A 115343-nucleotide genomic window follows, 5' to 3' on the forward strand; every position below is an offset into this window, starting at 1 on the left:
CATCGCTGAACCAATGATCCCGAACGCATGTTCAATCCCGTGCATCTGCAGAACCTTAACAAAGGCCTCTTCTGTCGTCATCTTCATGTGAGCGTTTCCTTATCTTTTCAGGGCGTTAAAGCCTTGGTGAATTACAGTATTTCGTCTTTGAGGTAGTAGCCGACATAAGCCATGCGCTGTCCCAGTCGGCGGAAAGGCGTCAGGATGCCATGGCTCGGCAACGGGGACGTAAAGATCGGCAGTTCAAACGCCTTGTCCTTTTTGCCGGCGACCAGCTGTGCCATGCGTCGTCCGGCCTGGGCGGAGTACATCACACCATTGCCGCCGTAACCCATGGCATAGAACACACTCTGATCCGGGTCCGGCTGGAAGATGCGTGGCATCATATCGTGACTGACATCAACCCAGCCCCACCAAGAATAGTCGAGGTTGATGTCTTCAAGCACCGGAAACTTGCGGGCAAGTCCCTTCTTCAGCATGTCCAGGTGTTTACCGTTCTCGGCATCACGCCCTGTCACCGCGCTGCGGCTACCGATCTGCATCCGGTTGTCGGGCAGCAAACGATAGTAGTGGCGCAAAGTGCGAGTGTCCGTCAGGGGAGACCTGGTCTGGATACCGCACTCATCCAGTTCTGCCTCGGTCAGAGGCCGTGTCACCATTGAGTTCGACAGGATGGGCATCAGACGGTGCTTGGTACGATCGTTCAAACCCGGCGGTGTGTACCCAGCTGTTGCCAAAGCCACAGTTTTCGCGCGCACGGTGCCACCGGGCGTGCGCAAGTGATGCACTCCACCTTTGGTTTGCCATCCCATGACCGGGCTACCGGTGTGAATTTTCGCACCCAGCTTGCGCGCCATGTCGACATATCCGAAGGCCAGCTTACCGGCGTGGATGCAGGTTCCGTCAGGTTCCCACATCGCGCCTGCTGCTTCCATATCCCGCACATGTTTTTCGTGCAGCTCGTCTCGGTGAATGATGCGCGAGCCATAGCCAAATACATCGTTCAGCAGCTTGCTCTCTTTCTTGAGCGACGGCATGACCTTTTCACGGTGCGCGATGTAATAATGGCCGCCCGGCTGTGGATCACAGTCAATGTCATCTGACGCGATCAGATCATTGAACAGCTCAAAGGCTTCGGTGACCTCGGCATGCATACCTTTGGCCACATCTGTGCCCCAGCGCTGAATCCATTGCGACCGTTTCAGCCGCCCGGATGAGATCTGGGCCTGCCCGCCATTGCGGGTCGAGCAGCCCCATGCCACGGTATTTGCTTCAAGAACAATGGCTTGAATGCCGTGTTCTTTGGCAAGGTGAATGGCGGTTGACAGTCCAGTGTAGCCTGACCCGATGACCACGACATCCGCATCCATATCGCTGGACACAGGTCCATCATCGGTCGGTGGCGTTCCGGCCGTTCCTATCCAATATGTGGGCGCGTGGTCGCGATTATGACCCGGACCCGCATCGATGATGGGGTCGTATTTCGGATCATAGCTGGCTTTGGGCCAGTGACGCGGGATGCTGTTGTCCACCATTCTTGTTTTTCTCCGAGGCTGCGCGCAGGGCTGCGGATCAGGCTTTGAACATAGGACGCGTCTTGCGAAGCGCCTGTTTTACGACGATTTTTCCGTCACGCACGGTGAACAGATCTGCACCTTCTGCTTCGATCCGCATGCCGTTTGCATCGGTTCCCGAGAAGGTCCATTCGGACACGGCGCGATCACCATGGACAAAATGGCTGTGGTGGTCCCAATGCGCGTCCTTCATGCCCGCCCAAACGCCTGAGAAAGCGGCGGCAATGGCTTCGGAACCTTCGACCTTGTTGCCGTATTTCTCGTCACCAGCCACGGTGTAGAACACGCAGTCATCGGCGAAATGGGTCATCACGCCATCGATGTCGTGACGGTTGAACGCGTCGAACGTGTCAGCCAGGTCCTGCGCGGTAAGGGTGTGGGTCATTGTCTTGTCTTTCATGGTTTTTCAGTTGGATGTTTCATCATCCCGGTATGGAACGACGAGTGTAGGGATATCGGCGCGGCGCAACACACGCTTGGCGACAGTGCCAAGGAACGTGTGCGAGAACCCGTGGTCATGGGCTCCCAAAACAATCAGGTCGCACTTCAGTTGATGCGCGCGCCGCAAAATCACTTCAGCGGGGTGTCCGTCGATGATCTCGATCGTTTCGATCTGATCCTGGATACCGCGATCAGCTTCGGGCAAGGCGGCCCAGAACGCCTTTTGCCGCTCGGTCAGCACCGCCTTGACGTGGTCGTGGCGCGCTTTCAGAGTTTCAGCACGAGAACCTGTGTCCTGCATGAACATGCGCAAGGTGATCAACGCGTCGTCACTTAGGGGCTCGGAGACGTGTAAAACATGCAGCTTTGCCCCGGTTGACGCGGCCAGGCTGGCCGCGTGCTTTAGAGCATAGGTGGAATTTCGCGACAGATCTGTCGCGAAGAGGATCTGCGTAATTGTTTGTTTCATGGTTTCAGTTCCCTTTTCCGTTCATTCGCGCCTAGTAACCGAACACGCGCGGCAACCAGAGCGATATCTCGGGGAAGAACGCGATGATGAAGATCGCAACCGTGTTGATGAAGGCGAACGGCAGGGCGCGCAGCGAGATCTCTTCGATCGAGATCTTCGATATCCCCGACGCGATGAACAGGTTTTCGCCCAGCGGCGGTGTCTGGAACCCGATGCCAAGCGTACAGACCATAACCACACCAAAGTGGATCGGATCGATGCCGACGCTATACGCTACGGGCAGCATCACCGGAACCAGGATCAGGATGGTGGCCAGTGTCTCCATGAACATGCCGACAAACAGCAGGAACAGGATCACAAGCGTCCAGATCACATAGATATTGTCGGTGAAGGACAACATACCCTGTGCGATCACGGCCGGTACCTGATTTTCAACCAGAAGCCGCCCGAACACCGTCGCGGTAAACATGATCAGCAGAACCCGACCAGTCAGCCAAGTAGTGGTTTCCAATGCACCGAACAAGCTGCTCCACGACAGTTCGCGATAGATGAATGCACCCACGATCAGTGTGTAGAAGATCGCAACGATGGCCGCTTCTGTCGGGGTGAAGTAGCCCGAATAGATGCCACCCAGGATCACCACCGGTGCCATCAGCGCCCAGAAACCACGATACATTTCGCACCACATATGGCGTGCAGACCAACCATTGGTACTGCCGGTGTAGTCGTTCTTTTTCGCAAGGATGTAGTTCATCAGCAGCAGACTGCCTGCGATCAGGAAGGCGGGCATAAATCCGGCGATAAAGAGTTTCGGGATCGAAACAGTCTGGAACTGGCCGAATTCTTCCACCGCTTCGGGTGGGGGTGGCATACCCAGTGCGGCGATACCGAAAATGATCAATGGGATCGAGGGCGGGATGACGATTCCCAGACCACCTGACGAGGCGGTAATGGCCGATGCGAAACCTTTTGAGTAGCCGCGATCAATCATGGCCGGGATCATCAGCATGCCAACGGCGGCCGTCGTCGCCGGGCCGGAACCCGAGATAGCGCCAAAGAACAAACACGCCATGACGGTTGCGGCCGACATGCCGCCTGTGAACGGGCCTGCGAAGCTTTCGGCCACATTGATAAGCCGTCGCGACAGCCCCGATGCCTCCATCAACGCACCAGCCAGAATGAAGGCGGGTAACGCCATCAGCGGGAAGGACCCAACCGAGGTAAAGGCGATCTGTACGAATTTGATCGGGTTTTCACCCAGGTAAAGAAAGGTGATCAAGGTTGAGACGCCAAGCGCCACGGTTATCGGAGCACCGATGAACAGCAGAAAGAGAAATCCGCCGAACAGCAGTGGGATAATTTCAGCGCCCATTACTTTTCTCCCTCAGAGCTGGAAATGCCATGGCTATGGCTTTCGGCTTCGGCTTTCACGGCATCGAGATCGATCGAATCCGGATCGACCATCTCTTCGTCCAGCACGAGTTTTCGGTAGTTCACCTGGATCACGCGTATAGTCATGAGGGTGAAGGCGATGGGAAGGACGATATAGACCCAGCTCAGGTGGAACCCGAGGGTCTGTGACGACTGAAACCGGTTCATCTTGTTGAAGATGAAGTCGATCGCCAGATAGACGAAAACGACATTGAAGAAGATCCAGAAGAGATCCGCGAACGCCTCAATGTATTTTATCGCGCGCGGCGACAGAAACTTGAACTGAAACGTTACCCGGTTATGGGCGCCCATCTTTGCCGCGTAGCTGGCGCCAAAGAAGACAAACCAGACAAACATGTAGATCGACAGTTCCTCGACCCAGGAAAAAGAAAACGAAAACAGCGTTCTCACGATGACCTGAAGAAACAAAAGACAAACGAATACCGCCAACAATGTGCGACAGATATAGCTTTCGATGTTGTCTACAAATCCCCAAAATTTCGACATCTGACCCTCCCTTTTTGTAGGGGGGCACCGTCAGGCGCCCCCCATTTCATTGACCTTTTGGTCTTTGATTATTGCGAAACCGGTTCGCGGCCGATTTCAGCCAGCACGGCGTTGAGCTTTTCGACGCCACCGATGCTTTCATAGAACTTCGGCCACACGGCGGTGGTTGCCAGTTCGATGAACTCGGCTTCGTCGTTCTCAGGGTCGACGATTTCCATGCCTTTTTCGATCAGGATCTCTTTGATCTCAGCTTCTTTTGCACGGAGGAAGTCAGCAGAGGCCTGCGTCGCGGCTTTGCCAGCCTCAAGCACGATTTCCTGGTCCTCGGGGGACAGTTCCTGGAATACCTGCTCGGAGATGATGAGCGGTTCGATCGAGAAGATGTAACGGATGTTTGTCACATACTTCTGAACTTCGTAGAACTTCATCGCATTGATGGTGGTGTAGGGGTTGTCCTGACCATCGACAACTTTGGTCTGCAAACCGGCAAAAGTTTCCGACCACGCCATCGGCGTCGGGCTGATGCCCCAGGACTTGTAGGTGTCGATCATGATTTCGTTCTTGGGAACGCGAATGACAAGACCTTCCAGATCCGCGACCGACTTGACCGGTTTCTTCGAGTTGGTCAGGCGACGGAAACCGGTGTAGGTCCACGCGATGATGCGAACACCGGCGTCATTGATTGTGTTCTCAGTCAGTTCCTGACCAATTGGGCCCTGGGTCAGCTTCTCAGCATCTTCAAGGCTGAGAATGACGTAAGGCAAGGTGAACACACCGACGGTCGGAGAGAACGGGGTGATGTTGTTGATCGCTAGCAGCGACATATCGAGCGTACCAATGGCCGCGTCGTTGACGGTATCCTGCTCGGATCCGAGCTGACCGTTCAGGAAAAGAGTTGCCGTATGATTGCCACCCGATAGCTCTTCGAGGGCGGCTTTGAAGCCCAGTCCCGTTGCCTCTTGGCTGGAACCCCCGCTGTCGCCGACCGCAATTTTGAAGTTCTTCGCGTCAGCCGCGCCTGCTACCATCAGTGCGGCAACGGAAACGGCTGCACTGATGGTGCCTAGCTTCTTGATAAATGACATGGATTTCCTCCCATTTGTCGTGTTTCGAGGTGCGCGCTGATCTGGGGAGAGGTGACCAGTCCGATTCTACCTCGGCGCAATGAGGCTAACTTGCCAAATTAGTTTCGTCGTTGTTAATATTTGCGTGAAAGGTTTCACAAATATCAAACTTAAGAGATGAGACACAATAAACTAGCAACCCGGATCGGGGATACAGACATTCGCCTCTTGCGGGTTTTCAAGACCGTAGCGGAAAGCGGTGGGCTGACGGCTGCAGAGATCGAGCTTAATATCGGAAAATCAACGATTTCTAAGCACTTGTCGGATCTGGAGTTGCGGCTTGACCTGAAACTGTGCAACCGCGGCCCATCAGGGTTTTCCCTGACAGAAGACGGCGAGAAAGTGCTGGCGGCGGCTGAAGACCTGCTAATTTCCGTTTCGCAGTTCCGAACCGAAGTGAACGAGATAAAGCAGCAATTGGCAGGCAGTATTCGCGTGGCATTGTTCGATCAGTGTACAACCAACCCCGAGGCCCGGCTTGCACGCACCATTCACAAGTTCAATGAAGCGGCACCTGCAGTTCACATTGAACTGTCACTGGAACCCCCCAATGTGATCGAAACAATGGTAATCGGTGGCCAGCTGGATGTTGGCGTCATCGCATTGCACCGGCCATCAGCAAGTCTGCATTACGCGCCGCTTTATGGAGAGAACATGTATCTGTATTGCGGGCAAGAGCATCCTCTGTTCGACCGCCCCCCTGAAGGCCTGAGTGTGAAAGACATTGGTTCGTTCAACTATGCGGGCCTCAACGTAAATTCCCCCAACCTTATCTTTGGTCAACAGCTGGGATTCCGACGCGCGGCGAAAGTGCAAAACGAACAAGCGCTTGCGATCCTGATACTTTCAGGTCGCTACCTTGGGTTTCTTCCGGACCATCTGGCGCAGGAATTTGTCGATCAGGGGCTTATGAAGCAGGTCTTACCGCAGGAAATCAAATACAGAACCCGTTTCGCGGCCGTCGCCAGAAAACAACCTGCGCCGACACGCGTGGCAAAGCTGTTTCTGGAAACATTGCTGGAAGTGCATTCTCACGTGCATTGAAGGCCCGTGCAGCCAGAACGTTCGGGTGCACCATATGTCGTTTCCGGTACCCGCCTCGCACCTGAAATTGACGCGAGGCCAGGGTTGTTGGGCAGATCAATCGCAAGCTGCGGTAACGATCATTTCGACCTTCAAAACATCACGGGCCAGTTTCGCTTCGCCACAAGCACGGGCCGGGGCGTGGCCTTCCGCCACCCAGGCGTCCCAAACCGCGTTCATTTCGGCAAAATCGGCCATGTCCGACAACCAGATCACACATTGCAGGATGCGTGTCTTGTCGCTACCTGCCTTTTCCAGCAGGTCCTCGATTTTGGCAAGGATGTCACGGGTCTGATCCGCAACAGTCGCAGCATCCGAGACCTGACCGCACAGATAGGCGGTTCCGTTGTGTTTGACGATGCGGCTCATGCGCTGGCCGGTTTCGATGCGAGTGATGGTCACGACTGGTGTCTCCTGTCACGAAAGGTTGGTTCCAAGTGGGCGATAGAGTGAAACAGCATGAACCGCCAGTCCGGATATACAGCCATCGAACACCTGCCAACTTGTCGTGCCGCTCTTGCCCGCCCTGCAAAATGCAAATGTTGCGTGATCAACTCTTTTGTGGCGTTTTGAACAGGTCTTTGCGCAAGGTCATCAACGCGCCGGGATCGATTTTGGCCTGAACGACAGTGGTTTCATTCGACTCGATCGCCTCTTGCAGCGCCGGGCCCATGCCCCCTGGCCCATCGACCCAGATACCTTTGCCGCCACACAGTTCAGCGAACTTGTCGAAACGGGGCGAGCGGATTTCGGCGCCCAGCAACCTGCCGCCATAGAATTCCTGCTGATAGGCCTTTTCAGCACCCCAGGCTTCGTTGTCCAGAACAACGATGGTGATCGGCAGATCGTTCTGAATAGCGGTCTGTATCTCAATCATCGTATAGCCAACCGCACCATCGCCCATAATCGCCACAACAGGGCGATGTGGCGCAGCCGCCTTAGCGCCGATTGCAGCGGAGAGGCCGAAACCGACAAGACCGAAATCCAGTGGAGTGATCAGCGACATCGGCGCGTAATGAGCCAGCCGGTCAGCGGCCTGAAGACAAGTGTTGCCTGTATCCAACGTCACAATGGCGTCTTCCGGCAAGGTGGCGCGGATTTCCGCCAGGGCACGGCGCGGATGCATGGGCAGACTGTCCAACACTGCCTCAGCTGCACGCTCGGCTGCGAGGTTGGCCATGTCAGCGTGAAATGCATCGCGCCATGTATCACAGCCGGGGCGTGTCGCAACGTCGGTCAGTGCTACGGCGGTCAGGCGAGCATCGCCCTGCGCTGCAATTTCCGTAGGGAAATAGCGGCCAACTGCCGCGCCCTCGATATCTACATGGGCAATGCGGGTATCAGCCCCGACATAGTCGTTGGAATGAAAGGTCGAGTTGAACCCAAGCCGCGCGCCCAGCACGACCATGACATCCGCCTCGCGCGTCAATCGGCTGGCAACCGTGTTTCCGCGTGGTCCTGCCTGTCCAGCGAACCACGGGTGACCGTGCCGCATGATGTCGGCGTGACCAGTTGAGGCAACAACCGGCACTTCGAGTTTTTCGGCCAGTGTGGTCAGGGCGTCGCGCCCTGACCCCCATTTGAACCCACCGCCGGCAAAGATCACGGGGCGCTCAGCCCCTGACAGCAGATCGGCAATTGCAGCAATATCCGAAGGCGCGGCTGGGCCGGGGCGGGCAATGTTCACCGGATCAGGATCGAAGGCCGATATCTCGGACGCAAACAAATCGCGCGGGACATGCAACACCACCGGCCCACGCCGACCCGAATTGGCCAGCCGGATGGCATCTTCAAGCATCGGTGCCAGCCGCGCCGGATCCGTCACCATGACAGAGCGTTTGGAAATGGGGGCAAACAGCGCCACCTGATCGATTTCCTGAAACGTATCCTTGCACTGATCGGCGCGGGTGATCGCACCGGCAATCACCACTAGCGGAGAATAGGCCAGTTGCGCCTCGGCTACCGCAGTGACGATGTTGACAACGCCGGGCCCGGCTTGCGCCCCGAGCACAACACCGGGTTTGCCCGTCATCCGCGCCCACGCATCAGCCATATGCCCCGCCGCCCGTTCATCCCGGGCCCCGACATACGCGATCTCGCCACCTCGATACATGGCATCGTAGAGCTCGAGCATCGAGCCACCCAAGAGGCCAAAGACGGTGTCGATGCCGTTGGCTTTCAGAACGCGATAGACGGCTTCTCCGCCATTAATGGTGGTCATGATTATTCTCCGGAAATTTGGCGTTCAATCTGGCGGGCAAAGCGCAGAAGCCGGGCGTCCGATCCCTTGGGACCGGTGATGTGAAGACCCACTGGCATACCGTCCGAGGACCGGCCCATGGGGATGGAAATCGACGGGAGCTCCATCGTCGGTGTCAGAGTAACGGTGCGCCAATCCTCGGTGATTTCACCATCGCGTAGATCAGCACTGAACGGCAGGCCGGTGGCGGTCGGCCAAAGGGCGAAATCGTAACGTGCGAAAAAAGCGGCGACCGAGTCCCAGACCTGACGACGTGTCGTCTGATAAGCGATCAGATCAGCCAGGCTTTGCCCTTCACCCTGTGCGCAGGCAGTGCGATAGCTTTCCCCGGCCAGCGCCATATCGGGATTGAGCGCGGCGCGTATTTGCAGGGCGCACTGACCGCGAATGATATCGCCATGCGCAAGCAAGGGCGCAAGGCCTGGCGCCGTGCCTTCATCGACCTGCCAGCCGAGATCACGGCACAGGTCTGAAACCGGGGCCAGAGCCGTCTGCACTGAAAGATTAACGGTTGCCCCGAAGGGAGTCGGACAATATGCGAGACGTCCGGGGTTAAGCGGTGCGTCAAGCTTGGCCGGGTCTGGGTAAATTCCGGTAAAACCCAAAGGCTGATTGGGCGTCGGTCCCTGCATCACACTCAACATCAGGGCAAGGTCCGATACGGTACGCGCCATCGGGCACGGCACAGAGAGTCCATCGAACGGGGCCGGGTTCGGATCCATAGGCACCAGACCCGACGTCGGGCGCATACCGACTACTCCACACCACGCGGCAGGCGTACGGGCACTGCCCCCCAGATCCGAACCATCGGCAAGTGCAACCATGTTGGCCGCCAACGCGGCGGCTGCCCCTCCGGAACTTCCGGCAACAGTTTTTTCCGGGTTCAACGGATTGCGCGTCGTGCCTGAAACAAGGTTCGTAGTCTGACCGGACAAGGTGAACTCGGGCGTGTTGGTCTTGCCGACAATCACGGCCCCGGCGGCGCGCAGACGCGCCACGTGGAGCGCATCCTTTGACGGGACAAATTCGGTAAAACTTGTCGATCCGTGCGTGGTGCGCAAGCCTGCGGTGTCAAAGCAATCCTTGATCGCGATGGGCAGACCATGCAGTGGTCCAGCGAACTCGCCTCGGGCGGCCATCTGGTCCAGCTCATCGGCGCGGGCGCTGGCGGCATCCCAATCCAACGTGATGAAGGCATTTATCCCGGTTGTATCGTCTTCGACACGGGCGCGGTAGGCTGCCAGAACTTCGGCGCTGCTCAGGGTCCGTTCACGCAGGTCGCCCGCAAGTTCGGTGGCCGATTTCCGGACGATGTTATTTGGTTGCAGCAAGGGTCACTCCTCGGATCGGGGCCGCAGATTCTGCGGGTCGAGGAGCGCATCCTGATGGATGGTCACCGGGATGTCACGATTCAGAATTCGGACACTGAGGCCGGTTTGCGGGGTGCCTTTACGGACGAACAACCAACCCAGTGATTTGCCAATGGTGTATCCGTAGCCTCCGGAAGTGGTCAGGCCCACAGGTCGCCCGTTCAACAGCACCGGTTCACCACCGTGAATGTCGATGTCGTTGGAATGCAGTTCTGCGTAGAAGAGTTGCCACGAAGGATCCCGGCCTAGCAGCGCGTCACGACCCAGAAAATCACGACCCTCGCTGACAACAAACCGGTCTAGCCCCACGTCCAGCGGTCCGACATCCGTGGTCAATTCGCCGCTGGCGCGATAGGCTTTTTCCATCCGCATCCCATTGAATGCGTAAGAACCCAGATCGGTCAGCCCGTGCTTGGTCCCTGCTTCGAACAGGGCGTCATACAGCTTACCGATCTGGTCCAATGGCGCGTGAAGCTCCCACCCCAATTCGCCGACAAACGAGACGCGTAGCGCATAACAGGGGATGCCCGCAACACTGATTATCTGCCCCGAAAGCCAGGGAAATGCCTGATTGGAAAGGTCAGCGACCGTCAGCTCGGACAGGATGCGACGCGAGAAGGGTCCGGACATGGCCAGCATCCCCCAATCCGCCGAGCGGTTGATCATCGTCACTTCCTCGTCGGGGAGGACATTCGATCTGATCCAGTCGAAATCCGGTGCGGCTCGTGCGATGGGCGAACCCGTGAAAAACCGATCCTGCGTAATCCGCCAGATGGTGACTTCCGTTTCGAACCGACCCTTCTCGGTGAGTAGGTGATTGAGGCTCATCCGCCCGTCCTTCGACGGGATACGGTTCGCCGAGAGTCTGTCCAGCAAAGCGCCTGCATTCTTGCCCGAAATTTCAAACTGGGCAAAGGCGCAGAGATCGATGACACCGGCGGCGCGGCGGGTAGCCTGGGCCTCGGTTTTTGCATTTTCATGCCATGGCTGGTGTCCCCAGCCGATCTGTTCAACCTCGCCCACCTCGCCGAAGTAGCGTGGACGTTCCCAGCCCGAGATTTCGCCAAAGACAGCGCCCTTGGCGGCGAGACGGTCGTACAGCGGGTGTTTTTTCGACGGCCGAAGACTATGAAACTGTTTGCCCGGACACGGTGTGTCATGGCGACGCATGAACTCGTCCTTGGTGCGCTCGACGATGAAATTGTCCGAGGCGAAATCTCCGTAGCGACGGGGATCGAAGCCGCGCGTGTTGATCTCGGCTTCACCATGCACCATCCAATCGGCCAGCACCTTGCCTGCGCCACCGCCCCAGGCCAACCCGATAGAAGACCCGCAGGACAGCCAGACATTCGGCGCGCCTGAAGGCCCGACCAGCATTCCGCCATCCGGGGTGTGTGTTATGGCCCCTCGCACGACCCGTTTGATGCCAAGATCAGCCAGGATCGGCATTTTGTCCAACGCGACCATCAGGAAATCTCCGATAGAGTCGTAATCGGCCTGAAACAACTCATTCTCTGCCGCCCAGGGTGCGCCTTCGGGCATTTCCCAGACAGTGGGGCAGACATGGTCTTCATAGATTCCGATCAGGCCGGATTTCTGTTCCTGCCGGATATAGCCGCCATAGGCGTTGTCGCGCATCACGGGCAATTCCGAACGGACCGCGAACTGAGGCACCGTGTCGGTCACAAGGTAATGATGCAAGCACGACACCGAGGGGATTTTCAGCCCGAACCACTCCCCCACCTGATTGGCATAAGACCCAGCGGCGATCACCACATGTTCGGCCAGCACATCGCCTTTTTCGGTGCGCAGCAGCCACATGTCACCTTTGCGAGAGGCTCCGATCACCCGGTTGTGCCGTTCGATCCGCGCACCGCGCGACCGGGTTGCGGCGGCCAGCGCCATGGTCACGCTAGAGGGGTCGATATGCCCGTCCTCATAAGTGCGCACCGCTGCTTTCACATCATCGACCTTGTAGAAAGGGTTGACCTGCGACACCTCCTCCGGACCGATCAGGTCCATTGGCAGGTCCAGCAGCTTGCCCACGCCCATGATCGACTTCATCCAATCGACTTCATCGTCGGTAGTGGCAATCCGGATGCCGCCAACTTCGTGCCAGCCGATGCTTTGACCGGTTTCCGCTTCGACTCGTTTGTAAGTTTCGATTGAGGTTTTGTTGATCCACCCCATCAGGCGGCTGCCGACCGCATGGGCGATCTGCCCGGCGGCGTGCCATGTGGATCCGCTGGTCAGTTCCGCCTTTTCAAACAGGATCGTGTCGGTCCAGCCATTCTCGGCCAGCTGAAACTGCGCCGCCACGCCCATGATGCCGCCGCCGACGATAGCCACGCGGGTGGTTCTGGTCATATCGCTCATGCGAAGGCTACCTTTGCGGGTTTGAGAGAGGCTTTGGCTGCAAAGCGCGTGCAGGCGATTTCGACTTCGAACCCAGTCAGGACGTCTTGGGTTTCCAGCAGATCAAGCGGCACGTTGATCAGGCCAAGCGCCACGGAACGGCCGAACCGGTAGCTCCATGCGGCTGAGGTGACCTGCCCCACGACTTTGCCGTCGAAGTAAATGGGTTCATCGTGCAGCGGGATCGCAGCGGGATCGTCGAACAGGATCGAAACGATCCGCCGCTTGGGTTGGTGATTCCGCAGGGCGTCTTCACCGACAAACCCGGTGCCCATGGCACAGAACGCGCCCAACCCGGCCTCAAGCGGTGTGATGCCCGGTGTGAGTTCGTGGCCGAAGGCGCGAAAGCCGCTTTCTATGCGCAGCGAGCCGCTGGCATAAAGCCCCGCATGGCTTGCCCCAGCCGCGACCAGAGCTTCGTGCGCGGCCATGGCCATGTCTGCCGGGATATAGAGCTCATAGCCTTCTTCGCCGGTAAAGCTCAGCCGTCCCACCCAGCCCCGGGCCAAACCAATCTCGACCGGGGCGAAACTGAACCGTTTGAGATCGGGAACCGGTGTGTTTGTTGTGGCTTGCAGCACCTCGCACGCCTTTGCACCGACGAGACTCAATATGGCATAACCGCTGGTTACATCGGTGAATTCGGCGCGATAGTCGCCCTTTGTGTCCTGCATCCGTTGCAGCACCCGGACAGTCTCGTTGGCGCCGACGATCATCAGATAGGTCTCGGGTCCATGCCGCTGCACCGTCAGATCGCTTTCCACACCGCCGCGCGCATTCAGGATCTGAGTATAGGCGATGCGACCCTGGGGCACATCCATATGCGCCGCGCAAAGCCTGTCGAGCAAGGCGCAGGCCTCCGGCCCCTGCACCATGATCTTACCAAAGGCGCTTTGATCGAGAATGGCCGCTCCGGTGCGGCAAGCCTCGACCTCGCGCCCCACTTGATCGCGCCAGGCAGGCACTCCGAAGGATAACGGCAAATGGGCAGCTTCACCGCCGAAATGCACGGCGCGTTCCCATCCGCCGCGGGCTTCGAACCGAGCACCCGCAGCCACCAGCCCGGCATGGATGGGCGAACGGCGCTGCCCGCGCGCGGTCTCCATCGACCGTCCGGGAAAGGGATTGTCATAGTGGCGGCCCAGCACTTCGGGGATACGGGCTTCGAGCGCGCCAAGAACGTTCGCCTCAGGGCTGAACCTGCGAATATCGGCCTCGTTCAACTCCATGGTGGGCTCACCAGCGATGATCCATTCGGCCAATGCCCTGCCTGCACCGCCAGCCAATGCGATACCGGTCGAGTTCATACCCCCCATCAGAAACAGCCCCGGCACTTGGGGGCTTTCGCCCAAAATGAACTGGCTGTCGAGCGTGAAGCTTTCCGGCCCGTTCAGCAACATCCGAACTTCGGCCCGTTCCAGCGCAGGAATACGGCGTAAAGCGTTTTCCATCATTGGCATGAAATGATCCCAATCCTCGTCCAGCAGATCGAACGAGAAATCGGTGGGCAACCGATTCAGCGGCAAGCCTTTGGCATGGGGTTCGAACGAACCTACCAAAAGCCCTTCAACATCGTCTCGGGCATAGAGGAATGCATCCTGATCGTTCAGGGTCGGCAGATGAGCACCTTTGCCAAGGGCCTGAACCTCGGGCAAAGGTTTGGTCAGGATGTAGAAATGTTCGCAGGCATAAAGCGGCATGTGCGCCCCGGCCATGGCCGCGACCTCGCGCGACCAGAGCCCGCAGGCAACCACTACCTCGTCGGCCTCAATGACATGGTCACCGACCTCCACCGCCGATATCCGCCCGGCTTTCTTTCGCAGGCCTGTCACGCGGGTGTCTTCAAAGATCCGAACGCCGCGCGCCCGTGCGCCCTTGGACAGCGCCAAGGCCACGTCGGACGGGTTGACCCGACCGTCCGAGGGCGACCAGACCGCGCCGATCACGTCATTCACTTCTATCAGCGGCCACAGATCCTTGGCGCGGGTCGCATCCACCACTTCGGCCTCAAGCCCGAAGGCCCGGCCCAGCGAGACTTGACGTTTGATGTTGGTCAGCCTGTCGGGGTTGGTGGCAAGCGTCAACGAGCCGGTTTGGGTCCACCCAGTGGCCTGCCCGGTTTCGCATTCCAGCTCGCCGTAGAGGTCGATGGAATAGTTGATCAGCTTCGTCAGCGTCGCCGAAGGGCGCAAGCGTCGCACAAGGCCTGCCGCGTGCCATGTGGTGCCGCTGGTCAGTTTCGAGCGTTCGAGGACAACGATGTCTTTGCGCCCTTCGCGGGCCAGATGATAAGCGACAGAGCAGCCGATAACGCCGCCACCGATGATGACGGTGCGGGCGTGGGTGGGCAGGGTCATGTCAGCACTCCGTCACGGATGAGGTCGGATATGGTGTCGCGGAAATGCGCGACGGCCTCGTCGATCAGATCGGGTGTATGCGGCAGGCCGGTGACGCAGGACGTGAAGGACATGAAGTCCACGCCCCTTTCCAACAGCCCGTCGCGTAAGCCTTTGACAACGGCGGGCGGGGTTTTGCGGATCGCAGCGGCATCCAGCCCTGCAATGGTCCGACCACCGAAATAGAGATGGCAGGTCGAGCTGTCGCCATAGGCCAGTGCCTGCACGTCCAGTGATTGGAATACAGCGTTGAAGCCATCACGCAAGCGCTTGGCCATTGCGTCGGCATGGGCCTGAACGTCCCCGGTCGAGAGGATCTCCATCGCTTTGACGGCCCCGGCGGCAACCATTGGCGCTGCGTTGAATGTACCCTTGTGGCTGACCGGAGGCGACAGCCCGTCACGGGTTTCACCGGGGCTCAGCAAATCCATGATGTCAGCCCGGCCAACAACGGCCCCGCCGGGAAGCCCGCCGGTGACGACCTTGGCCAGCGTTGTCAGGTCAGGTGTCACCCCGTCGCGCGCCTGACGCCCACCCGGGGACCAGCGCAGGCCGGTGATCACCTCATCAAAGACCAACACGTGGCCTGTTTGCCCTGTCAACTCCCGTATCCCGTGCAGGAAACCGTCGGGCAAGGGCACCGAGCCGTAATTCGCACCGGATGCCTCGACAAAAACGGTTCCAATCTGCGCGTCATTGTTGAGCAGCTTGGCAATGACATCCAGATCCGGGGGCGACACGACGGTCAAATCGCTGACGGCCTGCGGCACACCCATCGAAGGGGCCGCGTTGGTACCGGGCTTGGCACCCTTGATCAGCATGTCGTGCCAGCCATGGAAATGCCCATCGATGCGCAGCACCTTGTTTTGTCCGGAATATGCACGGCCCAGCCGCAAGGCCAGCATCGTCGATTCTGTGCCGGACCCGGTGAACCGCACCCGTTCGGCGGAAGGGAACAGCCGGTTCAGCCATTCGGCCCACTCGACCTCCAGCAGGTGACAGTCGGCAGTATAGGGCATCCGTGTCATCTGCTGTGCCACAGCCTCTGCGATCTCGGGATGCGCGTGACCCAGAATCTGACTGGCTGCACCCAGTTTGAAATCGATATAACGCTTGCCGTCCACGTCCCATTTCTCGGCCCCTTTGGCACGGTCGAAATAGATCGGATGCGGGGTCTTATAGCGCAGCTCGTGGCTGACACCGCCGGGCATTACCGCATGGGCGCGGTTACTGAGCGAGGAGCTTTTCATGAGGGCCTGCCGATCTGGTGTCGCGCAAGGCGGATATCGAAACGAGCCCGCAGCGCTCGGTCAATTTCATCAGGAATGTGCTGAGGGAAGTGGCTGGCCAGAATGTCGCGCGCCTTTTGCCGAGCAATGTCACCAACCGGATGGCTGCCGTCTTCCTGCCATTCCAGCGGCGTTCTGCGGTCTCCGATCTCGGGATAAAAATAATCCGATTTCATACGGTTGAATGTGTGCTGCTCACCCAGATAGTGCCCTTCACCCCTACAAACTTCCGCGATTACATCGGCGGCAATGTTCTCGGGCGTGGCTTCGATCCCGCGCAGGGTCCGTAAAATGTTGCCCAGCATGTCATTGTCGCTGATATAGGCCGCGTGGCTGACACCCAGCAAGCTGGCCTGCATCCCCGCCGCCTGAGTGACGATGTTGGACCCCGCATGGGCGGCCATGGTCACGGCCAGCGATTTCTCGGCCCCGTATTGCGCATCAAGGCACTTGGCGTCTGTAATGCCCGCAATCGATGAAGTTGGCAGGTCGAAATGCCGCCCCATCTGAGCGGCCCCGGCCATCAGGATCGCCTGTTCCCCGCCACCGCCACACATGGAGCCAGTACGCAAATCCGCCACCAGCGGTTTGGGGGCAAAGATCGCCTTGACCTGCGGGTCGACCAGACGGGCAAACACCAGCCCTGCCAGCGTTTCCGCCACGGCCTGGACCAAAGACCCCGCGATGGTCGCGGGGCTGGTTGCCCCAGCCTGTCCTGCACTGATCAGCTGAACCGGAAACCCGGCCAGAATTGCGGCTTCGAGAACTTCGCACGCCTCTTCGGCGAAACGCATGGGTGGTACGACATGGCACACCATCACGGTCAGGAACGGGCGGGCGCGAAAAGCGGCCTCTCCTCCCGCGATAGCGTAGCAAAGCTGGGCAATATCGGGCACGTTACCGGGTTCGCTGATCGAGATAGACACATGTTTGGCCGTGCCGGTCAGGCAGGCATAGGCGGTGTTGAGATCCATCACTGCGTTGTCCTCAATGTCACGGGCAACAACCGAACGGCTGAAATGGTGGATATTGTCCATCCGATCGACGATCCGCGCCGCGTCGTACAGATCGTTCAGCGTTGAGTCCCGATAGGCGCCCGAGTCTAAATCAAACACTCCGGGCGCGGCTCCACCGGTCGACATGTGCACTTTGGCCTGGTTGATGTGCAGATCATGCTCGGGGGATTGCCCGCACAGGGTAAAATCGCGTCTGGCTTCGGCGATTGCTTTTCGCACAAGTTGGCACGGGAAGCGCAGCCGATTGTCTTCGGTCAACGATCCACCGGCCGCAACCACTTTGTCGATCATCGAAGGAATGGCCTGGCTCAACCCCAGCGTCTCCAAAAGAAACAGCGCGGTTTCCTCGACCAGTGCAACCTCCTCAGAAGAAAGAGGCTTCAAACGCCCTCCGGAAATACCCGGCCAAACTGGCGGATTCGAAATGGCTTCCGTTGTTTCGTTTAGACGCTGCTTGCGGCCGCGCCTGCGGGCTGATGAGGGCATTTTAACATGAGTCCAGCTTAACTACCCCTGATAGTTGCAAGCTGCCTGCGTTGTTTACAAATGGTCTTTCCTCAGCATTTAGTGAGTCAAACTCATCATTGAGGCCTTAATGCTTCCATCCCTTTCCGCACTCCGCGCCTTTGATGCCGCTGCAAAGACCGGCAGTTTCCGAGCAGCCGCCGAACACCTTGCGGTGACGCCAACCGCAATCAGCCATCACGTCAGGGGGCTTGAAGATCAGCTTGGAACGCTTCTGTTTGAACGGGCCAGGCGCGAGGTCCGACTGACAGAAGACGGGATACGGCTTGCCGAGACAACGTCTCAGGCATTTGGCATGCTGGAAGAGACCGTCGGTGCCCTGCGCAGAACGTCCCGCAAGGTTGTGCGGTTGGTCGCTGGCCCAATTTTCACGGCCCGCTGGCTGATGCCGCGGATCAGCGACCTGTGGCAGAGATTTCCCGATATCGAGCTTGAGGTGGTGCCATCCTATCGCCCCCGCATGGATGATCAGGCCCAGGCGGATATCGTGATCAGCTGGCAGCGCCTTGCAGACATGCCTCAGAGCGCAACCAAGCTGTTGGAGTTGCGCCCTGTCGCAATCGCGAGCGAACAATATATCAGCCAGCACGGCCCGATCAGCGCACCGAAGGATTTGTTGACGAAACCCATTCTGCACCAGCGAAACCACTGGGGTTGGCTGGATTGGTTTGCCGCCCTGAACGTACAACCTGATTCACCACTGGTCGGCGTTGTATTCGAGGATGCCAACGTTCTGCTGCGCGGTGCCGCCGAAGGGCAAGGAGCCGTGGTCGGCTGGTTACCCCTGATCGATCAGGACCTTATGGAAGGTCGGGTTGTTCGCCTGTTCGGCGAAGATATCGCGCCAACCCACGGGTATTTCGTCGAAGCACAGGAGGGTAGCCGAAACAGGCGCGATATACAGAATGTGATCGAGTGGCTGGTTTCGCAGAGTTGAACCAGAAAGATTGCCGTCACCAGTACTTTTTCCCTCTTGTCACACGGTCAGTCGCCAGAGAGTTTTTTGAAACACCACGGCGTTTGAGCACAAGAAGTTTGACGGAGAAATTCCAGTCTGCTTTCAATCGGCACAGAGTTCCATCGCTCGTCCCAAATTCGGAGCGCCGTATGCCACCCAATACTGCAACTGCCATGCCTTTTGAGTTTCCGTTACAGGACGGCGAGGCTAGTCAGCGGACAACGGTCGCGTGGAAAAAGGTCGCGTGGTCATGAACCGCGATGTGCTGCTGCAACCTTACCAGCTGAAACATCTGACCCTGAAAAACAGGATCATGACGACCAGCCATGAGCCCGCCTATCCCGAAGATGGAATGCCCAAGGAACGATACCGCGCCTATCATGAGATACGCGCAAAGGCAGGTGTGGCGATGACCATGACTGCAGGCTCTGCCACTGTCAGTCGTGACAGCCCACCAGTTTTCAACAACATCCTCGCCTATAAGGATGAGGTCGTGCGCTGGATGGCTGAGCTGACGGATGCCTGCCACGCTCATGGTTGCGCCGTGATGATCCAACTGACCCACCTCGGGCGGCGCACCGGCTGGAACAAAGGCGATTGGCTGCCGTCCGTTTCGTCATCGCATTTTCGTGAACCGGCACATCGCGCCTTTGCAAAAAAAATGGAAGATCACGATATCGAGCGGATCGTGACCGATTACGCCGATGCTGCCGAGCGTATGCAGGCCGCAGGTCTCGACGGAATTGAATTGCAAGCCTATGGCCACCTGATCGATCAGTTCTGGTCACCGCTCACCAACACGATGGACGCGCCCTATGGCGGCAATTTCGACAGTCGATTGCGGTTCGGCTTCATGGTTCTGGATGCAATCCGCGACCGCGTCGGGAAGGATTTCGTCGTTGGCGTCCGCTACACCGCGGATGAGGTTGAAGAGGGCGGCATCACCCAAGAAGAAGGGCTGGAGATCGGCCGAAGGCTGCGCGACAGCGGACAGGTCGATTTCCTGAACGTTATCCGCGGACGCATTCATACGGATCCGGCCATGACGGATGTGATCCCGGTACAGGGCATGAAAAGCGCGCCGCATCTGGATTTTGCCGGTCGTGTGCGCGCCGAAATCGGGATGCCGACCTTTCATGCGTCGCGCATTCCCGATGTGGCGACCGCACGGCATGCAGTGGCGTCAGGTTTGCTGGATATGGTTGGCATGACCCGCGCGCATATGGCCGACCCGATGATCGTTTCTAAGATTCAAGCCGGTCAGGAAGATGACATCCGGCCCTGCGTCGGCGCGACGTATTGTTTGGACCGGATCTATCAAGCCGGTGAAGCGCTGTGCATTCACAACCCCGCCACCGGGCGCGAATTGTCTATGCCGCATGTGATCCCCGCTGCCGATACCCGCCGTCGAGCGGTCATCGTGGGCGCAGGACCCGCCGGGCTTGAAGCGGCACGGGTCGCGGCAGAACGGGGGCATGACGTTACGGTTCTGGAAGCCGCTCCGGAACCCGGTGGGCAGGTTCGTCTGACGGCGCAATCCCGACGCCGGGCCGAGATGATCGGGATCATCGACTGGCGCATGGCGCAATGTGCTGCACGGGACGTCAAATTCCATTTCAACACCGTTGCAGATGCGGATGACGTAACAGCCCTTTCGCCGGATATGGTCGTGATCGCAACCGGAGGGTTGCCCGAGACGACGATATTGGAAGCCGGCAACGATCTGGCGGTTTCGGCTTGGGATGTCCTTTCAGGCGACGTTCAACCAGGTGAGAATGTCCTGATCTACGATGATGCAGGTGATCATCCTGCCCTGATGGCCGCTGAGGTCATCACTCAATCAGGCGCGCGGGTCGAGATTATTACACGCGACCGCAGCTTCGCGCCCGAGATCATGGGTATGAATCTGGTGCCTTACATGCGCGCTCTGCAGAAAACCGGTGCGGTGTTCACCGTTACCCGGACATTGAAATCGTTGATGCGTTCAGGCAATCAACTGGAAGCCGCCATTGCGACGGATTACTCGGATCTGGTGGATAAGCGCATATATGATCAGGTGGTTGTCAATCAGGGAACCTTGCCGCTGGATGATCTCTATTTCAAACTGAAGCCGTTGTCGCGAAACCTTGGCGCTGTGGATCATGACTCTCTCGTCTCCAACTCAGACTACGTGTTTCCCCAGACCAACCCGAAGGCCGAATTTGATCTTTATCGCATTGGGGACGCCGTTTCGTCGCGCAACATACACGCAGCCATCTTTGATGCGCTACGGCTGGGCCTGCGGTGGTGAAGCCATTGGAAATCAACTTTGCAACGCGATGCCTAATACCTTTCCTTCGTCGAACCGGGTGCGCACCCAAACAAAATAAGGACCGGACATGAACAAAATCGAGGTCACCGAAACCGTTTGGATCCCGCTGCCGGACGGTACGAAACTTGCGGCGCGCCTGTGGCTGCCGGAAAATGCGAAAAGCGTTCCCCTGCCGTGTATCCTCGAGTACATCCCCTATCGCCGCCGGGACAGAACCCGGATGCGGGATGAAGGTATGCACCCGCAATTTGCAGCCGCCGGGTACGCGTCGATCCGCGTTGACATCCGGGGGTATGGTGACAGTGACGGTATCGCCGAAGATGAGTATTCGCATCAGGAGATTCAGGACGGTCACGACGTCATTCAGTGGATTGCCGATCAGGACTGGTGCGATGGAAGCGTCGGAATGTTTGGAAAAAGCTGGGGTGCTTATAACGCGTTCCAGGTGGCCGCGACCTGCCCTCCGGCGTTGAAGGCGATTGCGCCGGTGATGGGAACGGATGACAGGTGGCGCGAGGACATTCACTTTTACGGGGGTTGTCTGGCCACCGACAATTTCTGGTGGGGCTCGATCATGCAGCTCTACAATGCCATGCCGCCGGACCCCGAGATTGTCGGCACAGACCGCTGGATCGACATGTGGCGCGCGCGGCTGCAAGGCGCTGATTTCTGGCCTGCCATGTGGTTGGAGCACCAAGCCCATGACGAGATGTGGCGGCGTGGTTCGATCTGCGAGAATTACTCCGACGTACAGGTACCGGTTTACTTTTTTGGCGGATGGATGGACCTGTATCGTGACACGCCCTTCCGCATCGCGGAACACCTCAGTGGACCGGTCAAAATCCTGATGGGACCCTGGGCACATCTTTACCCGCATGAAGGGGTGCCGGGCCCCAAGGCCGATTTTGTCGGAGAGGTGATCCGGTTTTGGGACCATTGGCTGAAAGGAAAAGACACGGGGTTGATGGACGAACCGCCCCTGCGTTTTTTTCTGCAGGACAGCGCAGCCCCGACCGGCACTCATATCGAACGCAAGGGACGCTGGGTTGAAGAACCGAGCTGGCCGTCACCGAATGTCACACATCAGTCCTTATGGCTGAATGAGCTGGCGTTGGAAGCCGAACCCGCTTCCGGAGCGGAGCTTTCGATTTGCTCGCCGCAGACCTTTGGGGCAGCCGCGGGCGACATGTGCTCTTTTGCCATTCCCGGAGACATGGCGGCGGACTGCCGGATCGACGCCGCGGGCGCGTTGCAGTTCAAAGGTGCACCGCTTGAAGAAGCGCTGGAACTATTGGGGCAGCCGTCTGTTGATCTGAAAGTGTCAGCGGATCAGACTCAGGGCTTTGTTGTGACGTTGCTTGTGGATGAAGCCCCGGACGGCGCGCAGACGCTGATTGCACGGGGTTTCTGCAACCTCAACCACCGGATCAGCGATACCGAACCCACACCGATCACGCCCGGTGAGGAGATGACAGTAACTGTTCCGATGTATGGAACCGGCTATCGGGTTTTACCGGGTCATCGCATCGTCTTGCAGGTCGCGTCGACCTACTGGCCTGTACTTTGGCCCGCACCCGAACCCGTAACACTTACTATCAGGCCAGGTAGCTCGCGGCTGAACTTGCCGATCCGCAACCTTGCTATTGATACAGCAGAACCACGCCCCCTGCCCGAACCAAAAGCGTCCGGTGTCGCTCCAAAAAAGACAAAAGTGCGCTCGGGCTCGATGGAGCGCTCGGTCCACACAGACCTGACGAATGGCGAAATGACTCACAGGTTTTTCCTTGACGGAGGCGTCTTTGGGCCGGTGGGTGATTTCCGTCTCGACGATACCGGGACGGTGCTGAGCGACGTGTCAGATCGCAAGTATACGATCCAACCGGGTGAGCCGCTTTCGGCTGTTGCCACGATGGAACAGACCGCCGGTTTCGACCGCGAAGGCTGGTCAGCCAAAATCTGGACCTATTCAGAACAACGAGCGACGACCACCGAATTTCATTTGACCTCGCGTCTGAAGGCATGGTCGGGAGACGAACTGATCTTTGAGGAAGAAAAGACGCATGTCGTTCCCCGCAATGGGATGTAATTAGAAACTCTGCCTTTGCACCTTGTTGGCTTTAGGCATTGAGATCATTGGCGAGATTTGACGTCGGCAACCTTGCCGATCAAACAAAAGTGGCGAGGCGTGTGTGAAATACGTCTCGCCGCGTCTGTTTCTGTCCTTTGTGCCTGTCAGAAACCCAAAGCGCTGCCGGATTTGATGGTATCCATCGACACGAAGGTTTTGAACTTTCGAATATTGCCGTTTTCAAAGAACATCCGGCGGGTGAAATCTTCGTATACCGCCATGCTTTCGACGACCACGACAACCATGAAATCCACCTCTCCGGTCACGTAGAAGCACTGTTGGACTTCCGGCGCATTCAGTAGAGTTTTCTTGACCGCATCAATCTCATCAGGGGTTTCGCTGACCAGTTCAAGTTCAACGAATATGGTGAGCTGAAGACCCACTGCCGCCGGATCAACAATGGCCACATTGGCGCTGATCACGCCTTCCGCCTCCATCCGGCGGATACGGCGTTGCACGGAGGGTGCCGAGAGATTCACGGCCTCACCGATCTTGTGCTGGGTGGTTCTGTTGTCATGCTGCAGGATCCGCAGGATCGCGCGGTCGAACTCGTCCAAATGTGTCATGTGAAAGAAACTTGCATGATTTGCCTAAAAGTAGAGCCCATTTTTCAGGCTAGGTGCAATAAACTTGTTTCAACCACGTTAGGCAACACGTCGAAGAGGATGAATTGCCATGACCGCTTTGACAGAAAGCCTGCGCGCATTGCGCCACGAGTTTCATCGCAACCCCGAGCTTGGGTTTCAGGAAGACTGGACCAAGGCACGGATCGCCGAGCATCTGCGAAACCTTGGCATCGAAGTGCATGAAGGTATCGGAGTTGTTGGCGTTTTGAGGTCGGGTAACGGTAACCGGGCCATCGGGCTGCGTGCAGATTTCGACGCGCTGCCCATCACCGAGGCCAACACATTTGCCTACAAGTCGCAGAACGAAGGCGTCATGCATGCTTGCGGCCATGATGGCCACACAACCATGTTGCTTGCTGCTGCCGAAATGCTGGCCAAGGATCCGAAGTTCGACGGCACAGTTGTTTTCCTGTTCCAGCCCAACGAAGAACACGGGCTGGGCGCGAAAGCGATGATTGATGAGGGTGTCTTAAAAACCTTCCCGATTGACGAAGTCTATGGCGCTCACAATCTGCCGGGTGAGTCTGTTGGACGGGTTTCAACCCGTGCCGGTGTCATCTGTTGCAGTGAAAGCCTGTTCGAAATCACGATCACCGGTCAGGGCGGCCATGCTTCGATGCCCCATGTCGGGCGTGAAACGATCACTCCTGCTGCGGAACTGGTTCTTGCCTTGCAAACCATCGTCTCACGCAAGCTGGCGCCCTCATCTGGTGCGGTGGTGTCAGTGACCGAGTTCATCGCCGACGGACAACGCAATGTCCTTCCAGGGCGCACTGTTTTGAAGGGCGACGCGCGGGCCATGTCACCGGAAGACCGCAAACTGATCGAGAGCAACATGCGCCGGATTGCAGCGGGTGTGGCCAAAAGCCATGGTGTTGGCGTGACAGTGGATTTCCATACTGAGTTCATCGAGGCGATCAATGATGCCGATGCTGCATCCCACGTCGTTTCGGCGGCGGCGGCTACAGGGCTGGAGGTGGACGGAGACCGTCCTGCCATGTCCTTTTCAGAAGACTTCGCTGAATTCGTCGCTGCGGTGCCTGGGTGCTTCCTGCTAATTGGCAATGGGACCGAAGGGTCGAATGGCCGTCCTCTGCACTCGGCTGATTACGACTTTAACGACGAATTGCTCCCTCTGGGTGCAAATCTTTGGGCGGAGCTGGTGCGGCAGCGCCTGCCGCTGAAACCCTGACAGGACATAGACCATGACAGAGATCATCGCCTACCAGGCAGGACAGCCGGACTTCGGCCCCGCTGCTGAAACCGTTTTGACGCAACAGGATTTCGCGCGTGCCGCGGAAGAGATCATCCAATGGGAGGGGTATAAGCCCACGCCTCTGCACTCTCTCCCCTCGTTGGCGGCCGAGATTGGCGTTGAGGAAATCCTCTATAAGGACGAAGGTCCTCGGTTCGGGCTTGGCAGTTTCAAAGCACTGGGAGGTGCGTTTGCTGCTTTGCGTGTTCTGCAACGTGAAGTATCGCGCCGAACGGGCCAAGATGTGTCTTTCGAAGATATCCGTACTGGCCGCTGTGCTGATGAGGTCGCCGGGATCACGCTTGTTTCGGCAACTGATGGCAACCATGGTCGGTCTCTCGCCTGGGGGTGTAAGCGGTTTGACGCCCCTTGCCGGATTTACATTCATGCCGAAGTCAGTGAAGGCCGCGCGCAGGCCATGCGTGAACTGGGGGCTGACGTTGTGCGTATTGACGGCGACTACGACGCCTCGGTTGATCAATGTCGGCGTGAGGCGGCCGAAAATGGCTGGTTCGTGGTCTCAGACACATCCTGGCCCGGCTACACAGACCCGCCGCGAGACGTAATGTCAGGCTACGGTGTCATGGTCAAAGAAATCGTGGATGCATTGGACACCGCGCCAACGCATGTCTTTGTGCAAGGAGGTGTTGGGGGGCTTGCCGCGGCTGTGGCGGCAGCATTACGCCAGGCCTGGGGCGACGCCGCTCCGCGCGTTGTGGTTGTGGAACCGCTTCTGGCTGCGTGTTTGTTCGCAAGTGCAAATCAGGGACAAGCCGCGCCAGTAGAAATCGTTGCAGAGACCATCATGGCGGGTTTGTCTTGCGGGGTGCCTTCCCCGATGGCGTGGGAGGTATTGCGCAGCGAAGCATCAGACTTTCTGACAATCGGTGATGGGTTGATCCCGCCGACCGTCCGTCGGTTGGCGCGTCCACAAGGTGAAGATCCGGTGATCGAGGCGGGCGAGAGCGGTGTTGCCGGGTTGGCGGCATTGATTGAAGCGGCTGGTAACCCAGAGCTTGTCCAGAAGCTTGGTTTGACCGCGCAGTCCCGTATTCTGACAATCGGCTCCGAGGGCGTGACAGACCCCGACATCTATGCTCGGATCATGCAAGGCGACGGGTAGAGTCGCCACAACTCAGGCTGGCGAAAATACCAGTTAGTTCATCCAAAAAACCTAGTTGCAATAGCCCCTTAGTGGGTGGAACTCGAAGCGTCGGCCTGCAACGGAAGAGTTCCATCTAACGACATCTCGATGTCGTTGGGGTTGTATACAGATCTGACCCGCCAAAGTAGCCGTTGGCTATGATACGCGCATTAAATGAAAACTGGGCACTGTTCCTGGGAATGTTCATGCTGATGGTCGCCAACGGCTTGTTGGCGACGTTGCTGACGATCCGGGGGGCCAGTCTGGGCTTCAGTGACTTCACGATTTCCATTATGCAGGCGAGCTATCCCTTAGGCGCGCTTGCCGGGACGGCACTGGCCCCACGGCTGGTTGAAAATGTCGGGCACATTCGGGCGTTTTCCGCCCTTGCCTCGCTGGTCTCAATTGCGGCCATTGTGCATCTGCTGACCAGCGACGCGATCAGCTGGAGCGTGATGCGCCTGTTGGGTGGGTTTTGTTACCCGGGGCTTTACGTCATCACTGAAAGCTGGCTGAACGCAAAATCCGAAAATAACATGCGCGCTCAGGTCTTGTCGCTGTACTTCATTATTCAGCTTGCCGGCCCGGCCCTGGGAACTGCAATAGTCGGTTTCCCCGACCCCACCGGAAACCTGCTGTTCGGCCTTGTTTCCATTCTGATTTCACTTTCGATTGTGCCGCTTCTTCTGTCGGGGAACAAAGCCCCCGAATATGCCGCGCCGGAGCGCATGTCGGTTCCAGTGCTTTACAAAGTTTCGCCAATAGCGGTCATCGGGATCGTTCTTGCCAGTGTCGGTGTCGCGGCGTCTTACATCTCGCTACCACTATATGCGCTGCAACAAGGCTTCACTACGGCGCAGGCTTCGGGGGCGCTTGTTGCTGCGTTGATCGCCGGTGCAGTGGTGCAATACCCGATCGGCTGGCTTTCTGATCACACGGACAGGCGCTATGTGGTCATTGGGCTAGGTGTTATAACGACCCTGTCCAGTCTTTGGATGGCCATTGATACCGCGCCGTCGCATATCGTCTATGGCTTTGTTCTGATCGCAATTGGGCTGTACCCAGCCTATTCGATCCTGACGGCGCATGCGAATGATCAGCTCAAACTGTCTCAGATCGTTCCGGCCAGTGGCACGATGGTGTTGTTGCTGAATGTCGGTCTGCTTGTCGGAACCATGTTGGGACCAAACTCCATCTCTTTGTTCGGCGGACGGGGTCTTCAGTTTCTTCTGGCGGGTATCGGTATTGCGGTTGCTCTCTTCGCCTTGATCCGACGCGTTCAGGTGGCCGCACCCACCGATACCGGCGACGTGCAGGTTGTGGGGATTATCGGCACCGGACAGCCCGGGGTTTTGCAGGCCGAAACCTGGGTTCAGGAAGAAGAAACCAAGGCAAGCGCAGAAACCTCTTAGGGGCTCCAGACATAGGGCAGCTGTCTTCATTCACGCCAATTGCGCAGATCATCGAACCGTCGCGGCAATCAAACAGGCGTTTAAGTCGTCCCTGAGACACCAGACCATTCAGCGCCAAAGGAACCCGTCAGAAACCCGTCGCTTAACCGAATATCCGGATCAACGCCACGCAGTACGCGCTCCAGTTCGCCCTCAGGCAGGCCTCCATCGATGCGCTGACGATAAAGCTTGCACAGTTTATGAAACCCGTCGGATTGCGGCGACAGGCGCAACGCCGAGACACCCGCCTGCCGTAGCAGATCGATCTGATGGTCCGTGCAGGCATAACTGTCTGACAGGGTTTGCACCCCGTTCATTGCCATAAAAGGTTTGCCGTCACCGGTCAGAACGTCCAGCCCATCCGGGTCGTCTTCGCAGGCGAACTGGCAATTGTCCTTGCTGCGCCCATGCAACCGCGCGTGATAGCAGCGCCCGGAAATGGCCAGCGGCAACCTCCCGTGCCCCCATACTTCGACCGCGACGCCCAAATCAGAGGCAACCTGTGTCAGCGCTTTGACCGAAGCGATGGGCAATTCAGGCGGAAGACAAATGCGGCGCGCACCCCGTGCGGCCAACCACTTCAAAGTACCTTCGTTGTACACGTTGACCAATGGGCCAACGGCAAACGCGCAGTTGTCGGGCAAATGCGCCAGCGCGGTCAGATCGTTGATCTCAACCATGATGCCCATTTCTGCAAGCTCAGCCGTCAGTTTGCGCTCGCGTTTCAGGGTCACCAAGGCCAAGCTTGTCAGTGCGACCTCTTTACCCGCTTCGACCAACCGGGATATCGCCTCAGGGATACGATCCTGATAAAATGGCAGGCGCTTGGAACAGACCAGTTCCCCGACCACAACGCGATCAACGGGTGATCGGGCTATGTCGTCATAAAATTCGGCCCAGGTTTCGGCGGGCCAGAAGAACTGGTTCGGGCCAACGGTCAATTCCATCGGGTTATCTCCACGTCTTTTTATAAGCGCCGGTCGTCATGGCCTGCCCTTCGGACAAGCGCGCCAGCATTCCTTCGGGCATTGACCGCCCCGCATCCAGCGCATCGACAGCGGCGCGAAAATTCCGAACGACTTGTGCGACATAGGATTTGGACCGTTGGCGCCCTTCGATTTTCAAGGCCGTTACACCCGCCTTTTGCAATTGCGGGATCAGCCGTTCTGCATTCAGGCTGACGGGATCTTCGAACAGGTGCCCTGTCTTTTCACCTGCGGAAAAACACCCTTTGCACAATGTCGGATACGGTGCGGGCTCGTTGCGTTCGACCCGGTGGATCAGGTAACCACCAAGGCGCGCGTTCAACGCACCCTGATCGTCCTGATACTCCACATGGCTGGCGGGAGAGCAGACACCGTTCATGTTGGGGGACAACCCGGTGGCATAAGAGGACAGCGAACATCGCCCCTCGGCCATTACACAAAGACCGCCGAACACAAAGACTTCGGTTTCGACTGCGGTTTCAGAGTTTATCGCAGCAATTTCAGGCACGGACAGCACGCGCGGCAAGACCACCCGTTTGACGTCGAAAGTTTCGGCGTAGAAGTTTATCACATCAGCATTGGCCGCCGCGGCCTGAACGGACAGGTGCCTGCGCAATCCTGGATGGTATCGCGCAGCATAGTCCAGCAAACCCAGATCGGCGAGAATTACAGCATCTGCACCACAGGTTTCGGCATCCGCCACTGCCTGTCTCCAGATCTCTTCGCTGCCCGCTCGTGGGAAGGTATTGATTGCGATCAAGACCTTGGATCCGTGATCGTGGGCAAAGGCAATTCCGGCCCGCATTTCAGCGCGGTCGAAGTTGAGACCCGGAAAGTTCCGCGCATTGGTCTCATCATTGAAACCACAGTAGACGGTGTGGGCTCCGGCCTTGACAGCCGCACGCAGGGCGGCGGGCGTTCCCGCCGGGCAAACGATTTCCATTACCATAGGACCGCATCCTCGGGCCGGGTCAAACAAAGGCCGGTCCGACGCTCCGCAAACGCGATGAGCTGCTCCAGCGGTCGTGCAAGCGGGCCGGAAAGGGTTGCAACTTCGTGCGCGAGATCCAGCTCTGCGTCATCAATTGCATTGCGCAGCGCCAGCGCTGCCGCTGTGTCGCCCTCGATCACCAGATCACGCGAAAAGAACAGGGCATCACCGTCGAACGCACCGTGCACCAACCCAAGCAGCGCAGCCATAGGACCGGAGATTCGCGCAGCCCCTGTCTCGTGTCTTCGGCTTAGTGTCACCTTCGGCGCACCATTATTCGCATCTAGCAATAGAACAACCGGCAAATCCGTCGGATCAATCACAAAAACAGCCCGGTTATATTCGCCAAGCCGATTGAGCAAGTCGGGGTGTTTCTTGGTTATTTTGCGGGAAAACACTGTCAGTGACAGCGACAAAGGTGCAAGCGGAACAAACCGCAGGCCGGCTGCCAGGGCGACAGGGCAATGCGGAATCGGGTTTTGGGGATCGGACAAACAGACCTCCTGCTGTCTCAACAATGTGAACCGGTGCGGCCTTCCTAAAGCCGCCCCGGCATCATGGACTTGACGGTTGTCAATTCGACCCATCGCTTTCGTTGTTAGAGGGTGAGCACCACCGCCGGAGCAAACCCATTCGCACCCTGCCGCAATATCCCAGCCTTCGACATTTTCTGAAATGGTGTGAAGAAACAGGACAGTTCAGGCGCATCCCTGATCCTGTTTCGGTATGTCACCAAATGACCGCTGTCCACCGCGCGGTGTTAGAGGCCAATGGGCCGGTGTTGCAGTTTGATTCACCGTCAGGTGTATCCGCCGGAAAGACCGACATACCGGTTGTGGTCAACCTGTTCGGAACCACGGAACGCGTCGCCGCCGGACTGGGCGTTTCACTCGAAGGGCTGGACGATCTGGGTGCATTTTTGGCAGCGCTGCGGGCGCCGACGCCCCCGGACGGGTTGCGGGATGCGCTGTCCCGGTGGCCGATGCTGAAGGCGGCATTGTCTACCCGACCGAAGCAGGTCAAATCTGCCGCTGTTCAGCATGTTTGCCACAGCGGAGCCGAGGTAGATCTCTCTGCGCTGCCAATCCAGACACACTGGCCCCAGGATGCAGGGCCTCTGATCACGTGGCCTGTTGTCATCACCCGGCCCCATGGCAGCGAACCCAACGCTGCACAGACATACAATGCCGGCGTCTATCGCGTTCAGGTGCTGGATCGGAACCGTCTGATCATGCGCTGGTTGCCACATCGCGGCGGGGCCGCCCATCATCGCAGTTGGGCACAGCGAAACGAAAAGACGCCGGTCGCAATTGTTCTGGGCGCAAACCCCGCGACGTTGTTGTCGGCCGCTCTGCCTCTGCCCGAAACCGTATCTGAACTGACATTTGCCGGAGCCCTGAACCAGAACCGGCCGCGCCTGGTTCCAGCTAAATCCGTCCCTCTGTTGGTTCCTGCAGATGCCGAGATCGTTTTGGAAGGATGGGTGTCGCCCAGCGAAACTGCTCCCGAAGGGCCTTTTGGAGATCACACCGGGTATTACAATCCCGCCGAGCCTTTTCCGGTGATGCATGTCACTGCTGTAACCCATCGCGAAGCGCCTTTGTACCTGTCGACCTATACCGGACGCCCTCCGGACGAACCTGCCATCATCGGCGAAGTGTTCAATCGCCTTGCCTTGCCAACCATTCGCGCGCAAATCCCGGAAATCCACGACCTTTGGCTGCCTCCTGCGGCCTGTTCCTATCGCATCGCAATCGTCGCCATCGACAAGCGATATCCGGGGCAGGCCCAACGTGTGATGATGGCCCTGTGGGGGATGCTGCCGCAATTCAGCTATACGAAGATGATCATTGCAGTCGATGCCGATATCGACCCCCGCAACTGGGACGACATCGCCTGGGCGCTTGCCACACGAATGGACCCAAGCCGCGACGTGATGACCTTGGACAGAACACCTATGGACTATCTGGACTTCGCCTCACCCGAACCCGGCTTGGCCGGGAAGATCGGTATCGACGCAACCACAAAACTGGGCAGTGAAACATCGCGGGAATGGGGGACGGTCATGCGCACCGCTCAGGCCGATCAAGTCTTTGCCGAAGATCTTGTAAACAGATTGATGCCGGAGCTGAGAGCATGACAAAAACCCGTGTAGTTTTGGGCGTATCAGGCGCTTCTGGCGCGGCATTGAGTCTTGCGGTGGCGCAACAGTTGGCGTCGGCGGATATCGAAACCGACCTGGTGGTCAGTCCGGCCGCCGGTCTGACACTTGCGCAGGAATGCGGCCCCGATGCTCTGAATGAACTGCGGCAGTCGGTGTCCCGTCATCACGCATCCACGGATATCGGGGCCAGCATCGCGTCCGGTTCGGTTCCTGTATCCGGGATGATCGTCGCGCCCTGTTCTATGCGTTCGCTTGGTGCAATCGCACATGGTCTGGACGATAATTTGCTGACACGCGCCGCCAGTGTGCAACTCAAGGAACGGCGACCATTGGTTCTGCTGACACGCGAAGCACCGCTGACGCTGGCGCATTTGCGGAATATGACAGCAGCCGCAGAAATGGGGGCCATTATCCTGCCCCCTGTGCCAGCCTTCTATTTGAATCCAGTCAACATGACTGAAATCGTGGCGCAGATCGCAGCGCGCGCAGTGGATTGTCTGAAGTTATGCGATCCTGTCGCGAAACAGTGGCATCCCGAACATAAGGCGGCCAAACTCAGCACCTGAACTGAGGCTTTCGGTGTCGATGTCGCGCAAGGTTCTAGCCCCTTATTTGCGTGAATTTCATTCATTAAAATCTACAAATAATGGAATTGAGCTAATTTTTGGCCCTTTCTAAGATGTCGTGGATTCTCCCTTCCACGGACGTGTTTATGCGGCGAACAAGAAACAAAAGGCCCGCCAACCCTGCGACACAAAAGGTGACGGTTCCGCCGCTTGGCGGGTGTTTCCAACCGTTGAACAACAACAAGCTGAAGCATATCACAGACACGGCTTTCGACATTCTGGAGCGTATCGGTGTATCCGGCGCACCCAATGACACTCTTGAACTCGCCTTGGGTAACGGTGCCTTGGCGCGGGCCGATGGACGCATCACCTTTTCGCGCGATCTGGTCGAAGATATGCTTGCAAAAGCCTGTAAACGGGTGGAATTGCCCGGGTTCAATCGAGACCGAGGGATCGAAATCGGCGGTGGCCGTGTGCATATCGGCACCGGTGGAGCAGCCGTGCAGGTTCTGGATGCAGCCACGAATACGTTTCGCGACAGTACATTGCAGGACTTGTACGATCTGATGCGCATTGTCGATGCCTGCGACAGTATTCATTACTCTCTGCGCCCCGTTGTGGCACGTGATCTCGAAGACCCGCTGACGCTGGATATCAACACCGCCTTTACCGCGATGAAGGCAACCTCAAAGCCAATAGGCACCAGTTTCTTTGAGCCAGCCAACGTGGCACCCGTCGTCGGGATGTTCGACCAAGCCCTTGGTGGCGAAGGCGCGTTTCGCATTCAACCATTCTGTTTTGCCTCGGTCTGCCACGTGGTGCCGCCCCTGACGCTGGCCGAAGAGGCCTGCGGCGTGATGCGCGAATGCGTGCGGCTGGGGATGCCTTTGCAAATCTGCTCGGCGGCACAAGCGGGGGCGACCAGCCCAGCTTCGCTGGCCGGTGCACTGGCGCAGGGGTTGGCGGAATCGCTGGCCGGTCTGGTTCTGGTCAACATGATGCAACCCGGCTTTCCCTGCATTCTGGCTTTCCTGCCCTTCATCTCGGACCTGCGCACAGGGGCGATGACCGGCGGGTCGGGTGAGGCAGCGGTGGCCAACGCTGCCGCCGCGCAATTGCTGCTGAACCTTGGTCTGCCTTCGACAGTTTCGGCCGGCATGACCGATGCCAAAACAGTCGATGCGCAGTCTGGTTACGAAAAGGGCTATACCATTGCGCTCGCCGCGCAGGGCGGTGCCGACATGATCAACCTGTCGGTCGGAATGCTGGGATCAATCATGGCCGCCAGCAAAGAGGCTTTGGTGATCGACAACGATATGTGCGGTGCCATCCTGCGTACGGTGCGAGGAGTCGAGATGTTCGAAGACTCCATTGATCTGGCCATGATCGAAGAGGTGGTGACCGGCGAAGGGCATTTCCTCGGCACCGTTCAGACGCTGGACCTGATGACCAAGGAATATGTCTACCCGTCACTGGGCGACCGCCAGAGTGTCAACGACTGGCTGGAAAGCGGCGCGCAAACAGTCTGGGACCGGGCCATCGCCCGCGTCGCCGAGATCGAGGCGCAGCCTGCACCTTCTCATCTATCCGCTGAAATCGAGGCTTCGCTTCGTGCCCGCCTGCCCATTCATCTGAAAGATTAAACCCATGAAAAGCCAAGCCAAAGTTGTGATCATTGGGGGTGGTGCGGTTGGTGTCTCGACTCTGTACCACCTTGCCAAGGCAGGCGTAACCGAAACGCTGCTGATCGAAAAGAACGAATTGACCAGTGGATCGACCTGGCACGCAGCTGGCAATATCCCGACCTATGCCAACAGCTGGGGTGGGATGCGCGCGGGAAACTATGCCTGGCACCTGTACAAAGGTCTGGCCGACGAGGTTGATTACCCGATTACCTACCGTCACACCGGTGCCTTCTGGCCTGCCCATACGCCGGAACGGATGGACCTGTTCCGCCACCTCGTCGGGATATCGAGGGGGCTGGGTTATGAAATGGCGATGCTCACGCCCTCCGAGATGGATGAGATGCACCCATATTTCAGCTCGGGCAACAGCATCATCGGAGGGATTTACGACCCTTATGAAGGCGACGTGGACCCCTCGCAGCTGACCCAGGCACTGGCCAAAGGCGCGCGAGATCTGGGCGCGGCGATTGCGCGGTTTACCACGGTTACCGGCATCAAACGCCGCGCTTCCGGCGAATGGCTGATCCAAACAAACAAGGGTGATGTGACCTGCGATATCGTTATCAACGCGGGTGGATACCATGGCCGCCAGGTCGGGGAAATGGTCGGCCAGAAGCTACCCGTCGTTACGCTAGAACACCAATATTTGGTTACTGAAAGCTTACCGGAGTTAGAGGCCAACCCCGAAAACTTCCCACTCGTTCGCGACCCGGACATCATGTATTACCTTCGCCGCGAGCGGAACGGGCTGCTGTTGGGCTCATACGGCCATGAAGGTCGCCCGGCGTGGCTGGATGGGATGCCCGAGTGTTTTGCGAATCAGCTTTATCCGGACAGTGTCGATGACATCGCTGAAATCCTTGAAGCCGCGCTGGAGCATATCCCCCTGTTGGGCAAGGCCGGCGTCAGCCGCTTTGTGAACGGCCCGGTCCCCTACAGCCCCGATGGCGCGCCGCTCTGCGGTCCGGCATTTGGGTTGCCGAATTTCTACCACGCCTGTTGTTTTCCTGTGGGTATCACCCATTCGGCTGCGGCGGCCAAAACGCTGACCGAGTGGATCACTGAAGGTGAAACCGAATGGGATATGTCCACGTGGGACCCGCGCCGTTTCGGTGAGGAATGGGCGACCTTCGACTATACTGTCAAACGGGCCAGCGAACTCTATGAGCATCAATATGCGATTCCGTATCCTCACCGTTTGTGGAAATCGGGACGTCCGGTGCAAACCACACCTCTCTATGACACCTTGAAAGCCAAGGGTGCCGTTTTCGGGCAAATCGCCGGATGGGAACGTGCCTTCTGGTTCCAGACGGATCAGATCAAGGATGACGGTCATCTCAGCTTCCATCACGAGGCTTGGCACAATGCGGTCAAAGCCGAATGCGAAAATGTGCGCGGCAATGTGGGCGTGATGGATCATGGCGGGTTCACGCGCTATGAGGTTGAAGGGCCACGAGCCACCGAATTCCTTAATCACGTGTTTTGCGGCGAGATGCCTTCGGTCGGTCGGGTCAAGCTGTCTTACATGCTGACGCCCAAGGGCAAAATCTGGTCCGAAGCCACAATTGCGCGACTGGACGAGAACAAATACCTGCTTTGCGGCCCGACACTGGCGGATCAGCGCGATCATGACTGGATGTCGAGGTTCCTGCCTGAAGACGGCGTAACCCTCACCCGAGGTTCGGAGTTTGACGCTGCGCTGATGGTAATGGGGCCAAAGTCCCGTGATGTGCTGCAACCGCTGACCGGGGATGACCTGTCAAAAGAAGCAGCACCGTGGATGTCCGTGCGTGAAATCACCATCGCTGGTGTGCCGGTAATTGCCTTGCGCGTGTCCTATGTCGGCGAACTGGGATGGGAACTGCATATGCGCAGCACCGATCTGGTAACCGCCTATACTGCGATCATGGACCAAGGGGCTGAAAAGGGCATGGTCGAATTCGGCTCTTACGCGCTGAACGCTATGCGGCTCGAAAAGGGCTATCATGGCTGGGGCGCGGATTTCGGCATCGAATATACCGCTTTTGACGCGGGCTTGGACCGGTTTGTCAGCAAGAAGAAAGACAGCTTTGTCGGCCGCGAGGCGTTTTTGGCGCAAGCTAAACAGCCGAAGGACTATCACTTTACCGCCTTTGTTCTGGACGGACACGGCGCAGATGCCTTGTCTTCCGATCCTATCTGTCGAGACGGCAAACCAGTGGGCTACGTCAGCTCGGGCGGCACCGGGTTTCGCATCGGCAAGCGCATCGCGCTGGGGTATCTGACCGAAGCAGCTTGGCCAGGAGACGTGTACCAGATCGAAGTGCTTGGCGTACCGGTCAACGCAACCGTGACCACCGTACCCTTCTATGATCCCGAAAACGAACGACTGAGGGGGTAGTATCGTGGCGAAACCCCTTCCCGGCAACGTTCAGGTTGCGATCATCGGTGGTGGCATCGTCGGCTGCGCCACCGCGTATCATTTTGCCAAGGCAGGCTGGTCGGTTGCCCTGTTCGAACGCAAGAAACTGACTTCGGGCACCACATGGCACGCCGCCGGGCTGGTTAGCGAAACACAAGGCGTGCCGATCATGTCGGCGCTGGCGAAATACGGGCTCGACCTGATGGAAAGCCTTGAGGACGAGACCGGCCAAAACACCGGGTTCAAACGCAATGGCTCGATGACGATGGCGTTGACCGAGGCGCGTGTAGAGGAGCTGCGACGCAAGATCGACTATGCCCACGGCTGCGGCTTACGCGCAGAAGAGATCAGCCTGACCGAAGCGCAGCGGCGCTGGCCTCTGTTGTCGATCCATGATGCCAAAGGCGCATTCTGGTTTCCGGGCGATGGGTATACCAACCCCATAGACACGACCATGGCATTGGCCAAGGGCGCGCGAATGCATGGCGCCGAAATCTTTGAAGATACCAAGATCACAGGTGTCGTGCTGGAAGGCGGTCGCACTGTTGGAGTGGAAACTAACGAAGGCTTGGTGCGCGCCGAACATGTGGTCAACGCCACCGGCATGTGGGCGCGTGAGTTTGGTTTGACCCACGGTGTGCAAATTCCTTTGCACTACACCAACCACTACTATGTGGTGACAGACCCGATTGAAGGGGTGACAGGCGACCTACCGGTTCTGCGGGTGATGGATGAATACGCCTATTACAAGGAAGACGCAGGCAAACTGCTGATCGGCTGTTCTGAACCCAATGCCACCCCTTGGCTGCCCCGGGACGGCTTGCCCGAGGCATTCGAGTTCGATGAATTGCCCTGCGATGAAGAGCACCTTTACCCAATACTCGAAGCAGCACTGAAACGGGTTCCGGCGCTTGCAAACTCGGGCATTCGCAAATTCTTCAACGGGCCGGAGTGCTTTACCCCGGATGCCAAGCATTATCTGGGGCCGGTCCCGGATGTGTCAGGCTATTGGATCGCTGCCGGGTTCAACTCGACGGGCATTCAGAATGGCCCCGGCGCAGGTAAGGCGTTGGCCGAGTGGATCATGAACGGCCACATGACCATGGATCTGACTGATGTAGACAGCCGCCGTATTGTACCGGGTCTGAATGCGCGCAGCTATACTGCCACCAAAGCGGCAGAAACGCTGAGCCATGCCTATTCAATGCACTGGCCTTATTTGCGCAAGACCGAGGCACGAGGGCTGCGCCGGACGCCCTATTTTGCCCATCTGAAAGATGCAGGCGCGCAGTTCGGCAGCGCCAATGGCTGGGAACGGCCACTGTACTTTGGACGCGAGATGACCGACGGGTTCGGGCGCGAGCCTTGGTTCGACGACTGGAAGGCCGAGCATTTGGCGCTGCGCAACGATTTGGGCCTGATCGACCTGACGTTCGGCCGGTTCATGGTCAACGGGCAGAACGCCGAAGCACATATGCAGCGGCTCTGCGGGGCCAACATGGCGGTTGCGCCGGGGGCGTTAGCCTATACCCACATGTTCAACCAGCAAGGCGGGATCGAGGCGGATGTGACCGTCGCGCGCCTGAGCGAAACGTGCTATATGATCACGGCCTCTGCTGGCGCCGAACCCCAAACCGAATACTGGCTGAAAACGCAGTTTGCGGGCTCTGGCGTGTCGGTCGTCAATGTTACGTCCGCTGAGGCGACTCTGGCGGTGATGGGTCCACGCGCGCGGGAGTTTCTGACAGACCTGAGCGATGCTGACCTGTCGAACGACACCTTCCCGTTTGGTTCCTGGCAATTGTTACATATCGGGCACGCGCCGGTTCGGGCCCAGCGGATCACATATGTTGGTGAGTTAGGATGGGAATTGCATGTGCCTTCCGAGTATGCTCCGCAAGTTTTCGAGACGATTATGGCTGCACCAGATGCACCGCGTCTGTGCGGGGGGATGGCTGTAGATAGCTGCCGGATCGAAAAAGGCTTCCGCCACTGGGGTCATGATATTGGCCCCTTCGACAGCCCGGTGGAAAGCGGCCTGACTTTTGCTTGCGATTTTTCGACCGATTTTACCGGTAAAAGTGCCATTGAAGCCCGCAAAGCAGCCGGAGCTTCCAGCCGTTTGCTATCCTTCAGGCTCGATGACCCCGAAGCGCTGGTATTCGGGAAAGAGCCGATCCTGTGTAACGGTCAGATCGTGGGGCGTCTGACCTCTGCCAGCTATGGCTGGAGTGTCGGCGGAGCCATCGGCTTGGGGTATGTAACACGACCCGAAGGAATGGCGATGACGGCACTTGCAGCGCGAAACTATCAGGTGATGGTTGCAGGACAGCCCGTTCACGCACAGGCCAGCCTGCGCCCGTTATACGATCCGGACAATGAACGGATGCGCGGCTGAGTTCTGCGCCCCCAGAACAACGTGGTTAGCTGTCCTGACCCAACTCCTTGATCGCGGCCAGCAGGCGGGCGATCTCTTGTTCTGTGTTGTAGTGGCAAAACGAGATGCGGATGCAATCCGGCAGACCCAATGGATCGAGAACGTTACCAGAGTAATGATCGGCCTTGCGGGTATGAGTGCGAATGCCTTGCTGGTTCAGAATCTCAACCACGTCTTCGGACGCACGACCCTCGACCACGATAGACACCAGCCCCTCGCGGGCCGGGTTGTCAACGCCTGCCAGAATAGTGACGTGATCCATATCGCGCAAACCCGGCAGGTTGCCGGCGCCACGGATGGCCGTATTGGTCAGGTGGGTTTCATAGGCGTGAATGGCACGACCTGCCGCCTCGATCCGCTTGCGGGGATCGGTCTCTTCAGACACCTCTCCGCCCAGCCAGTCAAAATAGGACACAACATCTGACACGGTCGCATAAGACCCTGCGTCGCGTGTACCGAATTCCCAACCCGTCGCAGGTGCGTTGATCAGCATGTCATGGGGCAAAGCGCTTAGTTTTTCCGATATCCACGCAATGCCGTAACCATGGCGGGAAAACACCTTATAAGGTGAAATCGCATAGCCATCGACGTCATAAGCGTCGATATCCATCTGTCCGTGGGCTGCGTGCTGAATGCCATCCACAACGATCAGACAATCCGGCGCCACGGTGCGGATTGCGGCCGAAATAGCAGCCACGTCCATCCCCATACCAGTCACCGGTGAGGCATGCAGGATTGTTGCCACCGCAACATCCGGGGTCATCAGCGCGGCATAGTCCTCGACGGTAACCAGACCAGTGTCGTCATCGTGGGGCACATTTACATACTCCAACCCTGCAATTTCAGCCCAACGGCGCGCGGCGCTGCGGGTTGCCGGATGCTCGATAGACGATCCAATTACCTTGGCGCCCTTGGGTGCAACCAGACAGGCCGTGCGGATCATGCGGAACAAAAGCTCGGTGCCGCTTTCTCCTGCAAAGAACTGCCCGCTTGAAGCGTTCATGAACACGGCCAAGTCCTGCTTGGCCTTGCTGATCACATTCTGGGTGCCTTGCCCTGCCGGATTGATACGACCCGGATTATCGGGGATCGCGGCATAAAATGCTGACGTTTCGGCAACCGACTTCAACGTCAAAGCGCCACCAGCGTTTTCGAAAAAGATACGCTCTCCCTGAAACGGGCAGCTGTCCACATGCGCAAACCGGTCGCGGATTGCGTCAATCAGGGCGGGGTTGTTCTGGATCATAGGGGTGTCCTGTGCATAGTCAGAGCGCGCGGCTCACAATCGTGCGGCAAAGTTCGGCCACCGCAATATGGCTTTGGCGGGGAAACCCGTCGACACTGTCGTCGACGATTCCGTGAGTTGAGTTGATCAGGCCATTGGCGACCATCGTGTCCAGCAACAGAGCTTCGCGTTCGGGTGTATGAAGTAGTTTTCCGTCACCTGCGCGGGCGGCCATGGCTGCGACAATTGCCGTGCACCCCCAATTTGAACAGGCCGACGTTACCAGCACGTCACAGCTGGTTACTGCCCCGATCCCACCGCCGCATCCGCATTGGCAGACATCGCCATAGGGCACATGGGTTTTCACGTGGTCTGCAACCTTGCCCATGCCGATTTCATTGCCGCCGTCTCCTACCGCAACTACCGGAACGCCGCGTTCCAGCGCCAGATCGAACAGGAAATCCACACGTGCACGTCCCATCCCATAGTCGATCCCTCGCATAGAGTGATAAACACCGTACTCATTGCGCCCCACCCTTTCGGTTGAGAACAAAAGGTCGGGTCTCAGGTCTGACAGAAGTGCTGCGGCCTGCTTTGGTCCACCTTCGTCATCTGTAGCGAAAGGCAGCATGACAATCGTAGCGAGGCTTTTATCGGCTTGCGCGATTTTCGCCTGGTCCAATGCCACCGGAAAAAGTCCTGCCGCCTGACAGGTATTGCGGATGGCAGCCAACAACGTCTCTTCGCACAGCATCACGCAGGTCGCGTTACGCGCCAGTACCAATGCCCGCGCTATCGCGGCTGCACCAGAAGGACCATCGTTCTCGCCCAATGCCGACGTGATCCACGCCCGCGACACAGACCCGGTGGTCATCACCACGGTCCCGCCCTCGGGCACGGCCATCAGTGCATCCGCCGCCGCACCAACCAGTGACCCGCCCTGCAACGCACGGGCGGCGTCGAACAAATGTTCGACGCCACGTTCGCCCATGTCGATATTCACCAACTGATCCAGCCGGTTATCCAACCGAGAAATCAAGGCTGAGTCGGCCATTCACGCTTCTCCAAACAGCATTGCGGATACCCAGGCCTTGTCATGCAGGTGATCCGCTGTCTCTTGCATCGCCGACACCAAACCGTCTGCCACCTCTGCCGCGCCCCCCGCCCGCGCAACTGCGCCCGAGGTTGGTTTCAGCCTGATCGAGACACGGCCGCCGGGCTGGCCGTGGGTGTTGACCGTCACGATACCCTTGTCGCGCAACATCAGCATACCGATTATTGCGGTTATCTCCGCCGGTACAAGGTCGGTTGTGTCAGCAGCTGCCATGCTAAGAACCACCTCGGCCGCATCCTGCTCATCGATCTTCGGCCCCAGCGCCGAGCGAGTTATACGCTCGGCCCCGAGCTTGGCCTCAAGCGCGTCAGCCAGATCCTGACCATCCTGCACCTCTTGCAGCAGCAGATCGGGTGTGAACCCTTGCAGACTACGCATGGCACCGACGGCAACAGGGGCGCGGGCCTCCATACCCAGTTCACTGGCTTTGGCTTGCACCGGGATCAGCGCCTCGGGTTCCCCGCAAATCACCCCGGCACGCGGACCGGACAGACCAGCCTTGTCTGCATTGGTTATGACCAGATCCGCACCAAATGCCAGCGATGGCGCCCCGCCCTGCAAAACAGGGCGGAAGCGAGCGCCATAAGCGTCGTCTAGAAACAACACACACCCTGCTTTCTTTCCTGCAGCAACCGCATTTCGGATCACGTCGTCGTCCAGCACAGAAAGTTCCGACGTAACCGGAGTGATCACGAACAGGGTCGGGTTATCCCTAGCCAATACCTTTAAAACTGCGGGCAGATCATAAACCTCGCGCACTGAAACGCCCGCCAGTCGCGCCCCGCGCAGAACCGAAGCATGGCTGCGATCACCCGCGGCTACGAGTGACAGTACCGGCCTGTCAGTGCTGTGAGCCAGAACCGTTGCCACGATCCCTGCACTTGTTCGATTGACCACTGCCGCCGACTCATGCCCCTGCCCGCCCAAATGAGCAATAGCAGCCTGACGCAGTTCTTCACCGAAAAGACCGGGTCCGATCCATTCTTCACATAACTCGGTCAGATCATCCGCTGTAGCAGGATAAAACCGCAAATTTCCCGTACAGATAGCGATTTGGCCGACACCATTTCTAGCGACGAAATCAGCTGCGATGCGGTCAGCTTGGGCCAGCCTGCGCACCTCATCCGCTGAGCTTTTCAATAGCATGCCGCGGGCATACCCCACACTCGGATCGATGACATTCCCAAATCGGTCCGTACTCACGCGCCACCTTCGATATTGATGGTGATGCATTTGCGGTATGTATAAGCCTCAAGCGCGCCTTCGATTGAGTATTCGCTGCCCATGCCCGATCGCTTGGTGCCGCCGTATGACATGCCGGGGATCTGACCGCCGCCTTGGTTGACCTGAATCCAGCCAGCGTCGATGGCGCGGGTCAGACGGGTGATCCGGCTGATATCATGGGTAAAAAGAAAAGCGGCCAGCCCGTAATGTGTATCATTGGCCATGGCGATCACTTCCTGTTCCGTCTCGAAGGGGATGGCGACCAAAACCGGGCCGAATACCTCCTCGCGGGCGATGCGCCAATTGTTGTCGATGCCGGTGAGAATAGTAGGATTTGGGCAGAAACCATCAGGGTCTTCAGCCGGGGTTTCGCCGATCAGGAAAGTGGCGCCTTGGGCCTCTGCTTCGGCCACATAAGCGCGGATTTCGCCATAACGTTCCGCATTGACGACCGCGCCCATATCCACATCGGGGTCCAGCGCATCGCCGACCTTCAGTGCAGCAGATTTCTCTGCCACTTTGGGCATCAATTCACGCCAGATGTCCTTGTGCACGAACAAGCGCGACCCGGCGGTGCAGCTTTGACCCTGACGGGCAAAACGCATGGCGTTGGCCACTTGTTGCGCCGTGCTGTCCAAACGGCCATCCGCAATGGCGTCCGGGAAGACGATGGTCGGAGATTTGCCGCCCAGCTCCAGCGTCAGCTTGGCGATACGGTCGGCTGTGGCCTTTCCGATCAGCTTGCCCACTTCACTTGACCCGGTGAAGGATACCTTGTCCACGTCAGGATGCGACGCCAGGGCCGCACCGGCTTCTTCTCCCAGCCCGGTGACCACGTTGAACACCCCCGGAGGGAACAGGCCATCTGCCATCTCAGCCAGTTTCAAGATCGCCAGTGGCGCATCCTCGGCAGGTTTCAGGACCAGACAGTTTCCGGTCGCCAACGCCATGGAGATTTTTACTGCACCCAACTGCAGGGGCGAGTTCCACGGGATTATCGAGCCCACAACACCATGTGGTTCCCGCGTAGAAAAACTGAACAATCCGGGGCCTAGCGGTAGGGTCTCTCCTTTTTGTTCGACCGCAACGCCGCCATAATACTTCAGAACCCCGGCAGCCCCCATAGCCTCGCCCCGCGATTGGGTCTTGATGGCATTACCGCTCTCGGCGGCCAGTACGCGGGCGACCTCTTCCGCATTGGCTTCCAGACGACGACCGAGTTCCGTCAAAAGCTTGCCGCGCTCACTCGCAGCCAAAGCGCGCCACGCTGGCAAAGCGGCACGGGCGGCATCGACAGCCAAATTGACCTCGGTTGACGTGCCGCGACCGACCTCGCAGATCGGAGTGCGGCGCGAGGGATTTTCGACCACCAGCCGCCCTTCGGGCCGATGCCAGGCACCGTTGATGTAACTTCCGGCCAACCCATCTTCTGGAAGTATCGGTATCAGGTGTGTTGTCATCCCTGTTCTCCTTGGCGAACTACGGGTCCAATTAAGTTCGTCGCTTGAAGGGGGAACCAGCGACGCCGGGATCGGATGAAAGCCTGAGCCTGACCCCACAAACGATCAGATTTTCGCGCGAACCACCGCCCAGGCATCATCCAGAGCACCCTTGAAGCGATCAGTTGCGATATCGATCTCATCCTCGTTGATGATCAGCGGCGGCATAAAGCTCATCCGGTCACCAATCGCTCGTAGGTATAGGCCCCGATCATGAGCAAAGTTCTGCACAAGCTCACCCACTTTCCAAGAGGGATCGAAGGGTTCACGGGTTTTTGCATCCTTCATCAGTTCGAAACCGCAGAACAACCCGACGCCGCGCACTTCGGCCACCAGCGGATGGTCTGCCATAGCGTGGCATTTTTCGAGGAACCGTACGGAAACCTTGCGGACGTGTCCGACCAGATCAATCTCGTCATAGATATCCAGCGCTTCCAACCCCACAGCAGCCCCGACCGGGTGGCCCGCATAGGTATAACCGTGACCAAAAGTGCCGACCTCGTCCGAATTCTTCATCATGTAGGCATACATCTCGTCTTTGAACATCAGCGCCGAGATCGGGAAGAACGCCGCCGAAAGCGCCTTGGCGCACGAGATCATGTCGGGCTCCAGCCCCCAGGTCTGCGATCCCCACATATTGCCGGTGCGACCAAAACCGCAAACGACCTCATCGGCAAGAAATTTGATGTCGTACTTCCGTAGAACGGCCTGCATCTCACGCCAATATCCTTCAGGTGGCATCAGCGCGCCGCCACCCGAGATGGCCGGTTCGGCAAAGAAGGCCGCCACCGTTTCGGGGCCTTCAGACAGGATCAGTTCCTCGAACTTCGCGGCCATCCGGGACGAGAACTCTTCCTCACTTTCGCCGTCGATGTGAAAGCGGTAATAATTCGGCAATTCCGTGTGTTTGAACTCGGGCAATGGAAGTCCGAATTTCGTATGCATATGGGGCTGACCAGACAGCGACACTGTCGCAATCGTGTTGCCGTGATAGCCACGCACCCGGCCGATGATCTTGCGCCGTTTCGGCTCACCCCGCGCGGTGTTGGTGTACCACAACAGCTTGATCGCGGTGTCATTGGCTTCGGACCCCGAACACTGGAACATCACCCGGGTCATCTCTCCGGGCGCCATTCCGATCAGCCTTTGGCCCAGTTGTGCTACACGCGGATGCGAGCGGTTGTAAAAGGTGGGGGCAAAAGGCAATACGTCCATCTGGCGTTTCGCTGCATTCGACAAGCGTTCGTTGTGATAACCCAGCGAGACACAGCCCAGACCGGAAAACCCGTCAATAATCTCACGCCCTTCACTGTCGTAAATGAAGACCCCGTTGCCATGCGTGATCATGGTTGGACCGTGCTCGGAATGCTGGTGCAAATTCGACTGCGGATGCACGTGATGTGCAATGTCCTGTTCGATGGCGCGTTTGGCGGCAACGTTCATGAAGGGTGCTCCAACCATATGTCTGGAGCGATTTCACATTTATATTGACTGAATTTCAATTTCGAAGTTTTTTTGATTTCGTGAATTTCTTTCAGGCAAAATCCAATGAAACCTCTGCTGGATCTGCGTCATCTGCAACTGATTCAGGCGATCAACGAAACCGGGCGGATCACCGATGCGGCCAAGAAACTTGGGGTAACGCCTTCGGCCTTGTCCCATCGCTTGCGCGAGGCGGAACGCAGACTGGATGTGCCTTTGTACACCAGGATGCACAAGAAGCTGCGCAAGACGCCGGCAGCGGACTACATGGCTGTCGTTGCCGAGCGCATACTGACCGATCTTCACCGCGCCGAAGAGGACGTGCGCCGCATGAATGCAAATGTGCAGCACGTCGTGCGCCTGTCCGTCGAAGCCTACAGCAATTACCGCTGGTTGCCGTCCTTCATCAAGTTCATGAAGTCGCGTACGGACGGTATCGATATTCAGATCATGGCCGGTGCGCGCAGTGATCCGTTGACCGGGTTGCTGAACCGGCATCTGGATATTGCGATCACCTCAGGCAATGTTTCGCAAGCCGGGTTGAGCAGCATAAAACTGTTCGAAGACCCGTTGCTTTACATCATGCCGCCGTCGCACAGGTTGGTGGGGCGCGAATACGTTGAAGGCACCGATGTCGTTGGTGAACCTTTCATCACCTATACAAAAGTTCCCGAGCCGGATCGCGAATTCGCCCTGCTGTTCCGCCCCACCGACAGCTATCCGAAATGGGCCGCCACTGTCGAATTACCCGAAGCAATCGTGGAACTTGTTGCCTCGGACCTTGGCACAAGTGTTCTGTCGAGTTGGGCCGTTCAATCCGCACTGCAAGAAGGCCGTATCGTCGGGGCCGGTGTGACGAAAGACGGAATTTCGGTTCCATGGCATGCTGTCCTCAGAACAGAAGATGCAGAGGACGGCGATCCGATCCATCAGATTGCACAGTTGCTATCGGAATGGTGCGAACTGCCCAACAGCGGGTTTCATATCACATAGCCACAGATCACGAGTAGAGATCTGCGGCTATGGCTTGGATCTGCCGTCAGGCGCGGTCTGGTCTGAATTTCCATTCAGCAACGCAGCCTGCTTCCCTGTGAGTCGAACGGTGCCTCTGTCAGCACCCGTGCTTTGTGCGGCTTGCCGATCACCTGGATCACCACCTCATCTCCGGGCTGCGCTACCTCGGGGTTGCGGAAGCCCAGTGCCAGAGATTTCCCGACTGAATAGCCGTAGGCCCCCGATGTGACCCGACCCACCGGCGCGCCGTCGGGGGTAAAGATCGGCTCACTACCGGTCGCGTCAGCATCTTCGGTCACGTCCAGTTCGAAGATTGAAAGCACCTCGCGCGGGGCATTGTCCTTGACGGCCAGATAGGCGTCTTTGTTCAGGAAATCCTTGTCCAGCTTGATCAGGCCCGTCAATCCAACCTCTTGCGGCCAGTATTCCTGAGAATACTCGCGACCCCAAGAGCCATAGCCCTTTTCAATGCGCAGCGACCCCAGCGCCCGCCCCCCGACGGGGCCGCCTCCGCACTCTTTGGCGGCCTCAAGCAGCGCGGTGTATAGCGCGACTTGGTCACCCTCGGCGCAGTGCAGTTCCCAACCCAGATCGCCGGTAAAGCTGACCCGGATGGCCACGCAATCAACACCTGCAACGGTGATCCTTTGAGACCGCATGAAGCGGAACGCCTCGTTTGACAGATCGGCATTGGTCAGTCTCGCCAGCGCCTCACGCGCTTTGGGGCCTGCGATGTTGAACCCGGCGATGCTGTCCGTTGCGACCTCAAGCGTGGTGCCCTCAGGCATCTCAACCATGTTGAAGAAGCGTTGATGATAGCGTTCGGCCATGCCCGAACCGATCATCATGTATTCATCCTCGGCCAATTTGGTGATGGTGAAGTCACCTGCCACACCACCACGAACCGAGATCAGCGGTGTCAGGCAGCTACGCCCTAGTTCGGTCGGCACGCGATTGGCCACCAGACGATCCAGCCAGTCATAAGCGCCCGGCCCCTTGATCACGTAGTTGGCAAAGTTCGAGATATCGATGACACCTACGCTGTCACGCAGCATCTGCACCTCGCGCCCGACCGGGTCAAACCAGTTCAGGCGGGTAAAGCCGATGGTCTCTTCGGTTCCGGGTTCATCGGCAAACCACAGCGGATGTTCCCAGCCACAGTTGAGGCCAAAGACGCAGCCCATCTGTTTTTGCATCTCATAGGCGGGGCGCACGCGGGCCGGCCGGCCTGCGCTGCGCTCTTCATTGGGGAAGTGGATTTTGAAGCGATGGGTATAGGCGTCTTCGACCCGTGCCTTGGTGAAGGCCTTATCGGCCCAATCGCCAAAGCGGGCCAGATCCCAGGCGAACATATCGTATTGCGGCTCGCCTTCGATCATCCATTGCGCCGCCAGCAGACCCAGCCCGCCGGATTGCGAGAAGCCGGGGATCAGGCCACCACAGAGAAAGTAGTTCTTCAGCTCGGGCACCGGCCCCCACAGCATGTTGGCATCGGGTGACCAGATCATCGGCCCGTTGATCACCCGCTTGACCCCGGCTGTTGCCGCAACCGGTACGCGTTCGGTGGCGCGGATCACGTTCTCCATGATCCGATCCAGATCGTCGGGGAACAGGTCGTGGGCAAAGTCCAGCGGCGTGCCTTCTTCGGCCCAGAACTTCATGTCTTTCTCATAGGCCCCGATCAGCAGACCGTTACCTTCCTGCCGGAAGTAATATTCGCCGTCACGGTCGGCAATCGAAGGCAGACGACGCCCCAGATTGGCCACTTCGTCAATCGTCTCGGTCACGAAATACTGGTGCTCGGTCGGTTGCAGCGGCAGAGTCAGACCCGCCAGCGCCGCCACCTCGCGGCCCCAGAGGCCGGCGGCGTTGACCACCCATTGGGTATGAATATCGCCCTTGGGTGTACGCACGATCCAACTGCCGTCGGACTGTTGGTCCGTCCCAATGACCGGGCAGAACCGTTCGATAGTAGCGCCCATAGCGCGCGCGCCGGCGGCGTAAGCATGAGGCACTCCGGACGGGTCCACATTGCCACCGTCGGGTTCGTACATGATGCAGCGGATATCATCGAATTGTGCCAGTGGGTGCAGTTCCTTGGCCTCTTCACGGCTAACCTCGTGGAAGTTCAGACCGTAAAACCGCGCCTTCGCCTCTTGCAGGCGCAACTGATGCTCGCGCTCTTCTGTTTGGGCGAGATAGAGCGAGCCGGGTTGGAACACGCCGCAGCTTTGACCGGTTTCTTTCTCCAGCTCTTTATACAGGTTCATCGTATAGTGCTGGATACGGGTGATGTTGTTGTTGTCATGCAGACCGTGGATGTTGGCTGCCGCGTGCCAGGTCGAGCCGCTGGTCAGCTCGTCGCGCTCCAGCAGGATCGAATCCGTCCAGCCGAGCTTGGCGAGGTGATACAGGATCGACGTACCGGCAAGACCGCCACCGATGACGACTGCTTGTGCGTGGGTTTTCATGAATGAGTGTCCTTCGATATGGCGCGGCTCAGGCGGCGATTTCTTTCATGACGGCAAGGAATTTGGCGACTTCACCAATTGAGTTGTAGTGGCACATCGAGACACGCACACAGGCGTCATAACCCAGCGGTATAAGGATATTGCCCGAATAGTGATCAGCTTTGCGAAGATGCGTGCGGATACCTTGTTCGTTCAAACGCTTGACGACATCGGACGAGGCGACGCCTTCGACGCGCAACGATACCAGACCCTCACGTGCCGGGTTGTCGATGCCGCCCAGAAGGGTGACATTTTCCATTTCGGCCAGACCGCTCAGGTTGCCGGTGCCGTGGATCATGGCATCGGTCAGTGCCTTTTCCTGCGAATGGATAGCGTCACCCGCCGCAAGGAATTTACCGCGCCGGTCACTGGCATCGCTGACCTGACTGCCCAACCATTCGAAATAGGACACGACATCGGACATGGTGGCATAAGCCCCAGTGTCGCGCGTGCCCATTTCCCAGTTGTTCGCAGGTCCATCCAGAAGGGCGTTATGTTCCAACGCGGTCAACCGGTCGGATATCCAAGCCACGCCGTAACCATGGCGCGAAAACACCTTGTAGGGTGAGATCACATAGCCGTCGACGTCGTAGGCGGTCAGGTCGATCCGGCCATGAGCTGCGTGCTGTATCCCATCGACAATTATGAAACAATCCGGAGCAACGACGCGGATGGCTTGTGAAACGGCCGCCACATCGACGCCCATGCCGGTCACGGGTGACGTATGCAGGATCGTTGCCACTTTGGTGTCCGGCGTTACGGCTGCGGCATAGGCCGCGGCGGTGACAGTGCCAGTGGCGTCATCATGCGGGATCAACACATGGGTTTGTCCGGCGATGCGGGCCCAACGATCACATGCCGAGCGCGTAGCCGGATGTTCCAATGTCGATCCCAACACGACGCCCGGACCAGTTCCCAGGCAAGCGTTCATGATCAGCCGAAACAACAGTTCGGTACCGCTTTCACCCACAAAGAACTGCCCACCAGGTGCGTTCATGAAATCCCGCATATCCGCCTTTGCCTTGTTGATTGTGGCAACCAGCGCATGGGATCCCGGATTATCGCGCCCCTGGTTATCCGGGATTGCCGCATATCGTTTCGAGCTGTCCAACACCGAATTCAGTGTCAGTGCCCCTCCGGCATTCTCGAAAAAGATTCGCTCACCCTGTTCGGGGCAATGATCGATCTGGGCAAAGCGTCTGCGGATTTGCTCCAGCAGACTCTCGGAAATTTGGCTCATGGCAGGTGGCGCTTTTTTTGTTGTGTATGCAAAAGTGAGTTTTGCCGAACCTAGGATGGTTCCTGTTACAAGACATGCAAAAAAATCCGTGGCAAAGCGGTCGAAAATTCTGCGCAAAGCGCGAGAGCCCTGAAAAGGCATAGGCCATAAACCCTAAATCGCCAGATCCAGCCTGTCACCCATGCCAGGCATCCGTATCGGCGGCGGCTTTTAATAGCCAGTTCTGAAACTGCCTTACCGCGGGTGTTACCGAGTTGTCCTTGAGCTTGGCATAGTAACCCCAGGGGCTGTCCAGATTCAGATCGAATGGCTCCATCAACAGGCCTTGATCCACGTAGGGTCGCGCCAGCGACTTCGGCAGCGCCAAACACCCCAGAGATTTCGTCGCCAGCTCAAGCGCGAGGTTCGAAGCGTTGGTGCGTGGCCCTTCTTTTTGGTTCAGGTCTTCCAGCCCGAAATGGGCGGTCACCTTCTCCCAATAGGCGGGTCGACCCAGAATGTGGATCAGCGGCGCGTCGTGCAATTGACGCGGATCGGTCAGGAGATGATTGCCGACCATGAAATCAGGGGCGCAGACCACAGTCAGCTTATCGACCCACAACTGCGTCAAGCCCTCGGCCACGTCATCAACATGATTGATTGTGATGGAAACGTCCGAGACATTCGGCTCGACATCCTCCCAGATCGTGCCGTGAACCGTCAGGGAAATGCCGGGGTGAGCCTCGGAAAAACCTTGAATAACATCAGGCAACCAATTCTCGGCCAGGCTGAACGGGCATGACACGGCCACTGTTTTGGTATGTGGTCGCAGAACAACCGATTGAGTCGCCACGTCGATCTCCTGCAGAGCGTGGCGCACAGACGGCAGATAGGCTTTGCCCACATCCGTCAGCGACAAAGATCGCGGATGTCGCACAAAAAGCGGACGCTTGATGAACTCTTCCAGCGAGCGTACGTGATTGCTGACCGCCGATTGGGTACAGTTCAGCTCTTCCGCCGCGCTTGTAAAGCTCAGGTGGCGGGCCGCAGCCTCAAAGGAGCGAAGAAATGAAAGGTGCGGCAGGTTCATCATTGGTATAATTCCGAGGCGGCTCATACTTCGAGTATGGTGCCCAACACCCGACCTCTTGTTCTATTGCGACATGAATAGTGTCACGTTTGCGACACCCAGGACCAGACAGCCACAAAAAATCCGGTGCCATTGCCCAAGGATTGTTTTCGTGCCGCCTGTGGGAAAAGCACCTACCCTTCCTGCTTATACCGATATCCGGACTCTCAACACATTCAGGCGGGCCATGTCAGGAACATTTCAAAAAGTTGCGGATTTCACCCTTGGCAGCACGGCTGCGGACTTTCCCGAAACAACGCTGAAGGCCGCAGCGCGGATGCTGCTGGATACGCTGGGCATCACGATCGGCTCAGGCCCTATAGCCGCTGGAGAGATAGCGCGGGAAAGTGCGCTGGCCCTTTATGGTGCGGGTGACGAGGCTTTTTCTGCGCGTATGCTGTTTGACGGCCGCCGCGTGAGTGCCGCGGGTGCAGCCTATGCAGCGGCAACCCAGACCGACAATCTGGACGGGCATGACGGGTATAACCCGACCAAAGGCCATATCGGCGTGGCGGTTGTTCCTGCGCTCGCCGCGTTGGCCGAAACGGTCGACGATTTCTCGGGACCTGAAGCACTGGCCGCCGTGACCATCGGTTATGAGGTTGCCGGGCGGGCGGGTATTTCGCTGCATAATACGGTCAGCGATTATCACACCTCAGGGGCATGGAATGCGTTGGGCGTTGTTGCCATGGCTGCCCGGTTGCGCGGCTTGACGGTTGACCAGATGCGACAGGCCATGGGCATTGCCGAATATCACGGCCCCCGCAGCCAGATGATGCGCGAGATTGCCAATCCGACCATGCTGCATGACGGTTCGGGCTGGGGCGCGCTGGTGGGCATGTCCTCGGCCCTGCTGGCCGAAAAAGGCTTTACCGGAGCCCCTGCTATCACCATCGAGGCTGATGAGGTCGCGCCCTACTGGCAGGATCTGGGGCAATTCTGGCAGATGGAGCATCAATATGTGAAACCCTACCCGATCTGCCGCTGGGCCCATGCCGCGATCGACGCCACTCGGGCTCTGATGCGCGATCATGATTTGACGCTTCAGGAGATCGAGGCGATACACGTCAACACCTTCCGTGAAAGCGCCTGCCTGTTTCAGGGCATGCCTGACGACACGTCCAAGGCACAATATTCGCTGCCTTTTGCCGTCGCTACAATGGTTGCATACGGGCGCATTGGCGTTGAGCACATTACCGGGTCCGGGCTTTCGGACCCTCTGGTGGCCTCGATTTTGGATCGCATTTCAGTGTCCGAGTCCGAGCGGCACTCAATCCGGTTCCCCGAAAGCCGTTTTGCGGATGTTATCATGACGCTGAAAGACGGGCGGGTTCTGGAATCCGGCGATGTTCATGCACGGGGCGGACCCGAGGCTCCGATGGGTGACGCTGAAGTAGAAGAGAAATTCATGGAGTTTGCCGCGCCGTCTCTAGGTACCGCCCGGGCCGAGGCCATTCGCGACGTGGTATTAGGACTACCCGAACCGGGGTCCAAGTTTTCGGGCCTTGGAGCCCTGATTTATGACGCACCCGGCAAGGCATGGGCAGTACTTCAGGAATGCCATTGATACCGCTGAAAATCAGGAAGGCTTCCGCGTATTCTGCGATATTTCCTCAACCGCATTTTACGCCCATGCGACCATGATCGCGGCCCAGAACTTCAACAAAGAGGTCACTTCGTGAAATCCCCTGTCACTATTCTGCATACCGACAATCCCGACGCCTCGAAACAGGTTCTCGCGCAGCGACATCCCGACCTCGAGATACACACTTGCGACAGCTATGATGCACTGCCGGAGATGATCGAAGACACGCAGGCCGAGGTTATCTATTCGGTTCGCTTCGCTGGCACGCCCGGTTTTCCCAGGCAGGCTCTGATCGATGCACCCAGCGTCAAATGGGTCTCAGTCGGCGGTTCGGGCACGGATCACATGAACCCATGGGATTCGGACACGTTCACAGTGACCAATGCCGCCGGGGTCGCCGCCGATATGATGGCGCAATACGCACTTGGTGCGATGTTTCACTTCACGCTGGATCTGCCCGGATTCAGAGCCGCGCAGACACGACGAGAGTGGATTTCAGGCAAGGTTGAACCGATTGATGGCAAGACAGTGCTGATCCTGGGCCTTGGACAGACCGGCATGGCCGTTGCCGCTCGGTCGAAAACCATGGGCCTGACGACCATCGGCGTCCGGGCCCGTCCCACGGACACACCGAATGTGGATGAGGTCCACGGCATGGAGGCATTACCAGGTCTCTGGCCACGTGCGGATTTCATTGTTGTCTGCGTGCCGCTTCTGGACAGTACCAAAGGGTTGGTGAATGCACGGGCCTTTGCGGCGATGAAACCGGGCGCGGTGATCGTCGATGTTTCGCGGGGCGGCGTGATCGACGAAGCTCCGCTTGTGCACGCATTGGAAACCGGTGCCTTACGCGGCGCGGCGCTTGATGTCTTTTCCATAGAACCGCTGCCCGCAAACCATGTTTTGTGGGGCTTTGACAACGTGATCGTCACGCCGCACTGCTCGTCCGTTTACGAGGGATGGGATCTGAAATCGGTTGAGATGTTCTCGGACAACCTTTGGCGCTATCGCAAGGGCGAAGCGCTGACAAACATCGTCAATCCCCAACGAGGATACTGAAATGCCACGAGACAGACGCGGTACATCCCGGAGCGGCGGCCGGCGCGGGAAAAGCGCACGGGCAAGCGCGGAAATCCAGCAGTTGCCGTGGCAAAACGTTATCAACTCAGCGCCAAAGATGGAATTGCTGAGCGAGGAGCAACTGGATCAACTGCACGCCACCTCGATGCGTATCCTGTCCGAGGCTGGCATTCGCGTCATGGGCGACAATGTGATGGACCTGTTCGAACAGGCCGGAGCGCTGGTGGATCGCGACACCAAGACCATCCGCATCGACGAAAGCATCGTCAACCAGGCACTGAAAACTGTCCCAAAGACATTTACACTGACCGGGCGCAATACGGAAAAGCAGATCACGCTGGGCGGCGACAATGTCAATTTCGGCCTCGTCGCTGGTCCGCCGAATGTACACGACTGTATCAACGGGCGACGTCCGGGCAATTATGAAGATTATTGCAACTTCATCAAACTGGCCCATCATTTCAACGCGATCCACCTGATCGGCAATCAGGTGACGGCGCCGCAGGAAATGCCCGCAAACAACCGACATCTGGACACCTACAACGCCAACCTTACGTATAGCGACCTCAGCTTCCACGCAACCGCGATTGGGCGGGGCCGGGCCATGGACGGCATCAACATGATGGCCATCGCGCGTGGCATGACGCTGGAAGAGATGCGCGCGGATCCGGGCGTGATCACCATCATTTCCGTAAACTCGCCGCGCCTGTTCGATGACGCGATGGGGGATGGGCTGATCGCCATGGCCGAGCACGGGCAGCCGGTTACGATCACGCCTTTCACTTTGATGGGGGCGATGACGCCGGTCACGCTGCCTGCCGCTCTAGCGCAACAGAATGCCGAGGCGCTGTTCGGCGTGACCCTGACCCAGTTGGTCAATCCCGGCACGCCGGTGATGTATGGGGCGTTCACCTCGAATGTGGATATGCGATCAGGCGCACCGGCCTTTGGCACCCCGGAAAACACCAAGGCCAACATGATCAGCGGACAATTGACACGCCGCTATGGCATTCCCTATCGCACTTCTAACGCCAATGCCTCGAACGTGGTCGATTTGCAGGCTGCCTATGAGACGATGATGGCAACGTGGGGCGCCGTTTTGGGCGGGGCTAATCTGGTCTATCACGCTGCCGGGTGGCTTGAAGGGGGGCTGACCGCTTCTTATGAGAAGCTGGTCATGGATGTCGAGATCCTCCAGAATATGACGGAATTCCTGAAACCGATGAAGTTTGACGACAGCGAGCTGGGGTTTGAAGCCATCAAGGACGTCCCGACCGGTGGGCATTTCTTTGGTACTGAACACACGATGGAGCGTTATGAAACTGCCTTCTACGCGCCGATGCTATCCGACTGGCAGAACCACGGCGCTTGGGAAGCTGCCGGGTCCAAGACCGCGCTGAACCGGGCAACCGAGATCTGGCAGCAGGCCCTGCGGGAGTACGAGGCCCCAGCTATGGACCCGGCGATCCGTGAAGAGCTGGACGCTTATATCACCAAACGCAAGGAAGAGATCGGTTCAGACGAACCTTAAAGAAAATAGCCGGGCTCATAGCCCTGCCTTCACTTACAGCAGATCAAACAAGCGCCCCGGAACATTCTTGTGCTTTGGAAGGCCGAGTGCTCGCATCAAGGCAAACATCAGGGCCTGATTGGATGTCACAACCGGTTTATCGAGAGCGGATTCGATCCTGCCTACGGCTTCAACCGCGCGCATGTCAGTGCAACTCAGCACGATGGCCTCAGCCTCGGGGTGGTCGGCCTGACCGGCAAGGTCAAACACTTCGTCCGGGGTCAGCTCCCCTTGCCCGTAGTTCCCAAGTTCACGCCCAATATCGGCGCATTTGACGGTCGTGATCTGGTTTTCAGCCAGAAACTCCATCGCTTGCGTGTTGATTTCACCCAGATAGGGTGAAGAGAACCCGACTTTGGCCACACCCAACGTTTTGATCGCACTCACCAGTGCCCCGGCAGCGGTAAAGGACAGCGCACCAGACCCAGCCTTGATATCCTGCGCCAGTTGGTCGTCAAAAGAGGGGCCGTGGGTCAGCGTGGCCGATGTGCACCCATAGAGAACCACATCGGGCCGCACGCCCGAGATCATCTTCAGGTCGTGGCCGATGTCCGAAGCGCCAAGACCGGCCATCTGATCCGATCCGGGGATCTCGTCCACATCATAGCCGCCCATGCGCTGGAAATGTACCGTCGTATCCGGGCAGCGCATCAGCATCATGTCGGCTTCAAGGTTGGTGTTGGTGAAAGGCACCAACACTCCAATTTTAGCCCGTGTACGGGTCTCGTGAGTCATGACGTCACCTTTTTCAGAACGGCCAAGCAGCGCTCCATTACTGCTTCGTCGCAAATCGTCGCGCGCAGGCAATCATCCAAACCGTATCCGCCCATTCCACGCATCAGCAAACCTTCGGCCCGAAGCGCAGCATCTGCTTTTTGGGCTGCTTCGGCATCGGCAAAACGGATCAGGACAAAATTGGTGTGGCTGGGCGGCACCAGCAGCCCCAAAGCCCTGCACCCATCGGCAAAACGGTCCCGGATGGTGGCGGTGTTGACAACTGTGTCGCGCATATGCGGCTGATCCAGCACAGCGGCTGTTGCCATCGCTTGAGACGCAATGGATATGTTATTGGGGTTTAGCAGCTTGCGCAGTTCAACAGCGATATCGGGCGGGAACAGACCCCAACCCACGCGCGCGCCAGCAAGCCCATAGGCCTTGGAAAAGGTACGCATGACCACAGTATCTCCGCGTGTGACGAGCGCGAAGATTTCAGCGGGGTCCTGATCCTGATCAGCGAATTCGGAATAGGCCTGATCGACCACCAACAACACATCACTCGGGAGGTTGCCACGCAGGCGAATTACCTCGGCATTCGGGATCAGAGTCCCTGTCGGATTACCCGGGTTGCAAACAAAAACGATCCGCGTTTCGGGCGTGACAGCGGCAAGAATGTCATCGACCGACACGGTCAGATCGATCTCGCGCGCTTTAACGTAGTCCGCCTGCACCTGCGCCGTTGCCGAGGCTACATAGGCATAGCCGTAATCGGTGCCCAATACCCGATCGCCCGGCCCGGCAAAGGCGCGGATCAGACAACCGATCAATTCCATCGAACCGGCGCTACACAGGATGTTGTCGGCTGATACTCCATGTGTATCTGCAATCGCCGCGCGCAGCTCGGGCCAGTCGGGGTCGGGGTAAAGCGGCATCTGAACCAACGATGCCCGACCCGCCTCAATCGCCGAGGGACTCGCCGGAAAAGCGCTTTCATTCTGGGCCAGAGAAACCGTACCCGGCCTGCCCAGATCGGCCAGAGCATAGGCGGCCATGGCGCGGACGTGTTCTACGGCTCGGATCATGATGCACCTCCGTATGCCTTGGCGCCTTTTGCGGTAACCAAACCGCGCTTCAGGTCCAGATTCAGCGCGTCTGGATCACGCTCAGACGGGTCACCAAAGCCACCGCCCCCGGGGGTGTCGAAGATCAGGTAGTCATCGCCTTCAACCCGCAATTCGCCCTTGCCCGGAATATCGCTGTCGCCATCGCGGAACCGTATTCGTCCCGGCGCGCCAGGCTGCCCGCCCATACGTCCCAGAGCCGGGAATTTGAGGCGCTCGACTGACAGGAATACGATGAACGGCGCGTTGTTGGAGGAGGTCATCTCAATCCGCTGACCCAGCCCGCCGCGATATTTGCCTGCTCCGCCGGAATCCGGCAACAACTCGCGCCGCCACATGACGACCGGGGCAACACTTTCGGTGATCTCGACCTGCGATCCGAAGACACCCGAGGGGTAGGCGGTGGCCGAAAGCCCATCCGCATGGGGTCGTGCGCCGGTTCCTCCGTTGTGGACAGGTTCGATGGCAAACTCCCGCCCGCCATTGGCCGCGACTTCGGGGGCATGACGCATTGGCAGATCGAACATACAGGATGCACCCTCGGCAGGCACCTGATCCGGCAGAGCCTGGTGCAGGCAGCCCAAAACCAGATCGGGTGTCACTTGCCCGAGTGTGTGTCGCATCGCAACCGGCACAGGGCGTTGAGCATTCAGGATGCAACCTTTGGGGCCGTCCACGGTAAAAGGCTCCAGTGACCCTGCGTTGTTTGGAATATCCGGCCCAACGATGCAGCGTAGGGCAAAGACCGTGTAGGCAGTGGCATAGTTCAAAGGCACGTTGATGCCCTTTTTTGAACAACCCGACGTGCCAGTGAAATCCACGTGCATCCCGTCTTTGGTGACGGTCATCGTCGCGTGCAGCTCCAACTCGCTCTCATATCCGTCCATACGCAGCACGTTTTTGTAGACGCCTTCAGGCACTTCGGCGATCGCCTCCAGCGCGCCTTTGCGCGAGGTGTCGATGATATAGCTGCCCAGCGTGTCCAGATCGTCGATCCCGAACTCGTCCATCATTGCGACAAGACGGTTCACACCTGCCTCGCAACAGGCAATCAGGGCGTAAATGTCGCCTTCATTCGCCACAGGCTCGCGCGAGTTCGCGCGGATGATGTCCATCAGCAGAGCGTTGGGCGTCCCGGCCTCGACCAGTTTGCAGGGCGGGATCAGCAGCCCTTCGTCATAGATATCCGAGCCCTCCGGCCCCATACCCAAACCACCCAGATCCACCAGATGCGAGGTGCAGGAGGTAAAGCCCACTACCTTGCCATCTTTGAATGCGGGCATCATCAGCAGGAAGTCATTCAGATGCCCCGAGGCAAGCCACGGGTCATTTGTCATGTAGATGTCGCCGGGTTTCATGTCCTGCAGCGCAAAACGGCCGCGCAAGTGCAGGACGGCTTCAGCCATCGTGTTGATATGGCCCGGCGTTCCGGTCACGGCCTGCGCCAGCATCCGTCCATTCACATCGAAAATCCCGGCGGAAATGTCGCCGCACTCACGCACGATAGGTGAAAAGGCGGCACGGATCAGGGTCTGGCCCTGTTCTTCAACCACGGCCAGCAGACGGTTCCACATCACTTGCAGGCGGGCGGGGGAAAGATCAGCAGTCATTTTGCGCCTCCTTTCTGATCCTGGATCAAGACGAGGTTGCCGATGGCATCCATATGGGCTGAGAAATCGACAGAAACGAGCGTGGTGGTTTGTGGTTCATGGATCAGCGCAGGCCCCGGCACATAGTCGCCGGGGGTCAAGTCAGCGCGGGCGACAAAGGCGGCCTCTTTCGTTGTACCATCCACATCGCAGGTGATCGGTCGCGTTTCAGAAACATTAAACGTATTTCGGTCTGGAGTCTGGGGCACCGCAGGCACGGCGCTGTCCGGCGTAGCGACCCGAACGGCCCAGTTGAGAATCTCAATCTCCATCCCCGGAACCGGGCGTGAGAATTGTTTGCGATACTCCTCTTCAAAAGCGGTTGTCAGTGGCGCGATATCTTCGCGTGTCAGGGCACGATCCGGCAGGGTAATTTCGATCTCATGCCCCTGACCGTTATAGCGCATGAAAGCGGTACGCAGGATTTCGGTTGGGGCATCCCCTGCCCCTTGGGCGACAACCTCTTTTGCCTCGGCTATCATCGCGTCAAACAGGGCATTCACCCCATCCATGTCCATGCTGTCGAGCAGGGAATAACGCGAGCGGACGATCTCGAACGAGACCGGAGCGAACAGAAACCCAACCGCTGAGCCGACGCCGGGGTTGGGTGGAATAACGATACGCGACACCCCTGCTGACCGCGCGACGCGGCTGGCGTGCAGAGGGCCATTGCCTCCGAAGGCAATCATGGTCCGAGGACCAAGGTCTTTGCCGCTTTCAACCGCGTGCATGCGCCCGGCGCTGGCCATGCTTTCATCCACGATGCAGCTGACGCCATCTGCCGCGCCTATCGCATCAAGTCCCAGTTTTTCACCTATCACGCGCGTCAGGGCGGCCTTGGACCCGTCAGGATCAAGCTTGATATGCCCCTCGGCAAAGGTGTCCGGTACGATATATCCTAAAGTGATGTCACTGTCTGTCACTGTGGGATCAGTACCGCCGCGCATGAAGGCGACCGGGCCGGGTTCCGATCCTGCCGATTTGGGACCCACGGTCAGACGCCCAAGACGGTCAACGCCCGCAATTGAGCCCCCGCCCGCGCCGATCTCAATCATCTCAATCACCGGAATACGCACCGGCATTCCGGATCCTTTGATGAACCGTGCGGCCCGGGCGATTTCGAACGAGCGGGACGTCTGCGGACGCGCCCTGTCGATCAGGCAAAGCTTGGCGGTGGTGCCACCCACATCGAAGGACAGGACCTGGTCCAACCCCGACTGCGCCGCAATACGGGCGGCCAAAATTGCACCGCCCGCGGGGCCGGATTCGACCAGTCGAATGGGAAAACGCGCGGCAGTTTCAACTGTGCACATGCCACCACCCGCCGTCATCATCAGGATCGGACAGGTCACACCCTCTGCCGCGAACTGATCTACGAACCGGGTCAGATAGCTTTCCATCAGAGGCTGGATGTAGGTGTTGGCAACGGTGGTGCACAGCCGGTCAAACTCACGTGCTTCGGGACTGACATCGGACGAAATTGATACTGTCAGATCCGGGCGGTGTTTTGCCAGAAGATCACGCAGGCGTCTTTCGTGGGCCGGATTGGCGTATGAGTGCATCAGACAGATTGCCACCGCTTCGGCCCCGCTGACGTCGATTTCAGTCAGCAACCTGTCGATCTGCGTCTCATCCAGTTCAAGCAGCACGTCGCCTTCTGCTGATATGCGTTCGCGGATCGTCAGAGAACGCTCGCGCGGGACCAGCATGTCCGGCTTTTCGAGGTTGATATCGTACTGGGAATACCGCCGCTCGTACCCGATATCGAGGATGTCGCGAAACCCTTCGGTGCAAATCGTCGTCACAACCGCACCGCGCCGTTCGATTAGCGCGTTGGTTGCCAGAGTCGTACCGTGAATAAAGCCGGTGACTTCCTCCATCGTCCGTCCGGATTGCGCCATGACGCGTTGCGCGCCTTCCATGGCACCTTCGGCGGGGTTTTGATGCGTCGTCAGTGTTTTGGTTGAAGCCAGTATCGTCTCATCACCCGAGACCAAAACTGTATCGGTAAATGTGCCACCGATATCGATGGCGAGGCGCAGAGCGGTTGTCATTTGGTTTTCCATTGTCGTCTGAAAGCAGGCAAGCAGCACGCCCCTCAGGGCAGTTACCGGCGCGGCGTTACCAGATCACAGCCGGTGGCACGGCGATCCAGACGATTGGGAATACACAGACAGCTCATACAGTTTTTTCACCTACTGTTTTGTGTGTCACTAGCAAGTTTACGACAAGTTGGCCTGCAAACGACACATTTGTCGCTGCAAGCTGCTAGGGTCAGGATGCATTGATTTCCACTTTTCGGCGTGATTCACTGCTCCAAACACGGAGCGAAGACACGAGCGACCTTTATTGGCTGGCAGACGAGCAGATGGCGCGTCTTGAACCTTTCTTCCCCAAGTCCCATGGCAGGACTCGTGGAAACGACAAGCGGGTCTTGAGCGGTATTATCTTCTTCAATCGCAACGGGTTACGTTGGCGTGATGCGCCCAAAGAATACGGACGTCACAAGACGCTCTACAACCGTTGGAGCGATAAAGGTATCTTTGCCGAGATGCTGATTGGTTTGGCGGCTGATCATGGTTAGGAAAAGACGACCATGATTGACGCGACTTATCTCAAAGCGCATCGCACGGCGTCCAGTCTGGGCGTCACAAAAAGGGGGCGTGGCCGCCTGATCAACTGCTCGACAGGCGCATCCGAAGGATGCTGCCGAAAGGGGTCTACCAAAGGTGGTATGAACACCAAGCTACACGCCGTCTGCGACGGTCAAGGACGGCCTCTGAACCTGTCTGTCACCGCTGGTCAGGTCAGCGATTACATCGGCGCACGGGCGTTCGTTGGCAGCCTGCCAAAGGTAGATTGGCTGCTCGGGGATCGCGGCTATGACGCCGACTGGTTCCGGGAAGCGTTGCAAGACAAAGGGATACGCGCGTGCATCCCGGGCCGGAAGCAACGCAAAACAACAATCCAATACGACAAGCGCCGATACAAACGCCGCAACCGCATTGAAATCACGTTTAGCAAGCTCAAGCACTGGCGCCGCGTGGCAACGCGGTACGAAAGGTGTCCCAATGTCTTCCTCTCAGCAACCGCTTTCGCAGCTTTGGTCATCTATTGGCTATGAGGCCTGACCCTAATCCAATCGTGTTTCAGAGTGGCCGAAATAAATAGGGCACTGCACCAGAATGGCCGTCAGTCTGAAACGTCTTTGTTGAGCAGAACCCAGTCCCTCACCCGTTTCGCGGTGTCAACAAGTGGTCTGTTTTCCGACCAAACCAGATAGAACCCAAGTCCCGTTTCCCATTTCCATTGGTCCAGTGCAGCCAGCAGCCCCCTTTGGACTAGCGGCGCCGTCAGGTGATCCCAGCCAAAAGCAAAACCCTCACCGGACAGGGCAGCCTGCAGAACAAGCGCATAGTCATTCAACCGAAGCCCCGAAATCGGAGGAGCCTCGGTCACATCGAAATGTTCGAACCACTGATTCCAGCTTGGGCGTTCACGAACGGGCTCTTCCAGATGAATCAGCTTGCAACCTAACAAATCCCGCACAGAGGTCAGAGGGCCTGCTGCGGCCATTTCTGCAGGGCTGGCAACCGGGTATATGATTTCCTTGGAAATAAGCTCTGAGTTGTACCCGTCCCACTGCCCCGAACCGCGGCGTATAGCGAGGCTTATGTTCTCGGAATCGATATCGGGCTCCCGGTCGCTGGACTGCAGCCTCAGATCGATATCTGGATAGGCCGAATGAAACTGCTGAAGTTTCGGCATCATCCAATAATAATTAAACCCGGATGATGCATTGAAAGTGACATGGTCATTCTTGGTGAACTGCTTGATCGAGTTTACCGATGCCAGAATTTGATCGAACGACCGTGACACATCCGAGTAAAGCTTTGAGCCCGCAGAGGTCAGCGTGATCCTCTTGTGTTCCCGTCGGAACAACAAAACACTCAGTGACTCTTCCAGCTGCTTGATGGCGGCGCTGACTGCTGGCTGCTTCACATTCATTTCGTCCGCAGCACGCGTGATCGACTGAAGCCGAGCTGCGGCTTCGAAATACACGAGATGGCGAGAAGAAGATACGTGTTTCCAGAGGTTATGCATAACCTGTGTTTATCCAAAACATTATCTTTTTCAACCGTCACGAACCGGTTTCAGATGGCTATTGTGCCGTTTCAAATGACCCGAGGAGTGGCTCAATATGGCTCGACGCGCACGACAGTCCCGTTTACGCAGCACAGAGGCCGGATCAGTTCCGGCGTCCCCGTATGTCCAGCGCAAACTGGCTTTTTTCGATCCTCTGCGGGAAGAGGACTTGGTGCGCCTCGAAGCCCAGGTCGACTGGATTTTCGAAGAGGTTGGCATCGCATTCCGGGATGATCCCGAAGCTTTGGAATTGTGGCGTCGTGAAGGTGCCCGGATCGAAGGCGACATTGTGCGGGCTGATGCGAGCTGGATTCGCGACCTGTGCGCCAAGGCTCCGAAGAAGTTCACTCAGATCGCACGCAACCGGGATCGGTCGGTTGTCATTGGTGATGGAAATCAGGTTTTTGCTCCGGTCTACGGCGCGCCTTTCGTCCGCGATCTGGAGGGCGGCCGCCGCTACGGCGACATTGAGTCGTTCGAGAAGTTGGTCAAACTGACCTATATGCACCCCAATCTGCATCACGGTGGGTTCGTGACATGCGAGCCTTGCGATGTCCCTGTCAGCAAGCGCCATCTGGACATGTTGTTCACGCATATGACGCTCAGCGACAAACCACATCTTGGTGCAATTACCGAGATGAGCCGCGCGCAAGACAGTGTCGATATGGCCGAGATCGTATTTGGCGCTGATTTTATGGAAGAAAACTGCGTGATTATGGGCAATGTGAACACAAACTCGCCGTTGCTGGTGGATCGAGTGGTGACCGAGGCGGCTCGTGTGTATTCAACGCGCGGACAGGGTATGATTGTAGTACCTTTTATCCTTTCCGGTGCTATGGGCCCCGTCAGCACAGCGGCCAGCGTTGCGCAGGCCATGGCCGAAGCGATGATGGTTTGCGCCTATGTGCAATTGTTGCGCCCCGGCGCACCTTTCGTGTTGGGTAACTTCCTGTCCTCGATGTCTTTGAAATCAGGCGCACCCACTTTCGGGATGCCCGAGCCAGTGATTTCGAACTATGCCATTGGGCAACTTGCCCGACGCGTGGGGCTACCGTTGCGTTGTGGCGGTTCACTGACCGCATCCAAGATCGAGGACGCACAAGCCGCTTATGAATCCGCAGATTCCATGCACTCAACGATGCTGTCCGGTGCAAACTTCGTATTGCACTCAGCTGGCTGGCTGGAGGGTGGGCTGTGCACCGGTTTCGAAAAGCTGATCATGGATGCTGATCGACTGGGCTCGTACCAGAAAATTCTGAGCCAGGGCCTGGACACGAGCGACGAAGCCTTCGCCCGCGATGCCTATGGCGAAGTCGAAGCAGGGGGTCACTTCCTGGGCTGCGCCCACACCATGCGCAACTATCAGACTGCGTTTTATGAACCCAAGCTGTCTGACAGTGAAAACGTTGAGAGCTGGGAAGAAGGTGGTTCCAAAGACATGCGCCGCCGGGCCTATGAACGCTGGAATCAGATGCTGAACGAATATCTGCCACCGACGATGGATAAGGCCAAAAAGGAAGAACTGGCCGCCTATGTCAGTCGTCGGAAAGAGGAAATTCCGGATGCCTGGTACTAGGGATTCTGATCCTCGGACGACACCGGCAAACATCCCAATGACAAGTAAACACCGAGACCAAAGGCGACCGCTTTCACCGGTGCCTGTGAATTAAGAAGGATTTCTCATGCCTGAGATTCAAAAAGACGAAAGCACGGCTGGAAAAAAGCTGCCGTCCCACGCCAAGGTTGTCGTGATCGGCGGTGGTGTAGTTGGGTGTTCGATCCTGTTCCACCTCGCCAAGTTCGGCTGGAAAGATGCCGTACTGCTGGAACGCGATGAGCTGACGTCCGGTTCAAGCTGGCATGCGGCGGGTCAGATCCACACGATCAGTTCAGACCCCAACATTTCACGCCTGCAAAGCTATACCATCGATCTGTATAAAGAGATCGAGGAACTGTCCGGCCACTCGGTTGGCCTGCATATTACTGGCGGTTTCTACGCCGCCTCGACCAAGGAATGGTATGATTACCTCAAACGCGAGCGGTCCAAAGCGCGCTATATGGGTCTGCATCAGGAATTCATCAGCCCCGAAGAACTGGCCAAGCGTCATCCGCTAATCGATCCCAAGCACTACTACGCAGCTCTGTGGGACGAGCAGGATGGCGATTTGGATCCATCAGGCGCCACCTATGCCTTTGCCAAGTCTGCGCGCCATTATGGTGCCCATTACTTCACTCACACGCCCGTCACGGCCACCAACCAGCGCCCCGACGGCAGCTGGGATGTGACCACACCCAAGGGTGTTATCAATGCCGAACATATCGTCAATTGCGGTGGTCTCTGGGCGCGAGAGGTCGGACATATGCAGGGCGTTCACTTGCCGGTACAGCCAATGGAACACCACTATCTGATAACGGACTCAATCCCGCTGATCAAAGAACGCATGGAGATCATGGGCGAAGCCGGTCGCCTGCCAGCAGGCATCGACTATGAGGCGAATATCTATTTCCGGCAGGAACGCCACGGTATGCTACTGGGCACCTACGAGCCGAAATCGACCCCATGGAAAGTTGACGGCACGCCTTGGGATTTTGGCCACGAACTGCTGCAACCCGATCTCGATCGCATTGCCGACCGGCTGGAGATGTCCTTTGAACGTATCCCCGCGATAGGTGAATCCGGCATCAAGGACACCATCAACGGGCCGTTCACCTTTGGCCCGGATGGCAATCCGATGATCGGCCCGGTTCCGGGGATGAAGAACTATTGGGTTGCGGTGGGCGTCATGGCCGGTTTCTGTCAGGGCGGCGGCGTCGGCCTGACCATGGCGGAATGGATGATCGACGGCGAGCCTTCAATCGACGTCTGGGCAATGGATGTGGCCCGCTTTGGCGAGTTCGCGACACCCGACTGGGGCACCATCAAGTCCTCGGAAAATTACGAGCGCCGCTTCGTCATGACCTTCCCGAACGAAACGCTGCCAAAGGGCCGGATGCAGAAAACCACCGCCCTGTATGACCGGCTGGTCGCCAACGGCGCGCTGATGGGTCAGGGCTTTGGGCTGGAGAACGCGTTGTGGTTCGCTGATGGACCAGAAGATGCATATGAAACCCCGACATTCGAGCGCAACCGCAGCCGCGAATATGTTGCGCGCGAGGTAAAGGCAGTACAAGAAGCCGTCGGCGGCATCGAGATCGCAAACTTCGCTAAGCATGAGTTCAGGGGCGAAGGTGCCCGTGAATACCTGAACCGCACGCTGGCCGGTTACGTTCCGAAACCTGGTCGCCTGACACTGACCCCGATGCTGACCGAAAAGGGCCGCCTATATGGAGATCTGACGGTTGCATGTCTGGCCGAGGATCACTTCATGCTGTTTGGTTCGGGCGCGATGCAGGACGCACACCGTCGCTGGTTCGAGAGGGACCTGCCCACGGAAGTAACCTATTCCAACGTGTCGGACGACTGGCACGGTATCGCGCTGTCCGGCCCGAGATCGCGAGAACTGCTGGCCCGTATCACCCGTGAGGACGTGAGCGCTGACGCGCTCAAGTTTCGCGATCTGCGCCAGACCTTTGTCGGAGGCGTACCGGTAATCCTGAACCGCATTTCCTTCTCGGGGGAACTGGGTTTTGAGATCTACTGCCGTCCACAATATCTGCTGCGCTTGGCCGAGGCGATTGAAGAGGCTGGTGCTGATCTGGGCTATCGCTGGTATGGTGCTCGTGCCCTGATGTCACTGCGTCTGGAAAAAGGCTGGGGCGTCTGGACCACCGATTTCCGTCCCGATTTCAACGCGGTGGAATCCGGAATGGATGCTTTCATCCACTGGAAGAAAGACTTTGTCGGCAAGGACGCCACGCTGAAAATCAAGGAAGACGGCGTTGCCCGCAAGCTGGTTACCATGACTATCGATGTTGACGGTATCGACGTCTCGAGCGACGAGGCCATCCTGAAAGATGGCGAAGCGGTTGGCTATGTCTCGTCCGGCGGTTACGGCCATCGCGTCGGCAAGTCGATGGCCATGGGTTACATCACCACTGAAAGCGCGGTACCGGGAACCAGGCTTCAGGTCGAAATTCTGGGTTCGTTCTACGATGCCGAAGTGCTGGGCGGGCCCCTCTATGACGCCAATGGAGCGAATATGCGGAGCTAAAAATGCTGAGTATGGGGCGTCTCCGGGCGTCTCATTCTCGACCACCCAAGTGCGTACTTCAGTACTGCGTGTTGATTGGTCGAAGCTGGCCGGCACTTCCTTGAGGGAAGCGCTTGTGTTTGGCCGGCGCTAAACCTGTCACAAGCGCCTATGCGCCGCTTGTGGTCTCATGCATCTTGAGATGTACTTTTCATATGGTTCCTTCCCGGTGTATCCCTTTCGCTGTTACACGAATGGCAGGCGAACTAAATGAAAAAGATATTGCACACTCAATTAGATAACTTTCGCATTTGCTCTAGAAACGCCTGCCCTGGACATGGTGCGTTTTGACGGAGCTTTCTCCTGCAGATCAAGTACCCAACCACTGGGTTCGCTCGATCCTGTCCCTGCCTCACTTGTCAGATCATTCCGTCCAAGCGCTGGCTGCAGCGAACCTGCCCCATGACGCATTGGATCAGATCGGCGCACCGGTTCCGCGAGGAACCGAAGCGATCATTCTGGATTTTCTTTCAGTCCATCTCGATTCCCCGTTTGCAGGGGCTGAAACCGGCATGGCGCTTGATCCGCGCAACAGTGCTTTGCTGACCTATATTCTGTTCAACTCGAAGACCCTGAGTGACGCCGTCCACCATGTGCAGCGTTTTACGCCGGTTGCTCGCCCTCAGGCTCGTGTCGAGCTCCGCAAGGCTTCTGAACATATCGACTTCATCATCTACAGTTCTGAACCCGATCTGAGGCTAAATGCCCATTTTATCGAATTTGCGCTGGGGGCAACTTTGGGTGCTTTCAGAACGGCGACGGGTTCGTCAAAACTGGCGTCTCAAGTCGGGTTGGGCAATTCGCGCAAACACGGCCAGCAGAAACTTGCCTCAATATACGGTTGCCCGGTCGTATTAAATTCGACTGAAAGCTATCTGCGGTTTCCAACCGCGAACCTGACCACACCGATACGCAACCCCGACACACAGCTTCTGGGCCACCTGACCAGTTATGGTGAAGTACTTCTGAGCAGAACCCGCCCGGCCCCAGCGACACTGGCCCAGAAGATCGAGCGACAGCTGTTACACGGTATGGCCGAAGGTCGCCCCCGGCTGTCGGATGTTGCGGCGGAACTTGGGTTGTCCGAGCGTACACTGAATCGCCGATTGCGCGACGAGGGCACAAGCTATCGCGATTTGATCAGAATTTCGCAACTCAAACTTGCGCAAGCCTTCCTGAGGGACCCGCATCTTACTTTGATCGAGATCGCTCATCTTTGCGGGTTCTGTGATCAGAGCAGCTTTACTCAAGCCTACAAAAGATGGACGGGAAATACGCCGAGATCCGCCAAAACATCATTTAGAAACAAGCGATAAATTGCGAAAAATATGCCTCTGGCGGGTTTTCTAAAAAGATTGGCAGGCCGCCAACATGAAATGTGTGCAAGGGTTGCTAACTACGCATTCACCACGCGTGAAAAATCAACCTGAAGATGAAAGCACACTCAAGATGTCCAATGGAACATTTACCGATTTTCTGTCGGCGCTTCTGGCGTTCGAATCTGGCTGGGACCGGGATCGTTACGAATCCGGCGTCATCCAGGACTGGCAGCTGAACAGCTGGGCCGGTGGAACCGTCACTGATTTCTTTCCCGACTACAGCAGCTGGGGCGATTTGAGCGACGAGGAATGGCAAAGCATGGCCTACAGGTCGATGAACTCACTGGGGTTTGTCGGCTTTCAGTTTGGTGAGGCGCTGCTGATTGACCTCGGCTATTACGATGACGATCAGTTTTACGGCAATGGGGCAGCGACCAATACCTGGGACGGCATATGGACTGGCAAGAACGGCGTGAACTCTCTGGAAGATTTCATGACTGAAGAGGCCCAGACCGTCGCCATTCAGGAAGCTTTCGGCCACAACCTTCAAATCATTGAAAACGGATTGCAGAATGCAGGCCAGAGCCTGTCTGATTTTATCGGGCAAACCGTAACATACACTGATGCAACCGGCTCAGTCGTAACGGTGGAACTGTCCCTGACAGGCATACTTGCTGCTTCCCACTTGCGCGGGCCCCACGGAACTTTGAACCTGTTGCTGAGCGGCGCGACTTCGACGGACGAATACGGCACCTCAATCCTGCAATACATCAACCAGTTCGGAGGATATGACGGCCCATCCGTCGAAGAACTGATCACATATTTCGAAGACCTCAAGACCGGGGACGAAGGTCTGGCCACGCCTGGTGATAACGCCGGCGTGGACGCCGGCCAGAGCGGCGCGCCCGATGGCACGGCCAATGTCGACAAGGACAGCGCCGACGTGGTGATTACATGGTCCTATGGGGCCGACGCCCAGATTACCGATTTTGATCCGGCTACCGATACGATATTTGTGGATTGGATTTCTGCCGATGATCTGGTCATTACCGAAACCGATGGATCGGTAGTGTTTTCAGTGCCGTCTAACCAGCAGTCGCTGACATTGGTCGGGGTAACTCTGGCCGATCTGCAAGCTGATAACTTCACCATCCTCGACAGTACCGCCGCACAGGAGATTCTGAGCCTCATTGGCAACGACACCCCTGCCCCGGATCCGGAACCCGGTCCAGATCCCGACCCCTCGCCCGATCCGGACCCGGACCCGACCCCCAACCCGAATGGGTCAGCAAGCGCCTTCGACAATCCGGCGATCACTGGCGAAAACGCCGATATTGTGGTCACCTGGACATGGGGCAATGACTCCGTCGTTCAGGGGTTCGACCCGGCAAGTGACACCATTTTCATCGACTGGATCGGTGCCGATGCGATTGAATTTTCCGAGGCCGGCGGTTCAGTGGTCATTTCGGTTCCCTCGAACAATCAATCCATCACTTTGCAGGGCGTGACACTGGCCATGCTCGAAGCGGAAAACATCCACGCCTTGGATGCATCGACCCGAAACGAGCTGGCCACATTGATCGACGTTGATGGCGATCATGATGATGGGCACGAAGGTGACGGCAACGGGAATACGCACACGCATATGCACGTGACCATCGGATATGGCAGCCCAGCGCAAGTGATCAATGGTTTCTTGCCCGCCATGGGCGATGTCATCGAGATCGACCCGTCCGTTGCAGCAAGCGATTTCGAGATTTTCGAGGAGTCCGGCGATGCCCTCGGCATGACTGTGCGCATCAGCATAACAGTGGATGGCGTGACAACGCAGACGGTGTTCACCGGCATTGGCCTGAGAGATTTGACGATTGCCAACTTCTCGGCCGGCACACAGGATGTTCAGAATGAAATTGCCACTGTGCTGGGGCAGGACATCTCAGCACCTGATACCGGTGGTTATGAACTGAGCTATGATACGGACGGTTCGAACCCGCCCGAAGTGACCGGCAGCACTGACACCGGTGGCCGTATCTTCCGGGCGGACAGCAACGCTGATGATATTACCGGTTTCGACGCGGCAATCGATCAGGTGGATTTCGGCGGAACTTCGGTTCACGGAATGATCATTACGAAATCCGAGGCCGGTGAGATCGTGATTGACAGCCCATGGTCCGATGCAGCCCAGATTGTTCAGGGCGTCGGTTATCAGGATGTCACGATCGACAGTTTCGGCATCGTCGGCAACGAACATTTCCGGCAGGACATGGGTGGTGTGATCTCGTGGGAACAAGGCGTTGGCGCGCGCGAAAACGACACCGTTTATATCCGCAGCCATGAATATGGTAGGTCCGAAGTGATCGACAATTTCGACCCCACATCGATGAAGATCAGCTTTCTCTACTTCGGAACGCGCGAGCGCTTGTCAGTCGAGGATACATCCGACGGGTTAGTGATTTCGACCCTGCCAAGCGGGCAGAGCTTTACCTTCACCGGTGTGTCCAAGGCTGATCTGGTGCCGGGATTGGTCGAATTCCACTTCGATCAGGTGATGGAGGATAATCTGGAAACGCCCTTCGGGTTCGACCAGAACGATGTCACGCTGGTGGATCGCACTGACCTGCTGACCCCTGAAGCGCCCGAAGGTGACACGACCGACGGTTTCCAGACCCGGGCCGGTGATCTGACTGGCAGTGTCTATGAGACTTCGGGGTCAAGTGACGAAACCGAGCAAACACCGGGTTCTTCTCAGGATGGACCTGCCCCGGACGGCAGTGTGATGCTTGGGCTTGAGGCTGACCGGGTCGAGATCGACTGGAACTGGGGCGCTCAAACCCGGATCGAAGGCTTCGACAAAGCCAATGACAGTTTTGATTTCAACGCCCTGACCGCTGAACAAGTCGGCATTCGTGAAGTGGACGGGAATCTTGAAATCGAGGTATTGGGCAATGGCGGCAACGTCACAACCATTGTCGGCATACAGGCTGAAGACCTGACGCCTGACAATATCGAGGCGGACGCCAACAACGCTATCCTTGACGATACCGGATTGCTGTTTGCGCAATTGACTGAGCTGGGCTTCGATCCTCTGGCATAAGGACGCAAGCTGACAAAGTTTCAGGGGCATAGATGTGCTCCTGAAGCATTACATATTTCTGAAATCGACAACTATGCAGGTGTCTGGGTTCCAAACCTGTTCAGTACATTTCGCGTAATCTGTTCGACCTGTCGGTCACCGCGCGTCAGGCCCATCACCCATTCGCAGGTTCCTGCAGTGAACACCTCTCCCTGCTCGCGTTGCCAGTATACGATGGCACCATTTCCGCGACTGCTGCGGTCCAGTGTTTCATCCGTGAGTTCGCCAAATAGGCGTTCAGCTTTGAAAGCTGCATCGGCGCCTCCGATATACAGCGTCTCTCCCCAGATATCATGTGCAGGCTCGATATTTGTGGCCAGACCAAGCGCCAGTATCTCAATAGAAGGGTCCGCGCCGTCTGTACCGGTTGGGAAAGGCAAGCCGTCGTCCATCCTGTAGTCCAGCCCGTCCACTTCGTATCCAAAAATTCGCGACTTTGATCCCAATTGGTCTCCGTACCCCAACTGAGTGTCCTCAAGCACCCAATGATCGGGACGATACACCGTAAACCCGCGACTGCCCTGCCCGACGCACCGCCCCAAGCTGGCGTAAACACCTTTCAGCCCATTGACGGCAAAGGTTTGCGCGCCGGGCCAATTGGCCGGTGCGACCTCCCACGCGGTCGTCACCAGATGCTCGTGCTCTGTGCCCACGAGCGGATCATTCTCAGCCGTGTACTTGTAACAGATCTGGGTCTGACCCTCGTCCTCGATGCGAGTTTGCCAAAGAAAATTCCCCGCAAATCGAGCGACGCGCCCACCATTGCACGTAAAGTGATCGACGGCGTGGCGCATATTTGCTGACCAGTATTCGTCGTGTCCTACAAAGACGGCGCATTTGAATCTCTCTAACAGCTTCGGATCGGTTTCAAGATTGTGCTGGGTGGCAAAGTCGAACTCATACCCCTGAGCTTCTGCCCATCGGGCAAAATGACGTTCGTAGCCGGCCCACCCGGCAGATGCGTATTTTTTGGAATACCCATAGGCGTAAGCCCATTCCATATAGGGATAGCGTACCATTTCACCGGGCACGTGCGGGACATCTGCGACCGCACGCGGTGCCCCTGCAGGCAATTTGCAGAACCCCCGCGACCATGGTCGTTGAGTTGACACGACAGGTGAAAACGCGTCGCGATCCGGTCCTGTTATACCCTCATAATGGTTGGATCCGCCCCAGCAATTGTAGGCCAGCCACGTTCCTGTGGCACAGACCAGAACATAGGGTGCAGCTGGTTTTTCTGCGGCGCGTTTCAACAGAAACAGGTGATGTTCTTCAACGCGATCTCCGTCTTGCTCAGCTCTGAGCGTCACCAGATAACCACCCTCGCGCCAGTCATCCGGAATGGTGAGCTCATACGAAACACTCCAGCCGCACCCTGTTACAGAACAATCTTCCGGCGTCTTCTGATGCACCCCCTTTATCTCTTTTTCACGAAACAACGGTTCATAAGTTGCACCGTCGCGACCGATTTCCAGCTCCCATTCCCGCGCCGTTGTCGAGACCCTAAGCGCCAGTTGATCGCCCGGAGAATAGGTCATGCGATCGGTGTAGCCCCAGACCTCCAACACGTTTTCATCGCGGGACGGTCCGATGTAATAGTTGTCCAGGATATGCCGGGCCTTGGCCCGGGTTCTTGGCGTTGTGGCAGCACCTGTGGTTTCCGAACGCGTCATGGCTGAATTGATTACTCCGGCAGGTACTTCAGCGACCAGCTTTCAGAGGCCGACCCAGCGGAGATCATCGCATCGATATCCTCATCTGAAAAACCTACATCCCGCAGAATACTGCGCGTATCCGCGCCGTATTTCGGCATCGGACCGGGAATGACGATCTCGGCGCGCTCCGGTCGGACAGCATTTGGAGCTACAAGATCGCACCATCTGCCCATAGGGTGTGTGTCATGGCGGATAACGCTGAACGTTCCCTGCGCCAGATCGATATTTCCTGCGCTTTCGGGCTGTAACACGGCGTCACGTGTATCATGCAGCGATCCCAGCGGCATGACAGTGCAGGAGGTACCGGCAAATGCCTGTTGCCAGTATTCAGCAGGTTGTTTGGCAAACAGATCCGCAAGAGCCCCCGCCAACTCCTCTTCCGGCATATCGGCGACGCTGGCGAGTTCGGTAACACGGCGCAGGGCTTCGCGCTGTTCGGTAGGTGCGGCAAAAAACATCCATCCGTCAGCTGCGCAGTAACAATGATAGAATGGACCCCATCCCATGGCGTCGCGCCCGGCGGGTTCGTCAAAGGGTGCGCGGCCTTCGAAATCATACATCAGCTGCGCCTGAATAAGGTTGCCGGCCCCTGCCAATGCGGCCCGTGCGATCCCGCCTTTGCCGGTCTTCTGCAATCTCAACAGGGCCGCGCCCAGCGCAACACAAGCGCAGTAGCCGGTCAGCACGTCAATCGTACCGAAATGCGCATGTTCTTCGGGTGTCGCCATGCCGCCGCCAAAGCGGACCATGACCCCTGTCGCGGCCTGTGCCAGGTCATCATAACCCAAATGGTCCGACTTGGGTCCGCGCGCAGGACCGCCAAAGGCATCGAGTTGCACCAGTATGAGGCGGGGATTGATCGCCTTCAGCTTTTCTTCGCTCAGCCCCAAGGCATCGCGCTGCTCGTCCGTACCGTTCATGGTGATGACGTCCGAGGAGTCGATGAGCCGCTGCAACGCCTTCTTCCCGTCGCTCGAGCCCAAATTCAGCAATACGCTCTGTTTGCCACGATGCGCGTGCAGGCCGAAAACCACAGTGTTCCACGGATCGACCGAGGGCTCCACGGGCTGAACGGAAGTTACCTGAGCGCCATATCGCGCCAGCGTAGATCCGATCGTCGGACCTGCGATCACGTTGGTGAGGTCCAGCACTTTCAACCCGTCAAGCCAGCCTTTGCCGCCAGCGCCTGACGGTCCACTGCGCGGTAGTTCAGAGAGTATAGTTGAAACGGGTGCGCTATCGTGATCCGGGCCCGGTTGTTTGACCAGCGCGGCGCCATCATCCGCGAGCCACGCAACATTTCCCATCTGCTTCATCTTGCCATGACGCGGATCATCTACCTCCAATACCAGACCTGACGCCAATGCGTGCGGTTCCGCCAGCCATTCCTTGCTGAATCGTTGTGCCGTTGCAGGTGCCTTGGCGGCCCCGAAAAGAGTTTCCCACTCATCAGACGGCTTTGTCAGAAAGGCCTCCTTCATCGCGCGGGACAAACGCGCGCGATCTCTGGCTCCAACCGGATAGTTGCGCAGCGACCATTCGTCTGGCCAGTTTGCGGTATCAAGATAGGCATCGAAGTCCGGCAATTGATCGGCCAGGGCTTTGAGGCCGAGTGTCTCCAACACTCGCCGCGGGTGCGTTTTCACACTGCCCGCCACCACGTAGAACCCACGCCCGTCGGCGCAGGTATAGGTTCGATAAAAGGGGTCGAGGAATTCCTCCAACTCCGCAAATGTCAGGTCCGTTGGCAAACCTTCGGCTGCGCGCCGGTCAAGTTCCACTTCACGAGGAGACTTGTAGCGTTCAGGGTAGTCCTCAATTTGTTCGCAATTATAGACCAATCCCTCAAGCAAGGCCGAAGCCAGAGGCACCTCAATGTGATCGCCCCCGTTCCGATCACGGGCAGCCAAGGCAAACTGCACGGCCATTGCGCCGAACGAAGCGCCATAAGCCGACGCCAGCGTCAATGGGGTAAAGGATGGGTTGATCCCCATCAGGCGACGGTTCAGCCCCATATCCGTGAATTGCCCCGTCCGGGCAGCGATCACGGCTTCCCACGCTGGCAGATGGGCCAGCGCGGGATCGGTTGAGGCGAACCCCGGTAGCGACAGGGATACGATGCGCGGATTTACCTCGCGCAGAGCTTTCGGACCCAGACCTAACCTCTCCATCACACCAGGTCGAAAGTTCTCAATAACCACGTCGGCTCGCGCCACCAGTTCGCGCGCGACCTGCAAACCTTCTTCTGTCTTAAGGTCGACTGTCACAGCGGTCTTGCCCCGTGACAGCATATCGGTGGCCGGTTCTTTCAATCGCGGCCCACCGGGCGGGTCGATGCGGATTACCTCTGCCCCTAGATCAGCAAGCATCATGCCAACCAGTGGGCCAGCCAGATACTGGCCGAAATCGAGAACACGAATATGATCGAGCGGTCTTGCAGTCATTCGTTGCTACTCTTCCAGGGTGATAGGATTGTTTTCTGCCGAGCAAATAGATTGCAGGAGTTCATCACGCGCTTCCCCTAGAGGACCGTTTGTCTGAACGTCGGTCGCAACGGGATCAACCCAACGTCTGTCCTTGTCCCACGCGATGATGTGGTTTCGATTGAGCCTCATCGTCTCCTCCAGCGACAGCTGGGTCCACCGTGCAGCCGAACAAAACCAGGAAGTTGTTCGATTTGACCAAGGCGTGTCGCAAACGGGCAAAATGCCTTACAATCGCTTGTTTGATGCGCCATTCGGACGCGTTCCAGGCTCAGCACGAAATTGGAATGAGTGTCGGCGCGGGCGACTGAGTCTTCAGGCCACAGGACAGCAATAGAGATGACGGAACGGATATGCCCCGTGGCAATCGGCTGGCGTCATAAGTCTACAAAACAAATGGTTGCAGTACCTAAAGCTCAAACGATCTCAGAATTTTCCAATCCTCGATTGGCACGTTTTGACTGGATTGAACCAAGTGCAGATGCCGAAATTGCAGCTTCGTACCAACCAGACTTTTCAACCCCTCGGTTTCTGCCGCTTTGATTTCCGGCGCGATCGGACCGTATGCCATGCTGATATGTGGCAGGAACTCTCGCGGGCACTGAGAAACAGGCAAGTCGTTTGCCAGCTTTTCCTGTTCACTGACCAAGTCGGGCGTAGGCGACAGATCCAGGTAAAGAGATTTATAGAACAGATCTTCGGCACCAATTCCCTTCACGGTCAGGCAGTGTTGTGAAAAGCCCGTCAAAATACGGTCAAGAATTGCAACAAGCTCTGCTTCATCAGCCGCAAGATCACCCATCAGCGTCACATGGGGCAAGAAACTTGGCGCGTTATGAGTATCGGCAAAATTCCTGATCCGAGTGCTCAGATCGGTCAGTTGTGGTTCTTCCGGCACCATCCAGACGGAATAGGTTGCAACGTCAGCCTTCATGCTCAATGCGTTCCTCGAGAAATAAATTCCGGTTCTATAAGGATTGTTTCGCTGGCTTTTTCCGGTTGGTCCAACCGCTCGGTCAGCAACCGCAAAATCTGTGAAACGGTCTGGTCCATATCGTTTCGAACCGTGGACAACTGAAAACTCGGCCATTGAGCAATCGCAATGTCGTCAAACCCAACAACGGACAGATCAGATGGAATAGACAGGCCAAACTGTTGATGCCCGGCGGCAATCGCCCCCAGTGCCATGGCATCATTTGCACAGAACAAACCGTCCAGTTCGACGTTGTTATTCAGAATACCAGTCAGAGCCTCATATCCGCCTTCGTAACTGAAATCAGAATGCTCCATGACGGCAGGTTTTAGCCCTGCCTTGGCTAAAGCGTTTTCAAAACCAGCTTTACGTTCCTGATCGGAGGACAAATGCGCCAGCCCCCCCAGATAACCCAGACGGGCTTTCCCTTGCGAGATCAATTGGGCCACCGCCAATTCAGCCCCGCGCGCGTTGTCGCAGCAGACACAATCCACCCCTTCGGCATCCATTACGCGCCCCGATACGATCAGAGGAATGTTCAGTTTGGCACAATGAATCGCAACTGATTCGTCCACACTCCCCCCTCGCAGAATCAGCGCATCCAGCGGGTAAGCCAGAACCTCGAGGACCTCTGCTTCGGAAGTTTCAGCAGACCCGCCAAGCACGACAGGCCACTTTCCCATCGCGTATAATCCCCGCATCAGCTTGGCCAGAATTTCACTGTCGTAGTGGTTAACGAGATCACCCGTCACAATAGCCACAAGGTTCGACCGGCCCCTGCTTTGCAACCCGGCTGCAAGTGCGTTGGGCCGGTATCCAAGCTGTTCAGAAACTTGAAGAATTTTCTTTTTCTTGTCTTCGTCCAGAGGTGAGCCCGGTGTGAATGCACGCGACACAGCTGAACGTGAGACACCTGCGGCCAAGGCGACCTGTTTAGCCGTAACACGGCGAGGCTTGGTTTCTTTACCTGTAGTCATGTTTCAGTCAGGTCTCATTTCGAAGGGCCGGAACTTCTTTTCCGAATATCTGAAATTTGGGGTTGCGTCATAAAGGTGTCATTTCTTACCGTTACATGAACACGTGTTCACTACGTTTTTGTAGCAGAATTATGAAAGATGCAAAATGAACCTTGCTCCGGTCGACTACGAAACTTCCTCATCCACGCTCGGAGCCGAGATCAAGCTTCGCAATCTACGCGTTGGATATGCCGAGCAGGATGTGCTGTCCGACATCGATCTTGACGTGAAGGCGGGCGAGTTCATTGCCCTGCTTGGCGCATCGGGCTGTGGTAAGACCACACTGTTGCGCGCTCTGGCCGGGTTCGTTCCGGTGCGGGGCGGTTCGATTTCCGTGGATGGTCAGGATATGAGCCATACAACGCCCGAAAAGCGCGGAATGGCGATGATGTTCCAATCTTACGCATTGTGGCCGCATATGAACGTGGCCCAGAATATCGGCTATGGACTGAGACTTCGTAAGAATAACAAGACCCAGATTGCTGAACGCGTGCAGGAAATGGCTGCGCTTGTAGGGTTGGGTGATCTGATCCATCGCAAGATCGGCGCTTTGTCCGGTGGTCAGCGTCAAAGGGTGGCGCTGGCACGGGCGTTGGCGATCGACCCGCCTGTTTTGCTGCTGGATGAGCCGCTCTCCAACCTCGACGCCGGCATTCGCGCAAACATGCGTCACGAAATCCGTACATTGCAACAGCGGCTCGGTCTAACCACGGTTCTGGTGACCCATGATCGGGAAGAAGCCATGTCGATGGCCGACCGCGTGGTTATTCTGAATCAGGGCCGGATCGCGCAGGTCGGCACGCCGGAAGACGTCTTCCACACACCTGCCAACCCCTATGTCGCCCGTTTCATGGGCGCGGGAAACACGCTGCAGGCTGTCGCCACGGTGGGTGAGCAGTTTGTCGATCTGACACTGGATGGTCATACACATCGTTTGCCGATGCCCGGTCAGGACAGCACCGGGGTACATTTCCCGGATCGCGAAACCGGCTCGGTCGAGGTCCTGTTTCATAGCGATGCCGCTGAGTTGGGCAGCACGGCGCGTGACTGCTTGTCGCTTCCCGGGACAGTCCTTCAGCATTCCTATCTGGGATCGGTCTACCGTCACGAAATCCAGGTTGGTGAAACCCGGATCATGGCGGACAATCCCAACAAAATGCCCATCGGCTCAGCTGTCGATGTAAGCGTACCGGCCACGGCCTTAAGTCTGTTTCCTGCAAAGTCCCAGACAGCCGCGACCGGACATGAGGCGGCGACCCAGGCCGCGCAACACCTCTGAGACCCTGGAGAAACACCATGACTTCCAAAATTGCAAATCTTTTTACCTCGGCGGCCATAGCGCTTGCCATGGCCAGCACGGCGCATGCCGAAAACGTACTCAACGTGGCGTCTGGCGGCAGCCAGAACATGGTTGATTATGTGACCGATTATCTGGGTCCGCTGTTCGAGGAACAGAACCCGGGCTGGGAAGTGAACGTCGTCGGCACAGGTCCCGGCAACGCGGGCAGCCAAGCGATCCTTGAGAAAATCAAGGCCCAGGCCGGAAACGAGACCTGGGATACGGATGTCGTCGTCATGACTCAGCTAAAATCGGGCGAGATGGTGACAGAAGGTCTGTTGCAGAAATATGTTGGCGACATCGAGACGGGCAAGCTTGCCACGCGCGACACGTCCAAGACCGCACTGGGCACCGACGTGGAGGGTTATGTCATGCCCATGTTCCACAGCCAGACCGCAATCGCCTACAATCCCGATCTGGTCAAAAATCCGCCGGCAAGTTTCGATGAACTGAAAACCTGGACAGCGGAAAACAAAGGCGCATTCGGCTATAACGGCATCAAGAACGGTATGTCAGGCGTCGCTTTCACAGCCGCGTGGATGTATGCCTATGCCGGAAATACCGATCAGTTGATGAACGGACCCTACGACCCAGAACTGAAGAACAGCTGGGATCAGGCTCTGAACGACCTGAAAGCTTTCAACGAAAACGTCACCTTTACCCCGGGAAACGCAGGCACTCTGGACATGATGAACCGGGGCGAGATCGTGATGGGGCCGGTTTGGGTTGACATGTTCTACACGTGGCAGGCCGATGGTCGTCTGAATCCGAACCTCAAGCTGCTGCTGCCCGAACCGGGTATGCCGGGCCAGCCCTACTATTATGCGGTCCCGGCTAAGGCGGAAAACGCCGAAGCGGCGCGTAAGTTCATCGCTCTGGCCACCAGCCCCGAAGTTCAGGCCGAGGGCATCGTCAAACGCTTCAACTGGTACCCGGGCATCGACGCCCAGCATGTCGAAAACGCTCTGGATGAAGAGACCTGGAACAAGTTGTTCACTGACGTGACACCGGAAGATCTGGCTGCCAAAGGCAAACCCTTCCCGCTGGGTCCGTTCTTTGACGACATCCGCGAAGCATATGAACAAAGGGTTTCCAACTAAATCCCCCTCATGGAAACCAATGTGCGGGCCTTCTCCCATGGGGCCCGCACTCCAAACTTTTGGACTGAACCCCGATGATCACCCGAAAAGCGTCTCTGATCCTTATTGCGCCCGCAATTATCTTGCTTGCCTGCCTGTTTCTTTACCCTCTGGGCTATTCCCTGTTGTGGGCGTTCCGGGATGAGGAACTTGGCGGTTGGGGTCTGCAGAACTTCACAAAGGCCTTTGCGTTGTATTCCAATGATGTCCTCTTCACCCTGATCATCGTCAGTGTGTCGACTGTGATTATCGGCCTTCTTTCGGTTGCCATCGGCGGCTACCTGACGCTGGGCGAAAACCGCGTGGCGCTTGCCGTGCTGCGCTGGTTATATCGCTGGCCGCTGTTCATTCCGTTTGTTGTCGCGGCACAACTGATGCGGACGTTCCTCGCCAAGAACGGCATGATGAACAATATCATTGTTTCGACAGGGTTGATGGAACCGCTGCAGGCCGCCAGTTATCTGGACTGGCGCGGGATCGTGATTACTTTTGTGTGGAAACAAACACCGTTCGTGGCCTTGCTGGTCGCAGGCGCGATGGCGTCGCTGGATCGCTCTACGATCGAAGCCGCACGTAACCTGGGCGCATCGCGTCTGAGGATTCTGATTGAGATCGTGGTGCCGCAGGTCGCCACCACACTCATGGTCGGGCTGATCCTGTCTTACGTCGTGATGATGTCCGTTTTGTCCGTACCACTTATGATCAACGCACAGACACCAACGATGATCACTGTCGACATGGCATGGCGCATCAACGCCTATTCCGATTACGGCGTCGCGAACGCGCTTGGCTTCATCTCATACGCAATGACTGCGGTCATCGCCTGGGTCTATCTGCGTCAGGGCGTGCGCGAAGGAGGGAAACCCGCATGACCATCCTGCGCACAACCCTAACAGCCGTTCTGTTGGCCCTACTGGCCTTTGCAATCTTTGGGCCAATCACAAATATGCTGATCTGGTCCGTGGCCGAAACGTGGTATTTCCCGGCGAAACTCCCGCAAAGCTACGGTTTCTCTTTCTGGGAACGCGTATTCCGCCCGCAGGGCAACGCCATGGAGTCACTGTGGAGCTCGGTTCTGATTGCTTTGTTTACCGTGCTGGCGTCTCTGGTGGTTGCAATACCGGCCGGACTGGCCCTGGGACGCGGCAGCCTGCCTTGGCGGACATTCTTCCTTCTGTTGTTCCTGTTGCCGCAGGCCTTTCCATCAATTGCGGTACATATGAACATCGCCCGCATTTTCTATGGATTGGGCCTGAACGGCACCTATGGAGGTGTGGTTCTGGTTCATACGATCCAAGGGTTGGTTTTTTCGGTCTGGATCGCCACTGCCGCCTTTGCCGCCGTTGATCGAGAACTGGAGGAAGCCGCCGCAAACATGGGCGCGTCCCCTTTCACGGTTTTCCGCACCGTGACCCTGCCGCTTGCCCTTCCCGGCCTTATGGCAAGCGCCATCTTTGTCTTCCTGATCTCGCTGGACGAGTTCACCGGAACCTACTTTGTCGGTGTACCCGATATCACCACGATGCCTCTGCTGCTGTTTACAGCATCGATGGAGGGGAATTATCAAATCGCCTCGATCACAGCTCTCATTCTGCTGGTCCCCTCGGTTGGCTTCATGTTGTTCATCGAACGCTTCCTGAAATCGGACGTCCTTGCGAAGGTAGGAAGCTGACATGACCGACATCAAGAACCGATTGGACTTCGCCAAATCTCTGGCACAAGAGGCTGCGGCACTGGCTGTCCGTCTTCGAGACGAGCGCGGCGCAGAATTCATCGCCGAAAAGGGCCCGCAGGATTTCGTAACCTTCGCGGATCGCGCCGTAGAGGATCTGATCCGCAAACGCATTGCTGAACGCTGGCCATCTGACGCCATGCTGGGCGAGGAAGACGGCGTTTCAGGTTCCGGGAGCGCGCTTTGGGTTGTGGACCCGATAGACGGAACCGCCAATTTCATGCGCGGGCATCGCGACTGGGGCGTGTGCATTGCATATTTCGATGGCCAAAACATCCCTCTTGGCGTGATCTGCGCGCCGGACCTGAACATATTCGCCTGGGCATCTACAGGGAGCGGTGCCTGGCTGAACGGAGTATGCCTTAGCGTGTCAGATTGCACCGACCCGACCCGCGCAGTGTTTATGTTGGGCTGGTCAACCCGCCGCCCGGTCGCACAGCACACACTCCTGATTGAGACCTTGCTTGAAGCAGGTATTGAATACCGCCGTAACGGCTCCGCCGCAATCAGCCTCATGGCCGTGGCAACGGGCCAGGCCGAGGGGTATTATGAGGCTCATCTGAACGCGTGGGATGCCTTTGCGGCAATTCCGATAATCTCGGAAGCAGGTGGGCAGGTAGATTGTGCACCGTTGGACGAGTTCCTGAAAAGCGGAAGCCGGATAATGGCTTGTAGCACTGGTGTGCTGGACACATTCCGGCATCTCACTGACGACGAAACAAGCACCATGTAATTGTTGAAGTTACCAAAAGGCACCGGGGGCATTTTGCTCCGTTACATTCCTTTTACCGCTAGCTCTTTGACACATAACGAAAGTGCACCGCTTTAGCCCTACAATGCTCATGTACTGATCAGACATGTGCGTGGAAATCAGGGGCACGACATTTTTACGCTTTTTCCGTCATTATGACACATCAAACAACCAATTCGTCACATTGGCACCTATAAACTGCCGCGTCTTCCCGTCACCCTCAGGACAGTATGGAAAACACGGAGATTCTGATGTCCTGGAATGTGTGCGTGGTCGGGGCTGGAAAGATCGGGCAGATGATCGCAACCCTGCTGAAAGGGTCACCGAATTACTCTGTGACTGTGGCAGATCATGATCTGAAGGCTCTTGGCGATATCGCAAAAATGGGCGTTGGCACCAAGCAGATCGATGCTAAAGACGCGGATGGTCTGGCCCGAGAATTAAACGGATTCGATGCCGTCATCTCGGCGGCCCCGTTCTTTCTGACCCCTATGATTGCCGAAGCCGCCAAAACGGCCGGCGCGCATTATTTTGACCTGACCGAAGATGTTGCGGCCACAAATGCAGTACGCGAACTTGCCGAGGACAGCGAGACTGCGTTTATGCCTCAGTGTGGGTTAGCACCGGGGTTCGTCGGCATCGCCGGGGCTTCGCTTGCGGCGGAGTTTGACGAGATTGACAGCCTGCATATGCGGGTGGGCGCGCTGCCGCTCTACCCGACCAATGCACTGAAATACAATCTGACCTGGTCGACCGACGGATTGATCAACGAGTACTGTAACCCATGCGATGCCATCGTGAATGGTAAGCTGGTCAAGACCGCACCGCTGGAGGATTACGAAGTACTGGGCCATGACGGCGTGGAATATGAATGCTTCAACACCTCGGGCGGTCTGGGTACTTTGCCGGAGACGCTGGAAGGCAAAGCGCGGGCCGTGTCTTATAGATCGATCCGCTATCCCGGCCATTGCGATATCCTGAAGCTGCTTTTGAACGATCTGGGGCTGGAACGCCGCCGCGACCTTCTGAAGGAAATCTTCGAGGCCGCCCTGCCCCGCACCGATCAAGATGTGGTGCTGGTTTACTGCACCGCCAAGGGCATGATTGATGGTGTGCTGCGCGAGAAATCCCTGATCAACAAGTCCTTTGCCCGGTCCATCAACGGACAGGTCTGGAGCGCCATTCAGGTCACCACCGCCGCAGGTGTTCTGGGGGTGGTCGATCTGATGCGCAGCGGAGCCCTCCCTTCGAAAGGATTTGTCCGTCAGGAACAAGTCAAACTGAACGCATTCCTGAACACTGAATTTGGCCGGCTGTATCGCGCTGGCGACGTAACCGAACAAAACAAGGCGGCCTGAGATATGAAAGACATCGTAATGACAGCTCAATCAACGCTTGCAAATCTGGATCTGACCGAGGCCGAACTGACTGGCGGCACGCTGAAGGTAACATCCCCGATTGACGGCAGCCTGTTGGCCGAACTACCCGAGACACCGGTCACTGACATGGATGCCATCTTTTCTCGCGCCAAAGCCGCGTTCAAGGAGTGGCGTGTCGTCCCTGCCCCGCGCCGGGGTGAGTTGATCCGATTGTTGGGCGAAGAACTGCGCGCTGCCAAGGATGACTTGGGCGCGTTGGTCAGTTGGGAAGCTGGCAAGATCACCTCGGAAGGTCTGGGTGAAGTGCAAGAGATGATCGACATCTGTGACTTTGCTGTGGGTCTGTCGCGTCAACTCTATGGTCTGACCATCGCGTCCGAGCGTCCCGGCCACCGGATGATGGAGACGTGGCATCCTGCGGGTCCGGTCGGCGTGATCTCGGCATTCAACTTCCCGGTTGCGGTTTGGTCGTGGAACGCTGCATTGGCAATTGTATGCGGTGATCCTGTGATCTGGAAACCGTCCGAAAAGACCCCGCTGACGGCGCTTGCGTGCCAGAAGATTTTCGAGCGCGCCTTGGCCCGTTTTGGCGACGCCCCGGACAGTCTGCTGCAAACGCTTATCGGTGGCGCTGATCTGGGTGAAACACTGGTGGCCAGCGAACATGTTCCAGTGATCTCGGCCACCGGTTCCACCCGAATGGGCCGGGCGGTGGCCCCTATCGTGGCACAGCGTTTTGGCAAGTGCATTCTGGAGCTGGGCGGCAATAACGCGATGATCGTCGGGCCTTCGGCTGATCTGGAAATGGCAGTGCGCGCGATTGTCTTCTCGGCTGTCGGCACCGCTGGTCAGCGCTGCACCACGCTGCGCCGTCTGATCGTGCATAACTCGATCCGCGAGGAATTGGTGAGCCGACTGAAAAAGGCATATGCGGATCTGCCTATTGGCAACCCCCTGACCGAAGGCACGCTGATTGGGCCTCTGGTGGACGAAGCGTCAGGCGCCGCGATGACTGCAGCACTGAAATCTGCCGAGGCCGAAGGCGGTTCGGTGTTCGGCGGCAATCGCGTCACCGCAGACGTTCCGTCGGGTGTCTATATGGAACCTGCAATTGTCGAGATGCCCGGTCAGACAGCGACAGTGAAAACCGAAACCTTTGCGCCGATCCTTTACGTTATGGGCTATGACGATTTCGACGATGCGTTGGAACTTCAGAATGACGTGCCGCAAGGTCTTTCCTCCTGCGTGTTTACCCTGAACATGCGCGAGGCAGAGCAGTTCCTGACCGCTGCCGGGTCCGACTGTGGCATCGCCAACGTCAACATCGGACCTTCAGGGGCCGAGATCGGTGGCGCCTTCGGCGGAGAGAAGGAAACCGGCGGCGGACGCGAAAGCGGTTCGGACGCTTGGAAAGCTTATATGCGCCGCCAGACCAATACCGTGAACTACTCAGCCGAACTACCACTGGCACAGGGTGTCAAGTTCGACATCTAAGCGTCATTGGAAAGTCGTTGGCGCGACAACTTCGGCAACTTCGGCAACTTGCGGAAATTCACCCGGGATTACCACGTCCCGGGTGATTTTTTTGAGCGCTGCTCCAGCACGTAAAGTTTCAATCCAGTTCACAGAGTTGCCGTGCTTTCATTGTTAGTGTTTGCACCGGTGCAGTGTGTATCGTGACCTTGTGAATTGGGTTCAAGGGTGCAAAACACCTGTCGTTACCCCATTCGACGGAAATGAAATGTGCTGAAACTCATAAAGAACGCTCTCATCTACACACCTGACCCTTTTGGCATCGGCCACATTGTTACGGCGGACGAACGCATCATTTACCTGGGAGCTGCGGTGCCTGAATTGCCGGACCTGTTTCAGGTCGAAGTTTTTGATGCCGAAGGTGCTTCGGTTATTCCAGGGCTGATTGATGGCCATGCACATATCACCGGCGGTGGTGGTGAAACCGGACCGGCCAGCCGGGTGCCCCCAATGGTTTTGTCCTCTTTCACTCGCTCCGGTGTAACCTCGGTCGTGGGTGTCTTGGGCACGGATGACCTGACCCGCAACACCCAGACATTGGTCCAGCAGGCGTATGGCTTACGCGAAGAAGGGCTTTCGGCGTGGTGTCACACAGGCGGCTATCACGTTCCCCTGACCACACTTACCGGTTCGGCGCGCGGCGATATCGTGTTCCTCGACCCCGTTATCGGCGTGGGCGAACTGGCAATCAGCGATCATCGTTCCAGCCAGCCGACGCTGGACGAGTTCTTGCGCATTGCAAGCGAGGCGCATGTCGCAGGCCTTATGACTGGCAAAGCGGGAATTGTTCACTGCCATATGGGTGATGGTGAACGCGGCCTTTCGATGCTTGAGCAGGCGATTACAACCTGCGAAATCCCAACTCGTGTCTTCAATCCGACCCATGTTAATCGCAACAAACCCCTGTTTGAACAGGCTGTCGCGCTGGCTCGACATGGCTGTTATATCGATGCCACTGCCTTTCCCTGTGAACATGTGGAGCCCGGAATTTCGGCCGCGGAGGCCTATGTCCAGTTTCGCAATGCAGGCGGGCGAGCGGATCGGTTCACCATCAGCTCTGACGGCGGCGGCTGCCTGCCCGCCTTTGATAAAGAAGGCAACCTGACACGTTTCGGCATCGGACTTTCGGATACTCTTCCCGAAACGTTAAGGGAACTGACTGACAGCGGCATTGCACTTTCCGATGCGCTGGCCCCGTTCACCTCAAATGTGGCCGCCCTGCTGAAACTGCAACGTAAAGGGCGTTTGAAGGCGGGAATGGACGCCGATCTGGTGGTTCTTGACGAAAACCTTGCTGTACGGCATGTGATGGCCCGGGGGGAATGGCATGTCCGCGATGGCCTAATAGCCCGGCGCGGCATGTATGAACAGATTTAAGCGTCCGTGCGGTCCCCGGTGACTGCCCGCTTCAGCACCGGAAGGTAGTTAAGATATGTGCCCTGCACCCGTTGATGCAGAAACCCCGCGCGGGTTTATTATCCCGATCGGCGGCGGCGAAGACCGCGTCAAGGAAATGCAGATCCATCGTAAGTTCGTGGAGCTTTCCGGCGGCAAGGACGCGGATATTGTCGTGATTCCGACGGCCTCGATGCTGGAGGAAACCGGACCGGACTATAATCGCATCTTTTCCGAACTGGGTGCGGGCAAGGTCGAGTTTCTGCCCATTTCGCGCAGGGCCGATTGTGACAACCCTGATTATGTCGAGATGCTGGATCGTGCGACCGGGATATTCATGACCGGTGGGAACCAATTGCGCCTGTCAGCGATTCTGGGTGGCACTCTGGTCGCCCAAAAAATTCGCCGACGGAACGCAGCCGGTGTACCGGTTGCCGGAACTTCGGCGGGTGCATCAATCATGTCCGAACATATGGTGGCGGGTGGCAGCAGCAACTCGGCCCCGGCGGAAGGCAACATCACACTTGCACCGGGCATGGGCCTGACCAATGCCGTGATCATAGATCAGCATTTCACGCAGCGAAACAGGCTTGGACGTCTGCTAACTGCTTCATCTTTCAACCCATTTCTGATCGGGCTGGGAATTGACGAAGACACGGCGGCCTTCATCGGGCCCGACAATGTCTTTGAAGTCGTCGGCAGCGGTTCGGTTACCGTGGTGGATGCCAGCCAGTTAACGCATTCGTCGATGTGGGATGCCCGCCGTGGCGAAGCGCTGAGCCTGCTTGGACTTCGGCTTGACGTTCTGGGCGAAGGGTGCCGTTATGATCTGATGGCTCGCCAGGCTTTTCCGCCGGATGAGCATATGGCGTTCTGCACATTGCCGGATTTGTCCGGGGATGAGGCCGCCAGCGGGGGGGAATAAAAAGCTAACTAACGGGGAGCCTCATGAAAATAATCTCGACCAATGTCTTTGTCGGCCCGAATGTCTGGGCAAGTTTTCCGGTCATTCGCCATGTCATCGATCTGGGTGTTCTGGAAGAGTGGCCTTCGGCAAAAATTGGTACCGAGTTTATAGACGCACTGATCGAGGCGCTTCCCGGTCTGGCTGAACATGGCTGTTCTTATCGCGAACCCGGCGGGTTTATCCGTCGCCTGCGCGAAGATGAAGGAACCTGGCTGGGCCATGTGCTGGAACATTGCGCAATCGAAGTTCAAAACGTAGCCGGCTCCGATGTGACCTTTGGGCGAACGCGTGGCACAGGCGAACCCGGCCAGTACAACATGGTTTATGAATACCGTCAGCGTGATGTTGGTCTGGACGCTGGTAAGCTGGCAATGCGGCTGCTTATGCATCTGCTACCGCAATCCCTGAAGGATCAGGTGGATTACGATTTCGACCCTGACTTCAACTGGGACGATGAGCTGCGCAGCTTTGTTCTGCGGGCACAGCGCAAAGAATTCGGCCCGTCGACCGGGTCACTGGTCAAGGCGGCGCAAGAGCGCGACATTCCATGGATCAGACTCAACTCCGGTTCACTGGTGCAGTTCGGGCACGGCAAGTTTCAGAAACGTATTCAGGCAACCATCACGTCCGAGACCAAACATATCTCGGTCGAGATATCCTGCGACAAGGAAGACACCCACAACCTGCTGAACGATCTTGGCCTGCCGGTACCACAGCAGCGCATGGTCTATTCCGCACGCGAAGCCGTGCGCGCTGCCGGACGAATTGGACACCCGGTGGTCGTCAAGCCTCTGAACGCCAATCATGGGCGGGGTGTTTCAATCAATCTGAACTCGGACGAAGAGGTCGAGGCCGGCTTTGCCGAAGCCAAGGAGCATTCCCGCAGCCGTGCCATTCTGGTGGAAAGCTTCATCACCGGCTTTGATCACAGGATGCTTGTCGTGAACAACAAGCTGGTCGCAGTGGCAAAGCGGGTACCGGGGCATGTGGTGGGCGACGGCTCACATACGATTGCAGAGCTGGTCGATATCGTAAACCAGGACCCGCGCCGGGGGATTGGGCACGAAAAAGTGCTGACCATGCTGGAGATCGACAATCAGGCCAGACGCCTGATGGAAAACGCAGGCGTTACTGAAGAGACCGTACTGCCGGATGGTGAGATCTTCTATCTGCGATCAACCGCAAACCTTTCGACCGGCGGCACAGCAATTGACCTGACGGATGTCGTGCATCCCGACAACCGTGACATGGCCGAACGCGCCATCATGGCGGTTGGTCTGGATGTGGGTGGCGTCGACTTCCTGATCGACGACATCACCAAATCTTACAAGGATATCGGTGGCGCAATCGTTGAAGTGAACGCGGCCCCCGGTTTCCGAATGCACGTGGCCCCGTCCGAGGGACAGCCGCGCGATGTGGCCGGCAAAGTGATCGACATGCTGTTTCCGGCCAATGAAGAAACCCGCATCCCGATCGCCGCGATCACCGGCACCAACGGTAAGACGACGACGTCCCGGATGCTGGGCCATATCATGAAGACCAGCGGCAAGACTGTTGGCATGACCTCGACCGACGGTGTGTATGTAGACGGAAAACTGAGCGTTAAGGGGGACATGACCGGGCCAAAATCCGCTCAAATAGTCCTGCGCGACCCGATGGTTGATTTTGCGGTGATGGAGACGGCGCGCGGCGGGCTTGTGCGGTCGGGTCTGGGGTACCAACGCTCGAACGTGGCAGCTTGTCTGAACGTCTCGGCAGACCATCTGGGCCTTGGCGGTATCAACACCGTCGAAGAACTGGCAGTGGTCAAACGCGTGGTGGTGGAAAGCGCCACTGATACGGCGGTTCTGAATGCAGATGACATCAACTGTCTGAAAATGGCCGATTATGCCGGGGCGGATCAGATTTTCTACGTCACGACCAATCCCGGCCACAGCCTAGTCAAGGAACATATCAAGGCGGGCGGCAAGGCCATCGTGCTGGAAAAAGGCATGAATGGCGACATGCTGACCATTTATGACAACGGGCTTCATATCCCTGTCCTGTGGTCGCACCTGATCCCCGCCGCACTGGAAGGCAAAGCGATCTTCAACGTTCAAAACGCAATGTTTGCTGCAGCCATGGCTTATAGTTTCGGCGTCGATCTGGACAACATCCGCCATGGGCTGCGCACATTCGACACCAGCTATTTCCAGGCTCCGGGCCGGATGAACGTCTATGACGAGCATCCTTTCAAGGTGATCCTGGATTACGGTCATAACCCCGCCGCGCTGAAAGCGATGGCTGCGCTGGCGGATCAATTGGAGATCAAAGGCCGCAGGCTTTGTGTGGTTGCGATGCCCGGAGACCGACGGGATGAAGATATCGTTGATGGAGCTGCCGTTCTGGCCGGGCATTTTGACCATTTTATCTGCAAGGCAGATGACCGCCGCAGAGGTCGAGGGCACGACGAAGTACCGCAAATGATGCGTCAGGCCCTGATCGACAATGGGGTGGACAACGACGCGATCACAATCATCCCGGATGAGGTGGAGGCGGTGAACGCCGGGTTGGAACAGGCGGCACCCGGAGATCTGTTGGTGATTTTCGGCGACGACACCACCCGCTGCTGGAAACAGATCATTTACTTCAACTCTGATGGCGAAGTACCCGAATCCGAAGATACGCCAAAGGCCAAACCCGTCGACACCTCGTTCGAGGACATGTTCGAGAGCGACCAGAACCTGATCCGGGACGAGCGCGGCGTGCGTCTGGCTCGTGAGATCAGCGAAGACGCCGACTGAGCGGGGGCACCGGAATGGACCGGATCGAAGAGCTTGAAACCGCGCTGAATATTGTAAGCGCGACTGCTGATCATATTCAGGTGGATGATGCCCGGCGTTTGACTGGGCCCGGCATGCTATGGAATAGGCCCGGCGCGGTCATGGATGTGTTTTTCACAGAGATTGACCCATCTCGGGTCTCCGCACTGTGGGAGAAAAATGCACGCCGTGTGCTGGACGCGCTTGGCTGGCAGGATCAGAACCTGACGCATCGCACATTTACCGGCGGCGTCAATCTGGCGATTTCTGCGCCTATGGATCAGCTGTATTCAGCGATCTTCGCGGCACAAACGGCGTGGCACTTCTGTGCCGCCGAGTTGTTGGGCGCGACGCCCGGTGACTTTGATCAAATGGTGGCTGATGTCAAAGGCGTCATGGCCAAAGAAGCCAATCCCAGCCTGATCGCTCTGACCGCGGCGGCTGAAGCGCATGGCGTGGATGTTCTGTGTGACGATGATGAGATTTCAATCGGGCACGGCACGGGCAGTCAGGTCTGGCTGGTCGATGCGCTGCCCGCCCCTTGTGACGTAGACTGGTCCAGTCTTCACAATATTCCAGTTGCGTTCATCACCGGTACCAACGGCAAGACCACGACGACCCGGTTGCTTGAGGCAATAGCCCGCGCCTCGGGCAAGGTGGCGGGGCTGACCTCGACCGAGTTTGTGCGGGTCGGCGACGACATTCTGGACCGTGGCGACTACTCGGGCCCTGGCGGCGGACGGATGCTGTTGCGCGATAAACGGCTGGAAATTGCGTGCCTTGAAGTGGCCCGTGGTGGCATCCTGCGACGTGGTTTACCTACCCGCGCGGCTACGGCGGCGGCTGTCACCAACGTCGCGAATGACCATTTGGGGCAATACGGCGTCAACACGGTTCCCGAACTGGCGCAGGCGAAGTTTGCCGTGCACCGAACGCTGGCAGAAGGTGGCGTGCTGGCCTTGAACGCTGACGATGCGTATGTCCGTGCCGAGGCAAAAAACACATCAGCGAATATCTGGTGGTTTTCCTTGGATGCTCAAACGGATCTGATCCGCGAGGCGCGCGGTTCCGGCAAATGCTGCGCCTATGTGCAGCAGGACAATATCGTGTTTTTCGACGGCACGACCGAGCAGGTGGTGGTTGCAGTGTCAGATGTGCCCCTGACCATGGGCGGGGCGGCGAAATACAACATCCTGAATGCATTGGCAGCCATGTGCCTTGCACTGGCGCTGGACCTTCCTCTTCAGGCCGTGCGGGGTGGGTTAACGGGCTTCAAACCCGATGCAAAAGACAATCCGGGGCGCTGCAACGAGTTTCACTATAGTGACGCGCGCGTTTTTGTAGATTTCGCGCATAACCCGCACTCGATTTCCGCCGTGTGCGACGCGCTGTCCGGCCTTCCGGCAAAACGTCGCTTTATCATGCTCAGCCATGCGGGGGACAGATCGGATCAGGACATTCGGGACGTCACAGCGACGGCTTTGAAATTTCAGCCGGACGTGGTCGTTGCTGCCGAATTGGAGGGCTATCTGAGAGGTCGCCAGATGGGAGAAATCCCGGACCTGATCGAAAAGACAGCCTTGGAGCACGGGTATAGCAATGAACAGATTCAAAGAGCTCTGTCCCCTTCTCAGGCAGCGGCCAAAATTCTGGAACAGTTGGAGCCGGGCGATCTGGCATTGTTGTTGGTTCTATCCGAACGCGACGCTGTGCTCGGAATGCTCGAAAACTAAGTGAAACACTCTCTTGAACGTCTGGTTGGTTCAGTCGAAGAGTGAATCAAACCGACGCCAGGATCGCGGCAGCTAAAGTACTGCTGCCACGAAATGGTGTCGGCTTGATGTTTGGCTTCTTCAATCAACGAGGAATTTATCCACCGTTCGAGTTCGCCAGCGGCGGCTGGGCAAAGTCATTTGCCGGAGCTGTCAGATCCTTGGCACCGGTGCCGGGCATCAATTCAAACCCGATATCGAACTGGTCCAGGGTCGAAGCCAATTGCGCTACGATATCCGCGTTGCCTTCGGATTTTGCAGTCCCGTCGGCCAGCATATCGATCAGTTTACGTTCCCCTGTCATGACCTTTTCCAGATCGGCTCGCTTCAAGCTAACCGACAGATCAGCATTTGGAGCTGTTTGATCAACAATGTGGGTCAGAGTGGCATTGCTCATTTCGATTACAATGTTCTCATCCCGGTCCGGAATCGACAGGTTTATCGTGAATTCCATATCAGCAGCTTTGGCGCTGTTGACGCGAATACCGAGGAAATCCAGCCACATCGTGGTCTGCATTGCCTTGATGGTATCCGGCCCCGTCGTTTCGATGGTCGCACCCTGCGGGATGCCGTTGCGAAGCTCATAAGCTGCGCCCAGGAACGAATTGCGGACCGAAGGGCTTTCTTTCTGGTATCCGATCTGCTCGAACGCATCGGCCAGCAGATCCTTCGCAGCCTGATTTCCAGCTTCGGCATAAACAAGCTTGTTCAAAATCTCGGTGGCTTCCAGATATCTGCCGGTATCCACCAGTTCCTGTCCTTTTGCCAAGATCGGTTTGGCACCGCCCATCATCTCGACATACAACGGCGCGCTGTCTTCTGGCGACAAGGGCGTAAGGGTTGTCGGGTTGGCGTCCCAATAACCAAGGTAGCGATTAATCACCGCGCGGCTGTTATGCTCGACCGAGCCGTGATAGCTGCGCGCCGCCCATTGCTGCTGCAGGCTTTCCGGCACCTCATAGACATTGTGCACCTGATTGATGGTGACACCTTTGTTGGCGAGGTTCAGAACGCCATTGTTGAGGTTGGCATAGGTATCGCGCTGCGCCCGCATCACTTCCTGGATTCGATCATTGCCAAACCGTGGCCAGGAGTGAGAAGCAAACATCAGCTCCGCCTCCTGGCCGAACTCGTACAACGCATCGTTGATGTGTTTGGACCACATCAACGCATCCCGAACCAGCGCACCGCGCAGGGTGTAAATGTTATGGATTGTGCCAGTGATGTTTTCCGCCGCCCAGAACGCCTTGAGGTCGGGGAAATAGGTATTCATCTCGGCCGGTGCTTCGGTGCCAGGCGTGTTCTGGAAGATCATGCGCACGCCGTCGATTGTAATCTCTTCATAATCGTCCGAAACATAGCGGGTCGGCTCGATCAGGCCGGTTGTCCCGGCCGAGATGTTCTTGCCGATCGACTGGTCCACGTGACCGTATGGGTTGCGCGGCAGCAACACGCCGTATTGGAAGAACAGGCGGCGGTTCATCACGTTGCCCGCATAGACGTTTTCGGAAACGGCATGTTCCATGAAACCTTCGGGCGCGATGATCTCGACCCCATTGGCAACGTCTTCATCGGTGATGATACCACGGACGCCACCATAGTGGTCAGCGTGCGAATGCGAATAGACGACGGCCTTGATCGGCAGTTCGCCAACGGTGTCGTTCAGCAGTTTCAACGCAGCAGCTGCGGTTTCCTTCGAGGCCAGAGGATCAAAGATGATCCAGCCGGTTTCGCCCCGGATGAATGAGATGTTTGAGAGATCAAACCCGCGAACCTGATAGATCTTACCTTCCTGAATTTCAAACAAACCGTAGTTCATGTTCAGGATCGCCTGACGCTGAAGCGAAGGGTGGATTGAGTCGAATTCCTGCCCTTCTTGCAACAGGAAGTCATAGCTGCCGATATCCCAGGCCACAGTTCCATTTTCGGTCTTGATCTGGCGGTAATCGGGAACCGCAATCAGACCTTTGCGGCTTTCTTCGAAATCGCGCTCATCCTCAAAGGGCAGAGCGTCGCGCATAAGCTCCTGAAATTCAGTAGTGAAGCGCGACGGCAGTTTGCCCTTGGGGTCAAAATGCTCTTGCGCGGACGCTGCACCAGCAGTCAGGATCAATAGTGCAGCAGTCAGATTAATTTTGTATCGGCGTGCCATTTGCAGACGGCTCCTGTCGAAGTGAAGTCAAAACGGAAACGGCAAGGAAGCACTGTAGTAACCGTATCACGAGGTAATAATCCGGTCGTAGACGTGCTGCGGCTGTATCTTGCGAATACAAAAGCCTGTTCCTTGGCGCTCCGGCGCCTGCCAGCGTGGCAAACTGCCCGCCCGTGTTATCCGTGAAATCACTCATAGGAAGTGCGAACATGTTGCTACTCACATCCGATCCTATGTAAGTACATAGCTACGACATCTTGTGTGTTTGGTTTAAAACACTTTTTCAGAACTGAGGTTTTTTGGATGGACCTGCCAGAAGATGATGTACGGGCGCAGTTGCACCGCCTTTTGACGCATCCCGACTTCACAGCCACACCCCAGCGACGCGCTTTCTTGTCCTATGTCGTGGACGAGTATTTGGCAGGCCGTGGCGACCAAATAAAAGGCGTGTCAATCGCTATGTCGGTCTTCGACCGGGATGAAACATTCGATCAGCAGGTGGACCCGATTGTACGGCTGGAAGCGCGCCGGCTGCGTCAGGACATAGACAGCTATTATGCTGGGCCTGGCAGATGTGATCCGGTTCGAGTATCCATTCCCAAAGGAGGGTACGCCCCCCGGTTCGAGAGCATCGCCCCCTCAATTGAGGCAACATCCGCACACCCACAGAAACCGCCTGCGTCCACCGACGGCAATCACCGCTTTGTCTGGGCTGGTTTAAGTGTCGCCTGCGTTTTGGCTGTTTGTGCGACGATCTGGATTTCCTTATCCGGCTGGGCCACGCAAAAATCACTGTCAGCGGGCCAATCTTTACCACAGGGTCCGGTGGTCGCGGTGTTGCCCTTTGAAACTCTGGGAGACGGACCGGGCTTTTTCGCTGATGGCATAACACTGCAGCTGACCAACGAGCTGGTGCGCTTTCGGGATATCTGGGTTCTGCCGTTAGGCAGCGTTCAGCGGTTTTCGCAGGGTGGCACGGACTCGCAGGCATTACGCGCAGAATTCAATGCGGACTTCGCGTTGGAAGGCAGTGTCATGGATAAAGGTGACACCATAGTGTTATCCGCCCGTCTCATCGATCTCAAAAGCGAACGATACGTTTGGGTGCATAATTACAACGTCGGCAGCTCGCCCGGAGAGATCTACGCTGGGCAAGACATGGTCATCCGAGATGTGATCGGAAAACTCGCAGGTAAATACGGTGTTCTGACACAAGACGCGATGAAGACGGCCACCCGAATCCCCCCCGTCAATCGTGACGCTTATGACTGCGTGCTGAGTTACTACAGCTATCAGATCACAATTGATCTCGACAGGCACCCGGCAATCAAGACCTGCATTCAAAGAGCTCTGGAACACAGCCCGGATTACGCCGAAGGCTGGGCGGTGTTGTCCAACCTTTATCTTCAGCAGATCCGGTTCGGTTTGGGGGGACATCGTCCCGAAGTGCTAACCGCCGCAGACAACGCTGCGCGCCGGGCCGTCGAAATCGACCCGAACCTGGCTGCGGGACATCTGATGCTGGCCAACATGAGATTTGTTCTTGGCGATTTTCAAGGGTTTCGCCAAGCAGGTCAGGTCGCGATTGATCTGAACCCGAATGACAGCGCCGTTCTTGCGCATTATGGTATGAGACTTGCTTTCAGCGGTGACTGGGACGAAGGGCTGGCCATCGTGGATCGGGCCATCGCGCTGAACCCGGTGCATCCGCACTGGTTTCATTTTCCACGTGTTTTTTACGAATTCGACCGGGGCAACTATCAACAAGCGCTGGTGGTTCTGGATCAGATCGACATGCCAAACTTTTTTTGGACACATCTTTGGGGCACAGTTCTGAACGCAGAACTGGGGCATCAGAAAGAGGCCAAGGAGTCATTCAACAAGTTGCAGTCATTGCGCCCGGATATTGTGTCGCAGACTGACGGTATCCTGTCCATCTGGCAGTTGTCCGACCCGTTCCAGAAGAAACTGAAGGCCAGCCTTTTCAAGGCTGGACTGACAACTCGGTCCTGACGGATTTCGGTCGCAAGTTTTCCGGTGCGCAAATCACTCGGCCAACAGATGCGAGAGTTTTTTGGCACCTCGACGCAAGGTTTCGAGAAAGGATATCAGGCTGCCAACGTCATGCCGTTGCGTCGGGGCATGAACAGAGAGCGTGGCGACAAGTCGGCCCTGCCCGTCCCGTACTGGCACGGCAATCGCCGCCATGCCCGCCATGAATTCTTCGTCATCGGTGGAAAACCCCCTCTCTGCCGTGATCTTTATTTCGCTCAGCAGAGCCTTCGGTTCAGTCAAAGAACGGCTTGTCTGCTTTTTTAGTTTTCCAGCCGACAAGAACCCGTTCAGCGTTTTTGGGCGCAAGGTAGACAAGTACATCTTGCCACTGGCCGTGCAGTGGAACGGCACCTGGGTTCCAATTGGCAATTGAATCCGCAATGGCCATTTGGTTTCCACGCGGTCCAGATAAATCATGCCCTCTCGATCCGGGATGGCCAGATTGCATGTTTCGCCCACTTCGTCGGCAACACTGCGCAGGATGGCAAGACGCGCGGTCCGCAGATGTTCGGCGGACATAGTGTTTACGGACAACAGCCGCAATCGCCTGCCCGGGCCATAAGAGCGTCCGTCAAGATCACGTTGCAGGAAACCTTCGGCCTCTGCCGTTTGCAGCAAACGGTGGATGGTGGGTTTGGCCAAACCCAATGCGTCGATCAGGTCCGATGGTTTGACCGCCACCCCGCGCCGCGCCACCTCTTCAAGGATCAGCAACAGGCGCAGGTTGGTGGGTATCTGGGTTTCTCTGTCTTTTGTATCCGTCTCGGCCATTCCTTAACATTCTAGTTATTTGGCAGAAGGATCAAGGCCAGTTCGGGGACCAGCGACACCAATATCCAGACTGACAGCAGAGCTACTAAGTAAGGCACCGTATAGCGCAGCAACCGGAAGTACGGCACACCGGTCACACCCGAAGCTACATACAGGTTAAGTCCATATGGTGGTGTGATAAACCCGATGGACGCCCCGACAAGGAATATAACCGAGAAATGGATCGGATCGACTCCAACCGAGGCCGCTATCGGCGCCAGGATTGGAGCAAGGATAATCGTGACCGGAAGGCTTTCCAGCACCATGCCAGAGAAGAAGACGATCACCATCGATGTGAACAGAACCGCATGGTACCCGCCCATGGAGGTCACGAAGCTTCCGATTGTTTCCTGCGCGCCAAGAAGCGACAGGATTTGTTGCATCACCACCGAAATGGCGATCAACGGCGCAAGGATACCAGTAATCTGAGCAGACCTGATAACGATTGACGGGATTTCGGGGATTGTGAAACCTTCGACCACGAACATCTCGGCAAAACTTTTCTCGCTTGGCGGTATATCGTTCCGAGCTCCCATGATGCGGTTGATAGGGTAGCTGACCAGCCCCGCGATGACACAAAAGCCCACAGTCACACCCGCGGCCTCTGTCGGGGAGAACTTGCCAGTGTAAATGCCCCAGAGCACAAGTCCGATGGCGAAGAAGCCGAGCCAGGCACCAAAGGCGGTCTTGAGCACTCGGTTCAATTGCAGAGGGATCAGATAGCCCCAGCCATTCATGCGGCAGATGATCCAGCACGCCAGTTGCATCCCGATGACCATCAACGCACCGGGCAGAATGCCAGCCACAAACAGTTCGGAAATCGGTAGATTCATCAGGAACCCATAGACGATGAAGATGATCGACGGAGGAATGATGATGCCGACAGTTCCGCCTGCAGCAGCGGTCGCAGCACTGAACCGTTCGTCATAGCCGCCCTTCACCATCTCGGGGTGCAACATTGACCCGATGGTCGCAGTTGTTGCTGAGTTCGACCCCGAAATCGCCGCGAACAGCCCGCATGCACCCAGCGATGCCATAGCGAGCCCGCCGCGTATCCAGCCCAGACAGGCATAGGCAAAATCGCTGAGCCTTCGCGCGATGCCGGACTTGTTGATCAGGTCCCCGGTCAGGATGAATAGCGGCATGGCCAACAGGGCAAAGCCCTTGTTAAAGACGTTCAGCAGCTCGGCCCCCATATTGTCCAGTGTCAGCCCAAGGACAAACGAACAGCCAATGACCCAGTAGCCGATGACCAGCAGCACCGGCACACCCAGCATGAATAGAAAGGTGACCCCCAGCGAGATCAGCGTAACAAGTGTTCCGTCTGTCATCAGTCTGCCCCGATTACGGCCTGCTTGATCAGCGGCTCGCCTGTTTTCCAGTTGTGCAAGTCATCGGCGAGGTTCTGAAACACGCGCCCGACCATCAAAAAGAACGACAATGGTGCTGCCAGCAGGAACCACCACTGCATGATATTGTCCGTGCCCAGAACGATTTGAAAGTTTGATGCCGAAAGCGCCACCAGTCGCGTGGTGGTCACGATGACAATTACCGCGAAAATGAACCAAAGCACCGCGTCCAGAAACAGGCAGGCCAGCTGCCCGCCGCGGGGCATGGCGGTACGGAATTCACTGAAACTCAGATGGGTGCGCAGACGCACATTATACGAGGCACCAAACCATGCCATCACCATGAACAAAAGCGGAGGGATAGTTGTAGACCAAGGTTCCTGATCATTAAAGACAAACCGGTCGATCACGCCCCAGAAAATGATCAGCGCTATGGCCAAGTAAGAGTACACCATAACCGAGCGTTCAAAATGACGTTCAATGAACGGCACCTTGCGGTAGATCAGCATGACCAACAGACCCCCAAGCGCTGCAACGACCGCGCCGACGATCCACGCAGCATCGGATTCCAAAGCTGATTGAATCTCAAACGAATCTTGGCTGAGAAAAGCGCTGAAAATAGCGCCAATGTCTGCCCATAGTGACATGAACCCCGTCCTCCCAGTCGGTGTTTAATTGAACCGGCCCAAACGGGCCGGTTCTGGCAGCTTAATCAGGCTTCGCCCTTCCACCAACGGCGCGGTTCGACATTTTCCGGCAGAGTATCCGCCGGGATCTCGCGCGCGATATCGTAGATTTCCTGGTAGGTATCGATGCCACCGGCCCATTTGTTCAGCCGTTCACGCCACTGCGCCCACGGCTCGGGGTTGTAGTTCGGGGCGCACATTTCTTCGGCCAGTTTGATCTGGTCATCCGCCAGAAAGGCCGGGCGAACACCATTTTCTGCGAAAATAGTATTCGGCAGTTGCGGATCCGAGAAGCCAACTGTGTTTAACAACGCCGCCTCGTTCGCGCCCTGGATCAGGGCTTGAGTGAAGTAAGACGACTCCATAACAGCGTCCTGCAGATCACCGCCCAGCCCGTCGAAGACCTTGGCAGACATCGAGGTATGTTCGGTACCGCAGAAGAACTTCAGGTTCACGGATTGCGAGACCACAGGTGCCATATTGGCATATGCCACCGCCGAGGCCCAGGTTTCCGCGCCATCGATCAGACCGGTCTTGAGCGCATCCAGCGTTTCTTCCCATGCCACCGGTACGGGGTTCAGATTCAACAGCTGCATTGCGATCCGACCCAGCTGCGTGCCCGTCACGCGGTTCTTGGTGCCGAACAACTCTTCCAGCTTGGTCACGGTTGGCTTGTCAGCAAACGTCGAACCCATTTGCAACCCGCGCAGTTCGCAGTGCGTGAACAGGAACTTCAGCCCGTGCCGTTTTTCCAGCGGCTCACGCAGGATACGCTGGCTCGCTGGGCTGTAGAAGAAGTGATACTGCGCAGCGCGGCTCGGGAACATGTAGGCATAGTCCAGAACGTTCAAATAGGGCGCGCCACCGGCCGAATTCTGGGTTGAGGCCGCATAGATATCGACGATTCCCTGCTGCGTTTTCTCAACACAGCTAAGTTGGCCACAAATCTGGTTGTCGCCAATGAATTCGATCCGAATCTCGCCATCCGTACGCTCTTCCAGGTCACGGGCAAATTCGATGGCACCGGCGCGTTCAATCAGAAGGTTGCGGGTGTTGAAGCCCGAAGCACCGAATTTCAACGTATGCTTCGGTTCTTTTGAGAAGCGTTTTTCATATGTCGATTCCGCCGCTTGCGCCAGATTGGCCAGGCTCATCGCCCCCCCGAATCCTCCTGCTGCAAGAAGGGTCGAGCTCATGCCGTAACGACCTGCCACCCGGAAAAAATCCCGCCGCGAAATACCACTCAGTTTCCGACCAATCTCCATTGCTTACCTCCCTGTTCGCAATTATTGAGACGTTTTGTATCAAAAAATGCTAGTATATTTCTTGCATCTTGCATAGAGTTTTTTTCAACAACGTTGGAAGGAGGCAGACATGGAAGTGGATTATGCGGTTGTTGGCGCGGGGTCTTCGGGCTGTGTCATTGCCAATCGGCTGAGCGCCGACCCCAACACGACCGTCGCTTTGGTGGAGGCAGGTGGCCGCGATACCAACCCATGGATTCACATCCCCGTTGGCTATTTCAAAACCATGCATAACCCTTCGGTGGACTGGTGTTATCGGACCGAACCTGATCCAGGCCTAAACGGGCGCTCGATAGATTGGCCGCGCGGTAAAGTGCTGGGTGGTTCATCCTCACTGAACGGGTTGCTGTATGTGCGCGGCCAAAAGGAAGATTATGACCGCTGGCGCCAAATGGGGAATATCGGTTGGGGCTGGGAAGATGTCCTTCCCCTGTTCAAACGCAGCGAAGATCAGGAACGCGGCGAGGACCCATATCACGGAGTCGGCGGACCGCTATCGGTGTCGAACATGCGCATTCAGCGCCCGATCTGCGATGCGTGGGTCGCGGCTGCACAAGCCGCCGGATACCCGTTCAATCCGGATTATAACGGCGCAAATCAGGAAGGCGTCGGGTACTTTCAGCTGACCACCCGCAACGGTCGCAGATGTAGCGCAGCCGTGGCCTATCTGAAACCGATTCGAAACAGGCAAAACCTGAATATCATCACGAACGCACTGGTGACGCGCATAACGTTGGAGGGCAAACAGGCGACCGGACTTGTGTATCGGGATCGCGCAGGCAACGAGAAAACCCTGAAAGTACGGCGCGAAATCATCTTGTCTGGCGGCGCAATAAACTCTCCTCAGATCTTGATGCTGTCCGGTATCGGCGACCCTGATCACCTGAAGAAAAACGGAATCGAACCGGTACATTCCTTACCCAAGGTTGGCAAAAGACTGCAGGACCATCTGCAAGCCCGCCTTGTTTTCAAGTGCAATGAGCCCACGTTGAATGACGAAGTACGCAGCCTGTTCAATCAGGCCCGCATTGCCCTCAAATACGCTTTGTTCCGCGCAGGCCCGATGACTATGGCCGCTAGCCTTGCAACTGGATTCATGAAAACACGCCCCAACGTTGAAACGCCCGACATTCAGTTTCACGTACAACCGTGGTCCGCCGACAGCCCCGGCGAAGGCGTACACCCGTTTTCCGCCTTCACCATGTCAGTATGCCAGTTGCGGCCGGAAAGCAGGGGCGAACTGCATCTGAACGGGCCGGACCCGTCCGAGCATGTAAAGATCATTCCAAACTACCTGTCGACTGAGACGGATTGCGGAACCATCGTCGACGGCGTGAATATTGCGCGCAAAATCGCCCAACACGATCCGCTGGCATCGAAGATATCTGAAGAGTTCCGCCCGACATCCCAACTCTCCAGCGACGATTACGTCGGCACCCTTGATTGGGTCAGGTCGAATTCTGTTTCGATCTACCATCCGACTGGGACGTGCGCGATGGGAACGAATGAAACCGCAGTTGTCGATCCTGCACTAAAGGTTCACGGCATCGGAAATCTACGGGTCGCCGATTGTTCGATCATGCCCGAAATTGTCAGCGGTAACACAAACGCCCCCGCAATCATGATCGGAGAAAAGGCGAGTGATTTGCTTACCTCTGCAACATAGCTCTGCAAATTGGAGTTCTTCGCGGGCCGCATATCGTGGCCAGTCAAAGGACGATCAGGTCGCGCTCATTCAAATGGTATTGCTGTCTGCACCGCAACGGTGTGCATCTTAGATAGCTCTGTATAGGCGCCGACGGTGATTTCCGTGATATCTGAGCTGAATTCACTGTGCATGTCATTGTTTGAACCACATTTATCCAGCCGCTTCAGAATATCCGTTTTGTTCTTGTGCGGGTTTCGATCCTCGTCAGTTCGCGGAACTTCTTCCGGCATTTAGAACCAAACGATGCGTTCGCGGCGGGTCAGCTATGTCAGCCCAATTGCACGAATATCTGACCGTCTTCGATCTTGACCGGATACGTTTTCAGATCTTCGGTGCAAGGTGCCGACAGAGCCTTGCCGGTGCAGATGTCGAAGCGCCCTCCGTGCAGCGGGCATTCGATCACGCAATCGATGACCAGACCATCCTCCAGATGTTGCTCTTCATGGGTGCAATGCCCGTCTGTGGCAAAAAATCCTTTTTCAGTGTTGTAAAGCGCATATGTCTGTCCGCCGTAATCCCAACGGATCAGGTCTTCTTCGTCGATGTCATCCGTGGTGCACGCCTGTATCCAGTTGCTCATGTGTCTAGACCTCTGTTGTCATCAGTTCTTTTTCAAAGGGAAGTCACGACAGGATGCTTGACCCGTCTTCCGTGACCGTCGCCATGTTTTCGGATTTGATACCCTCGACGCCGCCAATTTGACGCTCGATGCAAATCACCATTTCTGGTTCCAGTTGTCCGCCGTTTAGTTCCGGGTGAAAGGTGGAAAGCTGGATTATCGGCGCGGATCTCGCATGAAAACGCCTTTTTCTGCCACAGGTCAGCCCGCCTAACCGGGGCCTGCAGCCGGCGGTCAGGCCGTTTATCCCCGCAATTGAAAACAACGAATGCATAACGGGTCCACGGCAGCTCAACCAGTATGATTGCATCAATGGCCTGCGTCAGCGGTGTAATCCATGCGGCCTGTTCAAGCGTCAGCGATTGGTGCTTGGCAACAAAAGCCTGTTGATGGGCAGCGGCAGCGTTCATTGATGTGCGGGTGTCCACTTATCGAGAGCTTCGAGAAACTTTTCCTTCTCACCCATATGCATTTGAATATTGGTCTGCGGATAGGGGAATCTGCCTGCTGTTACCTCGCGATGGTACGCACCCAAGGCTGCAACGCGTTCATCGTGGATCTGCTTGTGCAACCGACCGACTTGACCAAAGGCATAAGCGTGTTTCGGCGGCTTTTCTTCTTCACTGGCTTCACCGCAGATATCGGCCAGAAAAGAGAATATCGCATCCCCTGCCATGCCCGACCCCAGCGAGAATGTGACGACCGAGGTTTTGTCGTTCACTGCCTCAAGTACCTCTTCGGCAATGCATTCTGCCTCGACCGCAAAGACGCCGGCATCTTCCATCCGCTTGAGCGTCATCCAGATCTCCATCGCTTCATCCGCTTTGCGACCAAAGGCACGAAGGCCGCCGCAGTGATGGCTGAAGGTTGGGATCAGTCCGATATGGCTTTGTACCGGAATGCCCTCGCGCGCCATACGTTCCATCACGTCAAAGGACCGCAAGGTGTAATACATGTCTGCCCCGCGCCGCATCGCGTCAAAGGCATCGGCAACAATCTCGTCATCTGACCCGAATTGCGCCCAGGTCGAGCCGACTCCAGTGAAGTGCGTCGGGGCGAGTGCCCGGACATCTTTTATCTGATTGGACCCGACGACGAACAAGTCGATCCCGGCTTCGACGCAGGCGCGGATCTGGTCGTTGTCGGCTGGGTTGGCCATCGACAATTTCTTGCCCGAGCCCTTGAGCGCCTTGAGATCGGCAACCGTGTAGTTGCGCACCGCCGGATTGCGGCTGAAATCATAAATGCGTTTCATATTACATTGTCCTTTCAGCAATTCTCTCAACAGGTCCGCCGCTGGTAATCATGTGGGGCGCCTGCCGGATCGAGGACGCTTTGGTCGAAAATCCCAAAGTGCGGCGCAACGTGATGACAAGAACTTCCCAGTTGGTGCGCAGAAAACCGGGATCAGGATCGGGCACCTGATCCCGCACCGCTTTGGCAAGATCGGGCAAGGCGTGAAACGGCACCTGCGGATAGAGGTGGTGTTCGACATGGTTATTCATATTCATGTAGAGAAAATTCGCCAACCAATGCCCACGAAACGAACGGGTGCTCTCCAGAATCGATGGAGAATTTTCTTGTAACTCGACATGCTGGATCAGTGTGAACAAGAGCATCACGGGCGCACCAAGAACACGCGGAACCACGATGAACCACAATGGCCACCACACGCCCAAAAAGGGCGCAATCGCGATAAGCGCGTAAATCGCAAGCATGATCCGAGCGTTGCGGGTCATTTTCGCGAACTCGTTTTCGGGTGTCACCATCTTCATGGTCTCGGTGTAGTGACCAACGGCCAGATGCCAGAACACCTGCATGTGAAAGCGCAGCAACCCAAAACCGGTGACCTCGGTCAGCCAACCACCAAAACCCATCGGCGTGTCAAAGGGCATCTGGCTGTCCTTGCCGACATGCCAGGTGTGCGTGTGGTGATTGGTGTGGGTGTAACGCCGGTGCAGAGGCTCTTCCATATACAACAGGGAAGTCACCCAGAGAACGGCTTCGTTCAGCCAACGGGTGCGAAATGCCGTGCCATGCGCCGCTTCATGGCTGAAGGAATAGGCGGGCACCGTCAGCACCACGCCATGGACGAACATCGCGGGCCACATCCAGATTGTACCCAGGTTCAGCCAGACCAGAGCGCTGGTCAGGCCAAGGGTCACCGCCCATTTGGCCAGGTAGATCACGCCCGGGCGATCAGATCGGGAGGCAATGGATTTCAGCGTTTTCTTGTCCAGCTTGACACCGGAAGAAGCAGCGTTCGTGGGGACGTAGTCTGGCATGATTTCAGCTCGCATAGTCGTTGTTGTCGTGGTCAAGAAGGGCCTTCAACTCGGTCGAATGGCGTTGGGTCTGATCTGGATGGCCCCCAGTTCCCGTGCGGTTTTCTTTGCGATCTCGTCCAACAGAACGCCCAATGGACCAATGCATTGCAGCGCGTTTGAATGTGTAGAGGCGGTTAAGAGTGTCGGCGGCAAGTTGCCGTCAGTCAGACGAGTCAGAACTAGGGAATGGGTCGAATGCAAATTCATCAGGCATCTGTGATGCGGGCAACGGCGCCGGATCGAACCATGCAGGTCCCATGCGGTGGGGCCCGGTGCTCGGGAATCCTCAAGCGTGTCAGGGTGTCGGAATGCAGTGTTTGCAGCATTTGTCATCTCCTCCTGAGTTCAATGAGAGATGACCTAGGATCAGCTTCGATGACAAATGATGAATCTTTGGCTAAGCTATTAGAAAAATTAATGGAGCAGTTGTAAATGATCGATTTCTCGTCGGGCTTACCCCCGCTGACATGGCTGCGTGCTTTTGAATCCAGCGCCCGCCACCTGAATTTCACCCGAGCAGCAAATGAACTTAGTCTGACGCAATCGGCGGTCAGCCAACACGTTCGAAATCTCGAAGCATTTTTGGGCAGGGATTTGTTTATTCGCAAAGCCAGGGTGTTAGAGTTGACCGAGGATGGCGCAAACTACTTGCCCAGCATACGAGAGGCCTTTGCCCTCATCGCCAGCGGCACGCGCGCGTTCACTGGATCGTCTGGCGGTGAGATCGTCAGATTGCAATGTAATATGGCCTTCTCTGTCTTTTGGCTCACACCTCGCCTGCATCGGCTCTATGCACAACATCCCTGGCTGGTTCTCGATATTGTTACTCCGATCTGGGATCCTGAAAGACATGCCTCTCAGGCTGCGATGGAAATCCGGTTTGGACGGCCCGACGAAATGCCCGAGACGGCGGAACGACTGACCCAAGACAGTTTTTTTCCTGTATGCGCACCAGAATATCAAAACGGCGACGTGGATCTGAAGACTGCGGTCCTGTTCGACTGCGCGGGCACCACCGGTACGTGGGACGCATGGTGTCAGGCAAGCGGAGGGGAATTTACCCGGTCAGGGCAAGTCAACCTGACGTCGACATACGTTATTTCGGTTAATGCTGCGCTGAACAATGCCGGGATAACCATGGCCCACGATACACTTGTGTCCGGCCTGATAGAAAAAGGGCAACTGGTCCGGCCTTTCAACACCGCAGCGCAACTGGTCGAAGGCTATTACCTTTTCCCACCTTCGCCTCACGCATTGACGCCCGCCCGCGAAGTCTTTTTGAGTTGGCTGAGGGACGAAACCTACAGAGAGGGCGACGTCTGACCTTCCGAGAATGTTAGCTGAGTCGATTACCCGGGCACGCTTTCCGTAGCGTATCTTTTGACTTGGCCAGCTCGATCCCGAAACTGTTTGAACAATGTGTGCCACTCTTTTCAGAGTCACAGGGAGGAATAGCATGAAACAATGGTCGAACTGGTCCGGAAGCGCCATCGCCCAACCGGCATGCCATGTTGGCGTCAAGACCGAGGATGAATTGAGCGCCCTGTTAAAGGGATCAACCGGCACGCTCCGCGCGGTCGGGGCGGGTCATTCGTTCTCGCCGATCGCTGCAGTTGAGGGCGGTACGCTGGTATCGCTGGACGGGTTCGATCATGTTGAACCAGCCGGATCCGGGCATGCCCGGCTTGGCGGCGGCGGACGGCTTGGAGAGATTTCTTCGAAATTGCACACTCTGGGACAGGCGTTCTTCAACATGGGCGATATCAATGACCAGACGCTTGGGGGCGCTCTGGCCACGGCCACCCATGGAACGGGCCTGAGTTTCGGATGTTATTCTTCAATGCTGTCCGGGCTGACCCTGATCGACGGGCGCGGCGAAAAGCGGGTTCTGTCGCGTGACGGCGAAACGGATCTGTTTCGTGCCATGGCCGTTGGAATCGGCACAGGCGGTATCGTGACCGAGGCGGTGATGAATACTACGACCCCCTACCGTCTTGACCGAAAACGCTATGCAATTTCGCTGAACGACATGCTTGACGATGTCAGTGCCCGCATGAATGCCAGCCGGAACGTCGAGTTCTATTATATTACGGGGTCGGGACAGGCGCTGGTAATGGAAAGCGCAGCCAGCAAAGAAGCCCCCATCGCCAGACCGCCGGATCGCGATCAGGAGGGGCTTGCGCAACTCCGTCTTGCCGGGAAGTTTTTGGGGTGGTCTCCGGCGATCCGCCGTGCGGTGCTGGGGCGGGTGATCAAATCGCATACTCGCGAGCATTTCATCGAGGATTGGCACCTAGCGTTCCCAACCGACCGCGACGGAATTCGATTTAACGAAACGGAATATCATTTGCCTTTGGAGTATGGGCCAACGGCGTTACGCGAAGTTGTGGATCTGATCGAAAAGAGCTTTCCGCATGTGTACTTTCCAATGGAAGTACGAACCGTCGGTGCCGACGATTTGTGTCTCAGTCCGTTTTATCGACGCGATACCATGTCGATTGCCGTCCACCACGAAGCGGGACAGCCATTTGACACATTGCTAAAGGCGGTCGAAACGGTCTTTCACAGGTACGAAGGCCGCCCACACTGGGGTAAAATGCATTCGCTTACCGCAGCGCGGTTGCGTTTCTTGTACCCCGAATGGGATTTGGCGATTGAAACGCGGCGGGAATTGGACCCGGAAAACCGGTTTGTGACCCCGTACATGGCTCAGTTGCTGGGGCTATGAGCGGCTATTATGAAACACTGATCGAGGCAGTCAAAGCTGCGGGGTTGCACCGTCCGGTTCTTGTGTTGGACCAGACACGGCTGAACGCCAATCTGGAACACCTGAAAACAGCTTTACCGCCGTCGTGCTCAGTACGGCTTGCTGATAAATCTCTACCAGTGCCGGACCTTCTTGAATGTGGATTACGAGCGTTGGGCACCAACCAGATCATGTCGTTTCACCTGCCCTTGACAGCGCACGTTTTGGCGCAGTTTCCCACGGCTGAGGCTCTTATGGGCAAACCGATGCCAGTGGCGGCGGCCGCTCAATTTCTGAAAACCTGCCCCGATGCCGGCCGCGTGACCTGGTTGATCGATAGCGCGCGTACGTTGGCTTCTTATCGCGCAATGGCCACCGAGGCAGGTGTTTCGCTAAAAATCGCTTTCGAGGTCAATATAGGGCTTGGACGCGGTGGGTTTGAAACGCCTGAGGAACTGACAACATGCCTGGCTGACGACGGCTGTGCACCTTTGGTCCTCTGTGGCCTGATGGGATATGAGGCACATGTGAATGCCCTGCCCGGTTTTCTGGGTGGTGGCGCGCCAGCGCAAGCCCGCGCGATGGCGCGGCTGAAAGAGTTTGCCGAATGTCTTGAGCCGGAACAACGGCAGATCATCAATACCGGAGGCAGTTCCACGGTTCTGGGAATACCGGCGGACGGGCCAGCAAACGACGTGACGCTTGGATCGGTTCTCGTAAAACCCTCCGACTTCGATCAGAATCTGAACGCGGCGATTCAACCCGCGTTTTTTATAGTAACACCGGTTTTGAAGACATGCGCCCACGGTTTGCCCGGCCACCCGCAACTGTCCGGCCTACTGCGCCGGGTACGTTTGATCCGGAAGCGTATTGCGTTCACATATGGTGGTAAGTGGATGGCAACGCCGGTTTTTCCGAACGGGCTGAGCAAAAGCCCGTTTTATAACGCCTCCTCCAATCAGCACGGACTCTGTCCTCCCAATGGTGCTGACGTCCCCACCCACTTCGTGTTTCGCCCAACCCAGTCAGAAGCGGTTTTGCAACAGTTCGATGCTGCGCATGTGTTTGATGGAAAAAGGATCGCGCGCCAGATGCCTCCCTTTCCAATATGTTAGGTCAGGCGGATAAACGTTGTTTCAAAATATAATTCGAGAACACTCGAGTGAATAAAAACTCGGCATCCATGTAAGCGCGTGGATCAGCGGCGCAGGGGAGTACCTGCGAGCCCTGCTGGACATAAGACCTTGTTGTCGAGGCCCCAAAGGGACTACGCGTGGCGAGAATTTTTCAATCATCTCGCCACGTTCCTGCCTAGAACAGGCCATTCACAGCGCTTGATCCGCTGTAACGCATCACTTAGTCGCGCTCACGTCTCCGGGAACGCAACCGCGCGCGCAGAACCTCATGTCGCTGGGCGCGACCGACCAGATATCAACATCATTTGGAGGCTTATTCTTGAAATCGATATCAAGGCAACTTGCTGCCTTCGGCGTGTAGTACTTGTTTCTGGGGTCAACATTTCCGAACTGGTCGAACCCTGAGATCAGCCTCATGTCATTTTCCCATCTCTTGCCGTGCAGAGTGAGATTGGAATAGTAGGCCATCAATTTGATCGACTTGCCCTGGGCAAACATCTTGTAGGTCATCTGGACACCACCAATTGTCTTGTCGATCACACCCTGTTCCAGACCCGATCCGATAGAGATAACCCAGCGACGCTTCAAGGGGATGGATATGATGTTCCCGTCTTCACCGCATGTAAGCGTTTTCCACGAGTAAATGTTCAGAATGGCATTGGTTCGAATCGGGTTGGTGTGAATGCGTAAAACACTTTCTTTCGGCGTGATTATCGCATTTTTTACCGGCGCACCGTTGACGACACAGTTCTTCTGCATCACCGCAAGCTCTGTCAGAACCATGTCAGAAAAGGACGCGGCAAAACCACCTTCCAGCGATTGCTCGATCAGTTCAGGCATTCCGGGAGCTTCCAGAACTCTGGTGGAATCCCCGTACTCGTTGAAAAGCTCGGCCGGGTCCAGTTTCACGAGGTCCGGTGACTCGGAAAGCAACAAGTTTCCTGGATAGGTTTTTCCTTCGATCTCTGGAACTGGGTGATAGTGAAAACTGAATATCTTGCCATCTTCGTCGCTGCTTCCGCCTTGAGACACAATTTCCTGTGCTAGTAGTTGGCTGTGAAGTGAAAGCGCCATCACAGCGCTAAAAATCGAGACGCCTAAAGCCTTCTTTCTGAACATGATTTTCCCCAGGATTTTGATATAAAATTCGAAACAATGACGCCCACATTATCCATTTTCGCCTTTTTTGCAAACATTGAGCGGGGTAACACCCGTATCTGTGGCAAGCAGGTGTTTTTACCACAAGTACAATCAAGACACTTTGTTATTGAGAAAACCCATGAAGATAGAGCTCGCAATTCAACTCATTCTGCCTTCTGCCTGAGCGGAACTTAAAGCCGCTTCGACCTGATCCGTGAATGGCAATTGATAACGCACGCTCCAGGATTTCTCGCCTGATCTGACATGTTTGATGACCTTCATGCCTTCGGATATTTCACCTGCCATTAAGTGAGCGTCGGCAAGCAAAGTCTGAGCGTAAAGCACAATTTGGGTCGACCCTGTTTTGAGGTAATCCTCTATACCCGCACTGATCTCTGCGATGCCATCGGCGTAACGGCCATTCGATGCTCGCGCCCATCCACGCAAGATACTGCCCCAGGCATCCCAATAGCGGAATTCTCTTTCCTTGCTAATCTCAATTGCACTGTCGACAAGGTCCAACAAAGCTTCTGTGTCACCCAGTATCTGATAGGCAGTGGCCAGAATATTGAGCCCATAGCACCGAGTGAAATCGTGGGGCTCACTTTTGATACGGGCAGCCAGTTCCGTTATTTCTGACCGGAACTCATCACTTTCCCCGGCTTGCAACGCCTTGGCCCAGCATCTCATTGCGCGATCGACGAGGTATATGTCGGCCTCGTGATAATTCAGCAAATCGTCTGGCGTGGCTTTCTCTCGCAGTGCTACCGCGCGATCAAATGCTGCAATTGCTTCCTCCAGATTGCCGAGCATGAAGTTGCTCATACCGATATTATGCGCCGCTAGGGCTTCCATCGTCGGGTTGCAGACCCGTTGGGCAACCTCTTCCAGATAATCGCAAAGAGCCAAAGCACCTAAAGGGTCGCCCAGCGTCAGCTGTGCGCCAAACTGCACGTGTACCGCAAGAAAGGCATCTGAAGAACTGGCGGCCGAACGGTCGAGCAGATGGCGAAACCGGTCCAGGTTTTCCAAAACTTCTTTCGATCCAAAAGCCCGGGTACTTAGAGCAACATTCAACATCTTGCGCAAAGAAATCTCGACCTGATCGCGTTCGGAGCTAGGTTCGATTCTTCCGTTCTCGAACAGGGCTTCTTTGAGGTGGTGTATTGTCTCTTTGTTCGCAAAACGATCACTCGAGATAAGTGCAGCCTGTCGCCAGGCGTCTCGGGCCTCTTCAGGCATGTCTGCCCGGGCGTAGTGCTGTGCCAACAACTCGGGGTTTTGCCTGACCAGATCGCTGAAAGACGCTGCCATCACATCTGCAATGCGACTGTGCACTGCTCGTGTACGGCTTGGCAACATCAAGTCATAGGCGGCATCCCGTATTAATGCGTGACGAAACGAATAGGTCCCCTCAGAACTTAGGCCACGCCGTACCAGTATCTGCGCCTCGACCAACTCGTCCAACATGCCGATGGTGGCTTCCGTCGATTGATTGCTCACTGCGCTGACCATCGAAGGCAAGATGTTGCGGTCTATTGCGGCGCAGATCGGAACAATCTCGCGGGCTGAATTTAGCTTGTCGATCATAGCCCAGAACAGTTCCTTGAGAGTGGACGGCAGAGCCAGTTCGTTCTGATAAACCGTATGGCCACCTGGGTCGGTGAAACGGTTCTCGATCATCCGCGCCATTTCCTCGGTAAACAGCGGCACACCATCTGTTTTGGTCGCGATCTGGTCCTTTATCTCCTGTGTGACTTCTTCGGACTGCAGCAACTCGTCCAGCATTTGATGCACGTGATCCCGGTCTAGCCGTGAAATCTCCAGCGAAGCCACACCGCTTTTGCCTGTCCAGGGCGGGCGATAGGTCGGTCGAAACGTGCATATGATCAGAACTGACATTGATCTGAGCCGTTCAATCAGCAGTTCGATTACTTCTTCTGTCGAAGGATCAACCCAATGCAGATCCTCAAACAGTAACAGAACCGGGCGATGCCGAGCCAGGGCCGCCACGGATTGCACCAGGGCTTCCTGGAACTGCGCCTTCAGACGGTCGGATGGCAGCTTGGGCAATTCTTCCTCAGCAGCCATCGGAAGTGACATGGCATTTGCAAAGAACGGAAGATTTTTTTCCGTAACCTCCGACCACTCAGAGAGCAATCGCCTCAGCTTATTGAGTTTCTGATTAACGCTGTCAGACCGGCGGAAATCGGCCATGTGGCTAATACAGCTTACTACGGGGAAATGTGCGCTACGTTCATGGTTTGGAGAACACTGAAAGCTTAGACGCAGACAACGACGTGCCTCGAAACCATGTGTCGCTGTTTCAACAAGGCGTGATTTTCCGATTCCGGCCTCGCCAGACACCATCACGGCTTGCCCGTTGCCACGTCTCGCAGCGCGCCAGTATTTCTTGATGGTCTCTATTTCATCAACTCGGTTGACGAAAGGTGAGCCCGCAATTCCGGAACGGGCCTGAAAACGTAGCATTGGCTCTTCGGAACTCAGGACCCTCCATATGCCGACGGGGTTTTCAAAGCCCTTAAGTTCCTGTCTACCTTTCCACTCGCACTGGAAATTACTGCCAATCAGCAGTTTGGTATATTCGCTGATAGCAACGGTTCCGGGGTCTGCCAACTCTTGAACCCGCGCCGCCATGTTGGGCACTTCGCCAAACACTAATCCGCCTAATGTCGAGTGTCCGTCAACAACGGCTTCGCCGGAAGAAACCCCAACGCGGACCCCTATGGTCTGCCCATCTCCGTGCCTGATCTTTTCAATCGACTCACAGATCTCCAGACCTGCAGCAACAGCTCGTTCAGCGTCATTCTCTTCGACTGCGGGGTACCCGAAATAGGCGACAACGCCATCTCCGATGAACTGAGCGATGTGGCCCTGATGCCGACGAATTACCTCAAAACACAAAGCCTGATAATCGTGAAGAACTGCGCGGTATTCTTCCAGATCAAGCTGGTTCGACAACCGTGTCGAACCGACCAGATCAATAAAGATAAGCGTCAGATAACGACGCTCGGGAACATGATCCGAAACCCCAGACCGTATCGCCCGGAGAACGTCTGGCTTTGCCGATCTCTCGAGTTCATTACCCGCGTTTGCGTACTGATGAGCATGCAAGTCCTCAATCGCAAGCATCATGCGTTTGCGATCCCCTAGATTCAGACCAAGCTCGATCAGATCGTTTTCAGTTAGGGTGGCAACTATATCCAGATCAATCGAGTTCGCGGCAAACGCATCGTAGTACTTTTCAAGCGATATGCTTTCTAACCACGTTTTGATGCCAGCCATCTTGTTTCCCCGGTCGAAATTACTTCAAAAAATACTTCTTTCTATTCTATTGGCGTCGGGCCGAAGGGCTCGCTTTTAGTTTAAGTCAAATACACTTCCGTTCATGTATCGATTTGCTCAGGCAGCACACAAAAAAATTCTGATCAAGCATGATAGCACACGGGGAAGGCCCTGTAACACTCTGCCAACCCTACCCTAACAAAGAAATTGGGTCCACCAGCCCGCATGTATGTCAATCATCGGTCGTACCAACGAAACGCGTAGAGCTTTGCAGGCTGGCTTGGCTTTGTCTTTCGCCCGCACCGGCGAAGCTCATGTGCCCACGGCCCCAAGAGAAATCGACGGCTTTGATCATCCGCCATGACAGGCCCGCCTGATGGCAAGTTTTTGCCACGCCTTGTGAAAAGTCCGCGATGATTGACGCCAGCACCCCAAAAACACGTCGCAGAGAATCCGGTTTGTTTGAAAAAAGCTGAGTGGCAGGCACTTTCTTCAAAGTATTGCGTGCCGCTGAAACACACACCTTCGAATCCTGGCCTGCTCATCAAATGAAGACTGATTTCGGCTCTAGCGTTTCACGCTCCTGGCCCGCGGAACGTGCCCCATTTTGCCGTTGAAACTTCTTGTGGACAGCCGCTGGTTGCGCATTGGCAATCGGTCAGAACCCTCGGACAAAGCCCTTTATCATTCCGCGAGACTTGTGGCAATGCTGTGCACCGGAGGATAGGTGATGGAAACGCTCAGCATCAAAAACAGAAACGCGTCGCGTTTGTCGGCAGGGATCGCTCCAACAGTACCGTTTACCGAAGTTCCGGTGATCAATATCGCCGCACTGCAGGATGGCGATCATGTTTCCAAGCAAGGCGTTGCAGATGCCATCTGGTCTGCCTGCACGCAGGTCGGGTTCTTTTATGTTTCGGACCACGGCGTTGACCAGGATATTCGGATTGGGGCTTTTGCTGCAGCCAAGCGGTTTTTCGATTTGCCAGAGGTGGAAAAACGCAAGGTTTCGATCCGAAACTCTCCGCTGTTGCGTGGCTATGGCGGGTTGTTGGAAGAAAACACCAATCCTGAAAACGAT

General features: G+C 56.9%; 84 protein-coding genes and 1 pseudogene (1 of these 85 running past the window's edge). 38 read left to right on the forward strand and 47 right to left on the reverse strand.

Annotated elements, in window-relative coordinates; translation table 11 throughout:
* Nucleotides 1–131: 131 nt before the first annotated feature.
* The 6 genes from ACR0K5_RS12935 to ACR0K5_RS12960 all read right to left on the reverse strand — a co-directional run bounded on the left by ACR0K5_RS12935 (nucleotide 132) and on the right by ACR0K5_RS12960 (nucleotide 5507).
* Nucleotides 132–1535 (reverse strand): NAD(P)/FAD-dependent oxidoreductase, encoded by a 1404-nt coding sequence (locus ACR0K5_RS12935; RefSeq protein ID WP_480630063.1) that lies wholly within the window; start codon nucleotides 1533–1535, stop codon nucleotides 132–134.
* A 37-nt stretch (nucleotides 1536–1572) separates the two neighbouring features.
* Nucleotides 1573–1959, reverse strand: coding sequence for a nuclear transport factor 2 family protein (locus ACR0K5_RS12940; protein WP_480630064.1), 387 nt, complete (start codon nucleotides 1957–1959; stop codon nucleotides 1573–1575).
* Between the two features lie 21 nt (nucleotides 1960–1980).
* Nucleotides 1981–2484, reverse strand: coding sequence for a universal stress protein (locus tag ACR0K5_RS12945; protein ID WP_480630065.1), 504 nt, complete (start codon nucleotides 2482–2484; stop codon nucleotides 1981–1983).
* A gap of 31 nt (nucleotides 2485–2515) precedes the next feature.
* On the reverse strand, nucleotides 2516–3856 hold the full coding sequence (locus ACR0K5_RS12950) for a TRAP transporter large permease (RefSeq protein ID WP_480630066.1): 1341 nt from the start codon (nucleotides 3854–3856) through the stop codon (nucleotides 2516–2518).
* Nucleotides 3856–4422: a TRAP transporter small permease gene (locus tag ACR0K5_RS12955; protein WP_480630067.1), complete on the reverse strand. Its 567-nt coding sequence runs from the start codon at nucleotides 4420–4422 to the stop codon at nucleotides 3856–3858. The genes ACR0K5_RS12950 and ACR0K5_RS12955 overlap by 1 nt, the downstream gene beginning before the upstream one ends.
* 68 nt (nucleotides 4423–4490) lie before the next feature.
* Nucleotides 4491–5507, reverse strand: a complete 1017-nt coding sequence (locus ACR0K5_RS12960; RefSeq protein ID WP_480630068.1) for a TRAP transporter substrate-binding protein — start codon at nucleotides 5505–5507, stop codon at nucleotides 4491–4493.
* A 156-nt stretch (nucleotides 5508–5663) separates the two neighbouring features.
* Between ACR0K5_RS12960 and ACR0K5_RS12965 the strand changes: the two genes are divergently transcribed.
* Entirely contained in the window at nucleotides 5664–6590 is a 927-nt protein-coding gene (locus tag ACR0K5_RS12965) for a LysR family transcriptional regulator (RefSeq protein WP_480630069.1), read from the forward strand.
* Nucleotides 6591–6686: 96 nt separating this feature from the next.
* Here the strand turns inward: ACR0K5_RS12965 and ACR0K5_RS12970 are convergent, their stop codons facing one another.
* The 7 genes from ACR0K5_RS12970 to ACR0K5_RS13000 all read right to left on the reverse strand — a co-directional run bounded on the left by ACR0K5_RS12970 (nucleotide 6687) and on the right by ACR0K5_RS13000 (nucleotide 17861).
* Entirely contained in the window at nucleotides 6687–7031 is a 345-nt protein-coding gene (locus ACR0K5_RS12970; protein WP_480630070.1) for a RidA family protein, read from the reverse strand.
* A gap of 148 nt (nucleotides 7032–7179) precedes the next feature.
* The gene (locus ACR0K5_RS12975) at nucleotides 7180–8850 is read right to left on the reverse strand and encodes a thiamine pyrophosphate-binding protein (protein ID WP_480630071.1); all 1671 of its coding nucleotides are present in this window, start codon (nucleotides 8848–8850) and stop codon (nucleotides 7180–7182) included.
* 2 nt (nucleotides 8851–8852) lie between these two features.
* The gene (locus ACR0K5_RS12980; RefSeq protein WP_480630072.1) at nucleotides 8853–10220 is read right to left on the reverse strand and encodes an amidase; all 1368 of its coding nucleotides are present in this window, start codon (nucleotides 10218–10220) and stop codon (nucleotides 8853–8855) included.
* Nucleotides 10221–10223: 3 nt separating this feature from the next.
* Nucleotides 10224–12635 (reverse strand): FAD-dependent oxidoreductase, encoded by a 2412-nt coding sequence (locus tag ACR0K5_RS12985; protein WP_480630073.1) that lies wholly within the window; start codon nucleotides 12633–12635, stop codon nucleotides 10224–10226.
* Complete coding sequence (locus ACR0K5_RS12990) at nucleotides 12632–15031, reverse strand: GcvT family protein (RefSeq protein ID WP_480630074.1); 2400 nt, start codon at nucleotides 15029–15031, stop codon at nucleotides 12632–12634. Before ACR0K5_RS12990 ends, ACR0K5_RS12985 begins: the two co-directional genes overlap by 4 nt.
* Nucleotides 15028–16320 carry an aspartate aminotransferase family protein gene (locus ACR0K5_RS12995; RefSeq protein ID WP_480630075.1) on the reverse strand — a complete coding sequence of 431 codons (1293 nt, stop codon included), beginning with the start codon at nucleotides 16318–16320 and terminating at the stop codon, nucleotides 15028–15030. The genes ACR0K5_RS12990 and ACR0K5_RS12995 overlap by 4 nt, the downstream gene beginning before the upstream one ends.
* On the reverse strand, nucleotides 16317–17861 hold the full coding sequence (locus tag ACR0K5_RS13000) for a trimethylamine methyltransferase family protein (protein WP_480630076.1): 1545 nt from the start codon (nucleotides 17859–17861) through the stop codon (nucleotides 16317–16319). Before ACR0K5_RS13000 ends, ACR0K5_RS12995 begins: the two co-directional genes overlap by 4 nt.
* A gap of 109 nt (nucleotides 17862–17970) precedes the next feature.
* On the opposite strand from ACR0K5_RS13000, the gene ACR0K5_RS13005 reads away from it, so the two are divergent.
* From ACR0K5_RS13005 to ACR0K5_RS13015, 3 genes are all read left to right on the forward strand, one after another.
* On the forward strand, nucleotides 17971–18837 hold the full coding sequence (locus ACR0K5_RS13005) for a LysR substrate-binding domain-containing protein (RefSeq protein WP_480630077.1): 867 nt from the start codon (nucleotides 17971–17973) through the stop codon (nucleotides 18835–18837).
* 271 nt (nucleotides 18838–19108) lie between these two features.
* Nucleotides 19109–21148 (forward strand): oxidoreductase, encoded by a 2040-nt coding sequence (locus ACR0K5_RS13010; RefSeq protein ID WP_480630260.1) that lies wholly within the window; start codon nucleotides 19109–19111, stop codon nucleotides 21146–21148.
* An 88-nt stretch (nucleotides 21149–21236) separates the two neighbouring features.
* A complete protein-coding gene (locus ACR0K5_RS13015; RefSeq protein ID WP_480630078.1) occupies nucleotides 21237–23255 on the forward strand; it encodes a CocE/NonD family hydrolase in 2019 nt (672 codons plus the stop codon).
* A gap of 146 nt (nucleotides 23256–23401) precedes the next feature.
* Here the strand turns inward: ACR0K5_RS13015 and ACR0K5_RS13020 are convergent, their stop codons facing one another.
* Nucleotides 23402–23863 (reverse strand): Lrp/AsnC family transcriptional regulator, encoded by a 462-nt coding sequence (locus ACR0K5_RS13020; RefSeq protein ID WP_480630079.1) that lies wholly within the window; start codon nucleotides 23861–23863, stop codon nucleotides 23402–23404.
* Nucleotides 23864–23972: 109 nt separating this feature from the next.
* Here ACR0K5_RS13020 and ACR0K5_RS13025 point away from each other — a divergent pair, with 109 nt between their 5' ends.
* From ACR0K5_RS13025 to ACR0K5_RS13035, 3 genes are all read left to right on the forward strand, one after another.
* Nucleotides 23973–25115, forward strand: a complete 1143-nt coding sequence (locus tag ACR0K5_RS13025) for an amidohydrolase (protein ID WP_480630080.1) — start codon at nucleotides 23973–23975, stop codon at nucleotides 25113–25115.
* A 13-nt stretch (nucleotides 25116–25128) separates the two neighbouring features.
* Nucleotides 25129–26301 (forward strand): diaminopropionate ammonia-lyase, encoded by a 1173-nt coding sequence (locus ACR0K5_RS13030; protein WP_480630081.1) that lies wholly within the window; start codon nucleotides 25129–25131, stop codon nucleotides 26299–26301.
* A 179-nt stretch (nucleotides 26302–26480) separates the two neighbouring features.
* A complete protein-coding gene (locus ACR0K5_RS13035; RefSeq protein WP_480630082.1) occupies nucleotides 26481–27734 on the forward strand; it encodes an MFS transporter in 1254 nt (417 codons plus the stop codon).
* 80 nt (nucleotides 27735–27814) lie between these two features.
* Here the strand turns inward: ACR0K5_RS13035 and ubiV are convergent, their stop codons facing one another.
* The 3 genes from ubiV to ubiT are packed head-to-tail and all read right to left on the reverse strand — an operon-like array spanning nucleotide 27815 to nucleotide 30244.
* Entirely contained in the window at nucleotides 27815–28720 is a 906-nt protein-coding gene (ubiV, locus tag ACR0K5_RS13040; protein ID WP_480630083.1) for a ubiquinone anaerobic biosynthesis protein UbiV, read from the reverse strand.
* A gap of 4 nt (nucleotides 28721–28724) precedes the next feature.
* Complete coding sequence (ubiU, locus tag ACR0K5_RS13045) at nucleotides 28725–29702, reverse strand: ubiquinone anaerobic biosynthesis protein UbiU (RefSeq protein WP_480630261.1); 978 nt, start codon at nucleotides 29700–29702, stop codon at nucleotides 28725–28727.
* Nucleotides 29702–30244: a ubiquinone anaerobic biosynthesis accessory factor UbiT gene (gene ubiT, locus ACR0K5_RS13050; protein ID WP_480630084.1), complete on the reverse strand. Its 543-nt coding sequence runs from the start codon at nucleotides 30242–30244 to the stop codon at nucleotides 29702–29704. The genes ubiU and ubiT overlap by 1 nt, the downstream gene beginning before the upstream one ends.
* A gap of 137 nt (nucleotides 30245–30381) precedes the next feature.
* Between ubiT and ACR0K5_RS13055 the strand changes: the two genes are divergently transcribed.
* From ACR0K5_RS13055 to ACR0K5_RS13075, 5 genes are all read left to right on the forward strand, one after another.
* Nucleotides 30382–31890, forward strand: a complete 1509-nt coding sequence (locus ACR0K5_RS13055; RefSeq protein WP_480630262.1) for a UbiD family decarboxylase — start codon at nucleotides 30382–30384, stop codon at nucleotides 31888–31890.
* Entirely contained in the window at nucleotides 31887–32480 is a 594-nt protein-coding gene (locus tag ACR0K5_RS13060) for a UbiX family flavin prenyltransferase (RefSeq protein WP_480630085.1), read from the forward strand. The genes ACR0K5_RS13055 and ACR0K5_RS13060 overlap by 4 nt, the downstream gene beginning before the upstream one ends.
* A gap of 146 nt (nucleotides 32481–32626) precedes the next feature.
* Entirely contained in the window at nucleotides 32627–34123 is a 1497-nt protein-coding gene (locus ACR0K5_RS13065; protein WP_480630086.1) for a trimethylamine methyltransferase family protein, read from the forward strand.
* Nucleotides 34124–34127: 4 nt separating this feature from the next.
* Nucleotides 34128–36545: a GcvT family protein gene (locus tag ACR0K5_RS13070; RefSeq protein WP_480630087.1), complete on the forward strand. Its 2418-nt coding sequence runs from the start codon at nucleotides 34128–34130 to the stop codon at nucleotides 36543–36545.
* Between the two features lie 4 nt (nucleotides 36546–36549).
* Nucleotides 36550–38964, forward strand: coding sequence for a GcvT family protein (locus ACR0K5_RS13075; RefSeq protein WP_480630088.1), 2415 nt, complete (start codon nucleotides 36550–36552; stop codon nucleotides 38962–38964).
* 25 nt (nucleotides 38965–38989) lie between these two features.
* Here the strand turns inward: ACR0K5_RS13075 and ACR0K5_RS13080 are convergent, their stop codons facing one another.
* The 5 genes from ACR0K5_RS13080 to ACR0K5_RS13100 all read right to left on the reverse strand — a co-directional run bounded on the left by ACR0K5_RS13080 (nucleotide 38990) and on the right by ACR0K5_RS13100 (nucleotide 45508).
* Nucleotides 38990–40249: an aminotransferase class V-fold PLP-dependent enzyme gene (locus ACR0K5_RS13080; protein ID WP_480630089.1), complete on the reverse strand. Its 1260-nt coding sequence runs from the start codon at nucleotides 40247–40249 to the stop codon at nucleotides 38990–38992.
* A 19-nt stretch (nucleotides 40250–40268) separates the two neighbouring features.
* On the reverse strand, nucleotides 40269–41282 hold the full coding sequence (locus ACR0K5_RS13085; protein ID WP_480630090.1) for a glutamate cyclase domain-containing protein: 1014 nt from the start codon (nucleotides 41280–41282) through the stop codon (nucleotides 40269–40271).
* On the reverse strand, nucleotides 41283–42545 hold the full coding sequence (locus ACR0K5_RS13090; RefSeq protein WP_480630091.1) for a PLP-dependent aminotransferase family protein: 1263 nt from the start codon (nucleotides 42543–42545) through the stop codon (nucleotides 41283–41285).
* Complete coding sequence (locus tag ACR0K5_RS13095; protein ID WP_480630092.1) at nucleotides 42542–44026, reverse strand: aldehyde dehydrogenase family protein; 1485 nt, start codon at nucleotides 44024–44026, stop codon at nucleotides 42542–42544. Before ACR0K5_RS13095 ends, ACR0K5_RS13090 begins: the two co-directional genes overlap by 4 nt.
* Before the next feature lie 105 nt (nucleotides 44027–44131).
* Nucleotides 44132–45508 carry an aminotransferase gene (locus ACR0K5_RS13100; protein ID WP_480630093.1) on the reverse strand — a complete coding sequence of 459 codons (1377 nt, stop codon included), beginning with the start codon at nucleotides 45506–45508 and terminating at the stop codon, nucleotides 44132–44134.
* 105 nt (nucleotides 45509–45613) lie between these two features.
* Between ACR0K5_RS13100 and ACR0K5_RS13105 the strand changes: the two genes are divergently transcribed.
* Nucleotides 45614–46540, forward strand: coding sequence for a LysR family transcriptional regulator (locus ACR0K5_RS13105; protein ID WP_480630094.1), 927 nt, complete (start codon nucleotides 45614–45616; stop codon nucleotides 46538–46540).
* Between the two features lie 74 nt (nucleotides 46541–46614).
* On the opposite strand, the gene ACR0K5_RS13110 is transcribed toward ACR0K5_RS13105, so the two are convergent.
* From ACR0K5_RS13110 to ACR0K5_RS13120, 3 genes are all read right to left on the reverse strand, one after another.
* Nucleotides 46615–49032: a GcvT family protein gene (locus tag ACR0K5_RS13110; RefSeq protein WP_480630095.1), complete on the reverse strand. Its 2418-nt coding sequence runs from the start codon at nucleotides 49030–49032 to the stop codon at nucleotides 46615–46617.
* 28 nt (nucleotides 49033–49060) lie between these two features.
* Complete coding sequence (locus ACR0K5_RS13115; RefSeq protein WP_480630096.1) at nucleotides 49061–50311, reverse strand: aminotransferase class V-fold PLP-dependent enzyme; 1251 nt, start codon at nucleotides 50309–50311, stop codon at nucleotides 49061–49063.
* A gap of 175 nt (nucleotides 50312–50486) precedes the next feature.
* On the reverse strand, nucleotides 50487–51383 hold the full coding sequence (locus ACR0K5_RS13120; RefSeq protein WP_480630097.1) for a LysR substrate-binding domain-containing protein: 897 nt from the start codon (nucleotides 51381–51383) through the stop codon (nucleotides 50487–50489).
* A 223-nt stretch (nucleotides 51384–51606) separates the two neighbouring features.
* On the opposite strand from ACR0K5_RS13120, the gene ACR0K5_RS13125 reads away from it, so the two are divergent.
* From ACR0K5_RS13125 to ACR0K5_RS13135, 3 genes are all read left to right on the forward strand, one after another.
* The gene (locus ACR0K5_RS13125) at nucleotides 51607–52986 is read left to right on the forward strand and encodes an MmgE/PrpD family protein (protein WP_480630098.1); all 1380 of its coding nucleotides are present in this window, start codon (nucleotides 51607–51609) and stop codon (nucleotides 52984–52986) included.
* Nucleotides 52987–53097: 111 nt separating this feature from the next.
* Entirely contained in the window at nucleotides 53098–54063 is a 966-nt protein-coding gene (locus ACR0K5_RS13130; RefSeq protein ID WP_480630099.1) for a D-2-hydroxyacid dehydrogenase, read from the forward strand.
* 1 nt (nucleotide 54064) lies between these two features.
* Complete coding sequence (locus ACR0K5_RS13135; RefSeq protein ID WP_480630100.1) at nucleotides 54065–55615, forward strand: trimethylamine methyltransferase family protein; 1551 nt, start codon at nucleotides 54065–54067, stop codon at nucleotides 55613–55615.
* 33 nt (nucleotides 55616–55648) lie between these two features.
* Here ACR0K5_RS13135 and ACR0K5_RS13140 read toward each other — a convergent pair whose 3' ends face one another.
* The 4 genes from ACR0K5_RS13140 to ACR0K5_RS13155 are packed head-to-tail and all read right to left on the reverse strand — an operon-like array spanning nucleotide 55649 to nucleotide 61195.
* Nucleotides 55649–56389 (reverse strand): maleate cis-trans isomerase family protein, encoded by a 741-nt coding sequence (locus ACR0K5_RS13140; protein WP_480630101.1) that lies wholly within the window; start codon nucleotides 56387–56389, stop codon nucleotides 55649–55651.
* Complete coding sequence (locus ACR0K5_RS13145) at nucleotides 56386–57453, reverse strand: pyridoxal phosphate-dependent aminotransferase (RefSeq protein ID WP_480630102.1); 1068 nt, start codon at nucleotides 57451–57453, stop codon at nucleotides 56386–56388. Before ACR0K5_RS13145 ends, ACR0K5_RS13140 begins: the two co-directional genes overlap by 4 nt.
* Nucleotides 57450–59102 carry a hydantoinase B/oxoprolinase family protein gene (locus ACR0K5_RS13150; RefSeq protein WP_480630103.1) on the reverse strand — a complete coding sequence of 551 codons (1653 nt, stop codon included), beginning with the start codon at nucleotides 59100–59102 and terminating at the stop codon, nucleotides 57450–57452. Before ACR0K5_RS13150 ends, ACR0K5_RS13145 begins: the two co-directional genes overlap by 4 nt.
* On the reverse strand, nucleotides 59099–61195 hold the full coding sequence (locus ACR0K5_RS13155; protein ID WP_480630104.1) for a hydantoinase/oxoprolinase family protein: 2097 nt from the start codon (nucleotides 61193–61195) through the stop codon (nucleotides 59099–59101). Before ACR0K5_RS13155 ends, ACR0K5_RS13150 begins: the two co-directional genes overlap by 4 nt.
* 257 nt (nucleotides 61196–61452) lie before the next feature.
* Between ACR0K5_RS13155 and ACR0K5_RS13160 the strand changes: the two are divergent.
* Nucleotides 61453–62265: pseudogene (locus ACR0K5_RS13160) on the forward strand (IS5 family transposase).
* Nucleotides 62266–62333: 68 nt separating this feature from the next.
* Here the strand turns inward: ACR0K5_RS13160 and ACR0K5_RS13165 are convergent.
* Complete coding sequence (locus ACR0K5_RS13165; RefSeq protein ID WP_480630105.1) at nucleotides 62334–63245, reverse strand: LysR substrate-binding domain-containing protein; 912 nt, start codon at nucleotides 63243–63245, stop codon at nucleotides 62334–62336.
* 97 nt (nucleotides 63246–63342) lie between these two features.
* Here ACR0K5_RS13165 and ACR0K5_RS13170 point away from each other — a divergent pair, with 97 nt between their 5' ends.
* The 4 genes from ACR0K5_RS13170 to ACR0K5_RS13185 all read left to right on the forward strand — a co-directional run bounded on the left by ACR0K5_RS13170 (nucleotide 63343) and on the right by ACR0K5_RS13185 (nucleotide 71890).
* Nucleotides 63343–64863, forward strand: coding sequence for a trimethylamine methyltransferase family protein (locus ACR0K5_RS13170; RefSeq protein WP_480630106.1), 1521 nt, complete (start codon nucleotides 63343–63345; stop codon nucleotides 64861–64863).
* A 106-nt stretch (nucleotides 64864–64969) separates the two neighbouring features.
* Entirely contained in the window at nucleotides 64970–67438 is a 2469-nt protein-coding gene (locus ACR0K5_RS13175; protein ID WP_480630107.1) for a GcvT family protein, read from the forward strand.
* 326 nt (nucleotides 67439–67764) lie between these two features.
* Nucleotides 67765–68793, forward strand: coding sequence for an AraC family transcriptional regulator (locus tag ACR0K5_RS13180; protein ID WP_480630108.1), 1029 nt, complete (start codon nucleotides 67765–67767; stop codon nucleotides 68791–68793).
* Between the two features lie 133 nt (nucleotides 68794–68926).
* Nucleotides 68927–71890: a hypothetical protein gene (locus ACR0K5_RS13185; protein ID WP_480630109.1), complete on the forward strand. Its 2964-nt coding sequence runs from the start codon at nucleotides 68927–68929 to the stop codon at nucleotides 71888–71890.
* 71 nt (nucleotides 71891–71961) lie between these two features.
* Here ACR0K5_RS13185 and ACR0K5_RS13190 read toward each other — a convergent pair whose 3' ends face one another.
* From ACR0K5_RS13190 to ACR0K5_RS13205, 4 genes are all read right to left on the reverse strand, one after another.
* Nucleotides 71962–73602, reverse strand: coding sequence for a N,N-dimethylformamidase beta subunit family domain-containing protein (locus tag ACR0K5_RS13190; RefSeq protein ID WP_480630110.1), 1641 nt, complete (start codon nucleotides 73600–73602; stop codon nucleotides 71962–71964).
* An 11-nt stretch (nucleotides 73603–73613) separates the two neighbouring features.
* Entirely contained in the window at nucleotides 73614–76088 is a 2475-nt protein-coding gene (locus ACR0K5_RS13195) for a CoA transferase (RefSeq protein ID WP_480630111.1), read from the reverse strand.
* Between the two features lie 448 nt (nucleotides 76089–76536).
* Nucleotides 76537–77061 carry a 2'-5' RNA ligase family protein gene (locus ACR0K5_RS13200; protein ID WP_480630112.1) on the reverse strand — a complete coding sequence of 175 codons (525 nt, stop codon included), beginning with the start codon at nucleotides 77059–77061 and terminating at the stop codon, nucleotides 76537–76539.
* Between the two features lie 2 nt (nucleotides 77062–77063).
* Nucleotides 77064–78077 (reverse strand): LacI family DNA-binding transcriptional regulator, encoded by a 1014-nt coding sequence (locus ACR0K5_RS13205; protein WP_480630113.1) that lies wholly within the window; start codon nucleotides 78075–78077, stop codon nucleotides 77064–77066.
* Nucleotides 78078–78222: 145 nt separating this feature from the next.
* Between ACR0K5_RS13205 and ACR0K5_RS13210 the strand changes: the two genes are divergently transcribed.
* The 11 genes from ACR0K5_RS13210 (at nucleotide 78223) to ACR0K5_RS13260 (ending at nucleotide 92885) form a co-directional block, all read left to right on the forward strand.
* A complete protein-coding gene (locus ACR0K5_RS13210; RefSeq protein WP_480630114.1) occupies nucleotides 78223–79395 on the forward strand; it encodes an ABC transporter ATP-binding protein in 1173 nt (390 codons plus the stop codon).
* 17 nt (nucleotides 79396–79412) lie between these two features.
* Nucleotides 79413–80555: an extracellular solute-binding protein gene (locus tag ACR0K5_RS13215; protein WP_480630115.1), complete on the forward strand. Its 1143-nt coding sequence runs from the start codon at nucleotides 79413–79415 to the stop codon at nucleotides 80553–80555.
* Between the two features lie 74 nt (nucleotides 80556–80629).
* Nucleotides 80630–81466, forward strand: coding sequence for an ABC transporter permease (locus tag ACR0K5_RS13220; RefSeq protein WP_480630116.1), 837 nt, complete (start codon nucleotides 80630–80632; stop codon nucleotides 81464–81466).
* A complete protein-coding gene (locus ACR0K5_RS13225) occupies nucleotides 81463–82266 on the forward strand; it encodes an ABC transporter permease (protein ID WP_480630117.1) in 804 nt (267 codons plus the stop codon). Before ACR0K5_RS13220 ends, ACR0K5_RS13225 begins: the two co-directional genes overlap by 4 nt.
* Nucleotide 82267: 1 nt before the next feature.
* Complete coding sequence (locus tag ACR0K5_RS13230; protein ID WP_480630118.1) at nucleotides 82268–83059, forward strand: inositol monophosphatase family protein; 792 nt, start codon at nucleotides 82268–82270, stop codon at nucleotides 83057–83059.
* A gap of 269 nt (nucleotides 83060–83328) precedes the next feature.
* Nucleotides 83329–84435 carry a saccharopine dehydrogenase family protein gene (locus ACR0K5_RS13235; protein WP_480630119.1) on the forward strand — a complete coding sequence of 369 codons (1107 nt, stop codon included), beginning with the start codon at nucleotides 83329–83331 and terminating at the stop codon, nucleotides 84433–84435.
* Between the two features lie 18 nt (nucleotides 84436–84453).
* Entirely contained in the window at nucleotides 84454–85950 is a 1497-nt protein-coding gene (gene amaB, locus ACR0K5_RS13240) for an L-piperidine-6-carboxylate dehydrogenase (RefSeq protein WP_480630263.1), read from the forward strand.
* Nucleotides 85951–86199: 249 nt separating this feature from the next.
* Nucleotides 86200–87366, forward strand: a complete 1167-nt coding sequence (gene iadA / locus ACR0K5_RS13245) for a beta-aspartyl-peptidase (RefSeq protein WP_480630120.1) — start codon at nucleotides 86200–86202, stop codon at nucleotides 87364–87366.
* A 55-nt stretch (nucleotides 87367–87421) separates the two neighbouring features.
* On the forward strand, nucleotides 87422–88309 hold the full coding sequence (locus tag ACR0K5_RS13250) for a cyanophycinase (protein WP_480630121.1): 888 nt from the start codon (nucleotides 87422–87424) through the stop codon (nucleotides 88307–88309).
* A 23-nt stretch (nucleotides 88310–88332) separates the two neighbouring features.
* On the forward strand, nucleotides 88333–91134 hold the full coding sequence (gene cphA / locus ACR0K5_RS13255) for a cyanophycin synthetase (protein ID WP_480630122.1): 2802 nt from the start codon (nucleotides 88333–88335) through the stop codon (nucleotides 91132–91134).
* 14 nt (nucleotides 91135–91148) lie between these two features.
* Complete coding sequence (locus ACR0K5_RS13260; protein ID WP_480630123.1) at nucleotides 91149–92885, forward strand: Mur ligase family protein; 1737 nt, start codon at nucleotides 91149–91151, stop codon at nucleotides 92883–92885.
* 136 nt (nucleotides 92886–93021) lie between these two features.
* On the opposite strand, the gene ACR0K5_RS13265 is transcribed toward ACR0K5_RS13260, so the two are convergent.
* Nucleotides 93022–95076, reverse strand: a complete 2055-nt coding sequence (locus ACR0K5_RS13265) for an alkyl/aryl-sulfatase (protein ID WP_480630124.1) — start codon at nucleotides 95074–95076, stop codon at nucleotides 93022–93024.
* A 303-nt stretch (nucleotides 95077–95379) separates the two neighbouring features.
* Between ACR0K5_RS13265 and ACR0K5_RS13270 the strand changes: the two genes are divergently transcribed.
* The gene (locus ACR0K5_RS13270) at nucleotides 95380–97089 is read left to right on the forward strand and encodes a tetratricopeptide repeat protein (protein WP_480630125.1); all 1710 of its coding nucleotides are present in this window, start codon (nucleotides 95380–95382) and stop codon (nucleotides 97087–97089) included.
* A gap of 33 nt (nucleotides 97090–97122) precedes the next feature.
* Here the strand turns inward: ACR0K5_RS13270 and ACR0K5_RS13275 are convergent, their stop codons facing one another.
* The 4 genes from ACR0K5_RS13275 to ACR0K5_RS13290 form a co-directional block, all read right to left on the reverse strand.
* Nucleotides 97123–97902: an IclR family transcriptional regulator gene (locus ACR0K5_RS13275; protein WP_480630126.1), complete on the reverse strand. Its 780-nt coding sequence runs from the start codon at nucleotides 97900–97902 to the stop codon at nucleotides 97123–97125.
* 11 nt (nucleotides 97903–97913) lie between these two features.
* Nucleotides 97914–99272 carry a TRAP transporter large permease gene (locus ACR0K5_RS13280; protein WP_480630127.1) on the reverse strand — a complete coding sequence of 453 codons (1359 nt, stop codon included), beginning with the start codon at nucleotides 99270–99272 and terminating at the stop codon, nucleotides 97914–97916.
* Nucleotides 99272–99937, reverse strand: a complete 666-nt coding sequence (locus ACR0K5_RS13285; protein WP_480630128.1) for a TRAP transporter small permease — start codon at nucleotides 99935–99937, stop codon at nucleotides 99272–99274. The genes ACR0K5_RS13280 and ACR0K5_RS13285 overlap by 1 nt, the downstream gene beginning before the upstream one ends.
* 65 nt (nucleotides 99938–100002) lie before the next feature.
* Nucleotides 100003–101241: a TRAP transporter substrate-binding protein gene (locus ACR0K5_RS13290; RefSeq protein ID WP_480630129.1), complete on the reverse strand. Its 1239-nt coding sequence runs from the start codon at nucleotides 101239–101241 to the stop codon at nucleotides 100003–100005.
* A 109-nt stretch (nucleotides 101242–101350) separates the two neighbouring features.
* On the opposite strand from ACR0K5_RS13290, the gene ACR0K5_RS13295 reads away from it, so the two are divergent.
* Nucleotides 101351–102946: a GMC family oxidoreductase gene (locus ACR0K5_RS13295; RefSeq protein WP_480630130.1), complete on the forward strand. Its 1596-nt coding sequence runs from the start codon at nucleotides 101351–101353 to the stop codon at nucleotides 102944–102946.
* Between the two features lie 65 nt (nucleotides 102947–103011).
* Here ACR0K5_RS13295 and ACR0K5_RS13300 read toward each other — a convergent pair whose 3' ends face one another.
* From ACR0K5_RS13300 to ACR0K5_RS13325, 6 genes are all read right to left on the reverse strand, one after another.
* On the reverse strand, nucleotides 103012–103218 hold the full coding sequence (locus ACR0K5_RS13300; RefSeq protein ID WP_480630131.1) for a hypothetical protein: 207 nt from the start codon (nucleotides 103216–103218) through the stop codon (nucleotides 103012–103014).
* Between the two features lie 38 nt (nucleotides 103219–103256).
* Complete coding sequence (locus ACR0K5_RS13305; protein ID WP_480630132.1) at nucleotides 103257–103568, reverse strand: non-heme iron oxygenase ferredoxin subunit; 312 nt, start codon at nucleotides 103566–103568, stop codon at nucleotides 103257–103259.
* 43 nt (nucleotides 103569–103611) lie between these two features.
* On the reverse strand, nucleotides 103612–103881 hold the full coding sequence (locus tag ACR0K5_RS13310) for a hypothetical protein (RefSeq protein WP_480630133.1): 270 nt from the start codon (nucleotides 103879–103881) through the stop codon (nucleotides 103612–103614).
* A 132-nt stretch (nucleotides 103882–104013) separates the two neighbouring features.
* Nucleotides 104014–104862: a 3-methyl-2-oxobutanoate hydroxymethyltransferase gene (locus ACR0K5_RS13315; protein ID WP_480630134.1), complete on the reverse strand. Its 849-nt coding sequence runs from the start codon at nucleotides 104860–104862 to the stop codon at nucleotides 104014–104016.
* Between the two features lies 1 nt (nucleotide 104863).
* Nucleotides 104864–105892, reverse strand: a complete 1029-nt coding sequence (locus ACR0K5_RS13320; protein WP_480630135.1) for a fatty acid desaturase — start codon at nucleotides 105890–105892, stop codon at nucleotides 104864–104866.
* Nucleotides 105893–105937: 45 nt separating this feature from the next.
* Nucleotides 105938–106267: a class II aldolase/adducin family protein gene (locus tag ACR0K5_RS13325; RefSeq protein WP_480630136.1), complete on the reverse strand. Its 330-nt coding sequence runs from the start codon at nucleotides 106265–106267 to the stop codon at nucleotides 105938–105940.
* Between the two features lie 99 nt (nucleotides 106268–106366).
* Here ACR0K5_RS13325 and ACR0K5_RS13330 point away from each other — a divergent pair, with 99 nt between their 5' ends.
* The 3 genes from ACR0K5_RS13330 to ACR0K5_RS13340 all read left to right on the forward strand — a co-directional run bounded on the left by ACR0K5_RS13330 (nucleotide 106367) and on the right by ACR0K5_RS13340 (nucleotide 109795).
* Nucleotides 106367–107257, forward strand: a complete 891-nt coding sequence (locus ACR0K5_RS13330; RefSeq protein ID WP_480630137.1) for a LysR family transcriptional regulator — start codon at nucleotides 106367–106369, stop codon at nucleotides 107255–107257.
* Between the two features lie 133 nt (nucleotides 107258–107390).
* Complete coding sequence (locus ACR0K5_RS13335) at nucleotides 107391–108662, forward strand: D-arabinono-1,4-lactone oxidase (protein WP_480630138.1); 1272 nt, start codon at nucleotides 107391–107393, stop codon at nucleotides 108660–108662.
* Nucleotides 108659–109795 carry an alanine racemase gene (locus ACR0K5_RS13340; RefSeq protein ID WP_480630139.1) on the forward strand — a complete coding sequence of 379 codons (1137 nt, stop codon included), beginning with the start codon at nucleotides 108659–108661 and terminating at the stop codon, nucleotides 109793–109795. Before ACR0K5_RS13335 ends, ACR0K5_RS13340 begins: the two co-directional genes overlap by 4 nt.
* A 237-nt stretch (nucleotides 109796–110032) precedes the next feature.
* Here the strand turns inward: ACR0K5_RS13340 and ACR0K5_RS13345 are convergent, their stop codons facing one another.
* Nucleotides 110033–110935, reverse strand: coding sequence for a hypothetical protein (locus ACR0K5_RS13345; protein WP_480630140.1), 903 nt, complete (start codon nucleotides 110933–110935; stop codon nucleotides 110033–110035).
* A 180-nt stretch (nucleotides 110936–111115) separates the two neighbouring features.
* On the reverse strand, nucleotides 111116–114262 hold the full coding sequence (locus tag ACR0K5_RS13350) for an adenylate/guanylate cyclase domain-containing protein (protein ID WP_480630141.1): 3147 nt from the start codon (nucleotides 114260–114262) through the stop codon (nucleotides 111116–111118).
* A gap of 730 nt (nucleotides 114263–114992) precedes the next feature.
* On the opposite strand from ACR0K5_RS13350, the gene ACR0K5_RS13355 reads away from it, so the two are divergent.
* Nucleotides 114993–115343 carry the 5' end (the start) of an isopenicillin N synthase family dioxygenase gene (locus ACR0K5_RS13355; protein ID WP_480630142.1) on the forward strand. The gene runs 666 nt beyond the window's last position, so 351 of the gene's 1017 nt are visible here — the first part of the coding sequence; the start codon lies at nucleotides 114993–114995; its stop codon lies off the right edge, out of view.

The sequence above is a fragment of the Ruegeria sp. AB9 genome, assembly GCF_056542585.1.

Coding starts and splice junctions, on each gene's coding strand:
- ACR0K5_RS12935 (WP_480630063.1), bottom strand. CDS start 1,535: ATGGTGGACAACAGCATCCCGCGTCACTGGCCCAAAGCCAGCTATGAT.
- ACR0K5_RS12940 (WP_480630064.1), bottom strand. CDS start 1,959: ATGACCCACACCCTTACCGCGCAGGACCTGGCTGACACGTTCGACGCG.
- ACR0K5_RS12945 (WP_480630065.1), bottom strand. CDS start 2,484: ATGAAACAAACAATTACGCAGATCCTCTTCGCGACAGATCTGTCGCGA.
- ACR0K5_RS12950 (WP_480630066.1), bottom strand. CDS start 3,856: ATGGGCGCTGAAATTATCCCACTGCTGTTCGGCGGATTTCTCTTTCTG.
- ACR0K5_RS12955 (WP_480630067.1), bottom strand. CDS start 4,422: ATGTCGAAATTTTGGGGATTTGTAGACAACATCGAAAGCTATATCTGT.
- ACR0K5_RS12960 (WP_480630068.1), bottom strand. CDS start 5,507: ATGTCATTTATCAAGAAGCTAGGCACCATCAGTGCAGCCGTTTCCGTT.
- ACR0K5_RS12965 (WP_480630069.1), top strand. CDS start 5,664: ATGAGACACAATAAACTAGCAACCCGGATCGGGGATACAGACATTCGC.
- ACR0K5_RS12975 (WP_480630071.1), bottom strand. CDS start 8,850: ATGACCACCATTAATGGCGGAGAAGCCGTCTATCGCGTTCTGAAAGCC.
- ACR0K5_RS12985 (WP_480630073.1), bottom strand. CDS start 12,635: ATGAGCGATATGACCAGAACCACCCGCGTGGCTATCGTCGGCGGCGGC.
- ACR0K5_RS12990 (WP_480630074.1), bottom strand. CDS start 15,031: ATGACCCTGCCCACCCACGCCCGCACCGTCATCATCGGTGGCGGCGTT.
- ACR0K5_RS12995 (WP_480630075.1), bottom strand. CDS start 16,320: ATGAAAAGCTCCTCGCTCAGTAACCGCGCCCATGCGGTAATGCCCGGC.
- ACR0K5_RS13000 (WP_480630076.1), bottom strand. CDS start 17,861: ATGCCCTCATCAGCCCGCAGGCGCGGCCGCAAGCAGCGTCTAAACGAA.
- ACR0K5_RS13005 (WP_480630077.1), top strand. CDS start 17,971: ATGCTTCCATCCCTTTCCGCACTCCGCGCCTTTGATGCCGCTGCAAAG.
- ACR0K5_RS13010 (WP_480630260.1), top strand. CDS start 19,109: ATGAACCGCGATGTGCTGCTGCAACCTTACCAGCTGAAACATCTGACC.
- ACR0K5_RS13015 (WP_480630078.1), top strand. CDS start 21,237: ATGAACAAAATCGAGGTCACCGAAACCGTTTGGATCCCGCTGCCGGAC.
- ACR0K5_RS13020 (WP_480630079.1), bottom strand. CDS start 23,863: ATGACACATTTGGACGAGTTCGACCGCGCGATCCTGCGGATCCTGCAG.
- ACR0K5_RS13025 (WP_480630080.1), top strand. CDS start 23,973: ATGACCGCTTTGACAGAAAGCCTGCGCGCATTGCGCCACGAGTTTCAT.
- ACR0K5_RS13030 (WP_480630081.1), top strand. CDS start 25,129: ATGACAGAGATCATCGCCTACCAGGCAGGACAGCCGGACTTCGGCCCC.
- ACR0K5_RS13035 (WP_480630082.1), top strand. CDS start 26,481: ATGATACGCGCATTAAATGAAAACTGGGCACTGTTCCTGGGAATGTTC.
- ubiV (WP_480630083.1), bottom strand. CDS start 28,720: ATGGAATTGACCGTTGGCCCGAACCAGTTCTTCTGGCCCGCCGAAACC.
- ubiU (WP_480630261.1), bottom strand. CDS start 29,702: ATGGAAATCGTTTGCCCGGCGGGAACGCCCGCCGCCCTGCGTGCGGCT.
- ACR0K5_RS13060 (WP_480630085.1), top strand. CDS start 31,887: ATGACAAAAACCCGTGTAGTTTTGGGCGTATCAGGCGCTTCTGGCGCG.
- ACR0K5_RS13065 (WP_480630086.1), top strand. CDS start 32,627: ATGCGGCGAACAAGAAACAAAAGGCCCGCCAACCCTGCGACACAAAAG.
- ACR0K5_RS13070 (WP_480630087.1), top strand. CDS start 34,128: ATGAAAAGCCAAGCCAAAGTTGTGATCATTGGGGGTGGTGCGGTTGGT.
- ACR0K5_RS13080 (WP_480630089.1), bottom strand. CDS start 40,249: ATGATCCAGAACAACCCCGCCCTGATTGACGCAATCCGCGACCGGTTT.
- ACR0K5_RS13085 (WP_480630090.1), bottom strand. CDS start 41,282: ATGGCCGACTCAGCCTTGATTTCTCGGTTGGATAACCGGCTGGATCAG.
- ACR0K5_RS13095 (WP_480630092.1), bottom strand. CDS start 44,026: ATGACAACACACCTGATACCGATACTTCCAGAAGATGGGTTGGCCGGA.
- ACR0K5_RS13100 (WP_480630093.1), bottom strand. CDS start 45,508: ATGAACGTTGCCGCCAAACGCGCCATCGAACAGGACATTGCACATCAC.
- ACR0K5_RS13105 (WP_480630094.1), top strand. CDS start 45,614: ATGAAACCTCTGCTGGATCTGCGTCATCTGCAACTGATTCAGGCGATC.
- ACR0K5_RS13110 (WP_480630095.1), bottom strand. CDS start 49,032: ATGAAAACCCACGCACAAGCAGTCGTCATCGGTGGCGGTCTTGCCGGT.
- ACR0K5_RS13115 (WP_480630096.1), bottom strand. CDS start 50,311: ATGAGCCAAATTTCCGAGAGTCTGCTGGAGCAAATCCGCAGACGCTTT.
- ACR0K5_RS13120 (WP_480630097.1), bottom strand. CDS start 51,383: ATGATGAACCTGCCGCACCTTTCATTTCTTCGCTCCTTTGAGGCTGCG.
- ACR0K5_RS13125 (WP_480630098.1), top strand. CDS start 51,607: ATGTCAGGAACATTTCAAAAAGTTGCGGATTTCACCCTTGGCAGCACG.
- ACR0K5_RS13135 (WP_480630100.1), top strand. CDS start 54,065: ATGCCACGAGACAGACGCGGTACATCCCGGAGCGGCGGCCGGCGCGGG.
- ACR0K5_RS13140 (WP_480630101.1), bottom strand. CDS start 56,389: ATGACTCACGAGACCCGTACACGGGCTAAAATTGGAGTGTTGGTGCCT.
- ACR0K5_RS13145 (WP_480630102.1), bottom strand. CDS start 57,453: ATGATCCGAGCCGTAGAACACGTCCGCGCCATGGCCGCCTATGCTCTG.
- ACR0K5_RS13150 (WP_480630103.1), bottom strand. CDS start 59,102: ATGACTGCTGATCTTTCCCCCGCCCGCCTGCAAGTGATGTGGAACCGT.
- ACR0K5_RS13155 (WP_480630104.1), bottom strand. CDS start 61,195: ATGACAACCGCTCTGCGCCTCGCCATCGATATCGGTGGCACATTTACC.
- ACR0K5_RS13165 (WP_480630105.1), bottom strand. CDS start 63,245: ATGCATAACCTCTGGAAACACGTATCTTCTTCTCGCCATCTCGTGTAT.
- ACR0K5_RS13170 (WP_480630106.1), top strand. CDS start 63,343: ATGGCTCGACGCGCACGACAGTCCCGTTTACGCAGCACAGAGGCCGGA.
- ACR0K5_RS13175 (WP_480630107.1), top strand. CDS start 64,970: ATGCCTGAGATTCAAAAAGACGAAAGCACGGCTGGAAAAAAGCTGCCG.
- ACR0K5_RS13185 (WP_480630109.1), top strand. CDS start 68,927: ATGTCCAATGGAACATTTACCGATTTTCTGTCGGCGCTTCTGGCGTTC.
- ACR0K5_RS13190 (WP_480630110.1), bottom strand. CDS start 73,602: ATGACGCGTTCGGAAACCACAGGTGCTGCCACAACGCCAAGAACCCGG.
- ACR0K5_RS13195 (WP_480630111.1), bottom strand. CDS start 76,088: ATGACTGCAAGACCGCTCGATCATATTCGTGTTCTCGATTTCGGCCAG.
- ACR0K5_RS13200 (WP_480630112.1), bottom strand. CDS start 77,061: ATGAAGGCTGACGTTGCAACCTATTCCGTCTGGATGGTGCCGGAAGAA.
- ACR0K5_RS13205 (WP_480630113.1), bottom strand. CDS start 78,077: ATGACTACAGGTAAAGAAACCAAGCCTCGCCGTGTTACGGCTAAACAG.
- ACR0K5_RS13210 (WP_480630114.1), top strand. CDS start 78,223: ATGAACCTTGCTCCGGTCGACTACGAAACTTCCTCATCCACGCTCGGA.
- ACR0K5_RS13215 (WP_480630115.1), top strand. CDS start 79,413: ATGACTTCCAAAATTGCAAATCTTTTTACCTCGGCGGCCATAGCGCTT.
- ACR0K5_RS13220 (WP_480630116.1), top strand. CDS start 80,630: ATGATCACCCGAAAAGCGTCTCTGATCCTTATTGCGCCCGCAATTATC.
- ACR0K5_RS13225 (WP_480630117.1), top strand. CDS start 81,463: ATGACCATCCTGCGCACAACCCTAACAGCCGTTCTGTTGGCCCTACTG.
- ACR0K5_RS13230 (WP_480630118.1), top strand. CDS start 82,268: ATGACCGACATCAAGAACCGATTGGACTTCGCCAAATCTCTGGCACAA.
- ACR0K5_RS13235 (WP_480630119.1), top strand. CDS start 83,329: ATGTCCTGGAATGTGTGCGTGGTCGGGGCTGGAAAGATCGGGCAGATG.
- amaB (WP_480630263.1), top strand. CDS start 84,454: ATGACAGCTCAATCAACGCTTGCAAATCTGGATCTGACCGAGGCCGAA.
- ACR0K5_RS13250 (WP_480630121.1), top strand. CDS start 87,422: ATGTGCCCTGCACCCGTTGATGCAGAAACCCCGCGCGGGTTTATTATC.
- cphA (WP_480630122.1), top strand. CDS start 88,333: ATGAAAATAATCTCGACCAATGTCTTTGTCGGCCCGAATGTCTGGGCA.
- ACR0K5_RS13260 (WP_480630123.1), top strand. CDS start 91,149: ATGGACCGGATCGAAGAGCTTGAAACCGCGCTGAATATTGTAAGCGCG.
- ACR0K5_RS13265 (WP_480630124.1), bottom strand. CDS start 95,076: ATGGCACGCCGATACAAAATTAATCTGACTGCTGCACTATTGATCCTG.
- ACR0K5_RS13270 (WP_480630125.1), top strand. CDS start 95,380: ATGGACCTGCCAGAAGATGATGTACGGGCGCAGTTGCACCGCCTTTTG.
- ACR0K5_RS13275 (WP_480630126.1), bottom strand. CDS start 97,902: ATGGCCGAGACGGATACAAAAGACAGAGAAACCCAGATACCCACCAAC.
- ACR0K5_RS13280 (WP_480630127.1), bottom strand. CDS start 99,272: ATGACAGACGGAACACTTGTTACGCTGATCTCGCTGGGGGTCACCTTT.
- ACR0K5_RS13285 (WP_480630128.1), bottom strand. CDS start 99,937: ATGTCACTATGGGCAGACATTGGCGCTATTTTCAGCGCTTTTCTCAGC.
- ACR0K5_RS13290 (WP_480630129.1), bottom strand. CDS start 101,241: ATGGAGATTGGTCGGAAACTGAGTGGTATTTCGCGGCGGGATTTTTTC.
- ACR0K5_RS13295 (WP_480630130.1), top strand. CDS start 101,351: ATGGAAGTGGATTATGCGGTTGTTGGCGCGGGGTCTTCGGGCTGTGTC.
- ACR0K5_RS13300 (WP_480630131.1), bottom strand. CDS start 103,218: ATGCCGGAAGAAGTTCCGCGAACTGACGAGGATCGAAACCCGCACAAG.
- ACR0K5_RS13305 (WP_480630132.1), bottom strand. CDS start 103,568: ATGAGCAACTGGATACAGGCGTGCACCACGGATGACATCGACGAAGAA.
- ACR0K5_RS13310 (WP_480630133.1), bottom strand. CDS start 103,881: ATGCATTCGTTGTTTTCAATTGCGGGGATAAACGGCCTGACCGCCGGC.
- ACR0K5_RS13315 (WP_480630134.1), bottom strand. CDS start 104,862: ATGAAACGCATTTATGATTTCAGCCGCAATCCGGCGGTGCGCAACTAC.
- ACR0K5_RS13320 (WP_480630135.1), bottom strand. CDS start 105,892: ATGCCAGACTACGTCCCCACGAACGCTGCTTCTTCCGGTGTCAAGCTG.
- ACR0K5_RS13325 (WP_480630136.1), bottom strand. CDS start 106,267: ATGACAAATGCTGCAAACACTGCATTCCGACACCCTGACACGCTTGAG.
- ACR0K5_RS13330 (WP_480630137.1), top strand. CDS start 106,367: ATGATCGATTTCTCGTCGGGCTTACCCCCGCTGACATGGCTGCGTGCT.
- ACR0K5_RS13335 (WP_480630138.1), top strand. CDS start 107,391: ATGAAACAATGGTCGAACTGGTCCGGAAGCGCCATCGCCCAACCGGCA.
- ACR0K5_RS13340 (WP_480630139.1), top strand. CDS start 108,659: ATGAGCGGCTATTATGAAACACTGATCGAGGCAGTCAAAGCTGCGGGG.
- ACR0K5_RS13345 (WP_480630140.1), bottom strand. CDS start 110,935: ATGTTCAGAAAGAAGGCTTTAGGCGTCTCGATTTTTAGCGCTGTGATG.
- ACR0K5_RS13350 (WP_480630141.1), bottom strand. CDS start 114,262: ATGGCTGGCATCAAAACGTGGTTAGAAAGCATATCGCTTGAAAAGTAC.